Origin of the sequence: Stieleria bergensis (assembly GCA_007745635.1) — a bacterium.
GTDB lineage: Bacteria > Planctomycetota > Planctomycetia > Pirellulales > Pirellulaceae > Stieleria > Stieleria bergensis.
This window is the reverse complement of record CP036272.1, coordinates 4,993,498-5,108,840: the sequence shown is the minus strand read 5'-3', so window position 1 is coordinate 5,108,840 and position 115,343 is coordinate 4,993,498. Positions and strand designations below refer to the sequence as shown.

77 protein-coding genes and 1 tRNA gene (1 of these 78 running past the window's edge) are annotated in these 115,343 nt (G+C 55.8%); 26 read left to right on the top strand and 52 right to left on the bottom strand.

Annotation, left to right across the window (positions count from 1 at the left end):
• Together SV7mr_RS17870 and SV7mr_RS17865 are read left to right on the top strand one after the other, a co-directional pair.
• Positions 1-1,317, top strand: the 3' portion of a protein-coding gene (locus tag SV7mr_RS17870; protein WP_145275256.1) for a DUF1592 domain-containing protein. Its footprint begins 1,245 nt before the window's first position; only the last 1,317 of its 2,562 coding nucleotides appear in the window; the start codon falls outside the window, past its left edge; it ends in the stop codon at positions 1,315-1,317.
• An 81-nt stretch (positions 1,318-1,398) separates the two neighbouring features.
• Complete coding sequence (locus SV7mr_RS17865; protein WP_145275253.1) at positions 1,399-2,751, top strand: DUF1552 domain-containing protein; 1,353 nt, start codon at positions 1,399-1,401, stop codon at positions 2,749-2,751.
• A 203-nt stretch (positions 2,752-2,954) separates the two neighbouring features.
• Here the strand turns inward: SV7mr_RS17865 and SV7mr_RS17860 are convergent, their stop codons facing one another.
• The 5 genes from SV7mr_RS17860 to SV7mr_RS17840 form a co-directional block, all read right to left on the bottom strand.
• The gene (locus tag SV7mr_RS17860; protein WP_145275249.1) at positions 2,955-5,156 is read right to left on the bottom strand and encodes a hypothetical protein; all 2,202 of its coding nucleotides are present in this window, start codon (positions 5,154-5,156) and stop codon (positions 2,955-2,957) included.
• A gap of 65 nt (positions 5,157-5,221) precedes the next feature.
• The gene (locus SV7mr_RS25540; protein WP_419187556.1) at positions 5,222-6,124 is read right to left on the bottom strand and encodes an RNA polymerase sigma factor; all 903 of its coding nucleotides are present in this window, start codon (positions 6,122-6,124) and stop codon (positions 5,222-5,224) included.
• Between the two features lie 4 nt (positions 6,125-6,128).
• A complete protein-coding gene (locus SV7mr_RS17850) occupies positions 6,129-7,403 on the bottom strand; it encodes a DUF1501 domain-containing protein (protein ID WP_419187555.1) in 1,275 nt (424 codons plus the stop codon).
• 126 nt (positions 7,404-7,529) lie between these two features.
• Complete coding sequence (locus tag SV7mr_RS17845) at positions 7,530-9,137, bottom strand: DUF1549 domain-containing protein (protein ID WP_145275246.1); 1,608 nt, start codon at positions 9,135-9,137, stop codon at positions 7,530-7,532.
• 368 nt (positions 9,138-9,505) lie between these two features.
• Positions 9,506-10,105, bottom strand: a complete 600-nt coding sequence (locus SV7mr_RS17840) for a hypothetical protein (protein WP_145275243.1) — start codon at positions 10,103-10,105, stop codon at positions 9,506-9,508.
• 382 nt (positions 10,106-10,487) lie between these two features.
• On the opposite strand from SV7mr_RS17840, the gene SV7mr_RS17835 reads away from it, so the two are divergent.
• Together SV7mr_RS17835 and rnc are read left to right on the top strand one after the other, a co-directional pair.
• A complete protein-coding gene (locus tag SV7mr_RS17835) occupies positions 10,488-11,411 on the top strand; it encodes a cysteine peptidase family C39 domain-containing protein (protein WP_145275240.1) in 924 nt (307 codons plus the stop codon).
• Positions 11,412-12,326: 915 nt separating this feature from the next.
• Positions 12,327-13,118 carry a ribonuclease III gene (gene rnc / locus SV7mr_RS17830; protein ID WP_419187554.1) on the top strand — a complete coding sequence of 264 codons (792 nt, stop codon included), beginning with the start codon at positions 12,327-12,329 and terminating at the stop codon, positions 13,116-13,118.
• Between the two features lie 241 nt (positions 13,119-13,359).
• On the opposite strand, the gene SV7mr_RS17825 is transcribed toward rnc, so the two are convergent.
• Positions 13,360-14,547, bottom strand: coding sequence for a beta-ketoacyl-ACP synthase III (locus tag SV7mr_RS17825; RefSeq protein WP_473163650.1), 1,188 nt, complete (start codon positions 14,545-14,547; stop codon positions 13,360-13,362).
• 584 nt (positions 14,548-15,131) lie between these two features.
• Here SV7mr_RS17825 and SV7mr_RS17820 point away from each other — a divergent pair.
• Positions 15,132-16,403 carry a S26 family signal peptidase gene (locus SV7mr_RS17820; RefSeq protein ID WP_145275234.1) on the top strand — a complete coding sequence of 424 codons (1,272 nt, stop codon included), beginning with the start codon at positions 15,132-15,134 and terminating at the stop codon, positions 16,401-16,403.
• Between the two features lie 26 nt (positions 16,404-16,429).
• Here SV7mr_RS17820 and SV7mr_RS17815 read toward each other — a convergent pair whose 3' ends face one another.
• The 7 genes from SV7mr_RS17815 to pdxA form a co-directional block, all read right to left on the bottom strand.
• Positions 16,430-17,491, bottom strand: coding sequence for a DUF6655 family protein (locus tag SV7mr_RS17815; RefSeq protein WP_419187553.1), 1,062 nt, complete (start codon positions 17,489-17,491; stop codon positions 16,430-16,432).
• 214 nt (positions 17,492-17,705) lie between these two features.
• Positions 17,706-18,620 (bottom strand): DUF1559 family PulG-like putative transporter, encoded by a 915-nt coding sequence (locus SV7mr_RS17810; RefSeq protein WP_419187552.1) that lies wholly within the window; start codon positions 18,618-18,620, stop codon positions 17,706-17,708.
• A gap of 224 nt (positions 18,621-18,844) precedes the next feature.
• The gene (locus SV7mr_RS17805) at positions 18,845-20,389 is read right to left on the bottom strand and encodes a YifB family Mg chelatase-like AAA ATPase (RefSeq protein ID WP_145275228.1); all 1,545 of its coding nucleotides are present in this window, start codon (positions 20,387-20,389) and stop codon (positions 18,845-18,847) included.
• Between the two features lie 423 nt (positions 20,390-20,812).
• Entirely contained in the window at positions 20,813-21,940 is a 1,128-nt protein-coding gene (locus SV7mr_RS17800) for a ThuA domain-containing protein (protein WP_145275225.1), read from the bottom strand.
• A 335-nt stretch (positions 21,941-22,275) separates the two neighbouring features.
• Positions 22,276-23,502: a WD40 repeat domain-containing protein gene (locus SV7mr_RS17795; protein WP_145275222.1), complete on the bottom strand. Its 1,227-nt coding sequence runs from the start codon at positions 23,500-23,502 to the stop codon at positions 22,276-22,278.
• Between the two features lie 258 nt (positions 23,503-23,760).
• Positions 23,761-25,521, bottom strand: a complete 1,761-nt coding sequence (locus SV7mr_RS17790) for a DUF6798 domain-containing protein (protein WP_145275219.1) — start codon at positions 25,519-25,521, stop codon at positions 23,761-23,763.
• 83 nt (positions 25,522-25,604) lie between these two features.
• Positions 25,605-26,612 (bottom strand): 4-hydroxythreonine-4-phosphate dehydrogenase PdxA, encoded by a 1,008-nt coding sequence (pdxA, locus tag SV7mr_RS17785; protein WP_419187551.1) that lies wholly within the window; start codon positions 26,610-26,612, stop codon positions 25,605-25,607.
• Between the two features lie 246 nt (positions 26,613-26,858).
• On the opposite strand from pdxA, the gene SV7mr_RS17780 reads away from it, so the two are divergent.
• Positions 26,859-28,646 carry a C25 family cysteine peptidase gene (locus SV7mr_RS17780; RefSeq protein WP_145275213.1) on the top strand — a complete coding sequence of 596 codons (1,788 nt, stop codon included), beginning with the start codon at positions 26,859-26,861 and terminating at the stop codon, positions 28,644-28,646.
• On the opposite strand, the gene SV7mr_RS17775 is transcribed toward SV7mr_RS17780, so the two are convergent.
• From SV7mr_RS17775 to hrpA, 4 genes are all read right to left on the bottom strand, one after another.
• Positions 28,643-29,452, bottom strand: a complete 810-nt coding sequence (locus SV7mr_RS17775; protein ID WP_145275210.1) for an ABC transporter permease — start codon at positions 29,450-29,452, stop codon at positions 28,643-28,645. The genes SV7mr_RS17780 and SV7mr_RS17775 overlap by 4 nt on opposite strands.
• Positions 29,449-30,150, bottom strand: coding sequence for an ABC transporter ATP-binding protein (locus SV7mr_RS17770; RefSeq protein ID WP_419187550.1), 702 nt, complete (start codon positions 30,148-30,150; stop codon positions 29,449-29,451). Before SV7mr_RS17770 ends, SV7mr_RS17775 begins: the two co-directional genes overlap by 4 nt.
• A 248-nt stretch (positions 30,151-30,398) precedes the next feature.
• Entirely contained in the window at positions 30,399-30,608 is a 210-nt protein-coding gene (locus SV7mr_RS17765) for a hypothetical protein (protein ID WP_145275207.1), read from the bottom strand.
• Positions 30,609-31,090: 482 nt separating this feature from the next.
• On the bottom strand, positions 31,091-35,395 hold the full coding sequence (gene hrpA / locus SV7mr_RS17760; RefSeq protein WP_419187549.1) for an ATP-dependent RNA helicase HrpA: 4,305 nt from the start codon (positions 35,393-35,395) through the stop codon (positions 31,091-31,093).
• Between the two features lie 183 nt (positions 35,396-35,578).
• Between hrpA and SV7mr_RS17755 the strand changes: the two genes are divergently transcribed.
• Positions 35,579-36,850: a valine--pyruvate transaminase gene (locus SV7mr_RS17755; protein WP_145275204.1), complete on the top strand. Its 1,272-nt coding sequence runs from the start codon at positions 35,579-35,581 to the stop codon at positions 36,848-36,850.
• Here the strand turns inward: SV7mr_RS17755 and SV7mr_RS17750 are convergent.
• From SV7mr_RS17750 to SV7mr_RS17735, 4 genes are all read right to left on the bottom strand, one after another.
• A complete protein-coding gene (locus SV7mr_RS17750) occupies positions 36,847-37,188 on the bottom strand; it encodes a hypothetical protein (protein ID WP_145275201.1) in 342 nt (113 codons plus the stop codon). The genes SV7mr_RS17755 and SV7mr_RS17750 overlap by 4 nt on opposite strands.
• On the bottom strand, positions 37,189-37,521 hold the full coding sequence (locus tag SV7mr_RS17745; RefSeq protein WP_145275198.1) for a 4a-hydroxytetrahydrobiopterin dehydratase: 333 nt from the start codon (positions 37,519-37,521) through the stop codon (positions 37,189-37,191).
• Positions 37,522-37,596: 75 nt separating this feature from the next.
• Positions 37,597-39,183: an outer membrane protein assembly factor BamB family protein gene (locus tag SV7mr_RS17740; protein WP_145275195.1), complete on the bottom strand. Its 1,587-nt coding sequence runs from the start codon at positions 39,181-39,183 to the stop codon at positions 37,597-37,599.
• Between the two features lie 360 nt (positions 39,184-39,543).
• A tRNA-His gene (locus SV7mr_RS17735) sits at positions 39,544-39,617 on the bottom strand.
• Between the two features lie 532 nt (positions 39,618-40,149).
• Here SV7mr_RS17735 and SV7mr_RS17730 point away from each other — a divergent pair.
• The 4 genes from SV7mr_RS17730 to SV7mr_RS17715 all read left to right on the top strand — a co-directional run bounded on the left by SV7mr_RS17730 (position 40,150) and on the right by SV7mr_RS17715 (position 44,851).
• Positions 40,150-41,034: a hypothetical protein gene (locus SV7mr_RS17730; RefSeq protein ID WP_145275192.1), complete on the top strand. Its 885-nt coding sequence runs from the start codon at positions 40,150-40,152 to the stop codon at positions 41,032-41,034.
• The gene (locus SV7mr_RS17725) at positions 41,031-42,053 is read left to right on the top strand and encodes a hypothetical protein (protein ID WP_145275189.1); all 1,023 of its coding nucleotides are present in this window, start codon (positions 41,031-41,033) and stop codon (positions 42,051-42,053) included. The genes SV7mr_RS17730 and SV7mr_RS17725 overlap by 4 nt, the downstream gene beginning before the upstream one ends.
• A 604-nt stretch (positions 42,054-42,657) precedes the next feature.
• The gene (locus SV7mr_RS17720; protein ID WP_145275186.1) at positions 42,658-43,392 is read left to right on the top strand and encodes an SDR family oxidoreductase; all 735 of its coding nucleotides are present in this window, start codon (positions 42,658-42,660) and stop codon (positions 43,390-43,392) included.
• 82 nt (positions 43,393-43,474) lie between these two features.
• A complete protein-coding gene (locus SV7mr_RS17715; RefSeq protein ID WP_145275183.1) occupies positions 43,475-44,851 on the top strand; it encodes a GDSL-type esterase/lipase family protein in 1,377 nt (458 codons plus the stop codon).
• A 73-nt stretch (positions 44,852-44,924) separates the two neighbouring features.
• Here SV7mr_RS17715 and SV7mr_RS17710 read toward each other — a convergent pair whose 3' ends face one another.
• The 4 genes from SV7mr_RS17710 to SV7mr_RS17695 form a co-directional block, all read right to left on the bottom strand.
• A complete protein-coding gene (locus SV7mr_RS17710; protein WP_419187548.1) occupies positions 44,925-46,220 on the bottom strand; it encodes a Kelch repeat-containing protein in 1,296 nt (431 codons plus the stop codon).
• A gap of 665 nt (positions 46,221-46,885) precedes the next feature.
• On the bottom strand, positions 46,886-48,328 hold the full coding sequence (locus SV7mr_RS17705; RefSeq protein WP_145275177.1) for a DUF1501 domain-containing protein: 1,443 nt from the start codon (positions 48,326-48,328) through the stop codon (positions 46,886-46,888).
• Positions 48,329-48,345: 17 nt separating this feature from the next.
• Positions 48,346-50,646 carry a PSD1 and planctomycete cytochrome C domain-containing protein gene (locus tag SV7mr_RS17700; RefSeq protein WP_419187547.1) on the bottom strand — a complete coding sequence of 767 codons (2,301 nt, stop codon included), beginning with the start codon at positions 50,644-50,646 and terminating at the stop codon, positions 48,346-48,348.
• A 303-nt stretch (positions 50,647-50,949) separates the two neighbouring features.
• Entirely contained in the window at positions 50,950-51,606 is a 657-nt protein-coding gene (locus SV7mr_RS17695) for a MerC domain-containing protein (RefSeq protein ID WP_419187546.1), read from the bottom strand.
• A 463-nt stretch (positions 51,607-52,069) separates the two neighbouring features.
• On the opposite strand from SV7mr_RS17695, the gene SV7mr_RS17690 reads away from it, so the two are divergent.
• Together SV7mr_RS17690 and SV7mr_RS17685 are read left to right on the top strand one after the other, a co-directional pair.
• A complete protein-coding gene (locus SV7mr_RS17690) occupies positions 52,070-52,486 on the top strand; it encodes a Fur family transcriptional regulator (protein ID WP_419187545.1) in 417 nt (138 codons plus the stop codon).
• Between the two features lie 54 nt (positions 52,487-52,540).
• Positions 52,541-53,851: a hypothetical protein gene (locus tag SV7mr_RS17685; protein WP_145275165.1), complete on the top strand. Its 1,311-nt coding sequence runs from the start codon at positions 52,541-52,543 to the stop codon at positions 53,849-53,851.
• A 41-nt stretch (positions 53,852-53,892) separates the two neighbouring features.
• Here the strand turns inward: SV7mr_RS17685 and SV7mr_RS17680 are convergent, their stop codons facing one another.
• The 3 genes from SV7mr_RS17680 to SV7mr_RS17670 form a co-directional block, all read right to left on the bottom strand.
• Positions 53,893-55,485: a phytoene desaturase family protein gene (locus SV7mr_RS17680; protein WP_419187544.1), complete on the bottom strand. Its 1,593-nt coding sequence runs from the start codon at positions 55,483-55,485 to the stop codon at positions 53,893-53,895.
• A 72-nt stretch (positions 55,486-55,557) separates the two neighbouring features.
• The gene (locus SV7mr_RS17675; RefSeq protein ID WP_145275160.1) at positions 55,558-60,093 is read right to left on the bottom strand and encodes a PVC-type heme-binding CxxCH protein; all 4,536 of its coding nucleotides are present in this window, start codon (positions 60,091-60,093) and stop codon (positions 55,558-55,560) included.
• A 98-nt stretch (positions 60,094-60,191) separates the two neighbouring features.
• Positions 60,192-62,798, bottom strand: a complete 2,607-nt coding sequence (locus SV7mr_RS17670; protein WP_145275157.1) for a c-type cytochrome — start codon at positions 62,796-62,798, stop codon at positions 60,192-60,194.
• 252 nt (positions 62,799-63,050) lie between these two features.
• Between SV7mr_RS17670 and SV7mr_RS17665 the strand changes: the two genes are divergently transcribed.
• On the top strand, positions 63,051-64,451 hold the full coding sequence (locus SV7mr_RS17665; RefSeq protein WP_419187543.1) for a sulfatase family protein: 1,401 nt from the start codon (positions 63,051-63,053) through the stop codon (positions 64,449-64,451).
• A gap of 135 nt (positions 64,452-64,586) precedes the next feature.
• Here the strand turns inward: SV7mr_RS17665 and SV7mr_RS17660 are convergent, their stop codons facing one another.
• From SV7mr_RS17660 to SV7mr_RS17650, 3 genes are all read right to left on the bottom strand, one after another.
• A complete protein-coding gene (locus tag SV7mr_RS17660) occupies positions 64,587-66,116 on the bottom strand; it encodes a sulfatase family protein (protein ID WP_145275151.1) in 1,530 nt (509 codons plus the stop codon).
• Between the two features lie 223 nt (positions 66,117-66,339).
• Complete coding sequence (locus SV7mr_RS17655; RefSeq protein WP_145278570.1) at positions 66,340-67,221, bottom strand: ThuA domain-containing protein; 882 nt, start codon at positions 67,219-67,221, stop codon at positions 66,340-66,342.
• Between the two features lie 162 nt (positions 67,222-67,383).
• Positions 67,384-68,970, bottom strand: coding sequence for a sulfatase (locus tag SV7mr_RS17650; protein ID WP_145275148.1), 1,587 nt, complete (start codon positions 68,968-68,970; stop codon positions 67,384-67,386).
• A gap of 678 nt (positions 68,971-69,648) precedes the next feature.
• On the opposite strand from SV7mr_RS17650, the gene SV7mr_RS17645 reads away from it, so the two are divergent.
• Positions 69,649-70,644 carry an MDR family oxidoreductase gene (locus tag SV7mr_RS17645; RefSeq protein ID WP_145275145.1) on the top strand — a complete coding sequence of 332 codons (996 nt, stop codon included), beginning with the start codon at positions 69,649-69,651 and terminating at the stop codon, positions 70,642-70,644.
• An 81-nt stretch (positions 70,645-70,725) separates the two neighbouring features.
• Here SV7mr_RS17645 and SV7mr_RS17640 read toward each other — a convergent pair whose 3' ends face one another.
• From SV7mr_RS17640 to SV7mr_RS17630, 3 genes are all read right to left on the bottom strand, one after another.
• Positions 70,726-72,567, bottom strand: a complete 1,842-nt coding sequence (locus SV7mr_RS17640; protein WP_145275142.1) for an arylsulfatase — start codon at positions 72,565-72,567, stop codon at positions 70,726-70,728.
• Positions 72,568-72,701: 134 nt separating this feature from the next.
• Positions 72,702-74,465 carry an ATP-binding cassette domain-containing protein gene (locus SV7mr_RS17635; protein ID WP_145275139.1) on the bottom strand — a complete coding sequence of 588 codons (1,764 nt, stop codon included), beginning with the start codon at positions 74,463-74,465 and terminating at the stop codon, positions 72,702-72,704.
• Between the two features lie 80 nt (positions 74,466-74,545).
• A complete protein-coding gene (locus SV7mr_RS17630; protein WP_145275136.1) occupies positions 74,546-76,000 on the bottom strand; it encodes a hypothetical protein in 1,455 nt (484 codons plus the stop codon).
• A 579-nt stretch (positions 76,001-76,579) separates the two neighbouring features.
• Here SV7mr_RS17630 and SV7mr_RS17625 point away from each other — a divergent pair.
• Positions 76,580-77,545: a leucine-rich repeat domain-containing protein gene (locus SV7mr_RS17625; RefSeq protein WP_145275133.1), complete on the top strand. Its 966-nt coding sequence runs from the start codon at positions 76,580-76,582 to the stop codon at positions 77,543-77,545.
• On the opposite strand, the gene SV7mr_RS17620 is transcribed toward SV7mr_RS17625, so the two are convergent.
• From SV7mr_RS17620 to SV7mr_RS17600, 5 genes are all read right to left on the bottom strand, one after another.
• Positions 77,542-79,122 carry a hypothetical protein gene (locus tag SV7mr_RS17620; RefSeq protein WP_145275130.1) on the bottom strand — a complete coding sequence of 527 codons (1,581 nt, stop codon included), beginning with the start codon at positions 79,120-79,122 and terminating at the stop codon, positions 77,542-77,544. The genes SV7mr_RS17625 and SV7mr_RS17620 overlap by 4 nt on opposite strands.
• Positions 79,123-79,175: 53 nt before the next feature.
• Positions 79,176-79,928 carry a glycosyltransferase family 2 protein gene (locus tag SV7mr_RS17615; protein WP_145275127.1) on the bottom strand — a complete coding sequence of 251 codons (753 nt, stop codon included), beginning with the start codon at positions 79,926-79,928 and terminating at the stop codon, positions 79,176-79,178.
• Positions 79,929-79,944: 16 nt separating this feature from the next.
• Positions 79,945-80,742 carry a Nif3-like dinuclear metal center hexameric protein gene (locus SV7mr_RS17610; RefSeq protein ID WP_145275124.1) on the bottom strand — a complete coding sequence of 266 codons (798 nt, stop codon included), beginning with the start codon at positions 80,740-80,742 and terminating at the stop codon, positions 79,945-79,947.
• A gap of 13 nt (positions 80,743-80,755) precedes the next feature.
• Complete coding sequence (gene infC, locus SV7mr_RS17605; protein WP_145275121.1) at positions 80,756-81,286, bottom strand: translation initiation factor IF-3; 531 nt, start codon at positions 81,284-81,286, stop codon at positions 80,756-80,758.
• 312 nt (positions 81,287-81,598) lie between these two features.
• On the bottom strand, positions 81,599-81,826 hold the full coding sequence (locus SV7mr_RS17600) for an RNA-binding S4 domain-containing protein (protein ID WP_419187542.1): 228 nt from the start codon (positions 81,824-81,826) through the stop codon (positions 81,599-81,601).
• Between the two features lie 1,015 nt (positions 81,827-82,841).
• On the opposite strand from SV7mr_RS17600, the gene SV7mr_RS17595 reads away from it, so the two are divergent.
• On the top strand, positions 82,842-84,719 hold the full coding sequence (locus SV7mr_RS17595) for a hypothetical protein (RefSeq protein ID WP_419187541.1): 1,878 nt from the start codon (positions 82,842-82,844) through the stop codon (positions 84,717-84,719).
• A 232-nt stretch (positions 84,720-84,951) separates the two neighbouring features.
• Here SV7mr_RS17595 and SV7mr_RS17590 read toward each other — a convergent pair whose 3' ends face one another.
• A complete protein-coding gene (locus SV7mr_RS17590; RefSeq protein WP_145275115.1) occupies positions 84,952-85,344 on the bottom strand; it encodes a hypothetical protein in 393 nt (130 codons plus the stop codon).
• Entirely contained in the window at positions 85,341-85,610 is a 270-nt protein-coding gene (locus SV7mr_RS17585; protein ID WP_145275112.1) for a hypothetical protein, read from the bottom strand. Before SV7mr_RS17585 ends, SV7mr_RS17590 begins: the two co-directional genes overlap by 4 nt.
• A gap of 350 nt (positions 85,611-85,960) precedes the next feature.
• Here SV7mr_RS17585 and floA point away from each other — a divergent pair, with 350 nt between their 5' ends.
• From floA to SV7mr_RS17570, 3 genes are all read left to right on the top strand, one after another.
• The gene (gene floA, locus SV7mr_RS17580) at positions 85,961-86,974 is read left to right on the top strand and encodes a flotillin-like protein FloA (protein ID WP_473163649.1); all 1,014 of its coding nucleotides are present in this window, start codon (positions 85,961-85,963) and stop codon (positions 86,972-86,974) included.
• Between the two features lie 130 nt (positions 86,975-87,104).
• Positions 87,105-87,932, top strand: coding sequence for an alpha/beta hydrolase family protein (locus SV7mr_RS17575; protein WP_145275109.1), 828 nt, complete (start codon positions 87,105-87,107; stop codon positions 87,930-87,932).
• A 288-nt stretch (positions 87,933-88,220) separates the two neighbouring features.
• A complete protein-coding gene (locus tag SV7mr_RS17570) occupies positions 88,221-88,529 on the top strand; it encodes a hypothetical protein (protein ID WP_145275106.1) in 309 nt (102 codons plus the stop codon).
• A 48-nt stretch (positions 88,530-88,577) separates the two neighbouring features.
• On the opposite strand, the gene SV7mr_RS17565 is transcribed toward SV7mr_RS17570, so the two are convergent.
• Together SV7mr_RS17565 and SV7mr_RS17560 are read right to left on the bottom strand one after the other, a co-directional pair.
• On the bottom strand, positions 88,578-89,957 hold the full coding sequence (locus SV7mr_RS17565) for an SLC13 family permease (protein WP_145275103.1): 1,380 nt from the start codon (positions 89,955-89,957) through the stop codon (positions 88,578-88,580).
• Between the two features lie 111 nt (positions 89,958-90,068).
• Positions 90,069-91,661, bottom strand: a complete 1,593-nt coding sequence (locus SV7mr_RS17560) for a porin family protein (RefSeq protein WP_145275100.1) — start codon at positions 91,659-91,661, stop codon at positions 90,069-90,071.
• A 542-nt stretch (positions 91,662-92,203) separates the two neighbouring features.
• Here SV7mr_RS17560 and SV7mr_RS17555 point away from each other — a divergent pair.
• Together SV7mr_RS17555 and SV7mr_RS17550 are read left to right on the top strand one after the other, a co-directional pair.
• Positions 92,204-92,710, top strand: coding sequence for a CBS domain-containing protein (locus tag SV7mr_RS17555; protein WP_145275097.1), 507 nt, complete (start codon positions 92,204-92,206; stop codon positions 92,708-92,710).
• Between the two features lie 32 nt (positions 92,711-92,742).
• Positions 92,743-93,231 carry a CBS domain-containing protein gene (locus SV7mr_RS17550; protein WP_419187540.1) on the top strand — a complete coding sequence of 163 codons (489 nt, stop codon included), beginning with the start codon at positions 92,743-92,745 and terminating at the stop codon, positions 93,229-93,231.
• A 212-nt stretch (positions 93,232-93,443) separates the two neighbouring features.
• Here the strand turns inward: SV7mr_RS17550 and SV7mr_RS17545 are convergent, their stop codons facing one another.
• Positions 93,444-94,919 (bottom strand): DUF1501 domain-containing protein, encoded by a 1,476-nt coding sequence (locus tag SV7mr_RS17545; protein ID WP_145275091.1) that lies wholly within the window; start codon positions 94,917-94,919, stop codon positions 93,444-93,446.
• 67 nt (positions 94,920-94,986) lie between these two features.
• Complete coding sequence (locus SV7mr_RS17540) at positions 94,987-98,511, bottom strand: DUF1553 domain-containing protein (RefSeq protein WP_419187539.1); 3,525 nt, start codon at positions 98,509-98,511, stop codon at positions 94,987-94,989.
• Between the two features lie 461 nt (positions 98,512-98,972).
• Between SV7mr_RS17540 and SV7mr_RS17535 the strand changes: the two genes are divergently transcribed.
• A complete protein-coding gene (locus SV7mr_RS17535; RefSeq protein WP_419187538.1) occupies positions 98,973-101,954 on the top strand; it encodes a PVC-type heme-binding CxxCH protein in 2,982 nt (993 codons plus the stop codon).
• Positions 101,955-102,005: 51 nt separating this feature from the next.
• Here the strand turns inward: SV7mr_RS17535 and SV7mr_RS17530 are convergent, their stop codons facing one another.
• Positions 102,006-102,680 carry a DNA-3-methyladenine glycosylase gene (locus SV7mr_RS17530; protein ID WP_419187537.1) on the bottom strand — a complete coding sequence of 225 codons (675 nt, stop codon included), beginning with the start codon at positions 102,678-102,680 and terminating at the stop codon, positions 102,006-102,008.
• Between the two features lie 46 nt (positions 102,681-102,726).
• Here SV7mr_RS17530 and SV7mr_RS17525 point away from each other — a divergent pair, with 46 nt between their 5' ends.
• Positions 102,727-104,076, top strand: a complete 1,350-nt coding sequence (locus tag SV7mr_RS17525; RefSeq protein WP_419187536.1) for an amidohydrolase family protein — start codon at positions 102,727-102,729, stop codon at positions 104,074-104,076.
• An 88-nt stretch (positions 104,077-104,164) separates the two neighbouring features.
• Positions 104,165-105,487 carry a radical SAM protein gene (locus SV7mr_RS17520; protein ID WP_145275086.1) on the top strand — a complete coding sequence of 441 codons (1,323 nt, stop codon included), beginning with the start codon at positions 104,165-104,167 and terminating at the stop codon, positions 105,485-105,487.
• Positions 105,488-105,500: 13 nt separating this feature from the next.
• Here SV7mr_RS17520 and SV7mr_RS17515 read toward each other — a convergent pair whose 3' ends face one another.
• From SV7mr_RS17515 to SV7mr_RS17500, 4 genes are all read right to left on the bottom strand, one after another.
• Positions 105,501-106,769, bottom strand: a complete 1,269-nt coding sequence (locus SV7mr_RS17515) for a RimK family alpha-L-glutamate ligase (protein WP_145275083.1) — start codon at positions 106,767-106,769, stop codon at positions 105,501-105,503.
• Positions 106,770-106,870: 101 nt separating this feature from the next.
• Positions 106,871-107,335 (bottom strand): ATP-dependent zinc protease family protein, encoded by a 465-nt coding sequence (locus tag SV7mr_RS17510; RefSeq protein WP_145275080.1) that lies wholly within the window; start codon positions 107,333-107,335, stop codon positions 106,871-106,873.
• 139 nt (positions 107,336-107,474) lie between these two features.
• Positions 107,475-108,374 carry a glycosyltransferase family 2 protein gene (locus tag SV7mr_RS17505; protein ID WP_145275075.1) on the bottom strand — a complete coding sequence of 300 codons (900 nt, stop codon included), beginning with the start codon at positions 108,372-108,374 and terminating at the stop codon, positions 107,475-107,477.
• 228 nt (positions 108,375-108,602) lie between these two features.
• Entirely contained in the window at positions 108,603-109,919 is a 1,317-nt protein-coding gene (locus tag SV7mr_RS17500; protein ID WP_145275072.1) for a citrate synthase, read from the bottom strand.
• Between the two features lie 1,448 nt (positions 109,920-111,367).
• On the opposite strand from SV7mr_RS17500, the gene SV7mr_RS17495 reads away from it, so the two are divergent.
• Entirely contained in the window at positions 111,368-112,795 is a 1,428-nt protein-coding gene (locus SV7mr_RS17495; protein WP_145275069.1) for a Na+/H+ antiporter NhaA, read from the top strand.
• Positions 112,796-112,883: 88 nt separating this feature from the next.
• Here the strand turns inward: SV7mr_RS17495 and trpC are convergent, their stop codons facing one another.
• Complete coding sequence (gene trpC / locus SV7mr_RS17490; protein ID WP_145275065.1) at positions 112,884-113,669, bottom strand: indole-3-glycerol phosphate synthase TrpC; 786 nt, start codon at positions 113,667-113,669, stop codon at positions 112,884-112,886.
• A gap of 25 nt (positions 113,670-113,694) precedes the next feature.
• Positions 113,695-115,263, bottom strand: coding sequence for a bifunctional phosphoribosylaminoimidazolecarboxamide formyltransferase/IMP cyclohydrolase (purH, locus tag SV7mr_RS17485; protein ID WP_145275062.1), 1,569 nt, complete (start codon positions 115,261-115,263; stop codon positions 113,695-113,697).
• Positions 115,264-115,343 lie beyond the last annotated feature (80 nt).

Sequence of the window (115,343 nt, the reverse complement as noted above, 5' to 3'; positions counted from 1 at the left end):
TTTGCCTTGGTGCGCAGAGTTCCCCCGCGACGTGGCTCAAGTTATCGCGATGTTGCCAAAGTGTCGGCAGAGAACCTGAAGCCTGTGATGCGTTTCATGTTTCGAGGTCCGGTCAGTGATGATGAAGTCATGCCATACGCTCAGTTAGTTGAAGCGATGACCAAACGCGGCGAGTCCTATCACCGCAGCATGCAAATCGCATTGTCTGCATTGATGGTCAGTCCGCGATTTTTGTTTCGCGTTGAAACCGCTGAAAACGATGTCCAGCCCGACGAAGCAGGCGACCTGCCCCTAACGCAGCATCAGCTGGCCTCGCGGCTATCCTATTTTCTTTGGAGCAGCACTCCGGACGAGAATTTGCTTAATCGAGCTCGTGATGGAAAACTCAGCGGCGACGAAGTGACACGGCAAGTCGCTCGCATGATCACCGATGCCAAGGCAGATTCGTTGGGAGCTGATTTTGCAGCCCAGTGGTTGGGCTTGCGAAACTTGGAGACCCACGAGGCCGATGCGGCGAAGTTTCCTGAGTTTTCTGGCCCGCTTAAACAGGCAATGAACCAGGAAACTCAGCGTTTGTTCCTGCACTTGCTGCGCGAGAATCGTCCATTGAGTGAACTGTTGTCTGCCGACTACACGTTCGTCAATCCAGTGCTGGCTAAGTTCTATGGGATCGAAAAACAGCTCCAGGGTGACAGCGAATTTGTCAAAGTTTCGCTAACCGATACACCTCGGCGTGGGTTGCTTTCCCATGCCAGCGTGCTGACGGTGACTAGCATGCCTACGCGAACCAGCCCGGTTTTGCGGGGAAAATGGATTCTGGAAAGTGTGCTGGGAATTAAGGCTCCCGAGCCGCCAGCCGGGGTTCCTGAGCTAGAAGAGTCGAAAACCGCCGGCGAAAACGCTACACTAAGAGAGCAATTGGAGCTGCACCGAGAAAGCTCAACCTGTGCCTCGTGCCACAAGGTGATGGATCAATTGGGATTCGGGTTGGATGACTTTGATGCCATTGGACGATACCGTACCAAGGATCAAGGCCAGCCGATCGACGCCAGCGGTGCCTTGCCTGACGGTCGAGCCTTCAACGGCGGTGCTGAGCTAAGCCGCGTGCTGAGCCAAACCGAAGGCGAAGCCTTGGCGCGAACCATGATCAAACACATGCTGACCTTCGCAATCGGCCGCGAGTTGACTCCGGACGATCGTTGTGAAGTGGACGCGATGGTGGACTCCACTCGCGACGGTGGCTTTAAGGTCGCGGACATCGTGCAAGCGGTGGTCGCCAGCCGTCCGTTTCAGTTTCAGTCAACGGATCTCCCTTAAGCCCTGCCTGTTTTCAACCTACCCCTTTAGACGATCCCCTCGTCGTCACTCCGAATTCAATCCTACCCTTGCGGAGCGTGAATGATGTTTAATCTGAACGATAAATCGATCGATCGCCGAATGGTACTGCGTGGCTCAGCTGCGGTCCTGGGATTGCCTTTGCTAGAGGCGATGACGCCCCTGGCACGCAGTGCCTATGCCAGCTCTGATGAAGTCAAAGGCACCGTGCGAATGGCTGCCGTGTTCGTTCCCAATGGCGTGATTGTTCCTAAGTGGCGTCCAACGCGGGGCGAATCGGGGCAGCAAACCGATTGGCAGCTTTCCGAAACGCTGCAACCGCTGGCTGATCTGAAAAGCAAGATTAACGTGATCGAGAACTTGACGCTCGACAACGGCCGCGCTCACCGTGACGGTGCTGGCGATCACGCGCGGTGCGGCAGTACCTTCTTGACCGCAGCCCGACCGCTAAAAACCAGCAGCAACATTCGCTTGGGCATCTCGGTGGACCAAGTCGCTGCCCAGCAATTGGCTGGCAAGACTCGACTGCCTTCGATTGAATTGGGCCTCGTTGGTAGTCGCAACGCGGGTAGCTGTGACAGTGGTTACAGTTGTGCCTACAGCAGCAATATCTCGTGGCGGAACGAGTCCCAGCCGATGCCCAAGGAAACCATTCCACGCCAAGCTTTCGAACGCATGTTCGGTGGTGGCGACATCGGTGAACGTCGCGAGCGAAATGCGATTCGCAAAAGTATTCTCGATGTCGTCCGTGGCGATGCTGATCGGCTGATGAAGCAGTTGGGCAAAAGCGACCAACGCAAAATGGACGAGTACTTCGTCAGTGTGCGTGAAATCGAACAGCGGATCGAGCAAAGTGAAAAAGCCGATCAAGAGGCCTTGCCTGATATCGAGATCCCCTTCGGCCGAGTGGACGCGTTCCGAGAACACGCACGCTTGATGTTTGATCTGATGGTGATCGGTTTTCAAACCGATACCACTCGCGTGGCCACCTTGATGCTGGATAACGCCGGTGGCAATCGCCGCTATACCGAAATCGGCGTCAGCGATAGCCATCATGGTATGAGTCACCACCGTGACAAGCCTGAACTGGTCGCCAACCTCGCCAAGATCGATCATTACCTGATCGAACAGTACGCGTACTTCTTGAACAAATTGAACGAGACCTCTGACGCGGCGGGATCGCTGCTCGATCAGTCCATGGCCTTGTACGGCAGTGGAATCAGCGACGGCAACCGCCACCAGCATCACGATCTGCCTATCGTGATGGCAGGCAGTGCATCGGGGCAGATGGAAACCGGTCGCTTCATCGATGCCGGTCAAGAGTGTCCCATGGCGAACCTGTTCCTGTCGATGCTGGACATGATGGGCACACCGGTTGATGAAATCGGTGACAGTACCGATCGTCTGAAAGTCTAATCAGCCGAGCCGCAGGCCGTTAGGCCCCGTTTTTTGCAGCGCCGTATTTGTTGTGACAAGAACCGTGCCTAACGCCAAAACGGCTGATGGGATTAGCCGTTAGGCCCGCTTTTTTGCAGCGCCGTATTTGTTGTGACAAGAACCGTGCCTAACGCCAAAACGGCTGATGGAACGCTGGCGATCACCCAAACGCATGACGTGGGCTATTTTTCTAGAACCCACCACAGCTGATGGAGAGCTGGTTCTGCTGGCAGTTGTTTGTTGAGCTGCTTGGAAAGCTTCTCAACATCGCTTGGCAAGGTTGTCAGGCCTTGCATGTAACCAAGGTGACGCACTTGCTCGTCGTAGTCTTGAATGTCGGACAGCCAAGATGCTGGCAGCTCGGCATGGTCGCCAGGAAAGTCCAGTAGCAGCATGTCTTTCAAGGTCGGGCCTTGCAGCTCTGCGGACGCTTGATTTTGGCGGTTCTGGCGAGCCGATGGACGTGGCGGTTTCTTGGTGGGCTTGATGAGCACAGGCTGAGCCAGGATGCTGCCCTGCCCTACGGTCTCCAGCGGCATGCCCATTTGTTGCATCGCCAGTTCGATCCGTTGTGCTCGCTTGGATTCAGCGGTCTGAAACGCCGCTGCAAAGGCACTCACTTGGCTAAACGCGGTTTGGCGATCTTCGCTTGACGCCATGCGAATGGAGTCGATGCTCAGCGCGTCTGGGACGCTGCGGTTGCTCATGGGTGAGGCGATGATCAGCGCCAGTGTCCGAGTCAGGTCAAAGTGACTGGCCTTCAAATCATCGGTCAGTTGTTGACGCAGTTGCAACAGTTGCGGAGCGACCGGAGCCGCCAAGTTGTCGCTTGCCGATGCAACCAAAGGGCGACCATGGACCATTTTCCATAGCGAGTTCACAATCCCATTGGCCAGCATGTCGCTTCCGACCAGCGATTGGCTCCACAGTTGGTAATCGGACATGGCATCCGATCCATCGTCTAGGAACTTGCTGCTGACACGTTGCGGTGCCGCGGCTTGGCGTTTGTCGGGGCGTTCGTAAAAGATGTACTTGTTCTTGTCCTGGCGAACTACCCAGCGATTGTTTTCACGCTGGACGGTGTTGCTGACCAGCGACAGCATGGACATATAGTCTTCTTGAGTCGCGCTGCTGCCTACTTCTGAGTCATGGCAGCGAATGCAACGCAAGTCGGCATTCATTGACAGACTGGCAAGTCGGCGTGTCATCTGGTGATGGACATCTTGTTTTCGACCGCTGCCATGACCGAGTGCATCGTACCATCGCGATGACATCGGGTCGGTGCCAGCGATTAGCGAGGTTAGCTTGACGTCAAGCGGTTCGCTTTGCAGGGCAACCGTCTGGGTCAGGTCATCGATCAAGTCCTGATACTGCTGGAGCCCGGACTCTGGCAATTCGCTGGCGGTGGCCAGAAACTGCTTAGCGATCTGCGGGGTGTTCTCAGAGGACTGTAGGACCAGGTGCAGAGTTTCAGGGTCAGCAATTGCGTCAGTCGGCAGGGAGAGCCCCAGTCGCTTGTTCAGGCGTGAAGCGACCTCGAAATCGCTTGTCGCGGCGGTTGGTTCGATATCGCTTGCCCGCCAGTACTGTTGGATCAGTTCGCTGTTCTGACGCGCAATTTGATGAATTGGCAGCGAAGCGGGGGCTGGACGCTGAACGTTCGGCAGGATGTCCGGGCCGTTTGGATTGCCGACCAAGTCAATGGGAACGGTGTCCGGTTCGAGGCGATCTGGCATGATCACCGCGTCAGTGCCGGAGGTTCCATTGTCGACCAGTTTTGGGTTTTCATCGACCAGCGGGAAAGGCTTGACGTCTGTCGCTGGAGTGGCGAGTGGATCAGTGGTTCGCCCTGCAGCATCGTCGCTGGCGAGCTGCGTTGGGTGACCATCGGTCTCGCCGGTCTGCTGACCGTTTTCCGCTGGTGGCGGTTGTTTGGCGATAAAGTTACCGTCGTTGTCGTCGCCAAACTGGCTGGCCACAAACATGACCAAGATCGCTGCGGCAATGGCTGCCATCGCGGTCAGCAGGCGACGTTTCGAAGCACCACTTGTGCGGGCAGCGGGCTGGACGGTGGCTGTTTCGCGTGGCGTTTGGTGGAACGCTTGGGGACCACTAAGTTCAGCCAGGATCGGCTGCGTCAAGTCTGGTGGGGTTTTTCGCCGTGACTTACGCGATGGCAGAAATTCAGCAAGCAGCGTGTCGATGATCGGATCACGATCTTCGCTCTCTGGTGGTTCTTCCTTGAGACGCCGTAAGATCTGATTGGTCAGATCAGGTGGCTGGCTGCGGTCATCGGCGTCCCGGGCAATGAACTCAGCCAACAGCGCATCGATCATCGGATCGGCGTCGTTTTCGGGTTGGCTAGGCTTCTGGTCCACGGACATCAGTTGATTCGTTTCAAAAATGTAGGTGTTTCAATTATCTAAACGCAGATCGCGGTGGAAAGTGTTCAGATTTCAGTCGACAGTTTCAATTTTTCTTCCACACAGGATCGCAGTTGTGCCTTGGCACGTTGCATCAAGTTTCGGGCACCGTGATCGGTGATCCCCAGGGCTTCGCCGATTTCGACGCGTGTCGCATCGCTATCAAAACGCATTCGCAGGGCGATGCGTGCTCTCTCGGTCAGTTTCTCGAAGCACTGCTGTAGGGCTTCGACGGCCGCGTCACCGGTGATGTCTTTTCCGGCCCAGCGATCCCAGTACTCATCTAATAACTCGGGTTCACTAACGGTTTGTACTCGTCCAAGTTTACGATGACGGGAAACCAGCAAGTTGTATGCGGTTCGGCGCAGATAACCTGCGGTTGCGTTGTCATTATGTTGAACGAAATCGTCGTGCCGCAAAACCCTTAGAAAGGTTTCCTGCGTCAAATCGTCTGCTGTGGCATCATCGCAGCCCAGCATGCGCAAGTAACGCCAGACTCCGCGTTGGTGGCGGCGAATCAGTTCCTCGGGATCCAGGCTTTGCGTTGCCGCGTGATCGCTGAGGGGCTGTTTGCCAGCAGACTCCTGATCGGTGGGATCGTTTGCCAACGCAGGGTGACCGTTTGGGGCAGATAAATCGGCTTCGTTCTCGCGTCCGTTGACTCGCGTGGAGTCTTGCTTCCCCGTGATTGGGGAGGCATTGGAGCGGGAATCATTGTTCCTAGCCGACGAACGGTCGCCGCCTCGTTTTTTGGGCCGTCCCGAGGCGGGACGGCGTTTTGTTGCATCGACTGAGACGGATAAGTCCCTAGAATCCGTGTTCTCGTCGCGTTGACGCGACGAGGCAGGAAGGTCTTGGGGTGTTCCGGTTGCAATTAAGCTTGAATCGGAAGCGGTTGAGGCAGGATGGCCCGTTCCCAGTCGATCCACCAGTTTAGCCTACCAGTTCGGTAATCGCCTTGCCACCGTTTGCGATTTTCATCGGACGGCGGTTCTTGCTCATGAACGTGGTTTCCAGGCTGATATCAAGTCCCTTGACGACGGTCGCCATCAAGTCTTCAGCGCTGTAGGGCTGAGACTCCACCCGGGTGCCGTCGCTGCTGGTTTCACCAACCGCCAGGCCACCCTTGATGCCAGCTCCGCCGACAACGCATGACCACGAGCGAGCCCAGTGATCGCGACCAGCATTGGCGTTGATGCGAGGAGTACGACCAAATTCACCCATCCAGATCACGGCGGTGTCATCGATCAGCTCACGTTGCTCAAGGTCTTCGACCAGGGCGCTCATGGCTTGGTCCAATTGAGGCAGTTTGGTGTCAGCCAACGTTGCGTGAACGTTGTTGTGCAAGTCCCAGCCGCCGAGATCAACTTCGATGAATGGCACACCCGCTTCGACCAAACGACGCGCCAGCAAGCAACCTTGGCCGAAGCCGTTGGTGCCGTAGCGTTCTTTGGTCTTTTCGTCTTCCTTTTCAACGCGGAAGGCTTCCATTTGCTCGCTGGTCATCAGGTCGAAGGTCTTCTTCAGGACCTTGCCGTGTTCGCCGGCGGGCAGATCGCGAGTTCGCTTGGCGAAGCCGCTTTCGATTTCGTGCAGGGCAGCCATTCGCTGGCGCAAGCGAACGTCTTCCATCGACATGTTCAGGTTGCGGATGCGGCCATTGCTGGTCACCGAGAAGGGAGACCATGCCATTCCCAAGAAACCTGGTCCAGCCGAGCCACCGCCAACGGTGACGAAGGGAGGAATCTCAAGCTCGGGACGCTGGGCCATTAGTTCGTGAGCCACAACAGCACCGTAGCTGGGGTGCTCGATGTTGGGGTTAGGAACGAAGCCGGTGTGCATGTAGTAGCGGCCACGGTTGTGGTCAGCTTCGCGAGTCGACATGCTACGCACGATCGACAGGTTGTGCATTTGCTTGGCGGTCAGCGGCATGTGCTCGCTGATCTGCATGTCGCCAGTGGTTGAAATGGGCTTGAAGGGACCGCCGGTGACAGCGCCGGGCTTCAGGTCCCAGATGTCGATCGTTGGAGGACCACCACCCATCCAAAGCATGACTGCCGACTTGCGTTTCTTTCGCATCTCTTCAGCGTTGGCTTGGATCGATGATCCCAGCGTCATCGCTGCCGACAGTGCAGCTGACGAGCCTGCCATGTGGTTCATGAAGTGACGGCGGCTCATCCCCTGTGGTGTTTTCCAGCTAGAATTCATGGCAATGCCTTATTTAGAAGAGACTTAGAAAGTTTGATTGGAAAGTGTTGGTTCGACTTTAAAACGGTGATTCGCAGGGTTTGAACCCAAGTTTGGGCACAAACCCTCAAAAGGATTGCAATTCATCTAGTGTTGCAAGATGAATTCATTGCTGTTCAAGATCGCCCACCAGACGTCTTGTAGCATTTCGCCCTCTTTGCCCTCGCGAGCGCGGAAGAGGCTGCCAGCGAGTTGCAGTTCTTTCTTGGTCGGTTTGCGTCCCAGGCCGGCCAAGTACAGGCCGTTGACGCGGTCGGTCGTGGTGCGACCGGTGCTCAGCAGACTGTCCAGGAAGCTGCCCTTTTTGAGGCTGGTCGCGTTCTTGGTCAGTTCGCCATTGAACAGCATCAACGCTTGTGGGATCGAGCCATTGAAGGTCGTCGCTTCGTCGCCTTCGTCGGTGCCAAAGGTGACCGTGAACTGGCGTAGCCACTCGCGGCGTTTGCGTTCCTGGTCTTCGTAGGTTCCCGAGGCAGTCCCGCTGGCTACGGTGACCATCGAGTGGTACAGCTGCTCAGCACTCATCTGACGCAAGTAGAAACGCGAGAACTTAGGCGATTCGCCAACCGACGGGTCGTCGATTTTGTTGTTCGTGCCCAGCACTGAATCCAGTGCATATGGCTTGCTAAGGGTGATCCACAGAATCAGCTCTTTGATGTCGTAGCTGTTTCCACGGAAAGCCTTGCCCAGTTCGTCAAGCAGTTCGGGGTGCGTGGGGATGTTGTGTGGGCCCATGTCGTCAATGGGACGGGTGAAGCCGTGGCCCAGGAACATTGACCAGTAGCGGTTGACGGCCATTTTGTCCATCGCATCGCTTTCAAGCATCAGTCGGCCCAGTTCGCTGCGACGCTTGACCTGATCAACCAGTCCGCTGCGACCGATCTCGGTGCCGTCGGTAAAGACGGGGAACGCTGATGAGAGGTAGCCGTTTCGCAGTTCGTAGTAAATCAAGGCTTCCTCAGGGTCGCCACCTTCACCTGCGAAGTCCTCGTTGACCAATTCGGCGTAGTCGATATCGCGAGTGCCATCGACATAACGCTGCAGGCCACGTGTCTGACGGAAGAACGAGTTGAATTCCCAGAACTTCTGTTGTTTCCAGTCGTTGAACGGGTGATTGTGGCACTGAGTGCATTGCACTTGCTGGCCCAGGAAAATTCGCGAAACGCTACTGGTCGCCAATGTTCCGTCTTCTTCGTTGACCTTGCCGATCAAGAAGTTCACGGCGCCATTGAAGTTCGGTGAGCCCGGCTTGGTGTCACCTTCGGCGGTCACCAATTCGTAAACCAAGCTGCTGTAGGGCTTGTTGCTGGCAAACGAGTCACGCAGGTACTTCATCAAGCCATCGCGACTGGTCAAGTCACGGCGATCGTTCCCGCCGCCACGGCCGATTAGCATGTTGGCCCAAACGGTCGCCCAGTGGTTGGCGTATTCTTCGGTGTATTGGTCGTCGTACAGCAGGCTGCGAACAAGCTTGGTACGCTTGTCTTTACTGCGGTCAGACGTGAACGCTTTGCTCTCTTCGAGCGTGGGAATGCGGCCCAGGATGTCCAAGTAAACGCGGCGACACCAGACTTCGTCTCCGGCGCCTTTGGCGGGCGAAATTTCGTAATCGGCCCAGCCTTGTTCGATTTGCTGGTTAATCAGCGCGACCTGAGGCAACTGGCTCTGCTGAGCACTTGCAGCGGAAAGTGACATCGTGGCAGAAACCACGATGCACAAGAGGTAGCCCACCCCTCGGATTGGCAGGCTAGATCGGTTCGCGAACGTCCACATCATTGGTTGACCTGTTCCCGGTAAGGACACGAAGAAAAGCATAGGAAAACTAGAGCAGCAGTCAGTTGCTGCACTCTAGTAACGTCTACTACCGGTCATGGTACCTGAATGAATCCCCTGATTCAGATTCAGAATCGGAAATTCGCGGACATTTTGCGAACAGACCCCCGGTTTTAAGGGGTTCTTATGGATGGCGTCTTGATGACTCGCTCGGCAGGGGCGTTTTCCCGACAGTGGGGTGATTGCCCATGCGCTGCCAATCTTTCACCAAGTCACCGCAATGCGACCGCTTAGCGGATCTGAAACCTGTCCAGCATGGCCGGCGGTTGCCTCGTTTCCTGAGCCACGTTGCCGTTGGGGGTGGTTCCCGGCGACGTCAGCCAGCGGCGGCGCAGGAACACCGCTGCGTGGTTGGCTGGATGGCTGCGGTTCAGGCCGGGATTTCCAGGCAATCGGTTCACGTAAAAAGCAGCTGCCTCCGGGGTTGGGAACCAGGTTGCGTAGCCAGCAGAGCACCATTGCCCCGTGCCGATCTGCAGGCACTTCAGTCGCCCAAGCTGGTCCGCTGACAGGGGCCCCTGTTCTCGGTAACTGCCGATCGTCGGTGAACGCTGCAGGCGGCTGAGCAGGGTTGCTGACAGGTCGGCAAGGCGTTCAGGGCCGGCGGCCATCGCCTGGGGGAAGCTCAGGCGGATGATCACCCAGCCCATTTCCAGTTTCGCCTCAGGCGGCCTGAGGGCCTGGTCGCGTGACGGCTGTTGCCGCTGGGGGGATGGTTCCTGCCCTTGATCGCTGTGCAAGCATTGGCCGCTTGGGCTGCGTCTGGCAAGGGTTTCACGGCCTTCTTGGCAGGCCAATTCGAGTTTGAATTCGGGTGCGAGCTGGATCATCAGAAGCCTCGTTGCAGATGGGATGAACCGGAAGCGGTGGAGTTGTTTTGAGGATTCTGCAGGTGGGGGTGACACCTTTGGTCAAGCCCCGTGAAAGCTTCTTGGATTTGGGATCAGCGGCCGGACGCCCAGTAGCCTGCATGCCGGGCAGTGTCCAGCAGCCTGCTTGAATCATGAAGATTGTTGGTCGCCGGGCATTTTCCGCGTCTTCCAGTCGATTGACCGGAAAAATTGGCCGATTCGGTCTTGTAATGCGCTGGTAATTCATCAATTCTTAACTTAATAGGGGTTGATGGCGTGTCCTTTGTGGAATCGCCGTTAGAACTTAGTAACGAGACGAAGTGTCTGAGGCCGTGCACGAGAGCACCTGAGGTACCGAGAGATGTCCTTCCTAGCAGTTGAAATGCAGCATTGGATGGCGTGCGGAGTGATCGCACTGCTGATGCTGCTGGCCTTCATTGGCGGGCGACGTCTTTCTCGGGGGCACTATCAACGCAAGCCGATGCTGTTGGTTTGCACGCTGCTCTTTTCGCTGTTGTTTACCGTCGGCTTGGGCAGTCATTTGGCTTGGTTCTCAATCATTCCCTCCACCGCCACCTTGGCACTGGGGAATTGGTTGCCCGTTTTTCTGTGCTTTTGTGCAGGCGTTTCCTGTGCCGCTGGCTATTTGGGAAAGCTGTTTCGGGGCAGCACTGCGGTGACTTTGGTGGCCTTGAGTTTGGTGTCTTTGGTGGGCCCATTGGTGCGGCCCATTCTTTCGCCGATTGAATTGTCTGTTGAGGCGCAATGGCGCAACGGCGTTTGCTTGCAAAGTCACTCCGCAAGCTGTGGCCCGGCGGCGATTGCAACTTTGCTTCAGCAGACTGATACTCAGCTCGGCCGGGCCTCGTTAGGCAGAGTTGGCAGTCAGCTGTTAGATGATCAGGCCGGCTGTGAACGCCTTTTGGCACGCGCTTGCCTGACCAGCAAGCACGGGACGTTGCCCCAAGGGTTGCTGGGCGGATTGCGCTGGGCGGTTGGTGATTCCGGATTGGACGCCTTTGCGGCCGATCGTGACCCCATGCGGTGGCCAGCCAAGCAGCAATTGCCCAATGTGGCGATCGTGCGTTTTGCCGGTCCAGATGGTGGCTCAGGCATGCCGTCCTTTATCGGTCAAACGAATGAGTACCACGCCATCGTCGTGCACCGCCGATTGCCTGATGGTCGCTGGATCATCGCAGATCCTGCGGTTGGATGGGTCGTCTGGGACGATGAGATGTTTCACCGGCGATTCACGGGAAATGCGATCTATCTGAAGCAGATTTAGGCTTCACGGCTCGCTGTCAAAGGCCTGGCGATGGTTGCTTGTGGGGGCCGAGTTCCGCGCGGCGATGGCGACCAGTTGAATGCCGCGCCGGTGCCGATTGGATTCTCGCGCTTCCGGTGTACAGTGAACGCATTGCGGTGATTTAGTTGACCTGACGGACAATCTCCAGCAAGAATTTTGTTGATTTGGGTACTCAATCGGTCGATTCAATGTTATACAGCTAATGGTTTCGGTCTCATACCGGCGTTCGGGTTCCAGCGAATCATCGTTGGCCCATCCCCGATCGCCGGCGTGTGACGCAGCGAACCGGTTATAGCAGCGATGTCTTGGAGTCATTTGGGGGCCATTGCCAACGACTCTTCCGTCGACACCGTTGCTGTAAAAACGTTTTTCATGTCACTTCACAATTTCACCCTCGGTCGAAGTTGTGTTCGTGGGCGATCGCACGCCTCTTGAAGTAATCCGTCCTAGCGTTTGCCTGGGAAGTTTGTGGGCACACAGCGACATTGGTCGTGTGCTGTGCTTGCCAAGGAATCTTCTTTTGACTCGGCAATTCGCTGGCGACCACCGCGCGATGGGTGTGATTTGGAGAAGCGATCTCTGCGTTCTCATCACACGCACGACTCTTTGTTATGAAAGGTGTCAGGGTGATTGAGGGAGGTTGAGGGCGAGTCTCGGGACCTGGGAATCAAGCAGCCTGCAACTCGACACACCGTCTTCATTGCTCTCCGGCGATGCAAACTGTGTGCAAGTTGATCCAACGGGCTTGTTTTGCATTCGAACGGGTGGACGGATTGAGCTGGCATGATTGAAAAAAAGCCAACATCATGACTATCCAAACCGGCGCTCGATTCGTTGTCCAAATCCAAAGTTACTCTTTCGAACGGCTCCTCTGCGACAGTTGACGCAGATCAGGTGGATGACGCAGTTGCGTCGACCACTGTTGGAGCTTTAGGCGTCTCAGCCAGCGTCTCAGCCAGCGTCTCAGAGCATGCTGATAAGCTTGAGCTTTGCCAGCAATTAATTGGCTATCAGTTCAATAACATTGAGTTGTTGCGAAATGCACTGACTCACGCTTCCGGTGCAGCACACCGCTTGGCAAGCAATGAACGTCTGGAGTTTCTGGGCGACTCGGTGCTGGGGTTCGTCGTTTGTTCTTGGTTGTACGAAGCCTATCCCGAGTACAGTGAAGGTGACTTGACCAAGATCAAATCGGCAGTGGTCAGTCGCCGCACCTGCGGAAAAGTCGCTTGTCAGATCGGGCTCGACCAATGTTTGATCGTCGGCCGCGGCGTGACTCGCAATCGTAGCTATCCCAGGTCATTGGTCAGCGATGCCTTTGAATCCGTCATCGCGGCCGTCTATTTGGACGGCGGTCATGAGGTGGCTCGAGATCGCTTGCAGAGCTGGCTAAAAAGTGAAGTTGAAATGGCGGTGGAGAGCCAAGGCGCTTCGAACTACAAGTCCACGTTGCAGCAGCGCGCCCAGCGCGACATCGCCTGCACGCCACTGTATCGATTGAAGCAAGAGACCGGTCCCGATCACTGCAAGTCATTCTTGATTAGCGCCGTGATTGATGGCAAAGAATATACCGCCGCCTGGGGCAACAATAAAAAAGAAGCGGAGCAGAAAGCGGCCGCCAACGCGCTGGCAGAAATGAGCAAGCAAAACTTGCCATTTCCCCTGCCCGAGTCGCCGCCCGAATAAGCTTCACTCCAGCAAGTGCTTCACCCGCACAGCAGCTGGCAATCGATTGCCAGCCCATGTCTTGGCTTGCAGGCAGGTCGGCTTGCAGGCAGGTTGGCTTGCAGGCAGGTTGGCTTGCAGGCAGGTTGGCTTGCAGGCAGGTTGGCTTGCAGGCAGGTTGGCTTGCAGGCAGGTTGGCTTGCAGGCAGGCACGGGCCTGCGGTAGGCACGGGCCTGCGGCAGGCCAGCGGAGTCATTCAGCCTAGTAAGTCACCAGGGCGGTGCCCCAGGCGAGTCCGCTGCCAAAGCCGCACAGCAGGACTTTTTCCCCGCGTTGCAATTTGCCAGCTTTGATCGCTTCGTCCAAGGCCAGTGGAATGCTGGCCCCTGAAGTGTTGCCATAGCGGTCCAAGTTGACATAGATGCGATGGCTTTCTACGCCCAGGTCAGAGACCGCTGAATCAATGATTCGTTGGTTCGCTTGGTGCATCACGACTAATGCCAGTTGATCAGCGGTTGCACCGGCATGATTCAAGACGTCTTTGGCGCTTTCATCAAAGACCCGCACCGCCCATTTAAAGACATTGCGGCCGTCCATCTTCAAGTACTGCAAGCCTTGTTCGCGAGCGGCCTCGGTCAACGGTTGTCGTGTTCCACCGGCGGGGATGCAAAGCATCTCTCCGCCACAGCCTTCGCTGCCCAGTTGGTAGGACAGGATGCCAGGGACTGATTCGGAGCCTGCATCGATTCCTGTTGACGCATCCTCTGTGCCTTCGCCGGCAGGGCCCAGCAGCACCGCTCCTGCCCCGTCACCAAAGAGTGGATAGGTTTTCTTGTCGTTCGGGTCGACGGTCCGGCTCATTAAGTCAGCGCCGATGACCAGCACTCGTTTCGCATTGCCCGTGGCAACAAACTGCGCGCCGGTGACCATTGCGTAAACAAAGCCAGCACAGGCAGCGCTGATGTCCATCGCCGGAGCAAACGCACCGAGACGACGCTGTAAGTGACAGGCGGTGGATGGCGTAAAGTTATCGGGTGTGATGGTGGCGATCAGGATCAGATCCAATTCGCTCGCCTTGACCTTTGCATTCTGTAGGCAACGCACGGCGGCTTCATAGCAAAGATCGCTGGTGGCTTCTTCGTCCGAGGCGTGACGTCGCTCTTTGATGCCGGTGCGGCGAACAATCCATTCGCTGTCGCAGCCCAGTGCAGCCAGGTCTTCGTTGGTCACGACTTTCTCGGGAACGAAAGCGCCTGTGCCCAGGATTTTGACTCCTGGCACCGTTCCCATCCGTCCGCGGGTGTCATGGGAGGCCGCCGCTTGGGGATCGGCTTGGTCGCTGTGGCTTGACTGAGTTTGATCGGTGGAGCCAGAGGTAGCGGAGCGATCGGCTTGGTCGTTGCTGTTGACGCTAGTGGGATTCAATTCGCTGGCCGTGTGGAGAGACATCTTGGGGTCGAGAATCGTGAGGGGCAATGATCAAAGCGGAACGAGCGAGGCGAATGGATGTTCTAGCAGCAACGAACTTGAATCGGCCTTCAGGGGATTGCCCACGCTCCATCCCAGCGGCCAGACGCCGCGGGAAACGCAACAAACACCCAGACAATGCACGATCGATCTGCGTTTCCGCCTCAATCCGCCCTGGTCAGTGTTCGGTACCGCGATTTCGCAGCGTGTCGATGCTATGCTGGACGCGATTCAATGACCGCGTCGCCCATCGATTTCGCTGGGGCGTTGATTATCAGGTGGCTCCAGTATAGCGTTAACCATAGTCAGTCGTCAGGTGATTCACCCTCGCCCAATCCATGCTGTGGGCCGAAATCACGGTGAATTGCCGGATTGCCTGAAAAACGCCCCTTCAGGTGAGACGGGTTGCGTCGACCATCGGGTTGCCCCCCAACGGAATGGCTTGCTCGGTTGCAATGTGGAGTCGCAACGTCGGTGCGCGGTGGATCGATTGCCTCAACGCGGCAGCGCCTTGATTGCCCGTCGCTCTCTTTGCCGAAACGTAGACCTTCGCCCAGTGGACCACCATGGAGCGCCGCTTAATCGTCCCCGTTTTACTGTTTGCCCTCGGTGCGGGTGTGGTGATCACCTTGGGGGGGATTGCCGGTCGTGTTGCGGTTGAGCGACAAACGAGTCCCCGTGCGAGTTTGCCGACGGCACAAGCAACGTTTCCCAACCCCGAACCGTCGGTTTCGCTTTCCGAATCGACGGATGCCGTGCGGTGGAAACCGCCCACGTCTGGCCCGACACCGGTCCCCTATCAAGTGGCCGGCGATTCAATGGCTCCCACTCTCTTGTCGGGTGACCTGTGCTTGGTCGATGAAATTCAGCGCGCACCGCCTGGGGCACCAAGTGATCGCCAGCAAGCCAACCAAGCGGCCCAGACGCGCACACCATTTCGCCCCGGTGACATCGTTACCATTGATTACCTCGCCGATCAGCACATCAAGCGAGTCGCTGCGGTCGAGGGTGATGTGGTTGATTCTGTTGGTGGCCGCTTGCGAGTCAATGGAGTGCGGCTGGAAGATTGGATCGGGAAAAGTCTGTTATCGCAAGGCAGGTCATCACCAAACATGTTGCTCCAAGATGCGGTTGCAAAGACCACTGCAATCTCACCACAGTATGCGCCCCTTCCACCGGCACTCGTTCGGTTGCAACCGCGCAGCGGTCGCTGGGACGCCCTGCCTGACGGCTGGTGGATGTACCAATATCGCAATCCGTATCAGTCTGGTCGCGTGACGTTGTTGAACGACGATTATCCCTTGAACAAACAGCAGCACCGCCAGCTGTATCCGGTTGATCGTTTGGCGATCCAGCTTGATGCCAGTGAGTTGCCTACAGAATCTGGTGAAGTGATCAGCGATGTCGAGGTCGCGATGCTAGCCGGTGAACAGCAGTGGAGGTTGCAACTCGATGCCGACGGTTGGGCAAGCAATCAGCTGCCCGCTGCCAGCGACTTGTTGCCCCAAGCTTTGGTGGATGCGATGCAAAGCCATCAGAGTCAAGTCGCGATTCGGTTGCCATTGGGATTTCAGCAAGCGGCCAGCCAGGCAGAGCCGATCCCCAGCCAGTTTCCCTTCGTGTCACTGTTTCGAAAGATTCATTATCGTGATGATCGTCCCAGCTTGGACTATCCCTTAACGATTCACGCGGGACAGGTCTTTGTCGTCGGTGACAATGTGCCAGTCAGCGTTGATAGTCGCACCTGGGGGCCACTGCCCATTGAAAACGTGACAGGGAAGCTGCGGTTGCTCATGCGTCAAGGTTCCGCCAGCGAAAAGCAGCCTCTCAAGCCTTAATCAGCAGACCCGCTCATGACGCTTGGTCAGGTTGACGGATCGGTCTTGGTCGGCGGTGCTCGTTTGGGTTGAGCTGGCTTGGCTTCGGACGTCGCGGTTGGCTTGGCTTCTGGCTGACTTGCTGGCTTTGTCTCGGTCTTTGCCGTGGCTGGTTTGCCGGTGCTGGCAGCGGTCGTCTTAGGAGCCGACTTTAGTGACGCTTGCACCACGTTGCCCGATTTGGCGTCACTCGCTTGTTCTGTTGTGGCAACCGCTTCGCCGGCGGGCTCGGTCGATTCATCCGGAGTGGAGGCCAGCATGTCGCGGCCAATTTGCCGATCGCTGAAGTCCGGCCAGCCACCTTGGAATCTTGTCTCAGCGGTGTAGTCCACCGCTGGCCGCTGAAAGTCCATCGTTGGCGAACTGTTGGGGGAACGGCGTCCGAAACCAATTTGGCTGCCGACAAGTTTGGTCCGGTCGCGGATCGTGCCGCCACGAAATGGTCCCATCCCCAAGAACCAAGTGTCTTTGGCAGTCGCAACGCTATGATGGATTCCGGACTGCCAGATCGGCTCACGCGTTTCCCGTTCGTAAGCAAACGCGACAATCTTCGCCGCTGCCTCACGCGCGTCACGGCGTGCCAAGGCAATCTCAGGGATCACCGGCAGGGGTGGGGCTCCCGGGATGACCGAGGCCGCTGAGTTGAGCGTGTTTGTTTCCGGCAACCCGTAGGTGACCAGATGGTTGTCCGCTCCCAGGGTCCCAACACGCGCTTCGATGATCACATCAGCCGTCGTGCTGGCGTCTTGAAGTAGGCAACCCGCAGCCAGGACCTGCTGGCGCAATCCGCTAATGACGTAGTCGGCGTTGACGAATCCTGCTCCCTTAACCGCTCGTAAGTAGCTGGTGTCCAGGAAGACCTTTCGCCCCGTCAAAGGGCGAAAATCAAGCGTTTGAATGCTGCGATCAACGGCATCGCTGACCAGCAGTTGTTCGGTCGCTTGGTGTTCGCGCGTTGTCCCACATCCCGACAGCAACAGCAGCAGAGCTGCGATAGCAATCAAGCATCTTGGTGGGAGTTTCTCAGTGGCCGAGAGAGCGCCGTTCATGGGCTGCGATGAAGCAAGTGACTGGCAAGGTGGGGAAAGGCGTTGGTAGCGACTGCCAGCGGATCACTGCAAGAGCGATTTTCTAATCTCGCCCCCTAGGCTTCCCAGCCCGCCTAATCTGTCGTTTCACCGCCGTGTAAGCACACACACGACGACTCCAATTTTTGGGGGCGGAATGCGGCGTCCCCGGTTTTGCTCGGTGACTTTGCTTGCATCATTCCACGCTCGGTTGTTCAAGCGGTTCGCTGGGCTGCCTTTGCAGTGCAAGCTGAGCGTCGCGCCGATCGGCCATCTGTTCTAAGATACTTTGGTCGGTACCGGTCGTTTGGAAGCGGACTTCACCGCTGCCCATCAGCACGTTGATTCCACCGGGATGGTACCCGCCGATCGAGCCAACGGTGGTCAGGGTGAATTTGGGTTTGGGGCTTTGAGGAGTCTGAATGCCGCCGCCGGTGTTGCGCAGACTCGCTCGCGTTCCACTCAGCCAACCCAGATCGCCCGCATAGAGCAGCTTTTCCGACAGGAACATTGTGTTGGCCAATCCATCGGTAATGTCATCTTTGCTAATCGGCGTATTCATGACAAACACTCCCCAATTATTTGCGTCAATGGGTGTCTCGGTTGGATGGTGGACGCCTGCATAGCTCGTGAAGTTTTCTTGCATCATGGGGAACGATGGACACTGTGCCCCACTAAACCGCAGCGCCAACACTGGTTCGTTGATGGGGGCGTAAATGCTGACCGATCGATCAATCTCTGCACCGATGGTTGGCTGGTCCATCAGATCCATCAGTCTGCCAAGCCAGTTGTGGTGATCGCCTTTGGCCTCATTTTGAATCGGTCCAGTTGCAGCAATGGTTCCCACTGGAAATTGAGACCAGCGATCATGATAGGCTTGAAAAGCGATCGCGCTGGTGAACTGTTTGGATTCACAGAGTGTCCGCCGAGAGGCCTCGCGCATCGATTGCAAGGCTGGTAACGCGATCGCGATCAGAATCCCGATGATCGCGATGACGACCAGCAGTTCCAATAAAGTAAAAGCGCGGCGTGTGTTGTTGGCCAGCATGAGTGTCGTTCTCGTTTCAATCGAATCGCCACCACCAGAGGCAGCGGATGGGTTCAAGTTCATTGGTCACTTGCACTTGATCATCGGTGATGACCCGTTCAGCAAGCGATCGCAGCGTTTCCGGTCGCGTTGCTAGTTGATAATAGCTCGCGATCCAAGTTTCGGTAGTGTTCGTAGGGTGCTGTGCTTGCACGCACCAAAGCCCCCAAAAACACCCCTGCAGATAATCGGTGCCTACAATCCCTCACCCACCTCGCTAACCCGAAAAGCTTCAAAGCAATGCTGGTTTAGACCCATAACTCGCGATCGAGATTTCGGTAGCTGATCGCTTCACTTAAATGCAGTTGGTTGATCTGTTCGCTGTTATCCAAGTCCGCGATCGTTCGTGAGAGTCGCAAAATTTTGTCGTGCGCTCGCGCAGAAAGGCCTAGCTCTTCAACACTGTGACGCAAAATGCCTCGACAGTCGTTGTCCAATTGGCAGAAGCTGCGAATCTGACGGCTGGACATTAATCCGTTGTATCGCACGTTGCCAGGTTGGTCCGCAAATCGTTCCGCTTGAATGGCTCGTGCTTGGTCAACCTGTTCGCGCATCGATTGGCTGCTGGTGCCGTGTCCGGACGAGGAGAGTTCTTCAAAAGGGACTGCGGGGACTTCGATTTGAATGTCGATTCGATCCACTAAAGGCCCGCTGATCTTGTTGATGTATTTTTCCACCTGAGGCGGTGTGCAGTTGCAGTGTCGACGGGGATCGCTGCGATAACCACAGGGACACGGATTCGCGGCCGCAACAAGCATGAAATCAGCCGGGAAGGTTGTGCTGCGCATGGCCCTGGAAATGGTGACAATGGTGTCTTCCAGCGGTTGCCGCATCACTTCCAGGGTTTTGCGATTGAATTCAGGCAGTTCATCTAAGAATAAGACGCCGTTATGCGCTTTGCTGATTTCGCCTGGTGCGGGCGGATTGCCCCCGCCTACTAGGCCTGCGTCACTGATTGTATGGTGTGGCGATCGATAGGGACGTTGGGCCAACAGTGGTTGGTCTTTGGGCAGCTGACCTAGGGCCGAATAAATCCGCGTGGTTTCGATTGATTCGCTGGCACTTAGCATGGGCAATACCGTTGGCACACGTTTGGCCAGCATCGTTTTGCCGCTCCCCGGTGGCCCAATCATCAACAGGTTATGCCGACCTGCGGCGGCGAGTGTGATGGCTCGCTTGGCAGCCTCTTGGCCGCGCACATCGGCAAAGTCGATCGGGTATTGGCTGTATTGTTGGAACAGTTCCGACAGCCGACTGGGGGCCGGATCGATGGTCAGCTCGCCAGCAAAGAAAGCCACCGCCTGTGCGAGCGATGAGACCGGGATCACTTCGAGCCCTTCAACGACCGCGGCTTCATTGGCATTGTCGGTGGGCAGCACGATGCCTTTGACGTCGCTGCGTTTGGCGGCCTCGATCGCGACCGAGAGGCAGCCCTTGACCGGCCGCGTCATGCCTTCCAAGGCAAGTTCCCCGATGATGGCGTAGTTCTCCAAACGATCGGCGGCCAATTGACCGCTGCCAGCCAGGACGCCAAGCGCAACCGGCAAATCAAACGATGCGGCTTGTTTCGGTAGATCACCTGGCGCCAAGTTGATCACCACGCGATCAAAGGGGCGAACAAACCCACTGTTCACGATCGCTCGCTCGACGCGGTGAGTGGATTCTTTGACCGCCGCGTCGGGTAGCCCAACGAGGATCGTTTTGGGCATCGCGGCAGTGGAGATATCCACTTCCACGTCGACAGCCATCGCTTCAATTCCAAGCAGTGTGTAGGTCTTCAACCGAGCCAACATCGAATCCCCTCGTTTGTGTGTTTGAATCTGCAACAGAGGCTATGCTGCCACATTTGGAGGGGTGTTGCAATCGTCAAGTGGGCCGTGTGGCCAAAGATTGTCTCATCGGGGCCTGATCACTGCCCCGAGGGACAAAGTGCCGGCGAGGTAGGTTGCCGTGCGCGCACGCACCAATAGACGCGCCGTTCGTACGGTGCCGTGCTTGCACGCACCAATGAAATGGCAGCGCACCGTTGGGCCGCAATCACGTGGATTTTCCGCATCCGCACCACCGGACTCGAAGATCTTCAAAACAGTGCGTGCGAGCACGGGACCCTGCGAAACGGTTTTTATCACCCAGAGATTCTTGGGATCGCTCGGGGTTCGTGGTCGCCGCAGGCCGAAAACGCTGTCAACAAAACTTGCTTAGCGGATCGCTGATGGTCACTTGTAAAATTCCACCTTGCGAGGTTTGACGTTCAGCGTTTCGTAGTTGAATCCCGCTTTCAGTGGCTCGTAGTGACCAACGATCTCAACCGAACTCTCGGGGCGAATCATTTCTTCCATTCCCAGTCCCCAGTAGACGCCGTTGATCGTTAGTCTTCGGACTCCGGCGTTCTGGAAGTCCACGGCCGAGCCCATGGTGAAGTGGAAAATCCGTGAGGGGCGACCTTGGTTGCCTACCCACGTTTTGGTCCAAGCGATTGGAAGTGGCTCCTTGTCTTTGTTCGGCGGCGCGTTCCGTTCCAGATTGATGAGCGGTTGTCCCAGCACCAGCGCCCGACAGTCCTTTGGAAAGGGAAACCTGTCGCTGTGACAACGATAGACATCAGAAGTGCCCCAAATGTCATCCACACCGACCAGGATTGGATGGGTCTTGTTGGCGTCGACGATGATGCCCTGCGTTGATTCACGATGCCAACCGCCGTGATGCCCCATGAACGTGCCGCCCAGCAGATCACGCAGTGGAACGTTCTTGTCAGCTTTTCGGTATTGCTTGCCGCCGTAGAATCCGTGATTGGCCGTTCGTAGTGCAATCAGTGGCTTACCCGCATCAAAGTAATCATGGAAGTGTTGCATTTGATCATCGGGAAGCTGCATAAAACGCGACAGCCAAATGACACAGTCGGCGTCGGCGAGAGACTGCAGTCCTGGGATCCGATGCCGTTTCGCTTTGTCTTTGAATGGCGCCGGCAAGGTTGGATCCACTTCCCCCTCATCGTTAACAGAAAACAGGACCGTACAGTCAAACCCATGATGCTGAGCGAGGACTTTGGCAAGCATCGGCATCGACTGCTCGCTGCGGTACTCCTGGTCTGCGGCAATCAACACAACATGCTTCCCTTTTCCTGGTCCGTCAGCACCCGGGAAGGTCAGCCACGGTTCGCTTGATGGAACCGGGGGCTCTGGGCGTGCAACCTCCTGGGCACCAGCCCAACGATCGTCGGCAAACGCCATCAGGCCAATGCAAATCAGAGTGAAAATGAATCGATTCATGAAGCTGGATTCCTGGATGTTTTCTCGCGCATCAAATGCCGCTGCGATGTAATGGGCGATGATTGGTAGGATCATCGATTGAAGAATCAGGGCGGGCTAGGTGTCCATGTTTTAACATTTCACGCGAGTTTGTCGCGCTGATCAGTGCAGGCAAGTTTCGAGAAAACTGCCATTCGCTTGTCTGCAACACGCTTTTCAGTCCCGACATTTCAGCCCAAGCATCTCAGCCCAAGCATTTCAGTCCAACCATTCAGTCGGGGCATTCCCGGTAGCGAGTGTGAATGAAACGCCCACCGGTCAAAAGCCGGCATCGCGGTTCGTAACCAGCAGATGGGCCAGCTGCGTGTTCCTGTTGCCGGTCCCCTGAAAAGTGTGCCGGACGTTGGGATCAGGCTTCGCAAAAAACGTTCTCATGGCTGGTCGTCTTCTTGATACGCCCAAATCTCGATCCCAGCCTCGGTGCCTAATGCAATCGTGTTGTCGCTGTGCTGAAAGCGTCGAACGCCGGGGCGAGTCCAGACTTGAGAGCCATCGGAGATTTTATTGATGCCAAAGGTCTTTTGCTTGTCGCGAATGATGAAGTGCTGATTGCTGAGCGGGAACACCGGCTGGTCGTATCCACTGGACGGAACCCGCTTGAGCCAAACGGGTTTTGGGTCACCAAATTTCTGACAGCGGATGTCATGGATGTTGCTACAGATCCAGTATTGCTTGTTCTCTGGGACAATGATCGAAAAGGCGCGATCGGCATCCGTTTTGACTTCGGAACTTAAGTCAGGCTGATTGAGATCAAGAATGAACAGGGCCGGCTTGTAATCAGGTTTGGAAACTTGCACCAAGATTTGACTGTCATCTAGTTCGAACACGTGTTTGGTGTTGCCGGGCAAGTCAACGCGATGAGTTTCGGGCCAACCTTGCTGATCGGTTGAGCGAATGACAAGCTGAGGCGAGCCGTTGTTTGTCTCTGTGGTGACCAGTTTGTTTGCTTGAGAGAACAAGTGGAATCGCCATCCCGACTTGAATGGCCCAGCGACTTGCTGCCCGGTAAGCGTATCGATTGCGTGCAGTGACCCGCCAGACAGGACTAGCAAGCGAGTGCCATCGGCGCTAAATCGCATGGCACTCACGTTGCTTGCATAGCTGATGGGGTCACCGATCAGTTGATGCGTTTTGACGTCGCGAAGTTGGACCGATTTCATTGTTGCCCGAGTCGCAATTAAGTTGCCTTGCGAGCTAATCGCTGGTGAGATGATGGTGTCTTCACGCAGTTCATGCGGGATGGCCTCACCTAGCTGTTTGCCTGTGCTGGTATCCCAGAGTCGCATGGAATTCCAATCGGCGGTGTACGCGATGGCATCATTGACGAAGCCGACTTGCCCATCGCCGGACGTTCTAAATGCAGCGCCAACGGGCTGGTGATCGACCAAGTTAAACAGCTGAGCCCAGCAGCCATAGAAGGCGGCGATCAGTGTTTTGCCATCCGCAGAGAGTTTGAGGGCGCGAGCCCCGTTGAACCGGGGAGAGGTTGCGCCCGGGGACGGAAACTCGGCAACACGCTGAACGTGCAGCTGAGCGTCTGCTAGAGAAGAACAAAGCACGAGCGCCAAAGCTGGCAGCAAACATCGAAGGTTCAACACGGTTCAGCCTCTCATCAAAAGCATCCACAAGCCAGTCACTCGATCCACAACGCCTAAGATCATTGTCGCCGATCGCGACCTCCATTGGAAGCACAGTGTGAGAATGAATGGAACCGAAGTCTGCGGGTAGCTGCAAGTTTCAGGCGGCGAGGCGAAGGGTTTATGGACCGTCAATCGCTTGACCGTGTTGATGGATGGTCATGTTTTCACTCAAGCTATGGTGTGATTTGCTTGAACTGCGATCAAGCCCCTGGCGGTTTAGCGATTGTGACCGTAAGGCAGTTCATACACGCTGAAGGTGTCGTTCTCTTGCTCGCCAACGGGATAAATCTTGATCAATGGCAACTGATCCACTTCAGCAAAGGGGCTGACGACGCGATTGTCGACCACCATGAACCGAACGCCGTAGGTGGCTCGAAAGTCTCTTAGCTTGCGATAGTCAATCGGAACGCGGACCGTGTAATAGGTCAGGTCCCCTTGCTGACGTTGAAAGAGATGATCGTAACGCTGTTTCCATTGCAACAATGACTGAGCGTCTTGCGGGACATCTTTCCAGTTCACGACCTCGGCCCGCTGAGCATACCACTTGAACGTTTGCTGTTGTCTCGGTGTGATGAAGACTTCGTCTTCCGGCGTCGCAATGCGAACCCAATCACAAAGTGCTAGCCAATCAGCGAAACGCTTGCGCTGGATGCCGGCACCCGGCTCATTGCCGATGCCCAGGTAGCGGTGGCGACAGGACTTGGGAATGCCAAAGCGAGCGGACTGCACCGCACCCCAAGTGAAGATCACAATGCCCAGCGCGATCGCGCCTTTCGCCATCAGATCCAATCCTAACGGACGGGGAACACTCACTGGACGTTCCGATAGCCAGCGAATGACCAGCAGGGCAACTGTCAGAGGGACGATCGCATCACTGAGACGAAACCAATAGTACTTGGAAAGCTTGACCGCAAAATCCGGGTTCCAGTGGTAACTGTAACCGATCACCAACCCACAGCCAGCGATCAGCAGTGTGGCCAATGCGAAGTAAAACAAGCGGGCCGCAGCTCCGTTGGAATCCGCCGATTCTTGGACGCGATCAGGCCGATGAGTCTGGCGTGGCAAGAACAGCAGCAACAACACAACGAGCGCAGAAAATCGCAAGTACCAGAGGGTCGGAAATCGCGTCGGCAACAAATGGTGCGGCAAACGAAACGAACCATAAATATGTGCGGCCAAGGTGGCGTCTTCCGTCGACACTCCACGCATCAACATCACCGCGGGGACCAAACCAAACAATGCGATCGCGCCACCGGCAAAAAGTTGCCAACAGAAAAACGGTGCTGCTTTTGTTTGGGAATCTCTGGCCGGTGGCAGTCGCAAACGAGGCAGCCAAGCGGAGCCCCGTTCGGTGACGACAAAGCAGATCGCCGCAGCGACCACGCACCAGCCGCCCGTTAAAACATGGAAAGCCGACGACATGCCAAACCAGATCCAGGCTTGTTTCCATTGACGCCCGATGACGCGTGAAAGTCCCACGAGCGCCAGTCCATATGCAGGCACTTTGCCTTCAATCCCACCAATCACCCATTCGCCAGCGAAGTTGCCTGCTTGAATGCCAGCGATCCAGAGGAGGGCGACAATCGTGCTGGAAAACACTGGCAACTTCAATCGCTGACAACATTGCTGAAGCCCAAATCCCACCATGGCCCACGCGATCAATCGACCGATCCAAGCGGTCGTTGACAGCGAGAAAAACAGCGTGGGCCAGCCAAATAACGCATAGAACGTGGTATGAGCTTTGCCAGAGGTCACAAAGAAATCATTGCTGCAAAACGAACTGTCCCAGAAGTTTTTCGCTTTGATTAAATAGTGAGCTTCATTGACGGCCGGTGCCGGGGCGCTGGCATAAAGGTAACAGAGGCCGACAAAGGCGATGACCTCTAATGCGATCCACCACCAGGCATGCTTGGCCGCAGTGCCTGAAACGGTGTGATCGGGATGCTCGTTGATCGGTGACTCGACAGGGGAGGGCATACTTAACGCAAGTCAGACAAAGAAGTAATCGGGGCCAGTGGGATCAAGTCTCGCGATTCGGTCGTCGCCACTGCGGCGCTCCGTTACGCGAGTTCGGCAGCGAGTGAGATTGCGGACAACATGCTAGTCACACTCGCCGTTCCCTGCCACGCCAAGTCCATTGCGGTGCCATGATCCACGCTGGTGCGGACGATGGGCAGCCCCAAGGTCACGTTGACGCCATCATCAAACGAGAGAGCCTTCAGCGGGATCAGTCCCTGGTCGTGATACATGCAGACATGGACATCCGTTTGCCGGCGCATTGCCGGAGTGAACGCCGTGTCAGGAGGCACCGGATCGGTGATCTGCCATTGCCAGCCTTGCTGCTGGCTCCATGCTCGCACGCGGTCGATGGCAGGTTGAATCAAGCGTTCTTCTTCACCGTGACTGATCAAACCGTTTTCACCCGCATGGGGATTCAAGCCCAGTACGGTGATCCGAGGCGATCGTTGATGTCGCTTTTGCATCGCCTGTCCGGCCAGGCGAATCGCTCGTTCAATCGACGCAACGCTCAGGCTGGCAATCGCATCAACCAGCGGCTGATGGATGGTGACCAATACTGTCGAACATTCCGACCCCGTCAGCATCATGCAGTACTCATCAATGCCACAGCGATCGGCCAGCAATTCAGTGTGTCCTAGAAAGGGAGCCTCTGCGGCATGCCACGCTTCTTTCTGAATCGGACCGGTCACGATGCCATCGATCACCCCCGCGCGGGCCCAAGCAATCGATTGGTCGACGGCTTGGAATGAAGCCCATCCCGTCGCCGCGCTGAACGATCCTGGTTGGACGTTGGTGGCTTCCAAGTCACCCACACTGACGATCGATGCAGACTCCGACGGACATTTCCTTGCCGCAATCATTTCACGGTCCAGGACCGGAGGCAGCGGTAAATCGAGCTGCTGTGCGACGCGTCGCAACACTGCAGCTGGCCCGACCAGCAACGGCTGGGCGATTTGCAAGACCTGTGGGGCAGCCGCCGCTTGGAGTGCCAGTTCCGGGCCGATTCCAGCAGCGTCTCCCACCGTGATGGCTAATTTGGGTTTTCCCAAATTTTCGTTTCCCAAATTTTCGTTTCCTGGATGGGCGGAGCCTGAATCGTGAGACATTGGTCTGGCGTTTCGAATCAAAATGTAGCAACAATCATCAATCAACAAGCTTAGCTCATTGGCGTCACCTGGACAGTGCCGTCAACGGGTTGAACGAAAAGAACAACGTCGACGAAGACACGACCGCGACTCACAACTCGCTCCCTTTCTGGGCGGCGACTTCTTTCCAAAACCATTGGTAATCGCATCATGCAGAATCTTGCGACGAAGAATCTCAACGCGAATCAACTTGGATCGTTCAGCGCTGGTAACGGCTCGGGCGCGAGGCCTCGCTGGCCGTTGATCGTGCTGCTGCTGGGGATGCTCTCAAACGCGCTTGGGGGCGGCTCGCCGCTGATGGCGCAGTCGCTCGAAGCAGAACCAGCCAAAAAAGCCGGGGTGTTGGTCGTCTGCCCGCAGAACTTTCGCACGGCTTTGCAACCTTGGATTGAGTACCGACAACGCCAGGGCTTTGACGTGCATGTGATTGACTCACAGCCGACGGCGCTCAAGTTACGTGACGCAATTCGAACGGCAGCCCGCGACAATGATCGCACGCTGTTGCTGATCGGCGATTGTCCCGCGATTGGTTCCAGCGCGGATCCCAACCGACAAGTCCCCGTCGCCTACATCCCCACATTGGTCACCGCCAAGTTCGGCAGCACGCCAACGATGGGCACCGACTATCCCTATGGAGACGTGGACAACGATCAACGCACCGACTTGGCTGTCGGTCGCATGCCGGTGGATACACCCGAACAATTGACGGCCATCATTGGCCGCATCAAAGCCTATGAATCGGCGAACGATTTTTCGACGTGGCGTGGTCGTTTGCAGTTAGTTGGCGGTGTCGGTGGATTTGGGTTTCTGGCTGACAAGACCATTGAATCGGTGACACGAATGATTGTCACCGCATCGTTGCCGCCAGAGGTGCGAACCAGTGTCGCCTACGGCAGTCCCGGCCATTTGTTTTATCCCAACGAACGGTTTAGCCAAGCGGTGATCAACCGGTATGGCGAAGGCTGCCGGTTCTGGGTTTACGCTGGACATGGCATGGTTGATTCCTTGGATAACGTGCCTGCCGGGCCAACGGGCGCTCCGGTTTTGGATAACACGACGATTCAGCATCTTGAATGTGATCCCACCAAAGCACCGATCGCGATCCTGTTGTGTTGCTACACCGGCGCCATTGATGCACGCATTGATTCTTTTGCCGAGCGTTTGTACTTGCATGATTGCGGGCCGATCGCAGTGATCGCAGGCAGTCGCGTCACGATGCCCTATGGCAACACCTCTCTGACGTTGGGGCTGGTGGAGTCGATCTTCGGCACGCAGCATCGAATTCAAAAAGGCGGCCAGGAATCCGCCGAGAGCACGCCGCAACCGATTCCCGGTCCACAAACTCCAGTCGCGCCAGAGGCGGATTTCAAACCGAGTCCTGTGCCCTTGCCCGCGGCAACGCGATTGGGACAGGCCTGGCTGCACGCGATCAATCAGCTCGAAGAGGTCGACGATCCCGAGAAGACTCAGCTACAAGTCATGGTCGATGCGATCGCGACCTTGGTCAGCCCCAGTGGTTCAAAGTTGCAAGAAGAACGGCGCGAGCACGCGGCGCTGTATTCGCTGCTCGGTGATCCGCTCCTGAAACTTCAGCCGCCTGCGAAGATTGACGTGCAGTGTGGATCCGGCGTTGATTTTGGCGAGACCGTCAAAGTCACCGTGCAGTGTCCGATCGATGGCCAGTGCGTGGTGACGCTCGACAAGCCGCTCGGCCACTCGCCAAAATCCAAGCCCGGTCAGCCTTACATCGATCCCAATCAGTTGACCTTTGCCAAAGTTGAAAAAACAATTCAGGGCGGAGAAAAGGTTGACTTTGAGATCCCTGTCAGTGGTCAACACGAGGGCTACATCACCATTCGCGTGCATGTCACCGGCAAGGATGCCTGGGCGACGGGAAGCTCTGTCACCAATTTGAGACCGCCGGCCAAAGGCAACTAAGTTTGCTTCTCGCGTTCTAGCAAGACTTCATAGCGAAAGCGATGATCGGGACCGAATAGCTTCCAAGTTGCCAGGTAAACAACACTCACCGTCCCCGCGGCTGTGGCCGCCGCGATGATGAACATGATCACAATTTGGTAGCGAATCGCCTGCGCTGGATCCATGCCGGCAATCACTTGGCCGGTCATCATGCCTGGCATGCTGACCAAGCCCACAACCATCATGGAGTTAATGATGGGGATCATGCCCGTGCGAATCGCGTCTCGCATCGCATCGGCCGACGCCTCCATTCGTGTTGCACCTAAAGCCGTCAGCGTTTCCACTTCAACGCGTCGGCGGGACATGGATTCGACCAGCGACGATAACGCCACGCTGATTCCATTCAGGGTATTGCCCAGCACCATCCCTAACAAGGGAATCAAATACTGCGGGTCATACCAGCTTCGTAAATCAGCCATCAGCAGGCAGATCACATAGCCCGTCAATAACCACGAGCTAGCCCAAACCGCTGCCAAGGTCAGACGGCGCATGCCTGGGAAACGGTATTTTGGCCGACTCGCTGCCGTCCAACCCGCGATCGTGGTCATGACGGCGGCAATGCTTAAGACCAGCCACCAGCTTTTGAGTTCAAAGACCCAGGTCAAGATCAGTCCCAGTAGCCACAATTGGACGACCGTGCGAATGGCTGCAAACACAAGTGTGCGTTCCATTCCCAATCGAAATCGAAACGACACGATGCCATTGATCAAGATAAGCAACGCCGCCAAAGCGATTTGCCACGTGGTGATTTCAATCGCCGCGATCATCGCTTCTCCTTCACTTGCTCGGTGAACGTTCCCAGCTCGCCGGCTTGCATCTGGTAGATCACGTTGCTGACTCGAACCGCTTGGTCATGGTCGTGAGAGACCCAAACCATTGCCGATTCATGCCCCTGGGATTCGCCCAGCCATTGGCTGACCAATGCCTCCACCTGCAATGCCGCCGTTTGATCCAACGCAGCGGTCGGTTCATCCAGAAGCAAGACTTCGGGCTGTAACTGAATCGCTCGCAAGCAGGCCACTAGTTGACGCTCCCCACCACTAAGCCGTTGATGGTCCTTTTCCAAAAAAGACGCTGAGCGACCAACGGTCTCCAAGCGAGCGACCAACCAGTCTCGGTCAAATTGACGCTCGCGATGGACTGCCAATTCAAACGGCCGATGAAGGACCTGTTCGACCGTGCCGCCATAATCGGCGGCTTGCTGGTGCACGTAAATCACCCGACTGCGATACCGAGGCGCTGTTGCTGGCGCGATCACGTGGCCGCGCCAACCAATCTGTCCATCGTCGATCGGTTCCAGCATCGCCAGTGAACGCAGGAACAGCGACTTGCCGCTACCGCTGTTGCCAACCAAGGCAACTCGATCACCTGCGCAAAGCCTCAGCGAAGCTTGATTCAAGAGCGTCTGATCGCCAACGCGACGAACCAATAACGAAGCATGGACAAGTTCGATGTCGAGGGTCACGGATGCAAGGCCAGCGTGAGACAGGTAATAAGGAAGCGGCTGGCAAGCATAGGACGCAACCGCGCCCGTTTAAAGAGGTACCGGCCCAAGTCACGCAATGAACGACAGGGCTGAACGCACCCTGACAATCATGTGATCAGGCGACGAGCTCGGAGTTTGAGTGGCCGGTTGCGGCGCAAGTCAAAGCCAACAATTCGTCGCGCTTTGACGGCGCCGCGTGTCTCAATCTGATGACCAGTGGCCGCCGATCAGCGGCGTTTCTCGCCCAACGAGTTCTTGGATGAAAACCGTTTCAAACGCGTTTCCATCTGAAACAGAGAATCATCAAGCCACTGCGCAAAATCATCCCGGCTCTCTTGGTCCACTCGGCTGGAAAAGAGATCCCACGATACCTCGATCACTGCTTCGACCGCGGCATTGGCTTGCTGAGGTGTTTGGCTTTCGCTTTCGATTGGCATGGTTAATCCCTCCGGGTGGTGGGTGATCGTTTGTCGCTGTTTGACCTGCGAAACTCGCTTCTCAGGCCTTCACTCAAAATGACGGTTCGTAATCTCGATGGGTTCGTGACGAATTTGAATCAATCCAAATTTGCATTGTCTGCCGTCGAATGACTGACACTGCATTTGCTGTGCCAGAGGTGCTGAATGAACGACGTAACGGATGGTAAATTAGGCAAAACGACTGATTTGCTCGGTTTTTCACCTGCATTTCTGACCGCAAAAACGATTTCGCGCTAACGGTCCACGGCCGCTGTCGTTGAACCGACGCCACAGACGTCTAGGTTTTGCCAAAATGTGATGCAGGGCCGCCAGAAAATGCAGCAGTTGCCCCACAGGATTATTATAGTCCTCTGCGGGCCTGTAGAGGGATTTAAAATTGCATTAAAGCATGTTTTGAGGGGATTCCCGACGGATTGCGGGGGGCTGGCAAGAGCCCCTGATCAGCGAAGGTGTTGCGAAATCCATTTCTCGCACCGCGCTGGGGAGATTTTCTGGCTGGTCCCTAACGGCTGGGCAAACAGGCTGACCCGCAATTCTTCCATCATCCACCGCAGTTCACAATCAGCCATGCTCTGAGCGGTGGATTCAGTGTCTTGCTGCCCAGCTGTCCAGCGCGACCATAAGTTGTGCACGATGTCCATGGATTCAGCATCGCGGTTGCCAGAGCCACTGCGAAGCTTGTCGATCCGATAGTGCATCGCTTTTAGGTACCTTGGGTAATGCTGGAGCCAGTTCCAGGGAACATCGATCAGGAAAGAGTCCACGAAGGCGGTTTCTGAAAACAGGGCCTTCCATTGATCGCGAACGTCCTTCCATTGATGCGGAAACTGTGATTTGGGAAACCCTTCCATCTCTCGCCGCGTTTGCTGGCAGGCATTGGCCAAGTCCGTTAACCAGTGGGCAACCTGTTGGACGGCGCCCGACATGCGTTCCATTCGATCATTCAGCCGTTGTTCAAACGCCTGTGTCGAACGAACGGCAGCCTGCTTTTCGACGAAGGCGATTCGGGCTAACAGATCAATCAGCCTCGATTCAGCTTGTCCGGCTGGCATCACTGAAGCCAGTAGGACCTTGTTTTCGGCCAGATCAGGAAGCCAGCGAACTTGGCGTTTCAGTTCTTTGGCTTCGGCGATGGCATAGAGACGAGTCAAACCTTTTTGGTGAATCGATTCCGCTTGTTCTTTGTCGGGGAACAAGGAAACGGTGACATGATCACCCTGGTCGACCAGGGACGGGAACATGGCTACACGCACTCCGCCTCGGTTGCGCACCACCTCGGCAGGCAATTCACCAAAGTCAAATGATTTCAGTGGTCCGCTGGGCAGGTCAACATCGTCATCATCGCTGGCGTGGTTTTCACTGTGAGGCGACGCGGGTGAGGCAATCTGGCTGCGCAGTTTATCGGCCGATCGATCGCGGGCCAGGGTCTTGCCGGTGTCGTCAACGACGTTGACCAAAAAGTCCAGGTGTTGTTCCAGTTTCTCTGGCTGGAAGTCATGGGCGGTGACGGGCATTTCGGCATGCCGCGACATGCTTTGGCAGACTGCATTGATGAACGGAACTTGGCCGTATTGTGGCAACAGCTCGGCATAGATCTTGCCTGCGACGTCGGCCGCTGGCACCAGGTTGCGGCGAATGCGTTTGGGAAGCGACTTGATCATGGCAAAGATCTTGCCTTCCAGCAGTCCCGGCACCAGCCAGCCCAATCGATCGTCGCTGATCTGGCTTAACGCCGCTTGCGGAATCGTTAACTGCACACCATCGTCGTCCGCTCCGGGTTCGTAGCGATACTGAATCGGCAGTTCCGTTTTGCCAACATTGAGCGTATTGGGAAACAAAGAAGCATCGACGGGGAGTTCGGCCACGTCGATCAAGTCTTGTGGCATCATGAAGGCAGAGGTGTCATCCGATTCAGCGTTATCGCCCTGGGCGATCCAGTTGGAAACCGAGTCACTGCTGGCCAGTTGTTTGGTCCATTCAGGCACCGTCAATGAACGGGACCATTTTTCCAGTCGGCCTTTGTCGGTCACCTCGTCGGGCAGGCGTTGGCTATAGAATTGTTGCACCAGGTAATCGTCAACGACTAAGTCACGTCGCCGCATTTTGGCGGCTAGTTCCGTCAGCGTGTCGCGGAGGCTTCGGTTATGACGAATCACCGCGGCTTGGGTGAGAAGTTTGCGCTCGACCAAACCGGACTGGATCAGCAAGTCGCGAGCCGTTTGTGGATCGACGGGAGGCAAGGGTACGCGACGCTTGGCCACGATTGGCAATCCAAACAGTGACAGTCGTTGGTAGCAGAATGCTCCATTGCCCTTGTCGCTCCAATGTGGATCGCTATACGAAGCTTTCAGAACGTGGGTGGCGACGTGTTCAACCCACTGGGGTTGAATGCGAGCCACACAGCGTGCGTACTGTCGCGTGGTTTCAACCAGTTCAGCAGCGACGATCCACTTTGGCTTTGATTCGACCAGTCCACTTCCGGGCCACAGATAAAGCTTGATGTTACGGGCACCTTGGAAGACGTTCTCGTCGCCTAAGTTGGCAACGCCAGAGAGAAATCCGGCCAGCAAAGACTGGTGAATCAACGCGTACAGGTCTTTCGAAACAAGTTCCTGTTTCTCTGGCTCGTTGTAACGAATCGAGCCTAATTTTTGAGATGAGCGTCTCTGGGATGAGCCACTTTGGGCGTCAGTCGTCCGGCGGGATGCTTTGTCCCCCTTTTTGTTGCCTGGTCTTGGCGGGGTTTGGCTGGGCAGTTGCAACGCCAGATCGCGCAGTTGCCGATAGATATCGGACCATTCACGCATGCGTGTGGGCGACAGGAAAAGTCGATGCAATCGACGTGATAACTGGCTGCGAGAGCAGTCGTCGCGGAGTTGTTGGTAAAAACGCCACAGTCGCAAATAGGACAGGAAATCACTGTCACTGTCGCGGAACGCTTGATGCGCTTCGTCAGCGGCTTGCTGTTGATCCACGGGCCGCTGCCGGGGATCAGGCAGTTCCATCGCGGCGGCGATCGGCAAGACTTCAGGCAGCACGCCATTTTCTTCCGCGGCCAGAATGATGCGTCCGATGCGAGGGTCAACGGGCATGCGTCCGAGCGTGCGGCCGATGGCGGTCAATTCCTGTTTGTCATCGATCGCCCCGAGTTCCATTAAAGTGGCAATGCCTTCGCGGATCGATTCTGGCCGTGGCACATCCAACAACGGAATGCTTTCTAGATTTCCCATCCCCAGAGTCTTGCACTGCAAAACGACCGACGCCAAATTGGTGCGTTTGATTTCCGGCGTCGTGTAATCATCGCGACTGCCATAGTCTTCCGGCGAATAGAGTCGCACGCAAACCCCTGGCCCAACGCGGCCACAGCGTCCGGCACGCTGGTCGGCACTGGCGCGACTGACCGGTTCAATCGGCAATCGCTGGACTTTGCTGCGCGGACTGTAACGGCTGATCCGTGCCGTCCCCGCATCAATGACATAGCGGATACCGGGAACCGTTAACGAGCTCTCGGCAACATTGGTCGCAAAGATCAGTCGTTGCTTGCGGCCATCAGGATGAAAGATGCGCTGTTGATCCTTCTGTGGCAACCGCGCGTACAGCGGCAGGATTTCCACACGTTGCTGCATACCCAGACGTTTAAAGTGCCCTGCGACTCGGTGTGAGACCAAGCGGATGTCGCGCTCGGTGGGCAGGAAAACGAGTGCGTCCCCGTTTCCGTGTCGAGACAGTTCTTTGACGCCTGCGATCACATGATTGGCTAGATCGTAGCCTCGTGAATCGTCCGCCACATCCTCCCAGGGCAGGTAACGCATCTCGACTGGAAAGCCACGTCCTTCGACAGTGACAATCGGGGCTGGCCCTTGGTCGTCAGCAAAGTGTTCGGCGAATCGATCGGCATCAATGGTCGCCGATGTGATAATGATTTTTAGATCCGGCCGGCGACCTTGCAGTTGTCGTAAGTACGCCAGCAAGAAGTCGATGTTGAGTGAGCGTTCATGAGCTTCATCGATGATGATGGCATCGTATGCATCCAGAAAGCGATCAGACGCCGTTTCTGCCAGCAAGATCCCGTCGGTCATCAGTTTGATCATGGTCTCAGGACCGGTTTGATCACCGAAGCGAACGTGATAGCCAACTTGAGCTCCCAGCTGGCAGGACAACTCTTCGCTTAACCGAGTGGCAATGCTGCGAGCAGCCAAACGACGTGGTTGCGTGTGACCGATCATCGCTTGGCGTCCCAAGCCGGCGGCCAGGCAAAACTTGGGTAACTGAGTGCTCTTGCCGCTACCGGTTTCACCACAGACCACAATGACTTGGCGAGACTGGATCAGTTCAATCAATTCTGTGGCATGGCTGCTGATGGGCAGGTCGTCGGGATATTCCAGTTTGGGCTGGTGGGCTTCGCGACGTTGCCGCTGTTGGACAGATGCCGCCAACAGCTGCAAGTACTTTTCTTCGCCAAGCCGTTGGCGCTTGCGGCGCAAACGCTGACGATCGATCGACATGGCATCGTCCAGAGACAGCGACGCAGGATCAATTGACGCGGCGATCGCAGGATCTGTAGCCGTGGTGATGTCTGGAGGTGAACCTTGTTGCCAGGAATCGGCTCCCTGGGGCATTGGCTTGGTCGATGCTGGTTGCGAGTTTGCCGATGCCGGTGGACCATTCGGCGTCGTCGCTTGGCTGTTTTCCGCAGTGTCAGCTCGGTTCTGCGCTAGTTTGGGACTAGACGGTTTAAAGTTCATCAGTGGTATCAGCTCGAGCGGGACGGCGTCACGGAATTTTTTGGGGCGGTTCGTGCACAAGATTGACTGTAGAAAAAAACAGTGATCTCGTAAACTTCCCCCGTCCGGAAAAGACATTGGCGACAAGACACCACCAGCGGCCGTTTGGTGAACCTTTCTTCCCTTGATTTCCTAGATTTTGCGATGAAATATCCGCTCAGCGAGTTTGGTCAGCGTTTGGCTCTGGACAGTGGAATTGGCGAGCTGATGCAGGATCTTGGTGAAGCCCTGGCCAGCGGTGACCCGTCGATTTGTATGCTTGGCGGGGGCCAGCCCTCGCATCTTGACGCCGTTGACCAGATTTGGCAACAACGCATGCAGTCGCTGGCGGCCGACCGCGACCAGTTGATGCAAATGCTGGGTGACTATCAGGCTCCTGCCGGTGATTTGCTGTTCCGCCAGACGGTCGCAAAGCGTTTGAGCGAGGAATATGGTTGGCCGATCTCGGAGAAGAATGTCTGTATCACCGCCGGCGGTCAAACCGCTTTTTTCCTGTTGCTCAATGCGCTTGCGGGGCAATTTGCCGACGGAACACGTAAGCGAATCCTTTTGCCGTTGGTGCCCGAATACATCGGCTATGCGGACCAAGGCGTTTCCGGAGACTTGTTTCAAGCGGTGCGACCCAAGATCGAAATCATCGGCGATCATGAGTTCAAATACGCGATTGATTTTGACGCCATTGAAATTGACGAATCGATCGCTGCGATGGTGCTTTCTCGTCCCACCAATCCATCCAGTAATGTGGTCACCGACGAGGAACTGGCACGCTTGGCTGCGTTGGCTGACCAACAGGGGATCCCGTTGATCGTTGACAATGCTTACGGCGATCCGTTTCCCGGCGTGATCTTTACGGACACCAAACCGATGTGGACGGAGTCGATGGTGTTGACGTTTAGTCTGTCCAAACTGGGACTGCCGGGTACGCGGACAGGAATCGTGGTTGCCGATGAGCCAGTGATTCAAGCGCTGACGTCCATGAATGCGATCACTGCGCTTGCCAATAACAACGTCGGTCAGCACTTGGTCCAGCCCATGATCGCCGATGGCAGCTTATTGGATGTCAGTCGTCAAGTCATCGCTCCCTATTACCGACAGCGCGCAGAAACGACGCGCCAATGGATCACGGAGGCGTTTGCCGATGAAGTGCCTTATCGATTGCATCGCAGCGAAGGCGCCTTCTTCCTGTGGCTGTGGTTGCCAGAACTGCCGATCACTTCAGAAGAACTCTATCACCGACTGAAAGCACGCGGCGTGCTGGTGATTTCGGGACACTACTTCTTTTTCGGTCTTGAAGATCAAAATTGGCGGCACCGTGATCAGTGCCTGCGGATCAGCTTTACAGCACCCGAGGCTCAGCTGCGCCGCGGGATCGAGACGCTTGCAGATGAACTAAAAGTGGTTCATCAAACCGTCTAAAGTTCATCGTCACCCGCCATCAACGAGTCTTTGATGGCTTGGACAAGACGCTGCCGACTGTAGCGCGCTTGTTGCTGCGCTGAAATGTGAATGCCTAGTTCGGCCGCCAAGCGGATGGCCAAGTCGACATCGCGCACGCCTTGATACTGGTTGGTCATGCCTTGATCGGTATAGATGGTTTCCTGATCCGATCGGTAGCCGGATTCGAAGGCATCGGCAAGTTCACCGATCCAGAGTTCCGGCACGCGGCGATCACGGCAGTGCTCAATGCTCCAAATGTCGTCGCCGGTGCATTCAGAAAGCAGGCTCAGTGCGCGATGTCTTGGGATCGTGCTCATCTAAGATCCGCAAACGCGATCGATATCGCCAGCGACGATGAAGTCGTTTTCGCTCAATCCACTGATCGCATGCGTCGTCAACAGCACCTTCAGATTGCGGTAACCGGTTAGATGCAAATCCGGGTGGTGCCCCTGGTCTTCGGCGATTTCGGCAATCTTGTTGATCAGTTCGACTGCGTCGGTGAACCGATTGCATTTGAAGGTGCGTGTAATCGCCAAGGATTCGTCATCGATTTCCCACAAGGGCGTTTCCTTGCCCTGCTCGACTGCCTCTGCTGGGGTCAGTTTTGGCACTCCGCCTTCGCAGGGCTTGCATCGCTTGCGTTCAGTCATGGATGGTCTTCAAGTGTAAAGTTTGCCAAATGGATGTTGGAACCACGTTCGGTTCTAACAGGATAGTATTGATGGCTAGTGTTGGCTGCCGATGGCAATCAGTTTACCGATGGTGTGTGCATAAAGTCCATCGGAAACCGGCGTTAGACTGGCTCGGGTGAACGAGTCTCCTAGCGGCCCCAGATCGTTTGTCCCCAGCACGGCTGTTTCATCCCAGGCTTCGGCTTGGGCGTCAATGACAAACACCAGGCCGCTCATCAACGGAACGATCAAGCGATCCCCTGCAGCGGTCGGAATCGGGGCGCAAATGTGACCCCACCCGCTGCCCTGCGCCCGTGCATCGCCCATGACTTTGATTCCACGAGAATTCGTCACGTTGTTGAAACGCATGACGGGATCTTTGACCGCTTTGCTGCGTTTGAGTGCCTCTTCGGTGTGGCTGTTTCGCCACTGCACAACATCGGGATGACCCGGTTGCCGCAGCACTTGAATGGGAAGCTCCAAGTATTCAACCTGGCCGTTGTGAATGTTCACACGTCCCAAGTAATTCCGTGTGTAACTGCGGAAGTAATGGTACTTGCCGACTCGCAAGTTGGATTGCTGAGTGATCGAGCGAGGTTTCTTGTCGGCTAGGGATTCTTTCGTCGATACCCAGCCATCTTGGGTCCAGCGTCGCACCATGATGTCGGTCACAATCGATCGTTGTTGACTGATTTTGCCGGTCTTCGCGTCAACCCAAAGGTGGTCGCCTTTGTGAAACACAAGCACCTGATCATCAGCAACAGGGTAGGTCTGTGTTGACATGAACGATGGCAGCGGCAACGTCCACAGCGTCGTGCCGTCATTGGCATCAATCATGGAGACGCCTTCTGGCTTTTCCGGTGGTCCATGGCCACCGCCACGCCCAACCACCAGCACGGGACTGCCATCGGAGAGAGTCTGCAAAAGTGGGACGCAGCCCATGTTGGCGCCGCAGGTGCTTGTCCAAACGACTTTGGCTGTTTCGCAGTCCAACGCTTGCAGTTGCGTCCAGCGTTCGAGCGGCGCGTCGCGATTTTCGTGCGTGAAGTGACCCTTTTCGTCAGGCCGATAGACTTGTCGATGCAGGATCAGTTTTCCTTCCCAAAGAATCGGCTGAGTTCGTGAGACGGAGAGATGATCCATCTGCCACAATCGCTTGCCTTGCATGTCAAAACAGGCGAGCGTTCCGGTTGGATTGAGGACCCAGAGTCGCGTTCCATCACTGACCGGTGAGGGCGCCGAAGCGTCGCCAAATGGGGCGCTCAGTTTGGTCATGTAGCCACCGCTCACCTCTTGCTTCCAAAGCAATGAGCCATCGGCCGCAGCAAAACAGTACACCACGATGTTGTTGCCAACACTGCTCTCCTGTTGCACAGGCTGCATGGTTGTGACAAAAACTCGGTCACCGACCACGATGGGCGCCGACTGGCCGGTCTCCGGTAGCGTGGCCTGCCAGCGGATGTTGCTGTGGTTCACGACGCTCCAGGTCGATGGAAAGTCACTGCTGGCGGTCGTGAAGTCGTACCGAGGCCCAGGCCCTTGTGCCCATTGCATGCTGGTTCGCTGGGCGGAACAAACGGTGGACAAGCAGATTGCCGTCACGCTAAATGCAGTCAGGCGAAGGATCCTCAAGCAATTCATCAAATATCGTCCGTTGTCTTGGGCGGGGCCAGCGCGATAGCCAGGCGGGGAAAAAGAGGCGAGAGCCAGGATTGTAGCTCAAAGCAATCCTTGATCCGCCGCTGACCGCGTTTGAGAACCCAGGATGATCCGAATTCGCTGCGCTGGCGATCGTTTGCCAACAGGTTTTCACGACAAGTGGTTGCTTAGAAAGTGGCCAAGCCGTGGGACTGGCTGTTGAGCCATTGAAACCTGATGAGCCAAAGAAACCTGTTCAGCCATCACAGTCGGGCCCAGCATCACACAGCGGTGACTTTCAATGACCACTGCCGACCAGACGCAATCAGAAGCTCCCCAAGAGAAGGCTTGCGTCAGAAACAGGGTGAGTGACGGGATTCGAACCCGCGACATCTGGAACCACAATCCAGTGCTCTAACCAACTGAGCTACACCCACCGTGTGATGAAACAGCGATTCATTGGCCAGTGAGAACACTTGCCAATGGACTGCTAAAGAGAAAGTCGGCAGTCACTAACGCGTCGCCTTCATGTACCTTTCATCGGACCAAGACTGTATCCCGGCTTGAAAGTTCGGTCAACGCCTCTGTTTTTATGAAAGATAAAATTTCTTGCCTCGCCGCTCGGTTGAGAAGCTTGAATCGGGAGTCGCACCTGTGGAGGGTGGGACCACTAACCGAGAGTGTGGTGGTTTCTTGAGGCAAAACACTGCTGTTTTCGCGATTGGCGTCGCTCGATGGTGTTTGGGATTCCAGTCAGTGGCCGGCTGGCTAGCGCGATGACCGCTAGGCCAGTGAACACACTGGGTGGAACAGGCCCGGTGGAACAGACTCGCCGGTGGTGCTGTGTGCAGTCGGTCAGGGCGGAGAAGGCTGCGAATCACCTTATGAATGGCGAAATTCTGCCCCGCGCCGTCGCTGAGGGCGAGTCCTTGGCAATTGGATCTGGTGGTTCTAACTGGGGCGACTAGGATGTTTGGCGAAGCTTCGTTGGCTTCGCGTCTGCAAAATGCTTTGTACGAGGCGTTTTTCGTCCCCAACCCGTCGGTCAGCATGAGTGAGATCCCCCGTTCTGAATTGCCTGCAGAAGTCTCACAAGAGGTCTCTGTTTCCAATGCTGGTCCGGATGAGTCGGAGAGCCAGTCGGCGTCCGCTGAAACCCCAGACGCCGTCGCTGTTCGCAGCGTTTCAGCGACCTGGGCCGGCATGATTTCGGCGGCGGTGGCATTGCATTTCGTCACACTGTTTCTCTCCTATGCGGCCACGGTGGACATGTCGGACATGCAGGCTCGTTATCTGAACGCGGCGATTCCCTATTCGCGGATGACGCATTTTGATGCCGATCAGCGGCGTCTGTTTCTGGGCCACAATAACTCACAAGATCAGCCGCATCGACTGCAGGTTGCACGGCTTCGCGAAGGCCAAGCCCTCAGTGATTTTAAACTGGAGCCCGGTGTTGAATGGGAAACCGTTGCTCCGTTGGGGCCGGCGGGATTGGCTGGCAATGATCGTTACAGCCGCTGGATGCGCTGGGTGTCTCTGCTCAGTGATTCGGAGCGTAGCGGGTTGGCGGCAACGCTGATTGGTCCGTTCATTCGCTTTGACCCTACCGTGGCTGCGGTCCGCATTGTTCGATTGCCAACGGAGTTGACGACGGTCGAGCAAGACGCCAGGCCGGTGGCCTATTTGGCACGTGTGACTCGACGCGAGGACCAGTTGCATCTTGTCGCTGTTCGCCCCCGTGCACAAACGACCTTTGCTCGCGCGGCAGACCCAGGCGAACCACCATCAGGCGAACCACCATCGGGCGACCCGGGCATCAAGTCCGCCGACCCGGAAACGGGGGCAGAGCAATGAGCCAGGCCGATCACGTTCAATCATCTCAGACCGGCAACGCATGGTTTCGGTTTTGGTTCCAACCCTCCAGAGCGGGTGGACTGGATCGCGTTCGCCAAGGATTAGCGGTCATTGTCGCCGTCTATTTCGCCTCCGCCTGGGGCGATTTGTCGTTGTGGTATTCCTACGGCGGACCAGCGTCATCAACCAACTTATCTGGCTTCCTGCGTGACGCGGGGTTTGCTGAAGAGGCGCGGTGGTTGATCAGTCCTCTGTTTCTTTGGGACAGTTTGTTTCAGGGCACGTTATGGGCTGAAGCGACCTGGGTTTATCAGCTGTATGTGTTGATTGGGATCGCGCTTGCGGGATGGGTTGCGTTGGTGATTCCCTCGTCGCAGGTGCCAACGGAAAAACTGCCTCGCGGACGCGTGCTGCGGCTGATGAATTCTGTGGCGCCGTTGCTGCTCTGGATCTGGTTTGTTGGCTGGGCTAATCGGATCTCGATCCTGTCGAGCATTGCGGAGCCGATTTTAAGTGTTTCGCTGGCCGCGATCGCGATTGCTCCGGTGGCCCCGCTGGATGCTTCCAAGCGTTTCATTGCGCTGCACTGGAGAAACACATTGTCGCGCCGCTTGCTGTCGTGTCAGGTAACCTTGATCGCTGTGATGACAACGGCGACGATGTTGGCTGGTCGCTGTTGGTGGGATGGGACGGGGGCTTATGTTCTGAACGCCCCCGCTGAAGATCGCTTGATTTCTGTGCGAGGGACTTGGTTCGAGGTCCCCTGGGTGTACGAATCCACGACGATGTTTTTGGTGATCGCTTTGCCGCTGGGGATTTTTCTGGCCTGGCAACGTGCGCCAACCCAGTGGAATACAGCGCGCCAATGGGGCGTGGCGTTGGTTTGGGTTTGGTGCTTGATTGTCGCACTGTTGTCTCAGCACTTGATCTATGCGGCAACCATCGCCGTGATCTGCACGGCCATCATCAGTGACACAGGTGCCGCCAAAACGGCGCCTGCAAGTGATTCAACGTCTTGACCCGGTTTGTGCGGTTGCGATGCGCTAACCTTTCTTGTCGGTCAATTCCCGGTAACAAATGTGGATGTCCGGCGGGGCTGTGTCCGGCGGGGATGGGACTTGGCAACCGGGCCAGTTTTCCGCCATGGACTGTTCAAGCCAATTCTCGAATGCATCGTCAGCGCATAAAAAAGACCGCGCAACCGTTAGAACACGTGGGGCAGATCTGTTCTTCACGGAAACGCGATCACGTTTCGCTAAAGCCTTTCAGCTTCATGAGGGGCCTTTGATGCCTAAAGGCCAGAGCAGTTCCCCAGCTTTGGATCATTCTTGGTTTTCTCTGCTCGGCTTGGCGTGCAGTCGCCAAAGTCTGATGATTGCCTGATCATGGCCCCCAAACAGTTGGCGGGCTGTTGGGTGGTTTCATGGCGACTGTTCATGCATCACAATGCGATTTCAGGTCACTGTCGTCGACGCGCGTGCTGGTTCAGCGATCCGGCCCGCACCTGTCAGTCACTTGGCTCTGCGTCCATCACGGCGTTCCAGCGCCAATGTTGTGTCCGCAGAGACGGCAGCGAATCTTGACCACAGTCCAATCAATCGAAAAACTCGTTAGGAAATCATTGTGAGCGTATTAGAAAATAAAGTGGTTGCCATCACTGGCGGAGGCACAGGGATCGGCGCGGGAGTCGCAAAAGCTTTGGCACTGGCTGGTTGTCGTGTCGCCATCGGTGGTCGGCGTTTGGAGGTCTTGCAGGAGTTTGCCCAATCGATCGAGTCGCAGCACGCGATTTATTGCCATGCCTTGGATGTCGCCGATGACGCGAGCATTGATGCATTCTTTGCTGCTGTCAAAGGTGAAGTGGGTGAGCCTGATATCCTGGTTAACAGTGCTGGCATCAATATCGTCAACCGCCGGATGGCTGACATGGACCCAGAAGACTGGGATCGTGTGATGCGTATCAATGCCACCGGTGCTTATCGCTGCATTCATCAAGTGTTGCCCGCGATGCGTCAACGCGGCGATGGTTTGGTGGTCAATATCTCCAGTGTCGCTGGCAAACGCGCCATCACGCTTGGTGGCGTGGTCTACTGTGCCAGTAAGTTTGCCATGACAGCACTGGGAACCGCGATCAGCAACGAAGTCCGGGACGAAGGCGTGCGAATCACCAATGTTTACCCCGGCGAAGTCAATACGCCGATTTTGGACAATCGTCCCAGTCCCGTTTCGCAAGAGCACAAAGACAGCATCCTGCAGCCAGAAGACATCGCTGCGGTCGTGAAAACGATCTGTGAGTTGCCACCTCGTGCGAACGTTCCTGAGGTCGTCGTTAAACCCACCAAGCAGGAATGGGTCTAAGCATCCACCTGCCCGCGTGGCCTTCGACTAAACTGGTGCCCTGCTGCGATTTCCCATTCACTTCTGGTCGAGTCTTCCTGTCATGATTGCTGCCCTGCCAAACCTGTTTCGTTGCTTGATTTTGCTGACTGCTGGATCAGCTTGTTTGGGTGTGTCTGTGCCTGCGGTGCAGGCTGATGATGTTCAGAAACAAGTTGCGTTTCCGATACCCGCTGACGCGGACTTACCAGGCGTCGGGCCTATGCGTCGCTATGGCTGGTTCAAGAATGTCTGGAAGAATCGCCGCAGCACATTTGCAGCCAACAAAGCTGCCAGCAAGAACGCGGTGGTTTTCTTGGGGGATTCGATCACTCAGGGTTGGCAAGATAACTTTCGCGGCGATTTTGGTGACCTGAATGTTGCCAATCGAGGCATCAGCGGCGACACCACGCGCGGCATGCTGTACCGATTGCAAGAAGATGTGCTGGACCTTGATCCCAAGGCTGTGGTGATGCTGATGGGAACAAACGATCTGGAGGAAAATGCAACCCCGGAACAGATCGCAGCGAACGTGAAGGACATCCTGGCGGCACTGAAGAAACACGATGCTGAAATGCCAATCGTGTTGTGCCACGTCTTTCCAAGTCATGCCAGCAAGAAACGGCCGGCAGATAAAATCAATCAGGTGAACCAGCTGTTCGGTGATCTGGCTCGCGGTGATGCACAGATCACGGTTCTGGATACTTGGACGCTGTTTGCCGACGCCAGTGGGGATGCGAAAAAGGAAGAGTTCCCTGACTTGCTGCATCCTAACGCAGCGGGATATGCAAAGTGGAAAGCAGCCTTGGTGCCGATCTTTGCTACGCTGGGATTGATCGAAACTAAAGCGGAACCATTTGAATACGAAGACAACGCGACCGTGCTTTTCAATGGTCATGATTTGACGGGTTGGGGATTCCTGCCGACGACCGAACAGATGCGTCAAGGTCGCGCTCGTTGGATTCCCAAGACCAACGGCCGAGTGACCTGGCCGCTGGTTGAAAAGGAGCAATGGTTCGACGGAAAAACAGTGACACCCAAGGGTCGTTATGCAGCGATTGCTGGACGATTGGTTGTCACCACGCCACCGGAAGGCAGGAAGATCCAGCAGCTCTGGACGCAGCGTGAGTTCAATGATGATTTCGAATTGGTCTTGGAATTTCGCGCCACACCGGCTGCCGACAGCGGCGTCTTTTTGCGAGGCAAGCAATTGCAATGTCGCGACTATTGGTTGGCGGGACCGTACAAGGATTTGAAGGCCTATAAGCCCGGACAATGGAACGAGTTGGTCGTCAAGGTCCATGGCACTCAGGCCAGTTGCACCTGCAACGGCGAAGTCATCGAAACCGATTTCCAGATCCCCGCCACTGGCCGGATCGGATTAGAAGGCGATCGCGGCCAAATTGAATACCGCCACATCCGCCTCCGCCCAACCAAGTAGCCCCAGCGGCCGATGTGTTGGTCTCGTGGGACGAGGTGCAACACACGGCTCGCGTTCGGTGGTTGGGCTGAGGCTACACTTTGACCTCGGACCAGGTGTTGTTGCGTAGATCCAGGACAAACAGTTCTTCGTTGCACTCTGCGGGCTTGGAGACGTCGGTGTGGCGTTTACCACCGCTGATGATGATGGCTTGACGATGTGGATCGTAGGATGCGGTATGTTTGAACAGTTGCTGGGGCGATTGTCCTTGTGTCACCACCTGTTCAAACTGTTTGCTCTGAATGTTCCAGCGGTACACGTTTGTCTGCTGAAGATCGTCGTCAATAAAATCCCCTAGCCCGCCAATGACATAGAGATGGTCGTTGATGAGCGTGGCGCTGTGATGGTCGGTTGGTGGGAACACGTCTTTGGGGTAACCATAGATCGTGAACTCGCCTCGGCCGTCGTATTCAATCACATCGTTGTAGACACAGTAATCGTATTCTGGCGCGTCGTCGTACTGGCCGCCGATCTGCACCCAGTTGCCATTGGCCAATCGCGTCAATGAAATCCCCACTCGGTCATTGCTCCAGATGGGTGTGCCTTCGGGCAGGCAGTCCTCCAGCCAGGATTCAAAATGAAAACGTGCGGTTGTAGCGCTTGCTGCGGAGTGCACCATGTCGGTGTAGAACGGGTTCTTGATGACTTCGCCATTGGTCTTTCCAAACACGCGGGCCCCTGACTCCAGGTACTCGTCCCGGCTGCAGTGGATCTCCCCATTGGCTTCGAGGCCGAGGTACTTGCAACGCGCGAAGAGAGGCGCATCGGTCAGCGGGTCTCCTTCATCAAGAAACAATTGCAAAGCCGCCAGACTGCGCACCATGCCGATCGCGGGGATGGGGCGAAACGGATCTTCTTGAGCGGCAAGTTTGCGGATCGAGATGTCCAGCAGTGCTCGCCCGATGGTTTGCGGCAGCATCTCTTCGCCCCATGCTTCGGGGCCGGGTTCAAACACTGGTAAGTCAGCGTCCATCGGTCGACGCGGGTACTTTGGATGATAACCGCGATCGACACCGTAATTCAGTAACAGTTCAATCCCAGGGATGAAGTCGCGACTGACCGCCCAGTCAAGGGCGGTGCGATCAAGATGGTCCGTCAGTTCCGGGTCCGCACCACAAGCTAGCAACAAGCGAATCTTGTCAACGTTGCCACTGCGAACCGCTCGCATCAAAGCGGTCACTCCGGCGTCATCTTGATCGTTCAGGGGGACGACCCTGGACAGCACTTTGCGCAGCCGCTTGGGGCTGAGCTGTTCGACCGCTTGGTGAAAGGCACCAATGCTCATCGGTTGACCGAGAACGGCTTGGACGGTGTTGTCTAAAACAGGCATGGCAATCTCCTGGGCAGGCATCAAGTCCAAGGACTCAATGCAGGTTCGGTTGAGGAAAATCTCCTGCCATCGATCGTGTCACTCGCTGGCGACAAGACCATTCAGGCAGAAGGAAACGCTGGAAACCGAGGCACAACCTGTGCTCGGATCGAACGCCCCAAGGGTGGTCAAGCAATGACCAAGCCGTTCAGCCGGTGCGCAGCACGAAAACGTGACAACTCCAGCTGGCGATCGTCGATGAACGCGATCCCAATGGTGTGGCGAAGGTTGGATCGTCGTGATCCCCGTAGCAGCCTGCTACGGTATGGCTGGCCGATTCTGATTGAAAGCTCTGCGCTGTCTTGCTGAAAAGTCGTCACCATCATGGCGACGGGTTCGCTCACTGTGATCACAGTGTCAAACCGAGCAAGACCGCAGGCTTGGCCCGCTGAAGGTTCACTTCATCAATTCGATTTGCAAATTGAATCCAGGGTGGCAGCGTGTTTGGAAAAGCGATTGCTAGCATTGATTGCTTGCTCACACGCTTGTGTGGTTGCAATGCAATTCATTACCAAGCATTCGAACGATGCCGTGACGTCTCTTACGTCTGCAGGTCAATAGAGCCGCGTCACCGAAACGCGTCAAGATCCATTGCCAGATTTTTCTGCTGATCAATTAAATTAATCTTAAGACAGAATCTCGTTGATGACATTGCCATGCACGTCGGTCAAGCGATAGTGGCGGCCTTGGAATCGGAAGGTTAGCTTCTCGTGGTTGATTCCCAGTTGACGCAGGATGGTCGCTTGCAGGTCATGCACATGCACGGGCTTTTCCACGACATTCACGCTGTAGTCGTCGGTTGCTCCATAGCTGAACCCAGGTTTCACACCTCCGCCAGCGAGCCAATAGGTGAAGCAGTTGGGATGGTGGTCGCGGCCATACTTTTCAGGCGTCAGTTTGCCTTGGCAATAAACGGTTCGTCCAAATTCCCCCCCCCAGACAATCAAGGTTTCATCCAGCATGCCTTGTTGTTTCAAGTCCTTGATCAGCGCAGCGGTCGCCTGATCGGTGTCTCGGCACTGAGCGGCAACTTCCTTGGGGGCATTTCCATGTGCGTCCCAGCCGCGATGGTATAGCTGAATGAACCGCACGCCGCGCTGGGCAAGACGTCTGGCGAGCAAGCAGTTGTAGGCGTACTTGCCAACTTGCGTCGCTTGAGGCCCATACATGTCCAGGACATGCTTGGGTTCGTTGTTGACATCAATCAACTCAGGAACGCTCATTTGCATCCGGAACGCGAGCTCATACTGCGCGATTCGTGTGGCGATTGCCGGATCGTTGAAGCGATCGGCCTGGTCACCATTGAGACGCTGCAGCGAATCAAGTGTGCGGCGGCGCTGCTCTCGAGTCATTCCGGCGGGGTTGTACAGATCCAAAATGGGATCGCCTTGGCCGCGAAACTTGACACCTTGAAAGCGTCCTGGCAGGAATCCAGCGCCCCAAAGCCGATCATACAGCGGTTGGCCAGCTTTGGCGGATCCGTTCGATGTCAGCGCCACAAAGGCGGGCAGGTTGGCGTTCTCGCTACCCAGTCCATAACTGATCCAGGCACCCATGCTCGGGCGTCCAGCAATCACCGAACCCGTTTGGAACAAGGTTGCCGCGGGGTCATGGTTGATCGCCTCGGTGTACATGCTTTTGATGACACATAACTCATCGGCAACTTCAGCCAGGTGTTTTTGTGGTTCACTCATCCATAAGCCACACTCGCCACGCTGTGCAAACTTGAGTGAGCTGGGAGCAACGGGGAATGACTTTTGCCCCGCCGTCATGGTCGTCTTGCGTTCGGCCGGGTAAACCGAGGTGGGGACCTCTTCACCAAATCGCTTGGCCAAATCTGGTTTGTGGTCAAACAAATCTAACTGCGAAGGACCACCTGACTGAAACAAGTAAATCACTCGCTTCACTTTGGCGGGGAAGTGCGGCAGCCCCCCGATCCTTGAAGCCGGTTGCGTCGCCGCGCTCGAGGAACTCAATTCGTTCAATGCAATCGCACCCAGCCCCAGTGAGCTACCTTGCAAGAATGCGCGACGGTTGCGCTGGGCGGCTAATTCTTTTATCGTGTTCATGTGTTGATCCCCAGAGATCAGTTCTGGCTCATGCTCTCATCAAGATTCAATAGGGTGTTGGCGACCAAGGTGTAGGCCGCCAGCCTGGCAACGTCCAGCGTCGCATCAAATGGTTTTTCACCGATACCAAGAAGTTGCTTGGCCGCGGCAGGGTCGTTGTCAAACTCCTGCAAGTAGGCAGCGAGATCTTCGCTCAGAAACTTCACCTCTCGATCCGTCGGTTGCCGACTGGTCGCTAACCGAAAAGCCCACGCGATTCGCTGTTGTGCTGCGTCACTGTTTTCGGCTGGGTGCTCGGTTAACATTCGCTGTGCTAGAAAGCGAGCGGATTCAACGAAGGTGACGTTGTTCAGCATCGTTAAGGCTTGAAGAGGTGTCGTCGTCATGTCGCTTCGGACAGTGCAGGTCTCACGGGCCGCGGCATTAAAGGCCATCATCGTGGGCGGTGGAACGGTGCGCCGCCAATAGGTGTACATGCTGCGGCGATACAGCTTGTCGCCTTTGTCTTGAGCATACTTGGCGTTGGAAATGCTTTTCCAGATCCCCGGCGGCATGTAGGGTTTCACCGAGGGGCCACCAAGGGTCTCGACCAGCAAACCACTGTGAGACAACGCGGCATCGCGGATCGCAAACGGAGACAGTCGGCGGCGCGGCCCGCGTGCTAAGAGGCGATTGTCAGGGTCTAGCTGCTGGAGCTGTTCGCTGGCGATCGACGATTGTTGATACGTGGCACTCATCACGATCCGTTTCTGCATCGCCTTGACGTTCCAGCCACTGCGAATGAATTCGGTCGCCAGCCAATCGAGTAATTTGGGGTGCGATGGACGCTGTCCCTGGATGCCAAAGTTCTCGCTCGTTTTGACTAAGCCGGTGCCAAAATAGTGTTGCCACATTCGGTTGACCGTGACGCGGGCCATCAAGGGATTGTCTGGACTGGTTAACCAGTTCGCCAGCCCGAGGCGATTTCTGGGCCACTCCTGATTCCAACCGCCAAGCACCTCGGGCGTTGCCGGTTTGAGTACTTCGCTCTCGTCAGGTTGGTCGTACTGACCACGATTGAGACGATACGTGGGACGCGGTTCGGCAAGTTCGTGCAGCACCATCACGGTGTCTTTCGAACCGGGTTGAGGACGCGGCACCGAAACCTGCTGGACCTTGACCTTTACCGGTTCGGGTTCAACGAATGCTGACTCTTCTGCCGATAGATTTGGCCAGGATTTGGGGACGGGGATGAATGGAGGGCTGTTGCCGTTATTGGGGCCCAGGCCCGCTTCGGCAATGCTGTTGAAAAAAGCGAACAGGCGATAGAAGTCACGTTGCGAGATCGGATCGTACTTGTGATCATGGCAACGTGAACAGGTCATCGTTAAACCAAGGAACATCGTGCCTGTTGTTTCAACTCGATCGGCGACGTACTCCACAATCCATTCATCGGGAATCGAACCGCCTTCAGAATTGATTCGGTGATTGCGATTGAAACCTGTGGCAACCTGAGTGAAAAAATCACGCTCCGGTAATAAGTCACCGGCCATCTGCTGGGTGACAAATTGATCAAAGGGCATGTTGTTGTTCAAAGCGGAAATCAACCAATCACGCCACACCCACATGTAACGCAAACGATCGTTTTGATAGCCGTCGGTGTCCGCGTATCGAGAAGCTTCCAGCCAATCCAGGGCCATGTGTTCACCATATCGCTGCGATGCCAATAAGCGATCAACCACCTTCTCGTAAGCCGTGTCTGATTCGTCAGCAAGAAAGGCATCCAGTTCCTCGACGGTTGGCGGAAGTCCCGTTAAATCAAAGGTGACGCGGCGCAGGATCGTTGCTTTGTCCGCCGGAACAGAGGGACTAAGTTCGGCTTGTTGAAGCCGAGCGAGCACAAATGAATCCACTTCATTCTGAACGCGCTCGACGGATTCGATCTCCGGAGGCGACGGCCTGACCGGAGGAACAAAGGCCCAGTGACGATCATCTTCTGGCCAAGCCGCACCCGTTTTAAGCCACTCGACCAGCTTGACGCGATCGGCTTTTGAAAAGCGACTGCCAGAGTCCGGGGGCGGCATCTGTAGCTCGGGGTCATCGGTCAACAAACGATCGAGCATCTCACCGGATGATAAGACCTGCGAGCCAACGGCCGCCGCACGGTCATCCAGTCGTAGGTCAGTCACACGGGCCTGGGGATCCGGCCCATGGCAGGTGTAGCAAGCATCCGAAAGCAGCGGGCGGATCTCACTGGCGAAATCAATCTCGCCACCACGAACATCGACGCTAACGATCGCCAGCAAGTGGAACGCAATGAAGACAGGGGGGAATCGCATAACGGTTGGCAAAGAGGGAACGCACGCCAACATCCTTACGATCATGTCTTGGCTGGCATTCAATTTTGCCAGCCAGCTTGATGACCGGCCAACGCGTGATCTGCGATCAGCTGGCAGGCGACTGAATGCCGTGATGGAGTGGCATTCCGGCAGGAGATTGGACAGGGAAGGGCAGGTGGGACGCGCAGAGTGACCAGCGGCCAGCCTTGCGGAAACCCATTATAGCCGAACCCACCGGTGCTGCTGTCGTTGATCGTTGGATCCATCCATCGCAACGCTTATTCGGCCCCAAGCAACGCTTATTTAGCCCCGAGCAGTTTCGCAGCAACCACATCGGAAGCCAAAACGACGATTCAGCAGGTGAGCAGAAACCAATAGCAGGCCGCCGATCGGTGTCAGCCAGGGCGTGAGGGTTGATAAGAAGGCTGAATCGGCTGCCGGAGCAAAGCCGGCCATCGCGATGGGGGCCGAATCCGATTTCCCGGCTGCTGCGTCATCCGCTTCCTCAGCGTTCTGTTCGGCAGCGTTCTGTTCGGCAGCGCTGAAGGCACAGCACTCCTCCGTGCAGGCGGCTTCAATTGCCGGGGCGGCGGCCACCGTGTGAGCATCCCCGCACCTCGCACAGCAGTCGCCTTCCAAGCCAAACGCTGCGCCGGTGATCAAGACCAGTCCAGCGCTACCGATGGCGGCCGGGAGGAGACGCCGGTGCAATCGCCAGCCCGGGACGAACGCCGCCAAGGCGATTCCGAAACAAAGCACGGCCATCCATTGGTGAAAGCCTTCCTCGGCCAGAAAGCTCAGTCCCAGCGCAGGGAGCCAAGCGATGACCAGCGGCATCGCTGCACAATGAATCGCACAGCCAACGGAGGCGATGATTCCTACGCGGTCACCCCACGGCGAAGGCGAGGAAAGCGTGCTCTCGGTGACTTCTAGGTGGGGAAGTTCAATTGAGTCACTCACGATGCTCTCTCAGTCAGCAGGCGGCCGAAAATAAGTAGTTGCACACGAAGTGCATTTGCGGCTCGTGATTAGAACCGCAGGTGGTCTCACCGGCAACCGCAAATGCAATCGTTTTGCAAAACTCGCGGTCCTCCTTGCACACTGTCGCGTGCTGGATGCTCAGGCAATCCCGGTAAGGTGGCGGAGCCCCGCTCGTCACACCTGCCGGTAAGCGTCACTGGGGGCTGATGGTTGCAGGCGATTGACTGTCGCCACGCGAGCATGACTCTTTGTTGGCGAGTCCCGATCGACCGGGGCACTCGTTGGCTTGACCCTTGCTCTGTCCGCTCTATACTGTTTTTTTGGACGTCAACCGAATGAGATTCGGGGCGTCAACCAGACGCAAAGGCGACGTTGGCTCCGACGATCTCAATGTTCGCCTGTTGTTGTCCTTGTTCTGAATGTCAAAAAGAGTGCATCATCGGTGACCGTAGAAACCATCCAAAACGAGATTCGTGATGTCGGTTTAAGGGCGACGCCGGCGCGTGTCGCGACGCTACAGCTGTTGCGAGAAGCCACCGCGCCGATGACGCATGCTGATGTTGCCGAGCACTTGGCGAAGTTTGGCGTGGATAAGGCGACGGCGTTTCGAAATCTGAACGATATGACGGAGGCCGGATTGCTGCGGCGAACCGAACTCGGTGACCATGTGTATCGCTTTGAGGAGGTGCGTCACGGTGAGGATGGCGGGCAAGCTCATCCACACTTTGTGTGCACCACCTGTGGCACGATTGCTTGCCTGGACAACGTCAAACTGACTGCGGGCAGCCTGCGCGAGAGTGACAAAATCGGCGACGTCGCCGAGATTCTCTTGCGAGGACTCTGCAATGATTGTAAATAAGATGATTGGTTGATTTTACGGACGCTGCGTCACCACCATTGCAAGTCGCTTGGCATGTCCCACTCATCGATGGCAACTTCAGGCGTTCGTGAATGGAATCGACAACGCGCGAGGCATCACGCCCTGTGGCCAGTGCTCAATCGCAATGGTTTTCGATTCGTTCTGCTGCAGCTATTGCTGATCGCCTGGAGCACTGTCGCGATCGCCTGTCCGTTTTGCACCTCGGTTCCTCGCACACTGAGTGATGATTTTGACGATGCTGCTGTGGCATTGCTGGCAAAATCACAAGGCCTTCATCAAGCGGCCGACGGCTCCAGTCATTTGCAGTTGAGCGTGCTGGCGGTTGTCAAAGGCGGTGAATCGTTCACGCAGAAGGTGCTGCGATTGCCAGCTGCCAGTGTCTCTGCCACGTCACCGCAGGATGAGAGCGATCCAGCAGATGCAGATCAGCTGTCCGATGCTGGTGAGGTTCGAAACGGTGACATTGTTTGGCTGCTGGGGTTCGGTGACCAGCAGATTCAATGGGATCAACCCTTGGTGATCAGTGCTGCTGGCCAAGCTTACTTGACTGGACTGAAGCGGTTGCCCGAAGCGGGTGTGAAGCGGTTGGAGTACTTCTTGCCCTACCTCAAGCATTCCGAAGAATTGATCGCCCGCGATGCCTACAACGAGTTTGCTGACGCATCGCTGGAGTCGATCGCTGGGCTGAGTGACCAGATGGATCGCCAATGGGTGATCGCTAGCCTTCGCAACCCGGATGTGCCGCTTCATCACCGCAGGCTTTGCTGGAGTTTGCTCAGTCAATGTGGCAACGATCAGGACGCACAGCTTTTTGATCAGGCGCTTGCCAGACGTGGCCTTGATCCCAGCTATCAAGTGGGCCTGGATGCGGCGATCTCCTGTTATTTGTGTTTGGGCGGGGAAGCGGCGCTGGGGCGAGTGGAACGAGAGTTCCTCTCTGGGGAATCGGCCATGTCTTCAGACGGTTTTGCTGCGGTCCAGGCCCTGCGAGTTCATGGGACGGATCTTCATGTGATTCCTCGTCCACGCCTGGCGGCGGCTCTGTCGCGAATGCTTCGCTATCCAGAGGCTGCGGACTTGGTGATTTCTGATTTAGCACGTTGGCAAGATTGGTCGCATGTTGATCGCATGGTCGAATTGTTCAAGAGATCGACCGCTCAAACACCTTTGCTGAAACCAGCGGTGATTCAGTATCTTAAAGCCTGTCCGGGCCCAGTTGCCAAACAACGGATCGAAGCGCTGCGTGCGATTGATCCAGTGACTGTGAAACGTGTCGAGGCATCCTTGCTGTTTACCCCTGGCGCTGCAGGCGTCCCCGTCCCGCCGCCGGACATCGAAGAGTGACTTTCAAGCCAAGACTGCTGGGAAAGGGGACGTGAACTGAGTCAGGGCAGTTGCTCTAGCGCCTTCATGGCTGCGTTATGACCTGGGATTCCGCTGACGGCACCACCGCGTTTGGCAGCCGAACCGCAGAGTAAGACGTTGGGCAGACTTGTTTCCACGCCCCACTGCCCTGCTTCGTCATCCGTTTCGGCAAATGGCCACGTGAGGTCGCCATGAAAGATATTGCCCTTTGGCAGGTGGATGATCTGTTCGAGGTCTCGGGCGCTCATGGTTTCCAAGCAAACGTTGCCATCAGCATCGGTCGCCAAGCAGTCCTCAATGGGTTCGGCAAGGAACTGGTTGATCCCTGCGAGGTAACGATCGACAACCTGTTGCTTCGCCTGGTCGTTGTTTTCTGTAAACAGCCGATAGGGAAGGTCTAAGCCGAACAAGGTGATCGTGTGGAAGCCTTGCTGGTTCAATTCATCGGACAGGATCGAATTGTCGGTCAGTGTGTGACAGTAGATTTCGCCGGGCGGCTTCTGGGGGATCTGGCCCGCCATGCTCTGCTGGTAACTGGTGATCATCTGCTGGTAGCCTTCGTCAATGTGGACGGTTCCGGCAAAGGCCTCCTCTGCCCTGCACTGGCTAGAACGCAGTTGCGGCAGTCGCTTCAGCAGCAAGTTGATCTTAAAGCCGGCGCCTTCGACTTCGGTGGCTTTGGCCGCACTGGGATCGCCAGTCATCCGGGCGAGTTCATCTGCAGAGGCATTGCAGAGTACGATCTGAGATTCGATGTCAATCGCAGTGCCGTCGTTGTCATAGGTCACCGTGCAGCCATCGGCACTGGAGTCGAGATGGGTGACGTTGGCATGTTTGACAAACGTGACCTGACGGCTGTCCAGCGCCACGCCAAGCAATTGGTTCAGTAGCGTTCCCATGCCGCCCACGGGGACTTTCCATTCGCCCGTTCCCTGCCCGATGATGTGGTACAGAAAACAGCGGTTCTGCAGCAAAGATGGATCATCAGGGAACGTCGAGACCCCGATTCTGGCATCGGTGAACACCATGCCGCGAATCAGATCGTCACGGATCAATTGTTCGATAATGTCGCCAAGTGGTTCTTCGATCAGTGCCTGCCAGGCGGCCGATCCCGCGTCGCCTAAACGCGACCGCATCTCTTGGCGTGTGATCATCGGTTCAGTCAAGCTAGGCCAGATCACGCTTGCCACTTGCCGCTGCATCTCTTGCAGTTTCGAGTAGCCACGGTAATCGTTCTCGTCGCCCGTGAGATCGAGAAACGCCTGGCGATTGGCAGCCCGATCCCCGTTGCGAATGAGCAGTTCGCGAAACTGGCCATCCTGAAATGACGGAGTCCAGGACGCTGTTTTGCGCGTTCGCAGATTTAGCTTCAGTCCCAGATCATCAATGATTTTTTGCGGCAGCAGGCTGACGAGATAAGAGTAAACCGAGAGTTTGGCGTCTCGCCCGGCAAAGACCTCTTTGGAGCGTGTTGCCCCACCGAATTCGGCATTGCGTTCTAAGATCACCACGGACTTGCCAGCCTGTGCCAAGTAGCAAGCCGCAACCAATCCATTGTGTCCACCGCCAACGATGGCGACATCATACTTTGTTGTGTTCATCAATTCTGACACTCCATGCCTCGTTTTCCGCGGGCGTCGCGGAAAACGGTGATCCAAAAATGTACCGACTAAAGCAGTCGGTCCCTACAGCGGTCCGGTTGGTTTCCCATGCATGTTGGGAAGCGAATCCGCCTGCTCCGGTCGCACGTCAAATCGATGCAGCACGTTCTGCAAGAGTTTACTCATCGCGGGATCATGGTAAACGCCCCAGGCTGTTGCGATCGATCCGGTGTGGAAGACGCGACCACCTTGAGGACGTTCCCAGTAAATGATTTCAGCGATGGTGCTCTCATTGCCGATGCGTGGTTTGTGACCTTCGGCGTTGTAATCAATCACACGTCGCTGATCGTGGCTGCTGGCAACGGTGACAATGCCTTTGGGTTCGACCAGACCTTTGACCACCGAGTCGGCTGTGGCTCGCTGCAGCGTTGAAAGCCGCACATCGTACTCATGGCCCACCGCTCCGACACCCTTGCGAATGATCCCCAGCGTAGCGCCTTTCTTGAGACCCACTTTGTGAGGTTCGTTGAACAAGAAGTGATCGGGTTGCTGGACTTGGTAGGGCTTGAAGGTTCCACCCCAGCCAATACACGTCAAACCGACGACCTTCCAAGCAGGGTAGCCACAGAAACGCATGAGGCTGCCCCGTTCGAAGTCGTGGCTGTGATAGAGTTCGCCGACTTGGGCGTGCCGTCGTCCGCCAATGCTGGTGCCAAATTTACGACACTCCATGTAGGCGTCGTCCTTGTCGTAGGTGACACGCCAAAACATGGTGTTGCCCGAAAGCACCACCGCATCACCGCCGGCTTTGAGGTAGTTGTCCAGTCCATCGTAGGCTCGTGCAGACCAGTATTCGCTGTGACCATTGATCACAACCGCTTCGTATCCTTTCAAGAGGTCTGGATCACGGTCGAGGTCACGATCGGTGACCACGTCGTAGGCGTAACCCTGTTTGTCCAGCCAGAGGTGTAGGAAACGTTCGCCACGCATCAGGTGGCTGTATTGATTGTTGATGTACGTCTTGTTGGGGCCCGCGGATGGCCAAGGGATTTTCATTCCCAGCTTGTACGTTGGTTGGCCATGTTGATGGTCGCGGTAACAACTGTACGCTGGAGCACCGGGGTGACTGTTCGTTAGGCCGCCGGTTCCCATTTGTGTCAGCTGGGGGCCATGGGCGTGAGCAAACGGTGCCGAGTTGTACGCCAGCCATGTGTTTGATGACACGAGAACCAAGATTGGTGCTTTGGGGCGATCCTTTGGGCGGCGGACGATGAACGTGGTGTAAACTGTTTTCGCTTGGCCATCGATTTTGAAATCAAATCGTCCTGCATACAGCCCTGACCGAGCGTCGGCAGGCACTTCAAACGAATGGCTGACGCTCCAGCGGGCGTCGTATAGTTCATCGGACGCTAGTCGCAGTCCATGGCCACGATCTGAGTCAGCGGTGGGGTCGTAATCGCTGTCATGACGATCAACGCTGGCAGCATCAAAGCTTGGTCCGCCGATCATCCAGGTTCCGTTGTTGATGATGGTTCCATGTCTGGCGTTGCCGCCCACCTCTGCGACAAAGGAACCTCTCTCTTCACGAAGCGGCCAACAGGCTAGCACTGCGTTGCCTTTGGGGACAGTCAGTCCACGATCGGCATGTCGCTGTTTGACGTTGGCCGTGGAGAGTGCTTTGTCAGACAGACTGACCATGGCGACATCGCCATTGTAGAAGTTGTCACTCACGCCATGGCTGCCGTACGCACCAATTCGCAGCGCGGTCTGGCCGGGCAGAACGGTCCCTTGATAAGGAAACTCACCGGCCAGTTCACCATCGATGAAGATGCGTTTCATCTTGCCGTCCCAAGTCCCGACAACATGGTGCCACTGTTGTGTCTTAAGCCATCCGGAGTCGGATTCGTGCAGCGCGGCGCGATTGAATTGACCGCCTTGGTCGGTGATGAATGCGATGCGATCACCATTGAGGAACAGCCCAATCCCGGAATGCTCGGGGTAATCATGCTGGGTGATCAGGCCTTGCCAACCGGCCAATGAGAACGGGCGGATCCAGCATTCAATTGTCAGTTGGCTAAGCTCGCGATCGGCGGCCAGGCCTTTGTCAGCATGAATGTACGAGCCGGGGTGGATGGGCTGAGAAGTGGGCTCTGGATTTGGGAAACTTGCCAGGACCGGATCTTGGTCACGGTTTTCAGGATCGGCGCCAAGCCGAACCACACGCAGTTTGTAGGGAACCGTACTGCTAACGCGGAACTCGATTTCGTCGCCGGCCGCAATGCTTTTTTGAGCATAGGCGTGCAGTCCGGGCAGAGTGATCGCCCTGTGCGGCGGCATTTCATGAATCGTTTGCTGGATCGTTTCCCGTTGCGACAGCGGTTGTCGTAAATAGGCAACCAGATCTGCAATCTCCTGCGAGGTCAGCATCTTATCAAGGCCCTGAGGCATCATCGAGACGTTGGAGTAACGGGCTTGTTCGATCTGCTGATAGGAAACGGCTTGCACCTGCGTTTCAGAGGTTGCCAAGAACATTTGTTTGGCGGTCTCTTTGACCAGCAAGCCAGAAACGACGTTGCCATCCTCGGTTAGGACATTGATGGTTTCGTGGTAGCGGGCGATCGAGGCACTGGGATAGGCGATTGCTTCAAGCAGATCTCGCTCACTGCGAATGGCTCCGATCATGGTGAGGTCCGGCCCCAATTTTTCGCCCTGGTTGCCACGCGTATGACAGAGCAGGCACTTGGATCGTTCTTGGTTTGCAAAAAGCTTGGCGCCGCGCCCTGCATCCGCCTTGGGCAGGAAGGTTGCCAACTGATTCAGGTGCGCCTGCTGACGTGCTATTTCGTCCGGTGAGACCGGCAAGGGTTTGGCGGGCAAGATTTCTGGGTACTCGACTTGAGGAGCGTTCTCTTGCGCGACTCTCTGCATGGCGCGAACTTGTTTGGCGAGCGCATGATCGGACGCGAGCACTGTTTCATCCGCGATTTCAAACAGGGCATAGATGATCGCGTGCTTGAAAAAAGCGTCCATGCTGTCGGAGTAGCAATCCAGCAATGGCTGCACTGCGGTTCGGTCTTGCAAACGCCCCAGTGCCATCGCAGCCAGTCGACCAAGGTGTGGGTCGTGGTTGCCAAGCAACGTGATCAGGTCCTCGGTCGCTTGGGAATCACGCCAAAGAGCAATGCTATGAATCGCCGCTGAGACGATGTCTTTGTCTGCGCTCGTGAGACAGGATCGAACGGCATCGCGTGCTCGCGGATCATCGATGCGATGCAATGTCCACACTCCCGGCACGGACGCTTGGCCGTGGGACAAGGCCGCGATGTTCTCTGGTTTGGCAAGTGCATCCATGGCTCGTTTGGCCACCGCAGGGCGGGGATCGGAAAGCCAGCTGACCTGTGGCACGGTCCAGGCCAGATTCAAGCCACGGGGATCGTGAGGGGGTTTACCACCTTGCTTCTCTAAACGATAAATCGCACCCAAGACGTCCGGTTTGGCGATCTTTGATGTCGGGCAGCAGATCATGTACCAACTGCCTGTGTCGGCGATCAGTAAGCTTCCGTCAACGTCCTCGATCACGTCCGTCGGATGGAAGTCCGTTTGATCGCTTTCAAGCAGCGTGCTGGTTTGAGCCGTAACGGTGGACTGTGCTGGAGTGAGAACATGTCGCGAGAGTCGGCGCATGTTGAATTGCGTGCAGAGCAAATCGCCTTGTAAACCCAATGAATCAGTTTTCGCCATGACCATGCCCGAGGGTGCCGCCGGCCCGAGTTGAGTCAAGATCGGCAACAAGTCACCAGTCGCCGGATGAGGTTTCAAGACCCTGGGGTTTTTCCGTCCGTAGGTACCTCCATAAACAGCGTGCAAGATGCCATCGCGCCGTCCTGGTTTCGAGAGATCAAAGAATGTGCCGCTCAAGAATCGTTCACCGGTTTGGCTGAACGCTAATCCCACGGGGTTGTTCATGCCGCCGGTGATCACCATTTCCAATTGGCTGCCGTCGGGGCGAGCGCGGTAAATGTGTGCCGCGTTGGACTGAACGAGGCGTCCACCGCTGAGCTGATGTTCCTGTGGTGCGAAGGCCCCTTTGCACCAATAGAAAAAGCCATCCGGGCCTAAGTAAGGACCATGCAGGTCGTTCCCACAGCCTTCAATGGACCCGCCATCGAACCAGATCGTTCGCTCATCGGCGACATGATCGCCGTCAGTGTCACGGAATTTCCAGATGCAGGGTGGCGCGCCAACGTAGACCGCCCCCTCGTGCACCAGAATGCCTTCGGGAAACGAGAGGTTCTCGGCAAAGACCGTGGACTGATCAAAAACACCATCACCGTCGCGATCAACCAGTCGCAAAATGCGATGCTGAGGATCGTTAAGTTGTTTGGGTGCTTTGTCGGTATTGCCTGAGCTATCGGTGACATACAGCGCGCCCGCCTGGTCATAGCACATGTGAATGGGACGCTTGACCAATGGAGGGCCGGCGACCTTTTTTAGTTGATAGCCATCGGGGATCGTGAAATGGTGCGGGGGCAGGGAAATGGTCTGTTCGCCTGCGACCGGTTCAAAAACGTTTAGAACCAGCATCACGAGCAATGTTGCAATCAACTTGATTCGGTGCATTGGGGATTGGTCCGCTGAAAGGAAGCGAGCGACAGAACATACAAGAGCTGGCGATTGGCACGCGTGGCCATCACCCGCTTGAAGCACTCAATCAAGGGTTATGGCTGAAAGAGTTCGTGCTTGGCGTCCCCGCCACTGATCAGATACGCGATTAGGTTCATGATCTCTTCCTCAGTCATCCGATTGAAAAGCCCCTCGGGCATCGGTGAGACCTTTGAAACGACCAGCCTTTCAATCTGATCGCGAAAGATGGTCACGCGGGCGTTGGGGTCAGTCAGGTCCGTGTTGATGACGATGGCGTCTCCGTTTCTGCGCACACCCAAATTGACAATGACGCCCGAATGGATTTGGCCTTCATCGGTCAGCACTTGCACCGACGAGAACTGGTCATTGATCACTTTGCTTGGGTGGATGACTTGGTCGATTAAGTCACGAACGGAGTAGCGTCTGCCAGCGGTGGTCAAATCAGGGCCTGTCATGCCGCCTTGATTCTGGAAACGGTGACAGGCGTAGCAGCCAGCGGCGGCAAACATCTTCCGACCATTTGCAAAATCACGTTGTTGGGGTTTGCTGCTGGCGGACTGTGCCAGTTGATCGACCGTCCATTGCGTTTCACTGCGCCCGGCAAAGATTTCGCCCAAGTTTTCCAAGGCCGATTTCTTTTCCGGCTTCTTGGCCAGGATTTCCTTGAGCGCAGCTTTGTCTGATTTGCTAAGCGATGCCACCGCGTCATCGCGAATGAACTTGACGAACGCTTCAAAGCTCGCGCCGCCTCGATAGTTGGCGGCTTTTAAAAACCATTGGAAGTACTCTGTTCGCAGTTCTTCGTTCCAGCCAGTTTTTAGCAAGCGGATCGAACGAGCGTACTGGACTTGCTCTTCCTGAGTCGGAACCGAGCGGATCATCGCCATCGCTTTCGTCGCCGTCTGTGGTGCTTGCAGCCAAGCCAGGGTCTCGCAGAGCAGCCAGTTCAGTTCAGCGGATTCCGCTGGAAACAACGGATCGATCTTCTCGACGATCCGTTTGACAGAGGCTTCGTCTGGGCGGCCAAACCGAATCAAAATGATCTGCAAGGCACGTTGGTAGGTCAGTTGACGCGACAAGTCGAGTTGGTTGTGGTCAATCTCCAAGAGCGATGTGAGCAGTTTCTGACGCATCGCTGTGTCCACCGCCGGCGAATCTTCTGGACGATGTTTCGGGCAGGTTCCCGCGACGCGACCGAGGGCTAGAAGCGCTTCGACGCGGAGACTTGGATCGGCTTCCGTCAAGGCTTGTTCGGACCAAGTGGACCACGGTTGGTGTTCGAGTGCGGTGCGTGCAGCGAAGCGAATGAAGCGATCCTCGCTGGACAATTGAGGCCAAGCGGCCACAACCGCGCTGTGATTGTGGCGGCCATGATAGGCTTCCAGCGATCGTCGTTGTTTGATCGCGTCACTGATCTGGGACGCAGCCTTCTGCGGCTTGGTGGATTCATTGCCGACGTAGGTCACTCGGTACAGTCCCGATTGAACTTTACGACCGCCAATGGTGAAATACATCGCACCATCGCCGGGGTGAATGATGGCGTCGGTAATTGGCAATGGGGCACCGGTGACAAACTCTTCCTTCGTCGCCGTGTAGGATGAACCGTTGGGTTCCAGGTGAACTGCATAGAGTTTGCCCCAGCTCCAGTCCAAGGCGTATAGAGCGTCTTGATACTTCGCTGGGAACTTGGCTCCGTATCCAAACGTCACGCCGGTTGGAGAGCCCGGTCCAATGTCCAGAACTCCCGGCAGATTATCAGCGTAGAAGGGTGGGCGTTTGCCAGCTCCGTTTCGCCAGCCAAACTCGGCTCCACTGGTGACATGATTGATTCGAGTCGGACGATACCACGGTGTGTTGAAGTCATACTCCATGTCCGCGTCATAGGTGAAGAGTTCTCCGTCACGATTAAACGCGGCGTCAAAAATATTGCGAAAACCGTTGGCATAGGCTTCGAAGTTTTGACCGTCAAAGTCGACTTTGTAAATGATGCCTCCAGGGGCCAAGACACCACGGTTGTGCCCTCGGCCATCAGGAAAACTCGGTAGCAAGTGGTCTTCGCCCCAGACCTGAGGCACTTGTGACGTGTTCGCAAGCTGCGTGGGTTTTGTAGTGTTACCTGTGATCAGGAACAACGACTCTCCATCGGGGCTGGGCACGACAGCGTGCACGCCGTGGTCACCGCGCGCCTGCAGTTCTCGCAACAGTTCAACGTGATCCAATTGGTCGTCTTGATCGCTATCGGTGACGCGATACAGGCCACTGGGGATTTTGCTTTCATAGTCGTTGACGCCGACGTACAACGCCCCCTTCGTCCAGACCATGCCATTGACGGCGCGAATCTTGGCAGGGACGGGTTGGATATCAGAGTCGCTCAGTGTTTGGTTTGTCTTCGGAGGCTGCACACGATACAGGCCGCCGAATTGATCGCTGACCAGAAGCCGACCCTTGTCATCAGTGCACAGATTGACCCACGAGCCATGCTTCTCTGCGGGGACAGAGTAGAGCAGTTCGACTTTGAATCCATCAGCGGCTTTGATACGGCTGACCGGTGTGGCTTGCTGTGCGGTTCCTTTCGGGGAGCTTTCCGGTTGCGCTGCTTTTTCTTGCGCTGATGTTTCTCGGGAGGTGGCAGTCGCTGCGATCAAGGCGATCAGCAGCAGCAGCGAGCAAAGGCGATTCATGGCGAACTTTAGAAAAGGTTACGAATTGCAGGAGTGTCAGCGACGTGAGAGCACACCGCGAGGAGGGGAAACTGGCTTCGATATTCTAACCCACTTTGGCTGCAGCGACTGAACGTCTGCTCGGTTTTCCCGGCTCGATTTGACGAACTCTGAATGCCTTTGTCGTGCATCAAGGTTCTGCTGTTGGTATCATGTGTCCCCCAGCGGTTGAAGCCGCTTGAGTGCTCTTCCTTTTTGAATCAAGAAACCATCGTGACTGCAATCCTAAGATCTCTGGCGTTCGTATTGATTTCCATTGGCTTGGTCGCCGGGGCCCGCGCTGCGGATCGGCCCAATGTGATTCTGATCATGGCAGACGATGTCAGCTGGGAGTGTTTTGGTTGTTACGGTGCCCAGGATTACAAAACGCCGAATATCGATCGCTTGGCGGCTCAGGGAGTGCGTTTCCAGCATTGCTATTCCACACCGATTTGCACGCCCTCACGCGTGAAGATCATGACGGGCAAGTATGGCTTTCGAAATTACTCGCACTTTGGATACCTGAATCCAAAGGAAAAGACGTTTGGTCACATGATGCAGGATGCTGGTTACCGCACGGCAATCGCTGGGAAGTGGCAGTTGAACGGGCTGTACAACACCTTGCCAGGAAGTGACGACCCAACGCGGCCACAGAAGGCTGGCTTTGACGAGTCGTTGCTGTGGCAGGTCACGCGAGGAAAAGGCGGCGACGGTGGAGAGAGATTCTGGGATCCGCCTCTCGAACACAACGGCAAGTTCATTACCAAAGAGGAGAATGCTGGGAAGTATGGTCCTGACTTGCTGACGGACTTTGTTTGTGATTTCATTGAACGCAACCAAGAGGAACCGTTCTTTGTCTATTACCCAATGGTTCTGGTCCACGACCCGTTTGTGCCCACGCCGGATAACCTTGGCGATCGGCCAATCAATCATGCGTTAAACAAAGCCCCTAAAGGTTATGACGCCAAGAAAGAGAACTTTGTGGCCATGGTGAATTACATGGATAAGCTGATCGGAAAGATCGCCGACAAAGTGGACGAGTTAGGCTTAGGAGAAGAGACGATCATCATGTTCACCGCTGACAACGGAACCAATACGGGGATTCGCTCGCAGTGGAATGGAACGGAGATCAGAGGCGGCAAAGCCGGGATGAAGGATAATGGGACGCATGTGCCGTTTGTCGCTCGCTGGACAGGACACACGCCCAAAGGCAAAGTGCTATCCGATTTAATTGACTTCACAGATTTCTACGCCACCTTGTCCGATGCGGCAGGACGCCAGAAGACCGTCGACGACCCCATCGATGGACGCAGTTTCTTTCCTCAACTAAACGGCCAAGAAGGCAATCGCCGACAGTGGGTGTTGTGCCATTATCAGTGCTATTGGAACAAGGCACCCGGCCAGTACGCTCGGACAGCTCAGTACAAATTGTATCGCGATGGGCGCTACTATGATGTCCCGATGGATCTGGATGAAGCCAATGATCTGGGCGGTTCCGTTGACGGTGAAGCAGCGAATGTCCGTAAGGAGCTGGCGTTCTTATTGAAGCAGTGTCCACCAGTTCCTTCAGGAAAGTTAGGTCGGACTGCCAAAGAACGCCCCCTCTATCCAGAGACGCCCAACCTGTTGGACTAGCCGCCAGTTGCCAGCACTTGCTTTGCCGTCTTGTCTTTAAACACCAGGTGGGCGAAGCGACATCGCGGCATGTGCGGAACGCGGTTGTTTAAGGCAAAATTGCATGTGGTGGAGGTGCCTTGATGGGGATGCCTGTTACGGCGTTGCAGGCCTCTTGGCGACTTGCCAATCTTTGTTTCTTCGCAGGCCGTAATAAGGATAGTAATCCCACAGGGCTGGTTCTCCGGTCATGCGAGGGTCGTTTGTCTGCGTTAGATGTTCCTCAAGTTCCTGGCGTAATTGGTCTTGGACCTGAACGTACTCTTCCAGGCCTGCCAGGTTCGTGATTTGGTCCGGATCTGTGTCGACACGGTAGAGTTCCTCCGCCGGTCGCTTCGCGAATGCTAGGTCGTAATACCGGCGAATCCTGGGGTCATCGGAATGGTCCATCAGGAATGATTTGGACGGTGACGAATCCACTTCTCCAAACGGGATTGCGCGGGCGCATTCTGAAGCATCGGGGTCGCCTGCTGGCCAGCGTTCAGGGGCGCCGTTTTGGATGTACAGCCAGTTGTCTTTGCGAATCGCGCGGCAAGGATAGCCTTTGCCTCCTGCTCGGCAACCATCGTGCCTCTCCATTGCAATGAACGCTCGATCGAACGTTCGATCGTCCTCTTGTTGCGTGTTCGTCAAGATGGGCCCTAGATTCCGTCCCGTCATTTGATCGGGGATATCGATCTTGGCGGCTGCTAGGAAGGTTGTTGCTAGGTCGCTTAGATTGACGAATGCCTTTGATGTGCGTCCTGGCTGTTGGATTCCCGCTGGCCATCTCGCGGCAAAGGGGACGCGCGTCCCGGCATCATAGAGACTCGCTTTCGCTCTTGGGAACGGCATGCCATGATCGCTGGTGACGACAATGATTGTGTTCTCCAATTGGCCGGTCTTTTCCAGCAAGTCAATTGTTCGCCCGACAACTGAATCGAAGTCTTCGACTTCCACCAGATAGTCCAACAGGTCACTGCGAACGACTGTCTCGTCCGGTAAGTAGGCGGGCACTCGGATTTGATCGAGTTGTTTGCCCTCCTTGATTCCGATTCCCTTTTCAAAGCCGCGGTGTGATTCATACGTACCTAGCCAGAAGCAGAACGGTTCGGCATCGGGCTTTGCAGCCAGAAAGTCCGCGAAATTGCCAGCGTAATCTGTTTGACTGATGTTGGCGTAAGCCGGCTTTCGTTTGCGGCCGACATAGAGTTTGCCAGCCGGATTCTCGGTTCGTCCGCCTGGTGCCAAACGCCCCGGCGACCAAGCTTTTCCGGTAGCGCCAACGTGATAGCCGGCTCTCTTTAAAAGTTCCGGATACGTGGCAAACTCAGCGGGCAAGGTGCTATGAATGTTGCCTGCTTCCTTCAATCGCCAGATGGGTTGCCCCGTTAGAATGGCGCTGCGTGAAGGCCCGCAACTGGGCGCGTCGCAGTAGGCGTTGGTAAAACGAATGCCTTCATGAGCGATCCGATCGAAGGCCGGTGTGTTTACACCGCGGCAGCCATTGATTGTGGCATGTTCAAAGCTTTGGTCATCGGAAATACAAAGCAAAATATTGGGGCGATCATTGGCATCGGTTGAACCGTGTTCTCCCCAGCCACAAAGGAGAAACGCAAAAGCCACAAAAAGAAGACGGCGAGTCATCGGGAGCACTCAACGAAGAGGTGATGAGAGAAAGCAGGGAAGGTGGTTTGGCGAGCCTCGCCGATCCAACGTGCGAAACGGTGGAGCATTACGGCGCCGCAATCAGTGGCATCATCGGCGAGGTGATGCGGTTGGTTTGTGACAGATCGCATCTGATCAAGCGTTTCTCCGCCAACGCTGATTGAAGCGTCTCCGCGACCGCGGCAACGTTGGGAATGTCGGTTTACTTTTTGTCGAGATTCGTTTTTAGCTGTTCGTCGCTGATGGCAGGTGATGGGCAGCCAGTTTCGGGGACATCGACATGGGCTGTCCAGAGAATCGCGTTGAGAACGACCTTTCGGAAGTTTTCATCCTGCCAGCTGACATGATTATGGGCTCCCGTAAAACCGAAACCTCTTCCTCCGGCGGGACGTTGATAAGCCCAGGCGACCACCTGTGATTCACCTGATTCGACAGACTTGCGAACCGTCGGGTTGCCACTGCGAGCACCGTCGGGACGTCGAAGTGTCGTCAGCGGGGGCAGGTCGGACAGGATCGGTGTCACCCCTTTCATGTCTTTGACAAATCGCATGTGGTAGTACCATTCGTCATTCACGCTAAACGGCTTTACGCCTCTTGTGATCGGATGTTTGGGAAGGCTGTCAAAGTTCGGCGTCCAGTGTGGGTTGACGGACCAGTCCAGGTCGCAGAAGCCGCCCATCCAATCCAAAAACTTTTCTCCCGGCTTCCCCTTCTCTGCTTCCGTTGCCCAGTGGATCATCACGACGCCTGTGCCTGACTTCATCAGTTTGTCAAATTCGTCAAGGTGAGGGTTCAGTACATGTCCTCGATGGCCTGTGCAGAAGATCACCACCGTGGCGGCATCTTTCAGGATCGACGTGTCCTTGGGGTATCCGGGGTGAGGGACAAGTTCAGCTTGAACGTCTAAACCGGATTCATTCAAGGCTTCAGCCAGAATCATGTTTCCGGCTCGATGCTCGTGCTGCATGCGGCCATGACTCGGGCTACCGGAAATGAAAACAATCTTTGTCTTCTCTGCGGTTGCGACGCTGCACAACATCGCGAACAAAAGGGCCAACGGGGTGGCAAGTAAGGGGCGTTTCATCGCGTTGCCTCGCAAGAGGTGGTTCGTCGAATTGCCATCGTTCAATGGCTTGATGGTGAACAAATGATCGAGTTTCAGGCGCGGTGTCTTCAAGTTCTGCCACGTTGGGAGCAACGCCCGGTGTCTCACGAGACGTGCTTCCGCCGTTTAGCATCCGATTGCCTAATGTGACGGTGGATTGTAATTCGGATTGGGCGGCATCATGTTTGCGTGGACTCGTTCTCGCCACGCTTGCAACTGACCGTGCAATTGTTTTGCGATGGCGGGTTGCTTGGAAACAAGGTCGTGTTGTTCGCCAAGATCGTCCTGCAAGTTGTAAAGCTGCAGGGTTCCGTTTTCGAATGATTCCAGCAGTTTGTAATGGCCGGATCGGATGGCACCGCCAGGGCTTTGCATCCCGTGGTTGCTGTAATGAGGGAAATGCCAAAACAGTGGTCCACGCTCAAACGATTTTCCCTCTAATGCAGCCGCGAAGCTGACGCCATCAACAGCTTGCTGGGGCATCGCTGGCAAGCCGGCCATTTCGAGCAGTGTGGGGAAAAAGTCCGTGCTGATCACGGGTTCATCACAGACCTCGCCAGCTTTTCCATGACGCGTTCCATTGGTGCCGGGCCATTTGACGATCAAGGGCACTCTGATGCCGCCTTCGTACAGCCAACCTTTTGCGCCGCGCAACGGCAAATTCGACGTGGAAAAGGCAGCATCCAGTTGGGTTGGCCGGACGACCCGTTTGGGATTGCCAAAGTTTGCCGCCGACATGCCGCCGTTGTCGGAAAAGAAAACGATGATCGTGTTCTCTGAGACTCCGACCGATTCCAACGTTTTCACGATCCGCCCCAAGCTTTCGTCCATCGCGCTGACCATCGCGGCAAACTGTGGGTTGTCTTGATGTTGCTTGATTTTCACGGTGCGCTGGGGAAGCACTTTGTAGCCTTGGTGCGAAGCTTGCTTGGCGAGTTCATCAAGCTGCTGACGCGATGCAGGCTGTGGATCGTCTGGATTCCCTTCGAGAATGAAGTCGGGGCCGGTTGGTTTCGCTGTAAGTCTGAGCTTTTTGTGATACTGATCGACCAGGTCCTCACGCCCTTGAATGGGATCATGGACCGCGAAGTGAGACAGGTACAGGAAGAACGGACGGTCCTGATTGGCCTGAATAAACGCTTCCGCAGAATCCGTTAAGCGATCCGTCAGGTATTCTCCGGGTTGATCCACCATGTCAGCAAACTTAAATGGAGCATGGTAGCCTGCTTTCGGCCAGCCTTTGTTCCATTGCGGTACCCGACGATCAAAACCTTGCTGCAGGGGACCGTGCGGATCTTCGCCAAGGTGCCATTTCCCGATGTGCATGGTTTGATAGCCGTGTTCTTTCAACGCTTCTGCGAGCGTGATTTCTGACAGCGGAAGCTGCTGAACAATGTCTGCATTCTTGAGGCGTTGAAAGGGAAATTCACGCCGGCCGCTCAGCCAATCAGTGAGTTTTAGTCTGGCGGGGTACTTCCCGGTCATGATGCTCGCTCGCGTCGGCGAACAGACATGACAGGCAGCGTAGGCATTGGTGAAACGAACACCTTGCTGGGCAAGTTGATCGACATGAGGTGTCTCGTAAAATGAGCTTCCGTAGCATCCTAAATCCTTCCAGCCCAAGTCGTCGACCAGAAAGAAAACGATGTTCGGGGCTCGTTCCGCAGCATGCGAGGATGAAATCCACGACAGCGTTGCGGTCAGCAGGATCGTAAGGATGAGTTTCATGGAATCACAACGAGTCACGGGAGGATCAGAAGCATTCAAACCGGCATGTTAGCAGATTGAGACGCCGGAATGTTTAACTTGCATCTCTTCATGCGACATGCTCGCGTGACGGTCTTCGGCGACGAATCAGGAAAACGATCCCCGCGGGCAATACTGCACGGGCTGCTTGTTGGGGTGATGCGTCACTGGAAAATGATTGCTTGCAAGCACTGCGTTCACAATCCATGCTTCCACAAACACACAGGGCTTCCTTACACACACAGGGCTTCCCTACACACACAGGCGGACGTTCGGCGGGATTTGCGAACGCCACAGGTCAATCACGAAGAGATTTCTTCAGAGTGCAGCAGCATAGATGACGCACACGCGCATTGCAAAATGTTTCGTGGCAGTGTTCTTGTTCGCATCGTTGCTAGGTTCCATCGTGCTGCCCCTGAGCTATCGAAGCGGTGCAATTTGCTGGGAACACTCCCGGGCGCGTTGGCAGGGTGGAAGATGCAGGCCGCGTGAATGGCATCGCTGCCCTTGATGAGGTCGCCGGATCGATCTGGCGGTTCTTTTTTGATACAGTCATTGAGAACAGCAACTGCTTGTACGGGAATTTCTCGCTGTATTTGTTTATCGCTTCAGTTGTGCTGTCTATAGAACCCATTCCGTCCCTTTAAAAGGCCAGTAACCATGAGCTTTCGTGCCCTTGTCGTGGAGACCAATCAGGCGGATGTGTCCGCACAGGTGCGGGAATTGACGGACGATCAGTTGCCTAGCGGAGAGGTGATGGTTGACGTTTTGTATTCGACTGTGAATTACAAAGACGCTCTTTGCTTGTTGCCCGGTGGCGGCGGTTTGGTGCGTTCCTATCCGCACGTGCCAGGCATTGATTTTGCCGGGGTGGTGCATTCGTCTACCGACGCACGCTATCAAGCCGGCGACCGCGTGGTGCTCACTGGTTGGCGAGTCGGCGAGAGTCATTGGGGAGGATTGTCGCAGCGAGCGAGGGTGAGTGCAGACTGGTTGGTCCCGTTGCCGGAGGCTCTCTCGGCCCAGCAGGCGATGGCTGTTGGCACGGCTGGAGTCGCAGCGATGTTGGCCATTGTGGCGCTTGAAAATCAAGGGCTGGAAAAAGCAGACGGCAGTGTGTTGGTGACGGGCGCTGCGGGAGGTGTTGGCTCCATTGCCACAGCCGTGCTTAGCCAGCTTGGATACCAAGTGGCTGCAGTCACCGGCAGACGTGAATTGACCGGCTATTTGCACGACTTGGGAGCAACCAGTGTGATTGATCGATCCGAACTGTCTGCGACAATCAAGAAGCCCCTGGAATCTGAACGCTGGTCTGGATGCGTGGACGCAGTGGGCGGGACGATGCTGGCGCGAGTTCTTGGGCAAATGAAATACGGAGCCTCCGTCGCAGCGGTTGGCTTGGCTGGCGGTGCTGACTTACCAACCAGCGTGATTCCGTTTCTGTTGCGAGGTGTCAATCTGTTGGGGATCGACAGCGTCATGCAGCCCTATGCAAAACGCTTGACCGTCTGGCAGCGTCTCGCGACGGATTTGCCATTGCAGCAACTCGATGCAATGACGCAAATCGTGTCGCTTGCAGAGGTGCCCAAGATCGCCAGTCAGGTTTTAAAAGGCAAAGTGCAAGGCCGCGTCGTCGTGGATGTGAACGCCAGTTAGCTCAGCGTGGCAAACGGCGCTGAAGCGAGTGACCGGTGATTCACGTTCGGTTGGCGGGCGTGATCATGCTCTGGAAGCGAGCTATTGAGCGTCGATCTTTTTGAGCATTAGCAATCGCAATTCAGCCACTTGTTTGCCGGGCACTTTGGTGGCTTTCAAGATCAATGGCTGACGACCGGGCGTGATTTTCAGTTCGCCTAGATCCATTGCTTGCCAACGTCGCACATCTCCTTCGGAGCGCGGCACACGATCATTGACCGCACCAATAAACGGTGACTCGACGGGTTTTCTAATCGTTGCCGTCGTTTTCGAATCTCCATAGCGTAGCTCAATCTTAGCGCCCACGTCTGGTTCCGGGCAAGCGTAGTACATTTGCACTTCATAGCGTCCACTGCCCAATGCTTCGACGTCCCAGCGAATCTCAGCTTCGGTGTCAGACCAGTTGAAGAGATACGAACAGTTGGGGAACCTATTGCTGCGCGTGATTGTGCCGGTGTAGGTGGCATCGCGAGCCGGCAGCTGTGTCCAAAGAGCATCAGGGTGTGCAATTGGAAACGGTCGCGGTTTGATGTTGTTACGCGGCAGGTTAACAATCGGTGACAGGGACGATTTCCACTGTTGCAGGGCGGCGTCAAGTTTCTTCGCCACTTCGGGATGCTGATCGGCAACGTCGGTCATTTCACCGCGTTCCGCTTCGATGTCGTACAGCGTGCCTGTGTGGTGATAACGATACCGCTGCGTTCTGGCGGTGAACTTGTTGTTCCAGTTGCTGAACAGAATCCGCTCGCGCGCTTCATCGCTGCGGTCGTTGTCGGACAACTGATTGGCAAAGGAGACTCCATCCACTGGGCGATCCTTAACTTGGGATGCTTTCCAGTCAATGCCGGCAAAGTCAGCCAAGGTTGGCAGCAGGTCAATTGCTGCGCTGATGGTGGCAACTTTGGTGCCGGGTTTAATCTTGTCGGGGTAGCGAATCACGCAAGGCGAGCGCAGGCCACCTTCGTTGGTCGATCCTTTACGGCCTCGCATGCCACCGTTGAAGCGAGCTCCGTTGGGACCGTTGTCGCTAAAGTAAACAACAATGGTTTCGCGATCCTTGCCGGTTGCCTCCAAGTGTTTCATCAATCGGCCAACGTTGTCGTCGATGTTCTCGCACATCGCCAGCGCTGCTCGAGCGTGCGGAGTTTTCTGTGCTTTGCGATTGGCTTTGGCTGCATCCGGCACGAGCTCTTTGTTTTTGAATCGATCCCAATACGCCTGCGGCACCTGCATGGGTGAGTGCGGAGTATTGAGCGGCAGATAGACGAAAAATGGTTTGTCGCCGCTGTTGCTGATGAACTCCATCGCATGATTGGTCAAATCATCGATGATGAACCCTTCGCCTTGGACGATCTTGCCATTGTGTTCCAGCATGGGATCGTAGTAGTTGCCCCAGTGCCCGCTGCAAAACCCATAGTAGTCTTGAAAGCCACGAGCATTGGGATGGTAGGGCCATTGCATGCCGCTGTGCCATTTGCCATAGCAGGCGGTTTGGTAACCAGCCTTTTGAAACACTTGCGCGATGGTTTGTTCGGCGGCATCAAAACGCTCCCCGCCGGCTGACGTGCTGTACACGCCAGATCGTCCGTGATAGCGACCGGTTAGAAATTCGGCTCGTGTCGGAGAGCAGACTGCACAGACATAAAAGTTGTCAACGTGTGCGCCTTGCTTGGCCAGAGAGTCGATGTTGGGCGTGGATAAATTGGGGTTCCCATGCAGGCTTAAATCCCCCCAGCCCTGGTCGTCGGAGAGAATCACGACAACGTTGGGCCGTGTGGATTCGTCTGCCGCCAGTCGTTGTGCGGGCAGGCAGAGCGGACTGCACACAGTCAGTGCCAAGAAACAAAGCATGAGCTGGAAACGAACAGAGAGCGCAATCGACATCAAACCGCCTAGAGCAAGTGTTGCGAGGGAAGGGCAGGGCTGGGCAAAGCAAACGGGGGATCAACATTCTAATCGATCCGGTGGCCAACGATAGTTCACCATTTTGGTTTAAACTGCCGTCCCCGGTGAGCGGTTTAAAACTCAACCAAGGCAACCACGAAGTGGACCACCAGCACATACAGGGTGGTCCATAGTACCGTTGAGGTGATCGATCGACTGACATCGCCAGCAGATCGCTTGGGCGTCAGGCCTCGATAGTAGCTGATCGTTGCGATCCCCAAGGCACAAAAGAGGTTCTTGGCTTGGACCCACTGCCAATCGCGATAGAACTCGATGATGCCGAACAGCGAAACGGTTTCACTGGCGCTGCCCGCGACAAGATTGCGATCAAAGTACTGTTGCCAGAAATAGGGCCCGTCGTTCGGAAACATGGAGACATAGACCACCATGCTGATGAACCGCGCTGAAGCAAAGGTCACCCATTCCAGCAAGGGTGTCCCAATCAGAAACGCACACACAATCGGCAGCAGCAAATAGGATTTTGGCAAGACACCCAGCGTACGCATCGCGTCGACTTGTCCTCCGTACTGTTTCACCGAGACGTCGGCCGCGACCGCAGAACCGCAGCGAGCCGCGATCAAAATCGTTGCCAGGATCGGCACCAAGACTCGGTACAACGCAAAACCGATCGATGCCAGCAGTTCATCAATCAACAGCGGCTGGGAATAGGACCGGAAGGGCAGGAACTTGAACGTGAAATACGTTGAAGTGAAGCCGATGATCAGTCCTGCAATAATTAAGTACACCCAAGCGGATGGTCCAGCAACCAAACGCAAGTAATGGGCGGTGAATCGAAATGCCCATTTGGGACGTGGCACAAGAGGAATTAGATCAACAGGCAAACGTGCCGCCGCCATTACGGCACGTCCACTGGACTCGAAAAAGTCGCTTAGCTTGCCAGCAGCTTGTTTGCCAAGGCTTTGTTCCGCAGTCGATGTTGCGCTTTCGGTCTTGTTGGCAACGGGTGTCATGCGGTTTGGGATCTCCTGCCACTGTTCGGGCCGCAAGGGGACCAGTTGTTTCGACTGCCAGTCGAGCAGCAGCACGTGATCAGCGATGGGCAGTAACGTCTGATAATCATGTGTGACCACAATGCAGGTCTTCTGGTCCTGTTGCTGAATCTGCTGAATCAGATTGGCAACCAAGGCGCCGCTGGATGAATCCAAGCCACTGGTCGGTTCGTCATACAAGATCACATCGGGCGATGCGGCCAAAGTTCTCGCCACGGCAACGCGTTGCTTCTGGCCGCCACTTAAGTGAGCGACAGGAGTTTTCCCAGGCACACCCAAGTGATCAATCCATTGGGTTGCAGGCCAATGGCCAAACGCTGTTTCGCTCGATGGGCTAGACGCTTCGTTGTCAGTCTGCGTCGGCGGCACTTGATCACGCTGGGGTTCCGTGAAGCGATGATCCAGTGCGAATTGCACGTTGGCCTGTGGAGACAATTCATCAAACAAGGCGAACTGTTGAAAGACGATGCCGATCTGCGGCTCTTGTTGATTGTCTGTCTTGGTGATCGTGCCTTCCCAACGTAATGAGCCGGATTGTCGGCCAACGAGCCCCGCCAGAATCCGCAGCAGCACCGATTTGCCCGCGCCGCTGCTACCAACGATCAAGGTGATCTTGCCTGCTGGTAGCGAGGCTTGGACATCTTGCAGCAAGCAATGGTCGCCAGCATGGACGGTCAGCGAATCAATGGACAGGCCGCTTGAGGCTTGTTGACTGTCTTGCAAAGCGTCCGGTTGACCTGGGGGGACTTTTTGCTTGCGGTCGTTTGAACCTGAGGTTTCATGAGTTGAATCGTCGGGCAATGGTTGTGCGTCATCGTTGGTAGACATAGGTGCGGCTCAGTGGGAATGCTGAGGAGTGTTTCCAATGAGATCGAAAGGGCAGGGCAGAGCGCAGGAATGCTCGGCGATCAGTCGGTTCGATCCTGGACGATGTAGATGACCGGGTAGACCATGGACTTCTTGGCACGCGTCACTTGAATGGGGGACTTTGTTTCCGGCTTCGTTAGGGCGTCAAGTTGCTGGTCCGGTATCGGGCTGGCGATCAACCAACGACGATCCTTACGCAGAATTTGAGATCTCAGCACACGAGCAAAGTTTGGTTCGATACCATGTTCGCGGCTGCCAAAAATCTGGTCTCCGATACTGCGAACGACCGGTTCGACGCGTTCACTGACTTGTCGAAGGCTGGCTTTGGCTTCTGGGCTTTCCCACACGTCACGCCAAGCTTGGTGAAGGCGTTTGTTTTCGATCAGTGATTCTTTGAGCAGTACGCTGACCAAGCGGCGGCTCTCTGGATCGGTGGCAACCCCTTCGATCAAGGTGCCAAATTCCTGGCGAACTTTGTCGTTGTCAGCGATCTCTTTGGCGGTGTTTTCAATTGCAACAACCATGATGTCCAGATTTCGTTCGATGACCGGGAGGGCTTCTTCGTCGACAAAGCGTTTCCATTCACTGCGAACCAAGTTCCGTTTGGGAAGCGGCGCGGTGTCATAAACCGCTCGCCAGCCGAATCGCCACAGGGAGGCGCGATCCCAGATTTCCCGACCAATCTTCTCAGCGGCTGGCTCAGCATGTTGTCGAACAATGGGCAGAATTTCCGACCGAGCCAGAGGAACGAACCGCTCTTTAAGCCATTCGTTTTTCCAACGATCCGAAAATACTCTCAGCTCTCCCGAGTGCCGTTCCATTGATTTCTTGAATTCGTCCTCGATGATCGGCATTGATTCTTCAACCGTCTGCTGAATCAAAGGGATCATGGCGTCGGAGACTTGTTGCCCGTGCTGGGACATGGCTGCAGTGATCTGCAGCGCGATCTGCTGGCGTTTTTTGGGTGGCAAGAGTGTTTCAACGACATCAGATAAAGCTTGGCTGGTTTGATGCTGAACCCAATCACAGTCCTGTGGCGATAGCTCTGGATCATACCACTGCACCAAGGCGATGTCTTCGTTGACCTGCACCACATAGCCAACTTGGCGATAGTGCATCTGGCCGCTGTCCCAGATAATGCTTTGCAGAACGGTGTCTGTATTGATCGACGTGCTGTTGCTTCGTTTGGTTGCTGCCGAATTGTTCGACCAATCGCCTGCCAGACCACGCTTGATAAAAACAGGGTCACCCACTTGTAGTGAGTTGGGAGCAATCTTGATGGTGACGGTCTCAGCGCGATTGAACACGAACTGCGAGATCGACTTCAGGGGTGTGCCTGAGGTGGTTTCGGCCGTCGTCGTGGTTTCGTCGTTTGGCTTGCTCGATGAGGCGTGATCGGCTTCTGGGGACGGAGGGGTTAGGAAGTTGCCCAACCAGAGCAGCATGGCCGTCCAGAAAATCAGTCCGAGGGCGAAGTTGATTCGTCGTGGATTCATGAATCGTTGACCTGACTAAAAAACAAGTTGCGAAGAGCCGCCAAAGCACAAAGCGGGAATCCGTTGATGCCGATTTTCTCTTTCACCAAGGCTGGCAACCGCTTGGCATCGGGCGAGGCTTTCTGCGGAAAGCGACTGTTTTTTTGGCCTCCGCCAAGCGAATCAAAATCTGCATTCAGTCCGTGCGTCTGCAAACGCAGGAGGTAAGTGGTTCTGTGCCGCTGTCTGGTTTCCAAAAAAAGTTTGTGGGGCACTGTCCAGCGGGCCCAGTGATCTGGCATATCGGACCAAATATGGCGTTCGCAGACTACATCAATCTGGCTCAAGATAGCTAGTCCACCCAGGGATCTCAGCCAGCGACGTGGTGTTCAGCCGGAGTTGGCGACGGGCACGTCGCGAATCGGCCACTGGCTTGTCACCCAATTTTCGGCCTTCCTGTGCCGGTGAATCAGCTCGGGCGTGCGTTTTTTCTTAGTTGACGTACAATAGGCCTGATCAGCGGTTGGCGGAAATCTGCGAGGCGCTGTCTAAATTCCACACCGATTGACCTCCACGTTTTGCCTTCCGCGTCTGAATCTGATGATGACAAACTCTCGATTTCAATGCCTGCCTTGTGTCGGTTTCTCTCCTTTCGCATCCTGCACGTTTGCTCGCCTGATTGCGATGTGCGTGCTGGCGATGTTTTTACTGACGATTGAAAGTGCGAACGCAGACGATGGCAAGGGCAACGACAAGCCAGCCGCCGAGAAAAACGCCGCCGAGAAGAAGGCCGCCCCAGCAAAGCCGGTCTCTATCTTTCCTGACAAAGCACTGGAGGCAGCGGTTCGTCGGGAGGTGTTTGCGAAGCGACACAATGATCAGCCGATCACGGTCGCTGATGTTGCCAAGGTTTCGCAAGTGATCGCGGTTGGCAAGGAGGTCAAAGACTTGAGCGGTTTGGAGCATTGTCACGCGCTGATGCTGCTAGACGTTTCCGATAACCAAGTTGCGGACCTAACGCCGATCGCCAAGTTGCAACGGTTGCAGTCGGTGTCTTTGGCAAAGAATCAAGTCCAGTCGCTCGAACCCATCAAGCAGCTCAAGGCTCTGCAGTTGCTGGACGTCACTGGCAACAAGATCGCCGATCTGTCACCGGTTCAAGAGATGAGCAACTTGCGCACGTTGCTCGCTGCCGGCAACCAGATCAAGGATCTGCAGCCCATTGCCGGGCTCACAAAGCTTTGGACGTTAGATGCCTCGGCCAATCAAATCGAGTCGATCGAGCCAATCAAAGCCTTGGGCTGGTTAACGCTCTTGCAACTGTCCAGTAACAAGATCACCAAGATCGATGCTCTGGCAGATCTGAAAGCACTGCGAACACTGATGATCGATCGCAATCAGATCGCTGATTTTTCACCCTTGGTCAAGTCTTGTCAGGCGGATCAAGAGGAGGCCCGCTTCGCTCCTTATCTAAAAGTCAAACTGACCGGCAACAAGGCTGATGCAAAAGCAACGCAAGCAGCCACGGCAGCCTTGAAGGCATGTGGCGTTCGTTTGCTTCCCTAGTGGAGCAGCATCGTGTCGAAGGCGTTTTGGATTTGTTCCTGAGGATACAGGCAAAACGAATAGTCGCGGCTGTTCCAGCGTTCTGCGAGGCGACGTTCAGCCTGTAGTGCCAGCGAGCGATCGTGCAGTTCAGTGGCTAACTGGCTGAGCTGTTTGGACATTGCTAAGTTGACCGCTTGCATCTGTGCGTGCCATTGCTTGCGTTGATGACGTGGCGGGATACGCTCCAGCAGTGCGTGTTTCTGCTGAACAAGGTCCGCCGAGACTGCGTGTTCGCCATCGAACTGTTCCCCGTGAAAACGGCAATCACGCAGCGTTCTGTGTACCTCGTGAAGTTGCTGATTGATTTGAAGTGGGCAATGGCGTTGGTGGCCGGGAAGCAGCACGGAAGCCGAGAGCACCATGAACTGTGTCGGTGGGCACTGCCAAAATGCTTGGCTGATCAAGTCACCAAGTTGGTCGTACTTGCCGCCGCCGATGCCATGCAGGAACAAGTCGCTGAGCAGCATTCTGACGTACATCGTCGTGATCAGGGCTCGCGAACGCAGTTTGTATTGGCTGCTGTCTAGGCTTTGCAAGCACTCTGACAAGTGCTCGCGGTTGCAGGTGACTTCAAAGCCCTGCCGATCGCTTAGTGTCAGCTCGGTTCCCCGTTGACGCACCCAGACGGCACGGCGCTGGGGCGATGCGTCACCGTAGATCCAAAGTGGAGCTTCAAGCCATGGGGCGTCGTGGCTAAGATTGGGGACGGGGTGGGCGGAGCTGCGAATTCCATGTGCCCCCCGGTACAGGTCTGCTGAATCGTTGTAGCACTGGACGAAACGCGGCAGGTCTGCCAGGATCAGCGAAAGGAAGCTTGCGAACTGGGGCGTTTGGCAGATCTGGCTCTGGGGAACCTCTAGCGTTTGCCAGCCCATGTCGCCTTCCAAGGCATGGCGGGCTCCAGCGATTGCCAATGCTGTGTTGTTTGTTTCAAGCCTGCGTTCAACGGCCTGTGGCCAAAGTTTGCCGATCAGCGGATCGTCAATGAAGCCTCTCAGTCGATGGGCAACGGCCTGGCCAAATCGATCAAAGGATTCCTGGTCACTAACGCCGGATTGTTCATAGGGAAGCCCTGCACCGGCGTGGTCATAAGGGATTTTCTCCAGTTCAAGTTGGTTCCCAGGTGTGCGAACGGGTACCGAAATCGACGTGGGGCCAGAGACATCGCCATCGACGACCAGGTTAATGGCCAGAGCGTTTTGCTGAGCGGAAATCTGGCTGAGAGAGTAGTTCTTGAACCAGACGCCAGGATGGAAAAGCGTCGGCTGGTGCCCGGACATGATGATCGGTAGCGACTGCAATTCGGCATCGTCGGCCAGGGTGGCTGAATCGCGGTACTGGCCCGTGTATTGCAACGCTTGCTGAATCAATCGCCGTCGCGCCGAGTCACGGAGCATTGCCAATTCAGCCGGCAGAGACTGTTGAACCAATCGATTGGCAGCGAGCAGCTTGGGCACGCTCCAGAGCGACGGCCAAAGAAGAGACTGGCCGTCCTGTCGTGGAGCACGAAACTGCGGGAAGACTTCGTGTTGCACGGCTACGTTTTGGGTCTTGATCTACGGTGTGAACTCACCAACGCACGTGGATGCTAGGACCACTGGCAGTGATCATCTGATCGGTCGACACAGTCCGAGGCGGCCGCAAGGCGATCGAGTTCCGTTTGAATGACTTCGTTGTAATGATTCAAGCGGGTTTCGGCGTGATTGAGCGAACCACCAAAGTTGCGTTCCAAATCAAGGTAGATCAGCGGCACCGCCATTTCGACAATTTCCAATTCAGCATTGGCGGCTTGGACCCACAGTTGCAACGGCATAGCGTAGCCGAATTCTGTGATGTCCAGGCGTTCCAAGGCGCTGCGGCGATAGGCTTTGAAACCGCAAAACGAATCCGTTAACTGAAGACCAAACTTGCGATTGATGTCCATTGTGATGCGGCGATTGATGAACAAACGCTCTTCCGGTGGTGCATCGTCTCCGTCAAAGTGATGCAGGTAGCGGCTGCCAGAAACAATGTCTGCGGTGCGAGCCATATCGATGAACGCCGGAATCCGCTTGGGTTGATGCTGGCCGTCGGCGTCCAAGGTGACCACGCCGGCAAATCCATTGGCTAGCGTGTAGTCAAAGGCTGATTTGAGTGCGGCGCCGTACCCACGATTGGTCGGATGTCGGATGATTGCGATGTCACGTCGTTGGGCCAGCTTTTCACTGGTTCCATCGGTCGAGCCATCGTCGACGACCAGGATATTGGAGGCGAACTGCGACACCTGATCTAAGATTCGATCAACGTACTGGACTTCGTTAAAAATTGGCAGTGCTGCCAACCAGCGTTCGTCTTGAGGCATAGCGTTGGGATGAATGTTAGAGATTCAGTCTGACGATGGGATCGGTTTCAACTTCGCTGGCCCAGCAATCCAAGTCTGGGTGTTGCTCGTGAAGCTTGTCTGCCAGTCGAACCATTGCGAACCGTTCACTATGGTAATGGCCCAGCAACCCGAGGGTCATGCCGAGGCTTCTGGCTAACAGGCAGTCGTGAAACGTCGCCTCGCCAGTGATTAGCAATTGGCAGCCGCGCCTGTTGGCTTGAGCGACAAAGCTGCCGCCGCTACCACAGGCAAAGCCTACTCTGTTGATCAATGGCTCAATGGGGCCAATGACCGCCGGTGAAGGTGAACCGACAAACTGGGCGCACTGTTTGATCAGTTGACGCGGAGTCTGCGGTTCACCGGTCACACCCATGCGACCGGCTCCCAGCGGATTGTTGTCATCAGGCTCCGTGATCGGCCTCACGTCGGTGAGCCCCAGGAACTCTGTCCACTGCTGATTGATTCCAGTGGAGGCTGAATCGTACGCTGTGTGAGCGCTGTAGACGGCCACGCCGCTGCCACTGAGTTTCCACAGCGTCGCGCCGGTCAGATCATCGCTGGTGAGTTTCTTTAGCGGGCGAAAGGGCAGCGGATGATGGGCAACGACTAGATTGGCCTGCTTGGCAATTGCCTCGTGGGCAACATCGGGCGTCAGCGTCAGGCACGTCATCACGCGCTGGACTTGGCCGCTGCGATCTCCCGCGAGCAGACCGACATTGTCCCATGACTCGGCTAAACGCAGCGGTGCAAGCTGAGCCAGAGTCTGACAAATGTTGTCCAAAGAAGCAGCCATCGGTGACGTCAGATCACCTAGGCGAGATCATGCAGATCATTCGCTTGCCATGCTGTTGAGGAGAGGTTTCAACCTTGCCAACCTCGTCCAGCATCTCGATGACCTGCTGCATCACTTTGCGGCCTTCTTCGATGTGAGCCATTTCGCGGCCTCGAAAGAGAACGCTGACTTGGACTTTGTCTTTATTCAACAAGAACTTTTCAGCGCGGCGGATCTTGGTGCGAATGTCTTCGTCACCGGTTTTAGGCCGCAGCCTGATTTCTTTGGTCTTGGTATGGCTTTGGCCTCGATTCGACTTCTTGTTCTTGTCGTATTTGTATTTGCCGTAATCCATGATTCGGCATACCGGGGGGCGCTCGTTGGGAGCGACCTCGACAAGATCGAGTCCGACGTCACGTGCCCGTTCCAGAGCTTGCTCTGTAGGGATGACGCCTAACTGTTCTCCGGTCTCGCTGACGACGCGGATCGGGGTGATGCGAATATTGCCATTGATGCGAACGGTGTCGCGATTCTCGGTTTGTTGATTGCGTCGTGCCAATGCCACTTAAAACATTCTTCTCCTGCCGGTTGGCGTTCCGGACAATTCGGTTTGATTTCGTCACGATTCAGAGCCAACAAGGCACTGAATGATGTGAAGATCACTAGCGGCCGCCAGTTGAAACCAGTCTCAACCAAACCGCCAGCGAATAAGGTTGCGTTACGCGTAGTGTAGCTTCAGCAGGATGCGGTCACGCAAATTCTTGCTTAATCATGCTAGCGGAGCGCGGATCACGCACAACGCTAGCATACTTTGGAGGCAGTATCCGGCCCAAGCTGGGTAAGCGTCAACAGTGAAAACCGGTGAAACAGCGAGTTTTTAATAACAATCGAAGAAAGAACTCTCTAATTCGAACTCCTGTCCAAGACATTCGATCAGGTCGCCCACAAAAAGCTGCTTGCGCCGTCGCGTCTCCGTCTGGCCGTTGACGCTCACTTGGCCATCCTGAATGAAGACTTTTGCCTGCCCCCCGGACTCTACCCAGCCAAGCCGCTTGAGCAAATCATCGAGGCGGATCATCAGCTTTTCAGCTGCCGGTTGATCCACCTGCGACTCGTTTGGCTCGCCAGATGGATGGTTCGGCCTTGAGGCGGCGGGTTTCGCCGGTTGAGCTTGGTGCTCGCGATGGAGGGGATTCTCCGGCTCTATTGGGCTTGCCGACACAGGTGCGCTCGTCTGTCGATGAAGAATGGATCAGTAACAACCGCTACATGCTAGCCAGCCACCGGACAAAGCAACAGTCGTGCCGTCGGGATGCCATCGCCGGACGGCATCCAGCTGTCCTGGCTTGCCGGGAGGCGGAAACATCAGAGAGTCAGCGGCCGGCAACGCGATCGCTGTTCGGCACTGTGTTGGCAGCGTCTGCCACGGCAGCAGTGTTTGCCAGGCGATCTGGAATTCGGCGGCTCCAGAAACCCTCGTCTACAAACGGTCAGGCAAAGGCAACAAGCCCTCATGCTGGCCGGTGATGAAGCATCGTTTAGAGCGCAAGCTCGAAGACTAGAAGTTTGTTGTCGGGCTGTCCAATCAGGAGTTCAGAACAATCGATGAACGAGGGCAATCGGCCCCGCCTGATCGGCACAACAGGCGTGTTGCCATGTCGTCATTCCCGTTGAAATCTAGCCGTCAAGAGTGCAGAAAGACGGTGTCTACTAACATGTTTCAGTGACAGGATGAACTGTCTGATTCTTTTTTGACTGTTAGTAGCAAGGCGCTAGAGTTCGTCACTTAATCAATCGTGAGCTAGGAGAGCAATCGCACGCCGGGAGGGCAACGGGGGGGACTTTCACCCGATCGCAAACACGTTCCACTATGACCCAAGGAGATTGTGTAAATGACATGTCGTTTGCCACGGTGGTTCTTCGCCTGCTTAGCTGCAATGCTTGTCGTTGCAACGGTGCATGCTGATGGACCCGGTTGTGCCAGTTGCGGAAAATCCGTAGCCACAACCACGACTGCCTCAGGTGCTCAAGCATCTGGTGCATGCTGTGGCCAACAGTGCGGAGACTCTTCCTGCTGTTCGGCCCCAGCTTGCTGCGAAACAGTTCGCTATGAAACTGTGATGGAAGCTTGTGAGATTCCAGTCACAACCTACAAGCAAGAAACCCGCACCCGCACGAAAACGGTTTGCAAAAAGGTTCCTCGCTGCGAAACTCGCGAACGCACCTTCACGGTCTGTGTTCCCGAACAACGCACACGCAAAGAAACGTATAACGTGAAAGTCAAAGTTCCTTATACCGAGGAACAAACTTACACCGTGCGTGTCCCTGTTTGTACACAGGTTGAACAGTGCTACAAAGTTCCGGTGAAGTACACCGAACAAGTTGCCAAGCAGTACACCGTTTGCGTTCCTAAAAAGGAAATGCGCACGGAGACCTATCAGGTGAAAGTTCCCTACCAGGAAACGAAAAGCTACACCGTGATGGTTCCCTACACGGAACAGGTGGAACAGAAATACAAAGTCTGTGTGCCTGTCCTGCGCAAACGTACCGAAACCTACACGGTTCAAGTGCCGTACACGGAACAGGTTCAGAAACAGTACACCGTGATGGTTCCTGAACGACGCATGCGGACAGAAAACTACAAAGTAAGCGTTCCCTACAAAGAAGCGAAATCACAAACCTACACGGTGCGTGTTCCTTATGTAGAAACGCAGGCTTACACTGTTCGTGTTCCTTACACGGAGCAACAGCAGGTTCAGTACACCGTTTGCGTTCCCTACAGCGAGTGCGTTGAACAGAAGTACACCGTTCGTGTGCCCGTCCGGGAAACCAAAACAGGAACTCGCCTCGTTGCCAAGTGCGTTCCAGTGACCAAGACCCGCACCGTGACGCAAGACATGGGAAGCTGGCAAGAGCAGACATCGGTCTCGGCGCCAGCGGATGCCGAAGGCGATGATGGCAACGCAGGCGAAGGCTGTAGTGGCTGTGACTCAGGTTGCAGCGGTTGCCAGTCGGACTGCAATCCCTGTGCCAAGCCTTGCAAAGTCTGGGTGCCAAATCTGGTCACCAAGGAAGTTCCATGCACAACGTATGAAACGAAAATGGTCGAGCAGCCTTACACCTACACATGCGCCTCGTTCGCGTGTGAAGAACGCACTCGTATGGTTCCTGTTCGCAAGTTCCGCAACGAAACCCGCACGCGTACGATCAAGGTTTGCAAGTTTCGGGCCGAAGAGCGGACGCGATGCGTGACCAAGTATCGTTGCGAGCAACGCTGCCGCGAAGTCATGGTCACCAAGTGCCGCTTGGAAGATCGCACTCGCGAAGTTCCTTACTGCGTGATGGTTCCAGTGCAACGCACTCGTACCATCTGTGTCAGGAAGTGTCGTGCTGAAGAGCGTACTCGTGAAGTCTGCTTCACCGAGAACACCGTGGAAGAACGCACTCGAATGGTTTGTGTTCGCAAGGTTCGTCCCGTCGAAAAAACTTGCCAAGTCACCAAGTGCCGTCTGGAAACTCGAACCCGTGAAGTGCCTGTTTGCAAGCTGGTTCGGGAAACTCGAACACGCATGGTGCCTGTTTGCAAGACTCGTCTGGAAACTCGCACCCGTATGGTGAACAAGGTTTCTTTCAAGTGCGAACAACGCACTCGATGCATCCAAAAATGCCGCATCGAATGTCAGCCTCGTGAACGCGAAGTCTGCTACACCGTCATGGTGCCGCAGAAACGGACCGAGAAGTACAACGTCACGTTGTACGATACTGTGACAGAGGAAGTTCCTGAAACCTACACCGTTTGCGTTCCGCACACGGAAATGCGAACCGTGCAACGTCGCGTTTGTCGACCCGTCTATACATCGACGGGGTGCGGATGCAGCGGAGACGGATGCGGTGATCCTTCCGATGTGACAGCGGACGCTGACAGTCACGACGACGCTGACAGTCACGCACCGCCAGCTCCAGTTGCGAGCGAAGACGAAGCCACTGACGAAATTTAGTGGTGATTTGATTCCACTTCCAAGCGTCATCCAACAGCGCTTGGTGCACGGGTGGACGCAGGGGCCCGGCCATTACGGTCGGGCCTTTTTTTGTTTGCCCAGCGACGCTGGCAAACACAGGCTCCTCCCCCGAAGGGTTTGCTTGCCCAAAAAAATACAGGCAACCCATCACCGCTTAGGAGCCGTGCCCACATCAGAAGTCGGTTCAGGACTTATTGGCTGGACGAGGTTGCTAAATACCTCGTTCACGAAGCTGGTTTTGCAGTTCTTTTTCGATCACCGTCAGTTGCTCCAGGGACAAGCTGTCAAGCGACTCGGGTTCGCCGCCAAGGATCTTTCGTAGAATCGAAATCCGTCCACGTGCTTCAGCGCGTGCTTCGCCAAGTGCTTCGCCCTCAAGGCGTGCCTGATCGACGGCGTATTGCATTCTCGCCCTCTCATCGCGCTGGGCTTTGAGACGCTGTTCGTATTGGCTTCGATGTTGCTGGGGGCGTTGGGTCATGTCAAGTACCTGAGCGGCCTCGGTGAACGCGGGGCAGTTGAACCGTTGCTGGATTTCGTCGGTGGTCATTGCGTCGGCTTGACGGAAAAAGTACGCCCACGCCTCGACCGGATCAGCGATCACTTTATGATCGCTTGATGGGGGTGTTTTGGCAGCTCAAGAAGGTGGATTTGCAGGCCATTGGTCAGATTCAGGTTGCCCTCGCGACTGCGACGCCGAACGTCACGGTGAATGGGCCGCAGTTCGCTTTGCATTGATGCGATCGATGACGAACCTGACCCGCGGCTGTCTTGCGGTGCAACGTCAATGGTCAGCGTTGGGAAGAAGATTGAAGCACAGCGAGCACGAAGTTTTCCTTCGATCCGCTTGCTCTGTGATCTGGAACGCATCGGTGGGGAGTCTCCTTCATGTGGCGGTTTGCGTTTGGTGGGAGATGGGATTGGGCGGCTGTGGTTCTGATTGCCAGGCTTCTCAGGGGGCGTTTTTGTGACTTCTGGAGGCGGTTTGCGGCGTTGGCGTGTTGGTGCAAAACGGTGCGGTTGTCGCAGGTTTGCTGTCAGGAGCGAGAAACGACGGGAACTTCAATGTTTTTATCGCCCGAACTTGGTGGATTTCACGCCCACACGGAGACGTCAAAATCTATAGAATAGTGCTGTCGTTCGTTTACACACTTATACACGTATCGATTTCCGGCCCCATGTTTGCAGTTTCTAGATCACTTTCGACAGAATTCGACCTCATGAATTCGTTGCTTGGCAGCGATTCCCCTGTGGCAATCACCTCGGCCCTTCAACTGCCGCTGGGGGATGCACTGGGGATGACTTTGTTGATCGTTGCAGGGATTATCGCGGCTGTCATGGGTGTCGTCGGATTGTTCTTTCTGGGCATCTACGGCAAGCTCTGGTTGCAGGCGTTCATGTCCAAGGCAGACGTCAGTGCAGTCAGCTTGATTCGGATGCACTTCACGAAAGTCAATCCGCGTGTGATTGTACAGGCCAAGGTCATGTCGGCGCAAACGGGCCTCGACATCAGCCGCAAGCTTGGCATCAGCACACGCCGTCTGGAAGCTCACTACTTAGCTGGTGGTAACGTGTTGAACGTGATCAACGCAATCATCGCGGCGCGGAAAGCGGAGATCCCGTTGGACTTTGACCAAGCGGCTGCCATTGACTTGGCTGGCCGTGACGTGTTGGATGCCGTGCGAACGAGCGTTTACCCCAAAGTCATCGAATGTCCCGATCCAACTCGCAGTGGCAAAACCACCTTGAGCGCGATTACCAAGAACGGGATTGAGCTTCGAGTGCGTGCTCGCGTGACGGTGCGAACGAACTTGGAACAACTGATCGGTGGTGCGACTGAAGACACTGTGATCGCTCGGGTTGGTGAAGCGATCATTAGTTCGATCGGTTCAGCTGACACTCACTTTACCGTTCTGGAAAACCCCGACATGATCACGCGGGTGGTTCTGGAACGCGGCTTGGATGCTCAAACTGCGTTTGCAATTGTTTCGATTGATATCGCGGATATCGACGTCGGTGAAAACATTGGTGCTCGATTGCAAAGTGATCAGGCGGAAGCAGACACTCGTGTGGCTCAGGCGAATGCCGAACGTCGTCGTGCGGAAGCTGTGGCAGATGAGCAACAGATGCGAGCCAAGGTTGTCGACAACCGCTCCGCTCTGGTTTTGGCCGAAGCCGAAGTTCCGATGGCTATGGCAGAAGCCTTCCGAGCTGGTCGCATTTCAGCAGACTGACGTGGCTGAAAAGCTGCCAGCGGTCGTTGTGCAGGAGAATTAATTTCCCTGATCCTCTGCTCTTTCTGATATTGCCTCGATACAATGCCAGCTCGTAAATGAGCTGGCATTTCTTGTTTGAGGCCCTGGATTGAACACTAAATCGTATCGCGTCAAGTTCTCCAGTTCGGGGGCTGACTTGCAGCTTGCCGGGATCATTGATCGGCCCACTGATCCGCTTGCTCAGCCGCCACCGGTTGTGGTTTTTTCGCATTGTTTTACGTGCAGCAAGGATCTGAAGGCCACGGTCCGCATCAGTCGTGCGCTGGCCAAGTCCGGGATCTGCGTGCTGCGTTACGACATGCGTGGCTTGGGTGGCAGTGAAGGGACGTTTAGTGAATCGAATTTCACCACCAATCTGCAAGACCTTGCCGCGGCGATCGAGTTTGCCACCGACGAGCTTGGCGCCGTCACAGGCCTGGTCGGTCACAGTTTTGGTGGCGTGGCGTCATTGGTGACCGCGGCCAAGCAGCCCGCAGCGTTGGCGGGGCTTGCTGCCGTCGCCACGATCGCAGCTCCCAGTGATACAGCGCATTTGGCAGACTTGCTCGTCAGCATGAATCCTGCCATTGAGCAAGACGGGCGCGGCGAGGTCACGATCGGCGGGTTTCAGTGGACGATCACTCAGCAAATGATTGATGATTTTCGCAGTCATCGTGCCGCGGACCAGATTAGCGCGGTACCCTGCCCCGTCTTGTTGCTGCACTCACCGGATGATCGCACCGTTGCCTTCGATCATGCATTGCGGCTGATGAGTCTGTTGCAGCATCGTCCGAGTGATGCGCGACAAACGCCAAGCACCGAGCACCAAGTCAGTCTGGTTTCGCTGCCGGGGGCGGACCACTTGTTGGTGGAAAACGCAGCGGACCTCGTTTGGGTCAGTCATCTCTTGAGCGGCTTGTTCAACCGCTATCGCTAGGCTGCTCTCCCCAGAGAGTGACCGGACAGTTTGTTGCGCGGCTTGGAAGACTAGCAGGACCTGGACCCTGGCAGGACCTTGACAGAGCGATGCGTCGGGATCTTGGCCAAAGGATTTTGTAGAGCGAAGTCGCTGGTGCATTGAGGCTATCGGAAGCAAACCTGTCACGGATGCAAATCCGCTGCGCCGTCATCTGAATCTCGTGATACAATGCACACGACTTTCAGATGTCTGAACATTCACTGTGGATCGAATCTTCACTTGCTTCTTGGATGCAGGAGCCTTCCGATGGACGTCAAGCGTCAAACCTGCCAATCGTGCTTTTCGATCGACGTTCGGAACATCATTGTTCGTGAAGGCGATCGGCAGACGATCTTTGTTCGCTGTGCGAAATGCAAAGAATTGGTCGCTCGCTATGATTTAAAAGACTACTATCACCACGGCAAAGGCATTGAGTCCTATCTGCGCTCGCATCGCGTGACTCAAGGTGAAAGCGGTCGTGAGTGGCTGGAGGCGTTCAACCGCAGTCAAAACGAAGCTGAGACCGGGTATGCCGCTGCGTTGAAGGTTTTGGATGAGGCCCAGAAGGACGTTTAGTCTTGGTCCAGCGGCATCGGGCAATCTGGACTGCCCTGCTCTATCCCGCTACCACAGTCCAACAAAGTCCCACCACCAGTAACCAACCGTCAGCGCCAGTAGAATGCCAATCACGGTCAGCGCGAGGCCGGGCTTGATCATGTCGCTCATTGCGATTTTGCCCGATGAAAAGGCCATGGCGTTCGGCGGTGTGGAAACCGGCAATGGCATGGCCAGCGAGCAAGCAAACGCGGTCCCAATCATGACCGGCGCTGATGAGGGTTCGACATGAAATCCCATCACGATGGGGATCAAGAGGTTTGCCGTCGCCGTGTTACTCATGAGCGAGGCCATGCTGACCGCAGTGATCCCAAAGATGACGGTTAAGGCGTAAGGCCCCATTCCGGAAACGGGCAGCTGCTGGACTAACCAGGCTGCCAAGCCACTGCCATTGATCACCGTTCCCAGGCACAGGCCACCGCCCATCATCAGTAAGATGTCCCACGGCATCTCGCGTAAATCTTTGGTTTCCAGAATGCGGCAACTGAAAAAGATCAGCAGCGGCACCATTGCGACCGTGCCTGACGAATAGCCATGAAAGCTGCTGGTCATCCAGCCCACGGCGGTCAACAGCACCGTTCCGATCAGCAACCAATACCGCACGTCGCGTTTGATTTCGACCTCACGTTTTAACGCTGGTAACCGGCAATCGGGATCACGAAAGAACCACAGCAGCATGAACCAAGCGATCACCAATAAACTGATCACGGCGGGGACTCCCACCAGCATCCACTCAAAGAACGTAGGCGCAAGGTCGAGGTCCGTCATGTATTGCAGGGCGATCGCGTTGGGCGGGCTGCCCACCGGCGTCCCCAATCCACCGATGTTCGCGGCAAAGGGAACAGCCAGCACCAGGCCTTTGGCGCCGGGGCCGGAGTCGCTCATTCGGGCCGTGATCGGCAAGACCATTGCCAGCATCATTGCAGCGGTGGCAGTGTTGCTAAGCCACATCGATAAGAAGGCGGTGACCACCATCACGGCCAGCATCAGCAGCGGCAGGCTGCCACCGACGCGGCTGATGATCGCCGACGCAATCCACTCGTCCAATCGGCGTTTGTTCATGGCTGCGGAGAGCGCAAAGCCGCCCAAAAACAACACAATCACGTCGGAAAAGAAGGCCACCAGAAAACTGTCTTTGCTGACATCCAGCCCGTCAGATTGCGTCTGTGGATACAGCCACACTAGGGCCAGAAACAGAACCGACAAACCCGTGACGAACAGGGGGACGGCTTCGGTGATCCAAGCGACGGCAGCGATGATCAAAATGCCCAGCGCGATGTACGACGATTGCGTCATGTCACGCTCGGCAAGCGTCTCGAAACCGACGCCCGACAGAAAACAAAGCAACGTCAGCATCACCAGGCCGCCACCGATGACCTGCTTGTTCATATCACTGACCTCAAGACTTCAAAACGAGACACTTGGGAAGTGTTTAGCTTATCCAGCTCGGCGCTGTTGTCACCGGTGTCGCGAGTTTTTCACGAAGGATTGCTCCTTAGGTCAATGAATCGTCCATAGCTGTAGGCGAAAGAGCGGCCCATGGCCCGCCACAACGTAACCCGTTCGCGATTGCTGTGCCGGCGAATCTTGGACCCATGTGACATCTGCCGTGGCACGCACGTTGCGGACTTCAAAAGGATACCAGTTGCCACCGAGAGAATACTCATCGCCCGATCCCTGAGCGCCGGTGACAAACGAGGTGCGACCAAAGAGTTCCAGTTGCTTGGGCACGACAAAGCACCCCAGTTGCAAGAATCCGCCATGATCGAATTGCGACGTGAGCCGCGTGCCCGTCTGGCTGGTGATTTTTCGTATCCAGCGCAAGTTGTATTCAACGCCTAGGCTGAAGCCGCGATACTTGAGACCCAGGTGAGCAGCGTACAGCCACCACTGAAACGCGTTGACGGTTTCTCCCATCCCCAACGCGCCAGGGGTCGTCAGCCGTGTTCCGTCACTCAAGCGGACAACCGTTGATTCGGGGCCCGGGCTCAAATCATTGATGGCGTCCACCGAGGTTTTGGTCAATGCGTGACCGATGCGAATGACCGGGGCATCATGGAAGTCGATGTCCGAGAATCCCGCCCCAAATTCTCCCCACGGTTCCCACCAGGTCATCAGCGAATAGAGAAAGTCTTTGTCCAGTTCGCCGGCACGTAACGTCAGCGTGTTCAGACCGTTGCCTAAAAAGGCGGTGTAGTGAACGTCGCGGGTCAGTTTGCCGTCAACCCACATGCCAGTGGTGATCGACGGACGAAAGAAAGTTGTCGCCATCGTCCGGTCGGCGCCAAGGGTATACCGAGATGTCTGCTGCCATTCCCAGTTGCCAGGCACCTTTCCCATGCCGATCTTGAAACGCGTCGCATCCCCAAGCGGTAATGATGCCCAGGCTAGCAAGGGCATGATGGAATCACCCGAGACCGTTCCGTAGTCAATGTTGACGTAATACTGAAGTTCCGGATGGAAGGCATAGCCAAAGAACACCAGTCGGCCGCGATTGATGTCAAAGGTGCTGCGGTCAAGCACGGGAATCGGATCGCCCGCCGAGTTGAATGCTTCGTCACCGTTATGCCAGAATCCGGTGTAGCGAAACTGGTTATGCAGCTGAAATCCAAGTTCAAAGGGATGCTGCTTGGGCTGATACGGCCTGATCTTCCAGCCTTGGTCGTACAACACATAATGAGTGAGATCGGGTAACGCTGTGGAGCCAAATTGATCGCAGTCCCGCGCGGGGACGATCTGCGGTCGGGGGACCCGTCCACGCAGTAACTCCAGTTCAGCTTCCAGGCTGTTGACGCGCTGTTCCAGCGATGGCTCCAGGAAGGAATCGGAGTCACCATGATCGACAGCCGCGTCTGCGAAGTCTTCCAGCGGCGGGTTCAGCAAGGCGACCGGAGGGGCGGCATTCGCGGGGCGGGCGATCAGAACAAGCGTCAGTAAACCGACACCAAGCACGGCTCTCAGGCCACCCGTCCTGGACTGCGGACGGTACCAAACGCGATGGGTCCGGTCGTCTGAATGCCCCGTCGTCAGCGAGGAGGAATCAGCTGGGAGCCCCGTCCGTTCTGGCTGGAGGCGCACCTCATTCCTATTCATCACGAAGTCCGTTGATGGTTTGTCAAGCCGGTTTGCATGCTGGCTGGGTAGCAAGTCTGGCGGCGTCACGGCAACGTCAGTTTGTTGAGTGGGCAGTCATCAACCGGTGCGTGCAGGATACGGTCAACAGTGCGATGACGCACACATCGCTCGTTGCGACGCCGCGCGAACTCTGGGAGTGAGCGTCCCACCTGCTTAACAACTATGCACAGCTTGCACGCAGAAGAATCAGAGGCGTGCTGGCGAGGCGTCGTGGAAAAGCTTTTGGTAAAACCTTTTCGATCCTTAATGTGACTCACGCCGCCTCAAATGTGGAAGGAAGCCTTGATAATGGTGCTTTGCTCTGCACAGCGTTGGAATCGGTGCTGCCCGATTTGTGGCTAATGTCCGTCCAGAGGCTCGGATTGGCCCGCAATCTGCTTCCCTCATCCTGCCAGCAGCGGGTTCCGCGTGAGGTGAATGGTCTCGATTCACCATTTCGCCGGACCGAACGATTTGGCGGATCGTGCTGGGTAACGATTAACATCCAATAGGCAAAGCCGATGGTAGACTTCTCTCACGCCCTCTCTGAAGATCGCTTGGAACAGCTTGACTTGCGCAATGCGATCGCCGTTGATTCACACACGCTGGCGCGTGCTGCGATCGCGATGATGCGACAGAATGAACTTGGCTGTGCAGTGATCGTCGATGATCACCAACGTCCCCACGGCATCTTTACCGAACGTAGCGTGATTAGCATGCTGTTGCGTGGGAGTTGTTTGGACCAAACCTCGGTTAGCCAGTTTACCGATCCGCTTTTCATTTGTATGGACAAGCGACAGACCGTGAAGTCGGCTTGGAAGACGATCTTGGATACCAAGGCAAGATTTATCTGCGTCACCAATGACGATGGCAGTTTGTTTGGAGTCACCGGCCAGCGCGGTTTGGCAACCTACCTTGCCAAGCACTGCGCTGAAAACCCGCCCACTGAAGTTTCGCGACAAGTCAATCAGGCCTCACCGCAGCAACTGGACGCCGGTTCGTATCATTTTCCTCAGCATGGAGCGTAGTGATGGCAAGTCCTGAAACAGGTTCGACCAGCATGACAAACCCACCCGGTCAATTACGAATTGATGATCCGTCATTGCAACGCATGCCAGGCCAAGCGCAGTCGACGCTCAATCAATTAATCGGCGAAACGAAGACTGGCCTGATGGGCATTCGTCCGTTCCTGCATATCTCGCCAGAGACGACCATTTGTCGCACGATTGAATTGATGTACGATGCGGATGCCTCGGGCGTTTTGATCGTTCAGGCCAATCAGGTCTTGGGCATCGTGACCGAGCGTGACATCTTGCAGCGTGCAACGGAGCAATACGAGCGAATCAGTCAGCAACCGGTTGCGGACATCATGACGCCCTGTCCGACCAGTTTGAAGTTTTCAGACAGTGTGCAAACGGCGATCAAGCAGATCGCTCAGTTTCGACACATTCCGGTGGTCGATCAACGCAACCAGCCGCTGGGCATCTTGACTCCCTATCGAGCCTTCGAATTCGTGGACGCTCTGCTAACAGAAGTTGCTGAAAGCTAGGCCCCAGCACGCACCAGTGACACCAGAAAGGCCCAAGGTAGGAAGCGTGCTTGCGCGCACCAGTGTTACCAAAAAGCCCGCAACTTCCGCCCAATGTGTGCTGCGAGTTAAATGGTGCGTGCAAGCTCGGCACCCGACGAAGAACCCAAGCAAAACGCTGCATCAGCCAGGATGCAGCGTTGTTCAGAACAGTGCTCTTTGGCCGCGATCCTTTAGCTCAGCAAGTCTTTGACGACGTGACCATGGACGTCGGTCAGGCGATAGTCACGTCCTTGGAAGCGGTGCGTTAGTTTTTCGTGGTCGAAGCCAAGTTGGTGCAGGATGGTGGCCTGAAGGTCATGCACGTGCACCGGGTTTTCGGCGACACGGAATCCGAGTTCATCGGAGTTGCCGTATTCGTAACCGCCCTTCACTCCTCCGCCGGCCATCCACATCGTAAAGGTGTCGGGGTAGTGATCGCGACCTAGGATCTTGCCTTTGGCTGTCCGGCCTTCTCGGAACGGTGTGCGGCCAAACTCTCCACCCCAGACAATCAGGGTTTCGTCCAACAGCCCACGCTGTTTTAGGTCTCGGATCAGAGCTGCGATGGGTTTGTCCATCGTGGCACATTTATTGGTCAGTCCATCGGTCAAACCCGTGCCAGCGCCGGTGCCATGAAAGTCCCAGCCCCAGTCAAATAGCTGCACGAAGCGGACGCCTGATTCGACCAGTCGGCGAGCGAGCAGGCAATTGTTTGCCAGCGACGAACCGCCGGGCATGGCACCGTAATCCTCCAGGGTCTCTTTCGATTCCTGAGAGATGTCCATGACTTCGGGGACAGCCGTTTGCATGCGGAATGCCAGTTCAAATTGACTGATGCGAGTCAGCGTTTCTGGGTGCCCCATCTCTTGAGCTTGCAAGTGATTGAGTTCGCCAAGTGCATCTAGGGTTTTGCGGCGGAGTGATCGATCCATGCCGGCGGGGTCGGACGAATAGAGCACCGGGTCGCCTTTGCTTCGGCACTGAACTCCTTGGTAAACCGAGGGCAAGAAACCACTGCCAAACGAGTTTTTGCCGCCATTGGGCTGGACGCCACTGGAGATCAAAACGACGAATCCGGGCAGGTTTTCGTTCTCACTCCCCAGGCCATACGTCACCCAGGAACCCATCGAGGGACGACCGCTGCGTGGTGAACCGGTGTAGACCAAGAGTTCTGCGGGGGCGTGGTTGAACTGATCGGTGTGCATCGAATGCACGAGGCACATTTCATCGGCAACCTCGTGGAAGTGAGGCACCGCATCGCTCATCCACATGCCATTTTCGCCAACCTGTTTCCATTTTCGCGGCGATCCCATCAGTTTGGGAGTGCCACTGGTGAAGGCAAACTTTCGTCCGGCCAAAAACTCATCGGGGCATTCTTGGTCACTGCGTTTAATCAGTTCCGGTTTGTAATCGAACATGTCCAAGTTCGGTGGTGAACCTGTCATGTGCAGATAGATGACACGCTTTGCCTTGGCAGGGAAATGTGGTTGTCGCGATGCCAGTGGATTGTCCACTTGTCGCAGCGCTGTCCGGGCGCCCTCTTCGGCATTGGCACCAGTCCTCGGGCCAATCAGTGAAGCCAGCGCGGCAGCACCGATCCCAGCACCTGCGTTGCCTAGAAAGTGTCGTCGTGTTTGATGTTGCAGCAATGAAGTTCGGAAGTCCATCGAACAGTTCCTGTCGATCAAGTAAATGGGGATCTGGTATCAATCGTCACGCTAACGGCCGGTGGCATTAGCGTTTCATAAACAGTTCGTCGAGGTTCAGAATCACGTTGGCAGCCACCGTCCAGGCAGCATGCTCGACGACGTCGGCTTCGGCGGGCAATGCTCCAAGTGGAGCAGTGGCCAGTTTCACTGCCTCGTCCGATTTGTCTTCGAAATGCACTTTGACTTGTTCAACCAAACGCAAGATTGAAGCGATTTCAGCGTCGCTCGCTGGACGAATCAGTGCTCGCTGAAAGGCGAAGCGTATCCGTGCTTCATCAGAGCTGTCTTGTTCAAGGATCAGGCGTGCAAAGGCCTGGGCGGCTTCCACATAGACGGGGTCATTGAGAGTCACCAAGGCTTGCAACGGTGTATTGGTGCGGATCCGACGAACCGTACAAACTTCCCGGTTTGGTGCGTCAAACTGAGCCATGGAAGGATACGGACTACTGCGACGCCAGGTCGTATAAAGTCCTCTTCGGTATTTGTCTTCGCCCCCACTGGTTTTCCAGTCGGTCCCGGAACCAAAGGCGGCTTTCAGGCCAAGGTTTGGTTGTGGTGGTTTGACGGGAGGACCAAATTGTTTCTCGCTAAGCAAGCCAGCAACCATCAAGGCTTGGTCACGAACCATTTCCGCCGAGACACGGAATCGCGGCCCCCGTGTCAGCAATCGGTTGCCAGGATCAGCAGCATACGCATCGGCGTTCGTCACGCTGCTTTGGCGATACGTTGCCGACAGGACCATTTGTTTGATCAAACGTTTTAAGTCCCAGCCGTTGGCTTGCAAGTCCACCGCTAGATAGTCAAGCAGGCCTGGGTGCGATGGTGGTTCTCCTTGAGATCCAAACTCTTCGCTGGTTTCGACAATCCCAATCCCGAACAACTGTTCCCAGTGACGATTGACAATCACTCGGGCCGTCAGCGGGTTTTCGGGGTCGACTAACCAGTTGGCTAAATCGAGTCGCGTTGGCAAGGCATCCGCGTTGGCTTGCTTGATTTTGTGAAACGCAACTGGCGTGCCTTCGTGCACTTCGTCGCCGGTGGACTGATAGTTGCCACGCAGTTGAATCTTCGTCTCGCGACGTCGATTTTCAGCCAGTTGACGCATCACGGGAACGGTGGTGATGGCACGCAGCCCGGCCAGTTGTTTTTCCGCATTCTGCAAAGAGGTTCGAACCGGATCCAGTTCAGTGGCAATGGACAAGTAATAGTCGACCAGTCGCTGTTGCTGTGCATCGGTCAGTGACTCGTTTTCAGTTAGCAGCACGCGGCGGACGTCAGAGGGGACTTTGGCCCACCGGGACAAGTCATCGTTTTCCGTTTCCAAGAATCGAAAATGATCCAGGAGGTGAGACTTGTGTTTCGATTGCTGTTTGAGCGTGATGAGCAGTTCCCCTGGCTCTGCAGGCAACGGGGAAGACAACACCAGGGTCAGCTCATGTTGTTTTCCGACTTGGTCAGCAATCGCCCAACCCTTGTTGGGATCGAGCTTCTTCGTCAACACGGATGCGGCATCGAATCCAGATTGTTCGAAGTCAGCGCTGGCGACGCTGATACCGACAGCGCGTTGTCCGGACAGGCTGAATTCCGTACTGGGCTGAGGCACCGTGCCAGGCGACTGAGTCCAGATTTCGTTGCGTTCGCCATCGAGCAAGCTCACTTGATAGCCTTTGATTCGGTCGGCAATCGCAGCGCCACCATCGGTGCGATTCCAAAGAGCAATGCGATCAATGGGCAGCGGTTTGCCCAGGTCGATCTCCACCCAAGGGCTGTCTTGCGATTCGGTGTGTTGGACCGATTGGGCGTTGTAGTCGCCATTTGTGTTTCCATCGTTCACACGCGAGGCTGCGGCGCCTTGATACTGTGAACTTTGGCTGGCCTTGCCTTTCACGGCCACATTGTTGTCCCCTTGGAAGACCTGGATTTCAGCCAGATGAACAAAGCGGTTCTTTCCGGGCACGGTGACGCGGACGAATTGTGCAGTTACCGGTGAGGCTTGGAGGGGCTTCCAATTGGCCGTCACTTGTGACAGGACAAAGTTGCGAGCCTGCTCGGTTCCGGTTTGCAGCTGGAGGCCGGTGATCGGGTGGTCCTTGGTCGTTGACAAAGTGATCTCGTAGGTGTCGTTCTCCAGCGTGTCGTCCTTGGCGGGCTTGATCCAGCCCTCTTCGTCGTGTTGGAGCTCGCGGCCGCTACTCACGTCGGCATATTGGGCGGGGCGCCACTGCGGCGCTGTCTGCATTTGTTTCACCCAGGCCTGACGCTGCTTGTCGATTGCTGGTGTGGTGGTCTTTAGCGTCTGCTGAAGCGTTGCGATTTCATCCGTCAAGGCTTGCTTGCGTTGCTTTTGCTCTTGGGACCAGACTTCAATCACCGGGCTTTCATTGCGACGATCCGCGTCTTCGCTCTGATTGAAAAACGCGAAAAAGCGAAAGTATTCCTCTTGAGTGATGGGGTCGTACTTGTGCGTGTGGCACTGAGCACATGCCATCGTGGTGCCCATCCAGACGGCCATGGTGGTGTTCACGCGATCGACCACCGCAACATTGCGAAACTCTTCGTCGTTTGTTCCGCCTTCATTGTTGGTCAATGTATTGCGGTGAAAGGCCGTCGCGATCAGTTGCTCCTCCGTCGGGTTGTCCAGTAAGTCGCCAGCGATCTGTTCGATGGTGAATTGATCAAAGGGCTTGTTCGCGTTCAGTGAGCGGATCACATAATCGCGGTAACCCCAAATCGTGCGCGCTGGATCATCAGCGTAGCCGGCTGAGTCAGCGTAGCGAGCCAAGTCCAACCAGACCCGTGCCCAACGCTCGCCGAAGGCAGGGCTGGCTAACAGTTGGTCGACGTAACGTTCGTAGGCGTCTTCGTGGGTGTCTTCGGCAAAGGCCTTGGCTTGTTCCCAGGTTGGCGGCAGGCCCGTAACGTCCAATGCGACTCGCCGAGCGAGGGCGAGTTTGTTGGCCATCGGTGATGGCGACAGGCCAGCGGCTTCCATTTTGGCCAACGTAAAATGATCGATTGCATTGATCGCCCAATCCTTCTGTTTGACCTCAGGCAACTTCGGCTGGGTTGGCTTTTGATACGACCAATGCACATCGTACTTGGCGCCTTGGTTGATCCAGCGGGTCAGCAGGTCAATCTCTGCCTGGGTCAATGGATCTGCTTTGCCAGTCGGTGGCATCCGCGCGTCAGGGTCGTCGGTGCAGATGCGGAGAATGATTTCGCTGTCCTCGGCATTGCCGGGAACGATGGCCGCGTAACCGCCCATGTCTTCACAGGCACCTTCGAACGTGTCTAAACGCAACCCGGCTGCACGCTCGTTCTCATCGGGGCCATGGCAGATGACACACTTGCCGAACAGGATCGGTCGAATGTGTCGGTTGAAATGAATGGCGCTGGCATCGAGATCACTAGCCTCTGGATCACTGGCGACATCATCTGCGAGTGCGGTGACGTGACCCAGTGCGGCAGTGGATACACAAACCGACAGTGCCAAGAGGAGGTTCTTCATGGACAGGCCGTCACTCAGAGGGCGATCATTATTTGCAAACATGAGATTCCGATCAAAATCGCGTCCAGCGGACGGATTCTGCAACAGCGTCAAATGGAAGGAGGGAAGGGCAGGGGGGAATTGAATTCCCGGCTGGGAGAGTAGGCATTCCAGAAGCTAAATCATGGCTCGAACGCAAATCCGTCCGAATCTGGATCCGCCGGTGGCCTCGATTGGTTCGCCAAGCTCTGATCGCATTTTAGCCCGTTTAATCAAGGCGTCCGCAGGGGCTTGGGGAATCTTGGCGATTATGCCACAAAAACTCCGTTGAATGCGTGAATATCGCGCCGCACAACCCAACGCAAGACAGCTTTGGATTCCCCGCTTCGGGAGGCCGACAATCGTGTAAACTGTAGCGTTCGATGAACGGCTCTTGTGTGATGTCGCCACCATTTCGGGGCAACGTTCCGAGTCGACTATTTCCCGCCTGCTTTCAACCGATCTTCCGCCATCGGCCTCTCACCATGAACCATCGCTCGCTCAGTGTGTTTGATGCTTTCCTAAGCTTGCTGTGCCTGTTTGCTGCCCGCGTGATGCCGGTGGCATTGATGGCGATTTTGCTGTTGACCAATCTTGGTTGTTCAGACGCAGAAGGGGATGACTTTCCCGAGGTGACGAACAATGAAACGGCCAACGATGATCAGCCGATGCCTGCTGCGGAAGCTGCCGCGTCGATGCAGTTGCCCGCTGGCTTTGAAGCCCAAGTCTTTGCCAGCGAACCCGATGTAAGGAACCCCATCGCGATGGCGTGGGACGACCAGCAACGAATGTGGGTTGCCGAGAACTACACGTATTCAGACCGAAAGCAGCATTTTGACCTTAGCTTGCGTGACCGCGTGATCGTCCTGAAGGACACCAACGGAGACGGCAAAGCCGATCAGCGGCAAGTCTTTACCGATCAAGTGCAAATGCTGACCAGCGTAGAAGTTGGACGTGGTGGAGTGTGGTTGATGTGCCCGCCGCAATTGTTGTTCATTCCGGATGCCGATGGCGATGCCAAACCCGATGGCCCGGCACAAGTTGTTCTGGATGGCTTTACGGTGTCGAGCAGCAACTATCACAACTTTGCTAACGGTCTGCGTTGGGGGCCCGATGGCTGGCTGTATGGTCGCTGCGGTCATTCTTGTCCCGGTCGGATCGGCGCACCGGGAACCCTCGATGAACAGCGAGTGCCCATTGATGGTGGGATCTGGCGTTATCATCCCCAGCACAAAACCGTCGAAGTGTTGACTCACGGCACTGTGAATCCTTGGGGGCACGACTGGGATAAGAACGGTGAACTGTTCTTTATTAACACCGTGATCGGTCACTTGTGGCACTGTATCCCCGGTGCTCACTTTATCGAGTCCTTTGGAGAGAGTCGCAATCCATTTGTCTTTGAACGCTTGGACATGATTGCCGACCACTATCACTATGATCGCAATGGATCGTGGCAGCAAAGTCGCGATGGAGCGGCGAACGATTTAGGCGGCGGGCACGCCCATATCGGGATGATGATTTACCAATCGGATCGTTGGCCAGCAAACTATCACGACAAACTGTTTACCTTGAATCAGCATGGCAAACGAGCAAATGTGGAATCACTGCGGCGACAGGGAAGCGGCTACGTCGGTTCGCACGAGCCAGATTTTATGCTCGCCAAGGATGCGTTTTTTCGAGGGCTTGAAATTCAAACCGGACCGGACGGTGATGCTTACGTTTTAGATTGGAGCGACACAGGCGAATGCCATGACCATACCGGCGTTCATCGGACCAGCGGAAGAATCTATAAACTTCATTACCAGCGAACACCAGGTGACAAACGTGCGGTTGCCCAGGCACAACGCTTCGCCAAGCCCATGTGCTTAGCCGGTTCGGGAAAACTACCTGACTTGTGGCTTGATTATCAAGCAGGCAAAGTGACTACCGAGCGACTCCATGCGTTACTGGATGATCCCAACGAAAACGTTCGCGTGTGGGCGATTCGTCTGCTGACCGATCGTTGGCCCTTGGATACCTTGATGGGGCCAATGAAAAACGTGAAGTATCCCGATGACCAGGCCACCTATCAGCAGTTGCTGCGCGTTGCCAAACACGATTCCTCTGGATTGGTTAAGCTGGCCTTGGCATCCACGTTGCAGCGTCTGCCACTTGAGAAACGAAGTGCGTTGGCAACGTTAATGGTCAGTGACGCAAGCCTGGCAGAGGATCGTGATCTTCCAGCGATGGTTTGGTTTGGCTTGATGCCTCTGGTCGACGGCGACCTGGAAGGACTGGCCAGCGTTGCCGCTGACTGCACCTGGCCCAACACATTGACTTGGATCACACGAGGGCTTGTTTCTAAATGTAACTCGGATCCAGAAGCGCTGGCGGGATTGCTAAAGCGTGCTGAGACGATGCCGGCTGCCTTGCAGCTAGCGGTCTTAATGGGCATGGATCAGCAAACCAAGGGCTGGCTGCGGGCACAGCAACCGGAACATTGGACTGAATTTAAAATGCTTGATTCGGTGGCCAAGCAGCAGGCCATCGTGGCACGGTTATCGCAGCTATTCGGTGATGGCTTGTCCATCGATCAGTTGCGCCAGCTGGTGCTCAACAAAAAACAGCCTCTGCAAACCAGGATGGAAGCTCTGCAATCATTGATCAACGCTCGTCCGAAGACCTTGCGTTCGATTTGTGAGTCCTTGATCACCGAACGCGAGATCAATGCTGTGGCAGCTCGCGGGCTGGCGCTTAGCAACGATCCACGCGCCGCCGAACGCTTGGCAAATGCTTATCGCCGCTTTCATCCGAATGATCGCGAGGGATTGATCGAGATCTTGGCTTCGCGGCCTGTCTTTGCGCATGCCTTGCTTGATCAATTGGACGCTGCCAAGGACCCGATTCCCAGTGCGGCAGTCAATGCCTTTCACGCGCGTCAGATTCTGGCGTTTGATGATCCAGAGTTGAGTGCCAAGCTGACTGCGAAATGGGGATCGCTACGAGAAACCAGCGAAGAGAAGCAGGAGCTCATCGATCAGTGGAAAGAAAAGTTGACAGCGGAAGTCCTGGCCGGTGCTGACCTCGCGAAGGGACGGCAGCTATTTACAAAAACGTGTTCACAGTGTCATCGGTTGTTTGGTCAAGGGGAACAGATCGGTCCGGATCTCACTGGATCGCAGCGTCAGAGCCTCGATTATCTGCTGATCAATTTGCTCGATCCCAGTGCCGTGGTCGGCAAAGATCATCGCATGACCGTTGTGGTCACCGAGGACGGTCGCGTGCTCAATGGTCTGTTGGTTTTAAAGAACGACCAAACGCTGGTGTTGCAAACGCCGACACGAAGAGAAACGCTGCCCACGCAGTCGATAGAAACGATGAAACAAACCATGCTCTCGCCGATGCCCGAGGGGATGCTCAACAGTCTAAGTGACGCGCAAGTGCGGGACCTGATCGCGTATCTGCAAAGCCCGGTCCAAGTGCGTTAGACCGTCTTGTTTGCGGTACCTTGCTTTGCGTGGCTGTTGGTCAACGGATGTCTATCGGCGTTTGCTAAACGGTCGGCTGAGATACTTTGAGTGCTGGTCGACGAATCGCAGCAGTCTTGATTTGGATTTGGAAACACCAATGCGGACCGTGCGTTTGACGGTTGGAGGTTTGGTTTGCTGGTTCGAAAAGATTCCCAAATCCGGGTCCGTCACCAAGCAGCGTCCATCATCGTCTCGCGTGATCGCCAATGCTTGTGCCAGCATGGCCGGTCCACGCGTCAGCTTAAGCGGATCTTGTTGGCCGCGACGGGTTTGCATCCAGCTCAGGCCCCACAATGGCTCAATGGCGCGAATCAACACTGCCGCACCAACGCCGTTTGCTTCGGTGACGGCGTTAAGGCAATGCTTGGCGTGAATGGGATACACGTAGAACGTGCCCGCCGCCTGAAACATCGATCGATTGCTGGGTGTTAGCCCGCGAGAGGAGTGGCTAGCTAAATCCCGCTCGGCAAGATAGGCTTCTGTTTCCACAATCCGGCCGCCCAACCATGGTGAGTTGTCTGGATCAATAGCAGCGGCGTTCGTTACAGCGGCGTTCGTTACAGCATGGAGGCGATGCAGAAGGAGCATGCCAATCAGTTCGCGGGCGACGGTGGCCGTCGGGCGATCATAGAATGATTGTTGCAAGCGTTGTCCGATCGGCGGTTCTGAGGGCGACGATTGCACAGCGAAAACTCGATTCAAGTCAGTGAAGGAAACGTGTGAGCGTCACATGCACAGCCAGTCCCAAAATAGCCAGGCCCAGAATAGCCAGACACTGCCTAGCGATCGCGCTGGCACCACTGCCGCGCCGGCAGTCTATCGCGCTGCCTGGATTTTGCCCATCAGCCAGCCCGTGATTCAGGACGGCTTCTTGCGCGTGGTGGACGGAGTGGTGATCGAGGTGGGGCGTTTCGATCGTGGCGACCAGGCGGCTGCGAACTGCATCGATCTTGGCAAGGTGGCGGTGCTGCCCAAAATGGTCAACGCACACACGCACCTGGAGTTCAGTGATTGCCCGGTGCCGATCGGTGAACCTGGGGTGCCGTTGTCAGCTTGGATTGGTCAAGTCATTGCGGCCCGAGGCGTAGGGACTGGTGAGCAACGCAACGCGGCGATCGAGCTTGGGTTGCAGGAATGCATTCAAGCAGGGACCGCCATGATCGGTGACATCGCGACTTCACCATCGGCTTATCCGTTGATGGATCCGAGCAATCCTGTTCCTGCGGTGGTCAGTTTTGCCGAGGTCCTGGGGCTCAATCCACCGCGTTCTGAGGAACGGTTTGACGCCGCACTCGAGCAGTTCAAAACGCTCCAGCCTGCAGGTTGCCCGGCGCCGGCAATCAGTCCACACGCGCCTTACTCAACACCGTGGCCTTTGATCAAACGCTGTGTGCAGCAAGCCAAGCAGTGGGCATGTGCATTGGCGATGCACGTTTGTGAATCTCCTGATGAGCGTGAGCTTCTGGAAACGGGGACGGGTCCGTTTGCAGAGACACTGCAAGCGGCTGGTCTTTGGATGCCGGGGCTTTTCCCTTGGTCTGGCAGCCAGGTGGTTGTTGACTTAATCAAGTTACTCGCTCAGGCGCCCCGAGCGTTGCTTGTTCATGGGAATGATTTGCAGCCGGACGAGATTGACGCCATTAGCGGGCATGGCAACTTGAGCGTCGTGTATTGTCCGCGGACACATCACTTTTTCCAGCATCGAAAACATCCCGTTGCGCAGTTGTTGGGATCCGGAGTGAACGTTGCTTTGGGGACCGATTCACGAGCCAGCAATCCGGATCTCAGTCTTTGGAAAGAGGTGCAGTTCCTGTTCAAGCATCGCCAGGATCTGTCTCCGCTAGCTGTTTTGGAAATGGCGACGCTCAATGGTGCTCTGGCGCTCGGCGGCGGGCAGCAAGCCGTCAGCGAAGTCGGACTGGGAGGACATTTGTCGGGGGGGGCGGGGCAGATCATGGAGCGGCGATCTCGGTTGGCCGAGCTCGCGATGGTCCCGACTTCTGCGGTCAATTTGGATCAGCTGTGGAGTGACTTTGCCGAATTCCCGCTTCAAGATTTGGCTTCTGTTGGGTGTAATTGATGGCCGGCTTGGTATGATGGAGGTATCCAAGTGCGGCCTCACCGTGCCCCACCGATTCTCTCCGTCCTTCAGCGGATCGCGTTCCACTATGTATTTGCGTCTCGCCAAACGATTCCTTTTTGAAACTGATAAACGTTTGCTGGCCAAGGCGGCCTGGATTCTGGGCGTCAAAGGGCTGCTTAGCGTGCATCGGCACAAGCGGCGACTGAAACGGGGTGAGTTCTTTCCACCGTTCCTGTACTTGTCGGTGATCAACAGTTGCAACCTGCGTTGCCAGGGGTGCTGGGTTGACGTGGCGGCCAAGCAAGAGAAGATCGAAGTCGACGCGGTCAACGAAACCATTCGCCAAGCCAAAGCCAAAGGGAATAGCTTCTTTGGAATCCTGGGCGGTGAGCCGTTCATGCACAAAGACTTACTGGAGATCTTTCGTCAGAACCGCGACGTGTATTTTCAAGTTTTCACCAACGGGCACTTCATTACCGATGAAGTGGCCGCTGAACTGAAACGCTGCGGCAACGTCACACCGCTGATCAGTGTCGAAGGGACCGAGATCATTAGCGATCAACGCCGTGGTCGCGACGGGGTGCTGAATCAAACGATGAAGGGGCTTGAGACCGCGCTCAAACACAATCTGTTGGTGGGTGTTTGCACCAGCGTTTGTAAAACGAACCTTGATGACTTGGTGCGAGACGCTTGGGTGGATCGCTTGATTGAAATGGGTGTGATGTATTGCTGGTACCACATTTATCGTCCCGTGGGTCCCGAACCCAACCCACAACTGGCGCTCAATAGCGAAGAGCAACGTCGCGTTCGTCAGTTCGTCGTCGACACGCGTGCCACCAAGCCAATCATTGTTGTCGATGCCTATCATGATGATGCTGGCAACGCACTTTGTCCGGCCGCAACTGGGTTCACGCACCATGTGGGTCCCAAGGGTGATTTGGAACCTTGCCCGGTCATTCAACTGGCCGCAGAATCAATCTATGACGACAAGCCGCTTGCTGACACCTTTAACGACTCGGAGTTTCTGCGTGACTTCCGTGAACTGACGGCACAGAATACACGTGGCTGCGTGATCATGGAACGACCGGATCTGCTGGTTGACTTGGCAGAGAAACACAACGCCCGTGACACCACGATTCGCGGTGGCGTGATCGAAGAGCTCAAGAATGTCTCGCCGCGTCGCAGTCAGTATCAGCCCGGTGATGAAATCCCCGAGCGAAGTTTCGTGTATCGCTGGGCCAAGAAGTATGCCTTCAACGATTTTGGTACTTATACCAAGCACTTTGACACCGCCAACTATCAAGATCCCGACGCCGAAAGCTCTGGGGGCGGATGTTGCGGTGGCGGTTGCAGCAGCGAAGCCGATGGTCAGGACGTCGGCGAGGTGAAACTGCCAGTGATCAAGTGATTACTGAGCAGGGTCAAACTTCTTCCTCGGAATGCTGTCGACGCGATTCTTCTTGGTCAACTTGAGTGACTTCGTGGTCGACGTGGACCTCATCAGCAACCGGCAGTTCTGGTAGAACGGCCACTTTAGGGCGACGTTTCCGGCGCGTTTTTGCAGGGATGAGGTCGCGCATCAACTCCAGTTTGCCAAAGCATAGCAGTCGATCGCCGGATTGGAGTTGGCGGTCCTGTCGTGGATTCGGGATGACCTTCGAATCTCGATAAAGGGTCAGTACATTGATATCTCGATCGCGTAGGCTAGAGCGACCGAGTTCTTGGCCGATGTAGTTGGATCCCTCCGGAATAAGGATCTCCGCGACGCCATAACCGCGACTCACGGTCAGCCGTTGACGCAAGTCAATTTCAGGGAAGTCAACCTGAGCAGCCATGTAGTCCATGATTGCTCCAGCAATGTCAAGTTGCGTGCAGCGTTCAATGCCTTCAAGGCCAGGCGACGAGTTGACTTCCATGATCTGTGGACCATCTTTGCCTTCCAGCATGTCCACGCCAGCGACTCGCAGTCCCATGATTTGTGCAGCGCGAATGGCGGTTTCGCTGTACGCGGAATCCAAGCGGACCGAGTCAGTGATTCCACCGCGATGCACATTGCTCCGAAACTCCTGTCCTTGGGCAACACGCCGCATTGCTCCAACGACTTGGTCGCCAACGACGAACGCGCGAATGTCACGTCCTTTGCTTTCGGCAACAAATTTTTGGATCAGCACACTTTGTTTCTGACTTTGAAACAATTCGATCATCGAATGCGCTGCAGAATTGGATTCCGCCAGCAGGACACCGATACCCTGAGTTCCTTCAATCAGCTTGATGATGACCGGAGCGCCACCGACGCGTTCAATTGCGGGAATAACATCTTTGCGATCGCGGACAAAGGTGGTCTGTGGAATACCAATTTGATGTCGGCTCAGGATCTGCAGGCTGCGGAGCTTGTCCCTAGAGTTCGAAATTCCACTCGATGAGTTTGCGCAGAACACGTCCATCTGTTCAAACTGACGGACGACAGCCGTGCCGAAATAAGTGATGGACGCTCCGATCCTTGGCAGCACTGCGTCATAGTGCGAGAGTTGCTTGCGGCGGAAGAACAGGTCCGGTTCACCCTCCTCCAAGTCGATGGCAAATTTGAGAGTGTTGAGCACCTTGACTTTGTGCCCACGCTGTTCAGCGGCTTCTCGCAGACGACGCGTGCTATAGCATTGCGGGCTACAGGACAATATGCCGAGTTTCATCTTGCATCCTGAAAGGCAGAGGCAACGTTTTGCCGAATGAAAGCTGTTTGTGGAGGGACGGGGAGCTGTTCGTAATTTCCCGCGTGACGCGGAGGTGCATCCTAGGGCTGGTTGGATCTGCGTCGTTTGGGGCGAGCACTGTGGTAAGAGCCGCCAGCATCCACCAAAAATCGCCCCCGAATGGCTTGTCGTCCCAGCAGCATTCGAAAGCCCATTTCATCGCGGTTTGCGAGTGTCAATTCAATTGGCCAGCGTTGCTCAAGCAGCACGACTTCCGTCATGATTACTGGCCGTAATGAGGATTCGCCACTGGAGCTGCGAACCGAGCGGAACTCGATCACCGGAGCCTCTGCATGGGCTACCTTGGTGCGATTTCGTTGCACAGGATGTGTGGCAAAGCGAACCCAACATTGGCCATCACGCTCGAATTCCTCAATGTCAACCGCATGTAAACTGGAAGAGGCGGCACCCGTATCGACCTTTACTTTCACGAAGCGAAGTCCCAGGTCGGGTAGCCGTACCCACTCACGCCAACCGATGGTCGGTAGTTGGTTGGGAAGGTTCATCTGGCCCTCGTTCTGTGCCCTGGGAAGGTGTGATCATCTGTTTGCCAGCTGCATTGCTGGAAAATAATCGCAATTCGATTGTACTGGCCACTGGGTCTGCAAGAAACCGGGCCTAACAGCCAGCGGCTAATGGGGCACTCTAGGCGGCGCGGCGGAATCCGGCTTGCACGCCCTGCTCTTGCGAAAGATCAAACCCTTGCACATCGATGGCACGACGCATCATCGGCAAGGACTGCTGATAACGGGACATGCCAACGGTTTCTGCGATCGCTCCCGAGCCGCCAAAGAGCGATGCGGCCAAGCCGGTGAAGCCACCCACGGAAAACGATTCATTGAGAACCAAGGCCTGAATGGCAGCCAAGTCGCGTCCGCGCTGGAGACGGCTGTCGCTCTCGAAGCGGTGCTCGGTTGACGCTTGAGGATGTTGCTCAAGGGTGCATCCCTGAGCTTGGTCGAGCAGGGCGCCGGTGCGATGCAATAAGCATCCAAAGGCATAGCTCACCAGCAACGGATCGTACAACGCCGGGGCGACCACTTCGAACAATTGATACAGCAACGTGGTTCGCATCGTGAAGCCGTCCAGGTAGAAACCGGCGACCTGCAGAGCAGCGCCACGCTGGCCCGGTTGGCACAGGCGACGCGGTGTATCAGCCCAGCCTGCGGTGGTTAAGGTTCCGTCGGCGGCGATCAGGTCAGGGATCCAAGCTGCTGTTTGGGGATCGGCAAAGACGTCGTTCGACGCGTCCAGCCAGCCCTCGGTGGCGATCATTCCCGGGGCAATCACGTGGACCAGTGGAGCATCGACGGCCGCTAAGCCGTCGCGAATCAGGTCGACCAGATTCGCTGACCTCGCCGTCGCGAATTTGACTTCGCCTGCCAGTTCAAACGGATCATCGTAGCTGCCGTTATGAACGACAACGATTTGCTGGCCTGGTTGGCGATGCTGTAGGACGCTCGCCAGTGTTTCTTCGAAAAGAGAGTCTTCTCGAATCACTGGGACCAGGACTGAAACGTCTGACAGAAATGAACTTTGCGGCACTGAATCTTTCCACGGCGAAAGAGGTAACATTCCCCTGCAACCGAGAATCGGAATCTGCCGCTGAAGAATTCAGTGCATCAAGCAACAGTGTGAAGAGTTTTTGGTGGTTCGGCACATTTGGGCGGTGAACCTGTCTCCTAACCGATACAGGTTCTAATCTGACGAGCTGCCGGCCCAGCTTCATCAGCGATCAAAACCCCATGAGCAGGCTATTTGTAGGGAAAACCCCTATCGCTCTTCGATTGGCGGGACCTTGCGTTCGGTGCTGCCGGTATAGATTTGGCGAGGACGATAGATTCGTTTGCCAGGGGTGTTGTGCAGTTCTTTCCAGTGAGCGATCCAGCCGGGCAAGCGGCCGATGGCGAACAGGACGGTGAACATTTGCACCGGAATGCCCATGGCTCGGTAGATCACGCCGGAATAGAAATCAACGTTTGGATACAGCTTGCGTTCGACGAAGTATTCGTCCTTCAACGCGTACTCTTGCAACTCTTGAGCGACTTCGAACAGCGGATCATTGATTTCCAGTTTGGCAAGCAACTTATCACAGCAAGCACGAATGATGGTCGCTCGCGGGTCGAAGCTCTTGTAGACGCGGTGTCCAAAGCCCATTAAGCGGAAGCTGTTGTTTTTGTCCTTGGCCATGTCGACGTACTTCTTCACGTTGCCACCGTCAGCAGCGATTTGATCAAGCATGTTGACGCAGGCTTCATTGGCACCACCATGAAGCGGTCCCCACAGAGCACAGATCCCAGCGGAGATCGAAGCAAACAGGTTCGCGTTGCTGCTGCCAACCATTCGAACCGTTGATGTACTGCAGTTTTGTTCGTGATCGGCATGCACGATCAACAGCAAGTTTAGCGCCTCGGCGAAATCGGGATCCACCAAGTGCTCGTGCGCCGGGGTGGCGAACATCATGTGCAAGAAGTTCTCGCAGTAATCCAGCGAGTTGTTCGGGTACACAAACGGCTGGCCGATGGATTTTTTGTGGCTGTACGCCGCAATGGTGGGCAGTTTGGCCAGCAGGCGATAGATCGAGATTTCAACCTGATCGGGATCATCAACTTGCATTGAGTCCTGGTAGAACGTCGACAGGGCTCCGACCACGCTGCTAAGAATCGCCATCGGGTGAGCATCACGCGGAAAGCCGTTGTAGAACGACCGCATGTCCTCATGGATCATCGTGTGATGACGGATGCCGCTGCGAAAGTTGGCCGCTTGTTCAGCGTTAGGCAGTTCGCCATGAATCAACAGGTAGGCAACTTCAATGAAGTCACAGTTGGCAGCTAAGTCTTCGATGGGATAACCACGATACCGCAACACTCCCTTTTCGCCATCCAAAAAGGTGATCGCGCTTCGCGTGCTGCCGGTGTTGACGAAGCCTTCGTCCAAAGTCACCAGCCCAGAGTCGCGGCGTAGCGTGGAGATGTCGATGCCTTGTTCGCCCTCCGATCCTCGGACGACAGGCATCTCAAGATCCTGTCCTTCACTGGTCAAGCGAACAGTTCCAGAGTTTTCGGTTTCAAGGTTCAAACTGGAGGTCATCGAGTAATCCGTGTTCCAAGAGAGCGGCCAAGCGGAGCAAAATCCGCAGTTACATTCGCTGTGTATGTCTCGCGGCAAACGAGGGGCGCGACGCCCGCACGGCGGAACTCCCAAGCGGGGGCACCAACGTGTGATTGGGCGCAGCATGCTATCGCTGCATTATTAAGGAAATCCGTCCGTTCGCACACCTGCTAAGGGCACGTTCTGTGTGCCAGAAAGGGCAAATCCCCGGCTGTGAGAAGGAATTGCCGATTGGCGTCACTACGCCGTTGGCAGGTTCGCCATTGACGCAAGTCGTTCTTTCCTAGCAAGAGTTTAACGCCCTGAAGCAGCAACGACAATTACGGGGCAAAGCTTGGTCGGCATTTCTTTGCAGCTTCACAATTTGACGCCCTTGCAGATTCAACATGACGCGTCGCATCCAACGCGTCACACAACTTTGTCGCACCCCATCAGTTCCGCTCGGTCCCGCCATCGGCGAGTTCTCCGCAATCAGACGAATCCATTCATTCTGCGCACAACGCCATCGATGGGTAGACCGGTTGCTTGCCCCCCAAGGAACGCCATCCGCCCAGTCAGTCAGCGCGCCAGCCAAGGAGTCGCCTCGGAGAGTACCGACAGTCAGCGGCAAGTCCCCGTGAACACCGTGACGCATCACAGCTACCGCTGACGGTGGTTGCCTCGCTTTGCTGCGGGCCCGTTTGACAAATCGGTTTTCAGATCGAACTGCGGTCAAAACTGCAAACCAGTGACGCAAGTCCCGTCGCGCCACTGAGGGCCAACACGGAGAGCCCCAACACGGAGAGCCCCAACACGGAGAGCCCCAACACGGAGAGCCCCAACACGGAGGCGATCAGCTGGCAGCCAGATGCGCTGACTAGGTGCTGGGGAATAGGTGCTTTGTTTTCGTCGCACGCTTTGTTTCCGATCAATGTCCGAAGGTTTGTGAGGGAGACGCCTCAGCCCTGCTCTCAACTTGGCCTTTTTCGGAAAGCGTGGCCAAAGCTTCTACGATTCTCGTGGGCAATGTCTCTGGTCACCCCGATGACTTGGTACGTTACCAGCAGATCGCGAGCTGAGTTTCAGTGACTTGTCAAGCGTTTCGTTGACATGCAGGTTGGCCGCGGACGAGGGACTCCATGAATTCCCCTGTCGCAACCGCACTGGATCTGCAGTGAGCCACTTACTGCGCACCTACATTAAACCTGACCTGATTGGCAGACCATCAACCATCCAGCGCTGCGGCGCAGTTCGATTGACGGATGGATGAAGTTTGGCAGCAACGTTTTGATTGATGCTAGGTACCCTGCTCACAGAATGACATAATCGCTAGAATCTGCGCCGACTGAACTTGCGCGGGTTCTGGCTTGGCTTGACTGCAGGTCTCCCAATCACAGTCAGTCCCGTTATCCATCCCCTTTCCCTTCCGCTGCACCATCGAATCCTTCATGTCTGGGCACGACGATACAAAAGCTAAGGGCGGCATCATCCGCTTCCTGATTGACAACTCCATCCTGTTGATTCTGGGTGCGGTGATTGCTTTGGTCTGGGCCAACGCAGCGGCCAAAAATGGCAGCACCAGCTACCAGGAATTCATTCACTTTGATGTGCGTACGCTGTGGGGCGGTGGTGACGACCATCATGCCGAAACGCCGCCTGTGATCTCCGATCAGCATGATTCGAATTCGAACGCTGACGATCACTCCACTGACAGTGACAAGGCATCAGACGCGGAAGGCACAGCGGTGGGCTCCGATTCGGATGACAAGCACGCGGATCAGGATGACCACAAAGATGGTGTCAGCCACAGTGACGATGAGCACAGTGACGATGAGCACAGTGGACACAATTGGTACAACTTGTTGTTCATTGTCAACGATGTTTTGATGGCGCTGTTCTTTGCGATTGCTGCTAAAGAAGTCTGGGAATCGATGCTTCCCGGTGGCTCGTTGTCGAACCCTCGAAAAGCAGCGACACCCTTGATGGCGACTGTGGGCGGAATCGCTGGACCGGCATTGGTCTATGTTGGTGGTTGCTACTTCACGGGCTCGATGAGCGATTTGGGGCGTGGCTGGGCAGTGCCTTGTGCGACCGACATCGCCTTTAGTTACTTGGTGGCGCGGATGATTTTTGGTGGCTCGCATCCTGCGATCGCGTTTTTGCTGTTGCTAGCGATCGCTGATGACGCCGCGGGTTTGGCAATCTTGGCGGTGTTCTATCCACAGGCTCCGATCGAGTTGCAGTGGCTGGGGCTTTCAGTCGCTGCGATGGCGTTGGCCTTTGTCATGAAGAAAATGAAGATCACATCGCACTGGGCCTACTTCTTGGTGCCCGGCGTGATGTCCTGGTTCTCCTTTTACAACGCTCACGTGCACGCCGCCTTGGGGCTGGTGCCAATCATTCCCTTCCTGCCTCATGCTCACACTGATTTAGGTGTCTTTGCATCCGGTGAAGCAAGACGCACCGACACGCTGAATGAATTTGAGCATTTCTGGAAAACGCCGGTCGAGTGCATCCTGGGGCTGTTTGGTTTGGTCAACGCGGGCGTGATCCTAAGCAGTCTTGGCAATGGAACCTGGCTGGTGTTGGCTGGCCTGTTGATCGGTAAGCCGCTGGGGATCACCTTGATGACCTTGCTGGCTGAGAAGGGGTTCAAGTTGGAAAAGCCTGCGGGCATGGACTACCGTCACGTGGTCACCCTTGGCGCTGTGGCCGGGATCGGATTCACGGTGGCTCTGTTCGTGTCCAGTGCTGCCTTCCCGGTGGCGGGGCCGATTCAGGATTCGGTCAAGATGGGGGCGCTGCTGAGCTTCGGTGCCGCACCGCTGTCGATCATCATCGCCAAGGTTTTGCGGATCAAGCCAGAGAAGGATTGATGCCTGCTTCGTGCTTGCAACGGCAACAATGCCCAGCCGCGAGTTGATTGGTGCGTGCAAGCACGGCACCCGACGAAGTTGATCGGTGCTAAGCGGAAACGCCTCGGAGACGCTTTAAGGCTTCCGTGACATCGTCTTGACGCATCAGCGATTCGCCGACCAAGACGGCTTTCACGCCACCGGTCGCCAATTCTTGAAGGTCTTGGTGCGTGCGGATCCCGCTTTCGCCGACGATCAACCGATCGTCAGGGATCTGTGGACAGAGGTCCAGAGTGTGTTGCAACGTGGTTTGAAAGGTGCGCAAGTCGCGGTTGTTGATGCCAACTAACTTGGTTCCTGTTGCCAGCACGGCGTCCAAGTTGCTGGGTTCGAAGAGTTCAATCAGCGTTTGCATGCCCAGCTCTGCAGCTTGCTGATGCAGCGTTAGCAGTTCTTCGGGCGACAAGCATTCTGCGATCAGCAACACGCAATCGGCTCCACTTTCACGAGCCTGTAGTAATTGATAGCGATCGACAATGAAGTCTTTCCGCAGCAGCGGGATCGAGACGGCTTTGCGGATCTGTTGCAAGAAGCTCAGCGATCCCTGAAAGAAGGGCTCATCGGTCAGCACGCTGATGCAGGACGCACCGCCATCAACGTAACACTTCGCGATCTGAACCGGTTCAAAATCATCGCGGATCAGGCCGGCCGATGGGCTGGCGCGTTTGACTTCCGCGATCACGTTGACTGCCGAGCCCGCATCAAGAGCAGCGTGGAAATCCAAGCATGCTGGCAGATCTTTGACACGAGCTTCAAGATCGGCGGCGCTTGCCGAAGCTTGGTCCCGAGCAATCGTCTGCCGGGTCTTGATCAGGATCTCATCGAGAATGGTCATGCGGAAATGGGTTCTAGAGCGTCGATCAGTGTTTGAAGTGACGGCGTCCGGTGAAGACCATCGCCACGCCAAGCTTGTCGCAGGCTTCGATGACTTCTTCGTCGCGTCGGGAACCACCGGGTTGAATCACAGCGACAACACCGGCTTCTGCGGCGGCTTCGATAGAATCTGGGAACGGGAAGAATGCGTCGGATGCCAGGATCGCTCCGTTGGTTCGGTCGCCGGCTTTATCGATCGCGATTTCAACGCTGTCCACGCGACTCATTTGGCCTGCACCCACGCCGATCAGTGAGGCGTTGCTGGCCAGGACGATGGCGTTACTCTTGACGTGGCGAACCATGTCCCAGCCGAACTGAACGTCGTCCCATAAGTCGTCTTCCACTTTCGTTTCGGTGACCGTTTTCCATTCGGCTCGTGAGCGAGCGGTCTGGTCGCCGTCTTGGACCAGCATCCCGCCGCTGATGAAGCGCTTTTGAATGCCCGTTGTGGTGTCTTCCAAAAGGCCAACCTGCATCAGGCGAACGTTGTTTCGCCAGCGCGGTCGGGTGGTCAGCATGCCAACGGCACCGGCTTCGAAGTCCGGGGCAACGATGGCTTCAATGAATAAACCGGGTTCACAGAGCTTTTCGGCGGTTGCCAAGTCAACGGTCTTGTTGAATCCCAGGACCGAGCCAAAGGCACTCAGCGGGTCTCCGTCGAGCGCTTTTTGGCAGGCTTCGGCAAGCACATCATCGGTGGCCGCGCCGCAAGGGTTGTTGTGCTTGATGACCGAGACAGCTGGTTTGGTGAACGACCGCACAATTTCCAGGGCAGAGTCCAAGTCCAGCAAGTTGTTGTAGGAGAGCTCTTTGCCGCTCAGCTGACGAGCGGAAACCAAGTTGGCATTGCGAATCGAAGGGTCGACGTACAAGGCAGCTCGTTGATGAGGGTTTTCGCCGTAGCGAAGTTTCGACTTGCGACGCAGCGCGATGTGCATCGACGAGGGAAACTCGCCGGCGATCGAGTCGCCACGCATGTAATCGGTAATCGCACGATCGTAGGCCGCAGTGTGATCAAACGCATCGGCGGCCAATTGCCGGCGCAGTGCGTCAGTGGTGCCACCGGATTCGAGCTGCTCTAGGATTTCGCCGTACTGCTCGGGGCTGGTGGCCACGGCAACATCGCCATGGTTTTTGGCAGCCGCACGAACCAAGCTGGGGCCGCCAATGTCAATCTGTTCGACGCATTCCTGGAACGTCGCACCGGGGCGAGCGACCGTGGCGGCAAAGGGGTACAAATTGACCACGACCAAGTCAAAGGGGACGATGTCGTGCTCGGTGATCGCATCCATGTGTTCGTCGCTGTCACGACGGGCCAAGATGCCACCGAACACTTTGGGGTGCAGAGTTTTGACGCGGCCGTCAAGCATTTCGGGAAAGCCCGTGTATTCAGCGACATCCAGGACTTCGACACCGACCTGTTCCAGGTGCTTGCGAGTCCCGCCAGTGCTGTAAATCTTGACTCCTGCCCGCTGAAGGCCAACCGCCAAATCGGCCAAACCAAGTTTGTCACTGACGCTGATCAACGCGTTTTTTACAGGAATTACGTTCGACACGTGCAAAGCCCAAAGGAAAGTGATTTAAATTCGCTGAAGTCTACGGCGTTAAAATTTGGCCCATGCCCGGCGGCAATCAA

Excerpts from the sequence above, each read along its gene's own strand:
- SV7mr_RS17865 (WP_145275253.1), top strand. The coding sequence starts at position 1,399 with ATGATGTTTAATCTGAACGATAAATCGATCGATCGCCGAATGGTACTG.
- SV7mr_RS17860 (WP_145275249.1), bottom strand. The coding sequence starts at position 5,156 with ATGTCCGTGGACCAGAAGCCTAGCCAACCCGAAAACGACGCCGATCCG.
- SV7mr_RS17850 (WP_419187555.1), bottom strand. The coding sequence starts at position 7,403 with ATGAATTCTAGCTGGAAAACACCACAGGGGATGAGCCGCCGTCACTTC.
- SV7mr_RS17845 (WP_145275246.1), bottom strand. The coding sequence starts at position 9,137 with ATGTCACTTTCCGCTGCAAGTGCTCAGCAGAGCCAGTTGCCTCAGGTC.
- SV7mr_RS17840 (WP_145275243.1), bottom strand. The coding sequence starts at position 10,105 with ATGATCCAGCTCGCACCCGAATTCAAACTCGAATTGGCCTGCCAAGAA.
- SV7mr_RS17835 (WP_145275240.1), top strand. The coding sequence starts at position 10,488 with ATGTCCTTCCTAGCAGTTGAAATGCAGCATTGGATGGCGTGCGGAGTG.
- SV7mr_RS17825 (WP_473163650.1), bottom strand. The coding sequence starts at position 14,547 with ATGTCTCTCCACACGGCCAGCGAATTGAATCCCACTAGCGTCAACAGC.
- SV7mr_RS17820 (WP_145275234.1), top strand. The coding sequence starts at position 15,132 with ATGGAGCGCCGCTTAATCGTCCCCGTTTTACTGTTTGCCCTCGGTGCG.
- SV7mr_RS17815 (WP_419187553.1), bottom strand. The coding sequence starts at position 17,491 with ATGAACGGCGCTCTCTCGGCCACTGAGAAACTCCCACCAAGATGCTTG.
- SV7mr_RS17810 (WP_419187552.1), bottom strand. The coding sequence starts at position 18,620 with ATGAACTTGAACCCATCCGCTGCCTCTGGTGGTGGCGATTCGATTGAA.
- SV7mr_RS17805 (WP_145275228.1), bottom strand. The coding sequence starts at position 20,389 with ATGTTGGCTCGGTTGAAGACCTACACACTGCTTGGAATTGAAGCGATG.
- SV7mr_RS17800 (WP_145275225.1), bottom strand. The coding sequence starts at position 21,940 with ATGATCCTACCAATCATCGCCCATTACATCGCAGCGGCATTTGATGCG.
- SV7mr_RS17790 (WP_145275219.1), bottom strand. The coding sequence starts at position 25,521 with ATGCCCTCCCCTGTCGAGTCACCGATCAACGAGCATCCCGATCACACC.
- SV7mr_RS17780 (WP_145275213.1), top strand. The coding sequence starts at position 26,859 with ATGCAGAATCTTGCGACGAAGAATCTCAACGCGAATCAACTTGGATCG.
- SV7mr_RS17775 (WP_145275210.1), bottom strand. The coding sequence starts at position 29,452 with ATGATCGCGGCGATTGAAATCACCACGTGGCAAATCGCTTTGGCGGCG.
- SV7mr_RS17765 (WP_145275207.1), bottom strand. The coding sequence starts at position 30,608 with ATGCCAATCGAAAGCGAAAGCCAAACACCTCAGCAAGCCAATGCCGCG.
- hrpA (WP_419187549.1), bottom strand. The coding sequence starts at position 35,395 with ATGAACTTTAAACCGTCTAGTCCCAAACTAGCGCAGAACCGAGCTGAC.
- SV7mr_RS17755 (WP_145275204.1), top strand. The coding sequence starts at position 35,579 with ATGAAATATCCGCTCAGCGAGTTTGGTCAGCGTTTGGCTCTGGACAGT.
- SV7mr_RS17750 (WP_145275201.1), bottom strand. The coding sequence starts at position 37,188 with ATGAGCACGATCCCAAGACATCGCGCACTGAGCCTGCTTTCTGAATGC.
- SV7mr_RS17745 (WP_145275198.1), bottom strand. The coding sequence starts at position 37,521 with ATGACTGAACGCAAGCGATGCAAGCCCTGCGAAGGCGGAGTGCCAAAA.
- SV7mr_RS17740 (WP_145275195.1), bottom strand. The coding sequence starts at position 39,183 with ATGAATTGCTTGAGGATCCTTCGCCTGACTGCATTTAGCGTGACGGCA.
- SV7mr_RS17730 (WP_145275192.1), top strand. The coding sequence starts at position 40,150 with ATGTTTGGCGAAGCTTCGTTGGCTTCGCGTCTGCAAAATGCTTTGTAC.
- SV7mr_RS17725 (WP_145275189.1), top strand. The coding sequence starts at position 41,031 with ATGAGCCAGGCCGATCACGTTCAATCATCTCAGACCGGCAACGCATGG.
- SV7mr_RS17715 (WP_145275183.1), top strand. The coding sequence starts at position 43,475 with ATGATTGCTGCCCTGCCAAACCTGTTTCGTTGCTTGATTTTGCTGACT.
- SV7mr_RS17710 (WP_419187548.1), bottom strand. The coding sequence starts at position 46,220 with ATGCCTGTTTTAGACAACACCGTCCAAGCCGTTCTCGGTCAACCGATG.
- SV7mr_RS17705 (WP_145275177.1), bottom strand. The coding sequence starts at position 48,328 with ATGAACACGATAAAAGAATTAGCCGCCCAGCGCAACCGTCGCGCATTC.
- SV7mr_RS17700 (WP_419187547.1), bottom strand. The coding sequence starts at position 50,646 with ATGCGATTCCCCCCTGTCTTCATTGCGTTCCACTTGCTGGCGATCGTT.
- SV7mr_RS17685 (WP_145275165.1), top strand. The coding sequence starts at position 52,541 with ATGTCCCACTCATCGATGGCAACTTCAGGCGTTCGTGAATGGAATCGA.
- SV7mr_RS17675 (WP_145275160.1), bottom strand. The coding sequence starts at position 60,093 with ATGCACCGAATCAAGTTGATTGCAACATTGCTCGTGATGCTGGTTCTA.
- SV7mr_RS17670 (WP_145275157.1), bottom strand. The coding sequence starts at position 62,798 with ATGAATCGCCTTTGCTCGCTGCTGCTGCTGATCGCCTTGATCGCAGCG.
- SV7mr_RS17660 (WP_145275151.1), bottom strand. The coding sequence starts at position 66,116 with ATGACTCGCCGTCTTCTTTTTGTGGCTTTTGCGTTTCTCCTTTGTGGC.
- SV7mr_RS17655 (WP_145278570.1), bottom strand. The coding sequence starts at position 67,221 with ATGAAACGCCCCTTACTTGCCACCCCGTTGGCCCTTTTGTTCGCGATG.
- SV7mr_RS17650 (WP_145275148.1), bottom strand. The coding sequence starts at position 68,970 with ATGAAACTCATCCTTACGATCCTGCTGACCGCAACGCTGTCGTGGATT.
- SV7mr_RS17645 (WP_145275145.1), top strand. The coding sequence starts at position 69,649 with ATGAGCTTTCGTGCCCTTGTCGTGGAGACCAATCAGGCGGATGTGTCC.
- SV7mr_RS17640 (WP_145275142.1), bottom strand. The coding sequence starts at position 72,567 with ATGTCGATTGCGCTCTCTGTTCGTTTCCAGCTCATGCTTTGTTTCTTG.
- SV7mr_RS17635 (WP_145275139.1), bottom strand. The coding sequence starts at position 74,465 with ATGTCTACCAACGATGACGCACAACCATTGCCCGACGATTCAACTCAT.
- SV7mr_RS17630 (WP_145275136.1), bottom strand. The coding sequence starts at position 76,000 with ATGAATCCACGACGAATCAACTTCGCCCTCGGACTGATTTTCTGGACG.
- SV7mr_RS17625 (WP_145275133.1), top strand. The coding sequence starts at position 76,580 with ATGATGACAAACTCTCGATTTCAATGCCTGCCTTGTGTCGGTTTCTCT.
- SV7mr_RS17615 (WP_145275127.1), bottom strand. The coding sequence starts at position 79,928 with ATGCCTCAAGACGAACGCTGGTTGGCAGCACTGCCAATTTTTAACGAA.
- SV7mr_RS17610 (WP_145275124.1), bottom strand. The coding sequence starts at position 80,742 with ATGGCTGCTTCTTTGGACAACATTTGTCAGACTCTGGCTCAGCTTGCA.
- SV7mr_RS17595 (WP_419187541.1), top strand. The coding sequence starts at position 82,842 with ATGGAAGCTTGTGAGATTCCAGTCACAACCTACAAGCAAGAAACCCGC.
- SV7mr_RS17585 (WP_145275112.1), bottom strand. The coding sequence starts at position 85,610 with ATGCGTTCCAGATCACAGAGCAAGCGGATCGAAGGAAAACTTCGTGCT.
- floA (WP_473163649.1), top strand. The coding sequence starts at position 85,961 with ATGAATTCGTTGCTTGGCAGCGATTCCCCTGTGGCAATCACCTCGGCC.
- SV7mr_RS17570 (WP_145275106.1), top strand. The coding sequence starts at position 88,221 with ATGGACGTCAAGCGTCAAACCTGCCAATCGTGCTTTTCGATCGACGTT.
- SV7mr_RS17565 (WP_145275103.1), bottom strand. The coding sequence starts at position 89,957 with ATGAACAAGCAGGTCATCGGTGGCGGCCTGGTGATGCTGACGTTGCTT.
- SV7mr_RS17560 (WP_145275100.1), bottom strand. The coding sequence starts at position 91,661 with ATGAATAGGAATGAGGTGCGCCTCCAGCCAGAACGGACGGGGCTCCCA.
- SV7mr_RS17555 (WP_145275097.1), top strand. The coding sequence starts at position 92,204 with ATGGTAGACTTCTCTCACGCCCTCTCTGAAGATCGCTTGGAACAGCTT.
- SV7mr_RS17550 (WP_419187540.1), top strand. The coding sequence starts at position 92,743 with ATGACAAACCCACCCGGTCAATTACGAATTGATGATCCGTCATTGCAA.
- SV7mr_RS17545 (WP_145275091.1), bottom strand. The coding sequence starts at position 94,919 with ATGGACTTCCGAACTTCATTGCTGCAACATCAAACACGACGACACTTT.
- SV7mr_RS17540 (WP_419187539.1), bottom strand. The coding sequence starts at position 98,511 with ATGTTTGCAAATAATGATCGCCCTCTGAGTGACGGCCTGTCCATGAAG.
- SV7mr_RS17535 (WP_419187538.1), top strand. The coding sequence starts at position 98,973 with ATGAACCATCGCTCGCTCAGTGTGTTTGATGCTTTCCTAAGCTTGCTG.
- SV7mr_RS17525 (WP_419187536.1), top strand. The coding sequence starts at position 102,727 with ATGCACAGCCAGTCCCAAAATAGCCAGGCCCAGAATAGCCAGACACTG.
- SV7mr_RS17520 (WP_145275086.1), top strand. The coding sequence starts at position 104,165 with ATGTATTTGCGTCTCGCCAAACGATTCCTTTTTGAAACTGATAAACGT.
- SV7mr_RS17515 (WP_145275083.1), bottom strand. The coding sequence starts at position 106,769 with ATGAAACTCGGCATATTGTCCTGTAGCCCGCAATGCTATAGCACGCGT.
- SV7mr_RS17510 (WP_145275080.1), bottom strand. The coding sequence starts at position 107,335 with ATGAACCTTCCCAACCAACTACCGACCATCGGTTGGCGTGAGTGGGTA.
- SV7mr_RS17500 (WP_145275072.1), bottom strand. The coding sequence starts at position 109,919 with ATGACCTCCAGTTTGAACCTTGAAACCGAAAACTCTGGAACTGTTCGC.
- SV7mr_RS17495 (WP_145275069.1), top strand. The coding sequence starts at position 111,368 with ATGTCTGGGCACGACGATACAAAAGCTAAGGGCGGCATCATCCGCTTC.
- trpC (WP_145275065.1), bottom strand. The coding sequence starts at position 113,669 with ATGACCATTCTCGATGAGATCCTGATCAAGACCCGGCAGACGATTGCT.